The following is a 110,510-nucleotide window of genomic DNA, read 5'->3' as shown; positions in this document are numbered from 1 at the left end:
CCAGTGGCACTTCGGGATGAAGGCGCACATCGGCGTGGACGCCGAGTCGGGACTGGTGCATACCGTGACGGCGACGGCCGCCAATGAAGCGGACGTGGAACAGGTGGCGGACTTGCTGCATGGCAAGGAAGAGCAGGTGTGGGCCGACTCGGGCTATCGGGGCGCGCAGGCGCGGGTGAAGCGCGATGTGCAGTGGCACATCGCGGGCCGGCCCAGCGACATGGCGAAGATGCCCGAGGGACGTGCCAAGGCCCGAGCGCGCAAGAACGAATATGAGAAGGCCAGCGTGCGGGCAAAGGTGGAGCATCCGTTCCGGGTGATCAAGCGCCAGTTCGGCTTGGTGAGGGTGAGGTTCAAAGGACTGGCCAAGAACACGGCGCACGTGATCACGCTGTTTGCTTTGTCCAATCTGTGGATGGCGCGCAAGAAACTGATGGCGATGACGGGACAGGTGCGTCTGCAAACAGTCTGAGGGCTCTGGATGAGGGGTAGACCTCATCGACTCGGGGCATCTGGCGGCGCGATGCGTCTCCATGCACACCATTGGCCTTCATCGCACACCAATCGGTGACCTGTTCAGACCTTCCTTAGAGCGCTCGGGATGACTGGTGCTCGTGAAGCTAGTGACGCACAGGGGTAGACCAGCTGCCATCGAGGGCGAGCGCACCTTGTGCCGCGCAGACGATGCAGCCGCCGAAGGCCGAAGACAGCAATTGAGGCCGCAGGGAATAGGGGGTGTCATCGCGGTGAAGAAGGTGCGTTTGCGTCGGGTACGAAGTCATCGCCGAGAGGAATACGGCAGCGGCCATCGACTTCACTGTTGCGTCCAGCGGTAGGACCGCCGTCAGCACTGGCCGTGAAGCTCGCGGGAACCCCTGACTTGGCTGCATAGACCTCCCGGATCTTCGGCCCCGCCAATAGCTGAGGGTCGATCCGCAGTCCGTCCATCACATGGCGTGACTCGGATCGTTGCTGAAGCGAAAAGTTCAAGGGATGGAACGCCGCCCTTGAACCCTATTGGCAGTAAATAGGCGGCCCGCTAATCTGAAAAAGTCATCCCAAGAGATGGAAAAAACCTGGAGACAACATGCATTTCCCCACCTTGAACAAGACCCGTCGTGCCATTGCGCTTGCGTTTCTAAGTTTTTCGACCTTTGCGTTAGCGCAGGGCTTTCCTAGCCGGCCGGTGACCATCGTCGTTCCCTTCGTGGCCGGGAGTCCGACCGACGTCGCTGCCCGAGCGTTTGCGACCGACTTCTCCCTGGCCCTCAATACTCCGGTGGTGATCGACAATCGACCGGGTGCGAATCAGACCATCGCAGGCGGCTACGTCGCACGCAGCGTGCCTGACGGCTACACATTGTTCTTCGCCAACTTGCCGGCCGTGGCGCCACCCTCTATTCAGGCCAGCCTGCCCTACAAAGGGATCAGAGATTTCGCAGCGATCTCCGACATCATGACCATAGGGTTCATCCTTGTGACGTCGCCCGATGTGCCGGCCACCTCGCTCAAGGAATTTGTCGCCTTGCTGAAAGCCGATCCGTCGAAGTATGCGTACGGGTCGTCTGGAATTTCCACGCCCATTCATCTGATGGCGGAGATGTTCAACAAGGAAATCGGAATCAAGACGTTGCACGTGCCGTACAAGGGTGGCAACCAGGTACAGATAGACATGATGGCCAATCGCGTGACGTACGCCTTCCTGCCTACTGGCTCGATGGAGTATGTACGTGCGGGAAAACTCAAGACCTTTGGCGTTGCATCCGAAAAACGAGATCCGGCCTATCCTGACATCCCCACCATGGAAGAGGGTGGGTTGCGGAGTTTCAAGGCCACCGTCAGGTTTGTGCTCGTAGCACCAAAGCAGACGCCATCGGATGTCGTCGGCAAATTGAACGCTGCGGCCAACAAGGTCCTCTCCAGCGAAGCCTTTTACACGCGAGTGAAGTCGGTGGGGGGCGTAGAGATGTCGCGCCCCGCTACGCCGTCGCAAGTGGCGGCGCAGATTGCGGGAGAGGAAGCGAAATGGGACGCACTGGTGAAGAAGGCCGAAATTCAACTGGAGTAAGTGACCGAATCCGATCGTACGGGGTCCGTCGATGGGCCCTATTCGGGGTCGGGTTCCATTGATGTACGAATCGACTTCACGCAGTGCCAAGAGACATCGGTCGAGAGACTGGTGGACAACGGAGCGTCTCGAGAATTCAAACCATGAAAATACGCATTCGACCCGCGATGAATTCTTCGCACGACTTGCGTACGCTCGAAATCATTCAAGTAACGACCAGGAGTGAGCAGTGAAACGAATTTGCATCGTCGGTGCCGGTGCGGTGGGCGGCTATGTGGGAGCCCACTTGGCGGGTGCCGGTCTCGATCCCGTCCTGGTGGATGCCTGGCCGGAGCACGTGGAGGTCATGCGCAAAAATGGGCTGTTGGTGACCGGCATGAACGGCGCCGGCTCTGTTCAGACCCCGGTGCGAGTGCTGCACTTGTGCGATGTGCCGCAACTGGTGCGTGAGGAGCCGTTCGACGTCGCCTTCATCGCGGTCAAGTCCTACGACACGGAATGGGCAACGCAGCTGATCCTCCCCTACATGGCTCCGACCGGCTGTCTGGTCTCGTTGCAAAACAGCATCAATGAACCGTCGATCGCGGCCATTGCCGGTTGGCAGCGCGTGCTGGGTTGCTCGGTGAGTGCGCTTGCGGCTGAACTGGTGGCGCCGGGGCGCATCGTGCGCAACTCGCCGTTGGGCGACGAGAAAAAGCCAGGTATGCGCGTTGGCGAGATACATGGCCGGGTCACGCCACGTGCCGAGGCGATCGCGCGCTTGCTGGAGAACGGGGATTCTTCCAAGGTGACCACCAACCTTTGGGGCGAGCGCTGGTCCAAGCTGGCCATCAACGCCATGCGCAATGGCGTTTGTGCCGTGACCGGAATGACTGGAAAGCAGCGCGACACCCACGATTTGGCGCGCGATCTTTCCATTCGGCTTGGCAGCTCCTGCATTCGCGTAGGTCGGGCCATGGGACTGGAGCTGGAACCTGTGGGCGGATTGGATCTAGATCTTCTCGCTAGGGCCGAGGACGATCCCGCTGCGCTCGAGGCCATCACGACAATGATCATGGAGGTCGCCAATTCCCGCAGCGACGCGCAGCGCCCGTCGATGGGCCAAGACATTCTCAAGGGCCGTCGCACCGAAACCGACGGTATCAACGGTTTGGTCGCTCGCCAGGGCCTCGAGGTGGGCGTGGATGTCATGCTCCACCATCGCGTGAACGAGGCGATCCAGCGGATCGAGCGCGGCGAGATGCACGCCAGTCCAGCCTTGCTTCCAGAGCTCCTGGGCTACGCAGCGCCGCGAACCCCAGTCGCCAAATGAACGATCTGCTAGCGGCATTGAGCGCTCGCATCGGTGAGGCAAATGTCTTCACCGCCACCGCGGACACTGCCCCCTACGAGCACGATTGGCGGCGCAAGTATTTTGGACGGTCTATGGCCGTGGTCTGTCCTGCCAGTACTGAGGAGGTAGCAGCCGTTATGCGACTGGCGCACCATTGGCGTGTGCCCGTGGTTCCCCAGGGCGGCAACACCGGCATGTCCGGCGGCGCCACGCCGGACGGGTCGGGTCGTCAGCTTGTGCTGAGCACGCGTCGCCTCAACCGCATCCGCCGGATCGATACTGCCAATGACACAGCGGAGGTGGAGGCGGGTGTCGTGCTGCAGGCATTGCAGGAAGCCGCCCAGGTGGCGCAGCGCCTGTTCCCACTGTCTCTTGCGGCCGAGGGAAGCTGTACGCTCGGCGGCAATCTGGCCACCAACGCCGGCGGCACGGCCGTGCTGCGCTATGGCAATGCGCGGGACCTGACGCTGGGCCTGGAGGTGGTGACGCCAAGCGGGGAAGTCTGGAGCGGCATGCGTGGCCTGCGCAAGGACAACACCGGTTATGACCTGAAGCAGTTGTACATCGGTTCGGAAGGGACACTGGGCATCATCACGGCTGCGGCGCTGAAACTGTTTCCCTTGCCCAAGGCGAGGCGTACGGCGCTGATGGCCTTGTCAGGACTGGTCGCTGCAGTGGCATTGTTGGAGCATGCACGCGGCGAGCTAGGAGCGGGGCTCACCGCCTTCGAAGTGATCTCTGCGCGCTGCGTCCCTCTGCTCGCTCGCCATTTCCCGGCGTTGCGCTGGCCTTTCGCGCAGACCGCCCCAGTCACGGTCCTTCTCGAATTGAGCGACTACGAGAACGATGCGCATGCGCGTAATGTGTTGGACCGGGTGCTTGAGCATGCCCTGGAGGCAGGTCTGGCGGTGGACGGTGTCGTGGGCGAATCCGTTGCGCACTCGCGCGCGCTGTGGGCCCTGCGAGAATCGCTATCTGAGGCCCAGGCGCTCGAGGGAGTGCATGTGAAGCACGATATCGCGTTGCCGACCTCGGCGATCCCAGCCTTCGTCGCCGCTGCGGAGGATTCGGTCGAGCGCTTCGCCCCGGGCGCGCGTCCCGCCTGGTTTGGCCATCTAGGCGACGGAAACCTCCACTTCAACGTACTGGCGCCGATGGCATCCGATCCAGACCGCTTTGTCGCGAGGCAGAGCGAGCTCAACCGACTGGTCCATGATCAGGTCGCGGCGTTCGGCGGCTCCATCAGCGCTGAGCACGGGTTGGGTCAACTGCGTCGTGATGAAAACGTTCGCTACAAGCATCCGCTGGAGCTGCGGATGATGCAGGCCGTGAAGGAAGCGCTGGATCCGCTTGAACTGTTGAACCCTGGCAAGCTGCTGCCGGCCCGTGAATCTCAAGAGGCATTGCATATTCCATGACTGCTACTGCTACCCCAGAAGACCGCGTATCCATCCCGCGGCTGCCAGAAGGCAGCTGTGATTGCCACTTCCATGTCTTCGACCAGGCCCGCTATCCCTATGGCCCGTATCGCCACTACACCCCTCAGGACGCTCCGCTTGAGGACTATCTCGCTTCCTGCGAGCGCTTTGGGGTCACGCGCGGCGTTCTGATCCATCCCACCGTATTCGGGGCGGACCACCGTAGCTTCGAGGACATCCTGCAGAGGTATCCGGCGCGACTGCGCGGCGTCGCCGTCGTAGCGCCGGATACGTCGGACGAGGACATCGAGCGCTGGCACCGGCTCGGCGCGCGTGGCACGCGCATCACCACAATCTTTGCGGGAGACCCTGACTTTGAGGCGATCCGCCGCATTGCCGACAAGGTCAGGCCCTTCGGGTGGCATCTACAACTGCTGGTGGACGTGGTGCAACGGCCCAGGCTTGTGGCTCAGGTACGTGAGTTGGGTGTGGATGTGGTGGTGGACCACCTTGGCCACCATGAAGCACGACCGCTCCTGGACAGCGCTGGCTTTGCCAACTTGCGCTCCCAGATCGCCGAAGGGGCGGTCTGGGCCAAGTTGTCGGCACCCTACAGGGTATCGGCTCACTGCGAACGGGATCCCCTTGTCCAGCGCATCGTCGATGCATTGTCGGCGGCCAACATTCACCAACTTGTGTGGGGTACCGACTGGCCCCACCCCCACAGTCCTCATGCTGTGCCGGCGGAGGATCGCCTAGTGTCCTTGCTGCATGATTGGTTACCGGACTTGGCGCTTCGCGCGCAGGTCCTGGTGCAGAACCCGACGCGTCTGTACTGGGCCAACGAGGCGAACTGACGCTGACCGGGAGCGCTGAAACCCCGACCAGAGAATTGAGATGAAGGTAACCGCAATGGTGATGGCCGCGGTGCTGACGACATAGGTCGGAGTCGCATCCGCGCAGGCTTGTCCCAATAGGCCTGTGACTTTGGTGGTGCCCCAGTCCCCCGGCGGCACCACGGATGCCAGTGCGCGGCACATGGCACAGAAACTCAGTCTGACATGGGGCCAGCCGGTTTTCGTGGGCAACTCTGATGTCTGATCTATAAGTTGAGCCGGCGCGCCTCCAAGCTGAGTCCGGTCGCGGCGGCGTCGAGCTCGATGCGTAACTGCGGCAGGCGCTCCTCGCCATATAGTTCGGGTGTACCCAGCAGGCACAGCGCCGCGAACGCCTCGCCGTCCGACCCACGCACTGGCGAGGCAACGGCATGCACGCCTGGTACGACGTCGCCGAGATTCACTCCGAACCCGTGATGGTCGGAGCGCTCGCGCATCCGCTGCAATGCGGCGAGCCGCTCGGTGCCGCAGCGCGCGACCTCTTGCGCGACGTTGTCCAGTAGGATCTCGCGGGCCTGTCGCGCGTGCAAGGTCTGCAGGATCGCCACGCCGCCCGCCGTGGTGAATAGCGGTCTGCGAGAGCCAGGGTAAAGCACCGAGCCTGTCAGCGGCAGCTGTCCCTGGCGAACGCTGCACACATATTCATTGCCGCTGCGAAGCAGCAGTACCGCCACGCCGCGCATGCGGCGCGCAAATGCGTCCAATGTGACTTCCGCGCGGCGTTGGAACTGCGCGTGGTCAGGTAAGGCCAGTCCCAGCTCGTGCATCAACGGACCTGGCAGGTAGTGGCGGTCGGACGCTCGCTGGGCAACGAGGCGCTCTTCGACCATGCACGCGAGCATGCGGTGGACCGTGGCGCGGTCGAGGTCGCAAGCCACAGCCAAGTCGGAAAGGCGCCATCCGAATTGCGGCCGTGACGCGACCACGCGCATGAGCTTGATGGCGCGGCCAAGGCTGCGGGTGCCCGGGCGCTCGAACGTGGTGTAGGTAGCGGTGGCGTCCGGCGCCAGCTGTTCGATGTCCATCGTCGGTTCCTCGGCTGTGTACTTGGTTAGCCAGCCGGCGGCAGAGCCGAATGGCGCAACTCACGCATTCTGCGACGTTCCGCTTTGGAGCACGACTTACTTTTTTGCTTGAATGAGCCGCTCGCGTGAAGCGGCTGGAGTCACGGTACCTGCCGTGCCTCAGAGGTCGTCGAAAGCCGCGTCGGTCTCCTCGATGTCCATCGTGGCGTAGCTCGCCGCAGAACCGCCGAGATCCCACACCGCCTCGCCGCGTTCGACTGCCTTTGCCATGTCCTCTTCCTTGCGCATGCGCGTGAGGGCGGCCTGCACAGTGGTGCTGGCTTCTGCCCGGGGCACGCAGATCACGCCGTCGCCATCGGCCACGATCAGGTCGCCGGGATTCACGAGGACACCATCGCATACCACCGGGGCGTTCACGAGGCCATGCCCGTGCTTGTCGGGATGGACCGAGAGGATGTGCGTGGCCCATACCGCGCAGCCGAGCGACTCGACGGTGTCGGTATCGCGTACGCAGCCTTGCACCACCACGCCCGCGAGGCCCTTGCGCAGCGCATACCGTGCAGCCATGTCGCCCCATTGCGCGCCGGATGTCTCTGCGTCGCAGACGACCACCAGCACGTCGCCCGGCTGCGCAAGGTAGAGCGCTCGATGCATCATGAGGTTGTCGCCCGGCGCGCAGAACGCGGTGACAGCCGGCCCGGCGATGCGCGCACCTTTCTGGATCGGCCGCATGCGGCTGGACATGAGACCGCCGCGCCCGCGCGGCACCGCGGCCTCGTGCAGGTCCGATACGGTCACCTCTCGCGCTTGCGCGCACAGGACGGCGTCAACGCGGTTCACGCGCAGGAATACTTTGGATCGGTTCAAGATGGCTCCTTAGTTGCTGGCGCTCGGCACTCAGTGCGGCACGCAATGCGCGTCGGCAGACAAGCGGAACGTGGTGCGCTTCATCAGCCGTGGCTGACCTAGCTGCATCTCATCGCGGCGGTGCATGGTGCAGCCGTTGTCCCACAGCATGAGATCGCCGTTGTGCACCTTGTGCCGGTACACGAGCCTTGCGTCACCACCGGCCTCGAACAGGATCGGCAGCACGCGCGCGTTCTCCGCTTCGCTCAGACCCTCGATGGAAACCAGCGTGGTCGGGTCAGCGTAGAGCGCCTTGCGACCGGTGACAGGGTGCGTCAGCACCACCGGATGGAAGGCGTCGGGCAGCTTGGCCATTTCCTTGGCCTGTGCGCTTTCCTTGTCCTTGAGTTCCAGTGTGTTCATGATCGCCATCCGTTTGGCGTAGCGATAGGTTCCTGTGCGGCCTTCCACCAATTGCTGGATGTCGGCGGGCAACAAGTCCCATGCGCCGTACTGATCGGCCCAGTAGATATCGCCTCCGCCTTTAGGCACTTCCACGCCGTAGAGGATGGCCCCGGTTGCTGGCCTCACCTTGAATGTCTGGTCGGAGTGCCAATCCACATCATCACCGCCAGCGAAGCCGCCGACGAAGCGGCCGTCTGCGTAGCGCAGCGTGCTGAAATAGATGATCTCCTCGCGATAGGGAGACTGAATGTCCTTGCGGTTTGCGCTTTCGCAGCGACCGAACAGTTCGGTGAAGCGAACTTGTTCTTCCTCTTCAAGCGACTGGCGGCGGAAGATGATGACGGGCGCGGTTTGCCAGAGCTGGCGAACCTGTTCCACCGCGTTGGGGTCGGTCAGCAGTTCGTTGATGCGCTCATCGATCTCGATGACGAAATCGGAATGCAGCTTGCGGTACTTAAGTTCTTGCGCGAGAGCGGACATGACGTGTCTCCTTGGTTTGGGCGATGCGGGGATGCGAAAAGTGTGGGGAGGGGAAACCGATTCAATCGACCTTCATGCCGGCGCTGCGAATGATCTCGGCGTTGGTCAGGCGCTGGGAGCGCAGCCACGCCACCAGTTGGGCATGGTCCATGGGGGGGGCAGGTTCGAATCCGAGTTCGTGCAGGGCCTTGGCCGTCTCGGGGAGCGCGAGGATCTTGCGCATCTCGGCGGCTAGGCGTTCGCGGATTTCCCCTGGTGTGCCACGCGGCGCCATCAGGACGTTCCACGCGACGACACTGAAGCCGTCGAGGCCCTGCTCGGCCACGGACTTGATTTCCGGCAGTGCGGTCATCGCCTTGGCCGAGGTCACGGCCAGCGGCTTGATTTTTCCGAACTGTGCCCGCGACGCCGCCACAGTGTCGATCAGTACCGGCACCTGGTTGCCGAGCAGCGCGGTCATCGCCTCGCCGGAGCCCTTGTACTTGATGGAGAACAGCGGGACGTTTTTCCGCTTCATCATTTCCAGCACGAGTTGCGCGGTCACGCTGGGCAACGCCACGTCGACCTTGTCGGGGCGGCTCCTGGCGAGCTTGATCAGCTCGGGCAGCGAATTGACGTTCAGCGACGGGTGCACCGAGATCACCATGGGGATGAAGGCCGTCGCGATGATCGGCTCGAAGTCCTTCTCCGCATCGAATCCCGTGTTGTCGTATAGCGCAGGATTCATGGCGTGCGTGCCGGACGCACCCATGATCAGCGTGTAGCCGTCTGGTGTGGCGCGGGCGGCGAATGCGGTTCCGATGTTGCCGAAGGCTCCGGCCCTGTTCTCGACCACCACACCCTCGTTGAGCGCGGCCGACAGCTTCGCGGCGAAGTAGCGCGTGGCAATGTCGGTGCTTTGTCCCGGCGGATAGGCCACGACGATCTTGATCGGGCGGTTTGGGTAGGCCTGCGCGAGGGCGCCGCCTGCGAGCAACAGGGCCAGCGGCGCAGCCACCAGCCAGCGTGCCAGCCTGGAAATTGAAATCATCGTGTCTCCTTCTTTCAAGTTGTTTGTCCGGAGGCATCGGCCGGCATTGCGCTTTCGGTGCGCAGATAGCGCGCGTCGAGAGCGTCGAACGAACTGCATCCGATCTGGGCCATGACCATGTCTATTTCGTTGCGCACGATCTGAATGGCCCGTGCGATGCCTTGCGGACCACCCGCCGCCGCGCCGAAGAGCGTCGGTCGGCCGAAAAGCGCGAAGCGCGCGCCCAGGCAGCGCGCGATGACGATGTCTGAGCCGCGGCGAACACCGCTGTCCACCAGCAGTTCGACGCGTTCGCCGACCGCCGCGCGAATGGCCGGCAGCATCTCGATGGGCGTAGGGGCCACATCAAGCTGGCGGCCGCCGTGGTTGGAGACAATGAGCGCATCGATGCCAAGGGCCGCGGCCTGGCGTGCGTCGTCAGGGTGCAGGAGCCCTTTCACCACGAGCGGCCCGTTCCAGGCTGCGCGAATGTGCTCCAGTGTCTGCCACTTGATCATGGGCGCTGGCGTGAGCGTGCCGTACAGGTCGGCCACCTCCGATGCGGTAGCTCCCGCGCGACCGTAAGGCGCCCAGTTGCTCATCATCGGAATGCCGCCAGTGCGCAGGTAGCGCAACACCCACGCCGGGTGACCCAGAGCCTCGAACACCACGGCGGGCGTCATGCGAAACGGCCGCGAGAAGCCGTTGCGGCGATTGCGCTCGCGGTTGGAGTTCACAGGCACGTCCACCGACACCACCAGCGTGCGCACGCCTGCGTCGCGTGCGCGCTTGACGAGGTCGGTGTTGATACGCTCCTCGCGCGTGCCGTAGATCTGGAACCAGACATGGTCGGGCGCAAGCCTTGCAACGGACTCCACTGAGGCGTTGCTCGCGCTCGACAGCAGGAATGGAACATCCGCCTGCCTGGCTGCCTGTGCGAGAAGCTCGTCGGCGCCCGGGTGGAAGAGGCCCGCAAGGCCGGTCGGGGAAATGCCAAAGGGGCTCGCATAGCGGCGGCCCAGAAGCTCGGTCGACTGGTCGCGCACGGACACGTCGACGAGGTAGCGCGGCACCAGCTGGAAGCGACGGAAGGCCGCGCGGTTCCGGCGTACGCATTCCTCGTCGTCCACTCCGCCATCGATGAAGTCGAAGGCGATCCGGGGGAGCTTGCGCTGCGCCATGAGGCGCAGGTCTTCGAGGTTGACCGCAGTGTTGACGTTCATCGCTTCTCGTTGTGGATTTGTCTCTCCATTCGAGAATATCGACGGGTGTTTTCGCTGCCCATAGGGCTCGGCAGCGGAGTTTCACAATTTGAACTTCTTGAATCGATCTCTTAGTAGTCGAAGGGGGCGAGTCGGTCGTCCCCGGCTAGAGGTCGGCGGCAAGCCCCGCATGCATCACGGTGCCGAGGCACTCTCGCGCGTCCTGCTCGACGGTGACGGCGACGTCCTCCAAGGCCCGGCGGATTTCAGGGAGCTGTGCCTCCGGGAACTGCTCGGCGAGACCGGTCAGGCACACTGCCGCGACCGCGCGGCCGTGATCACCGCATACAGGAACGGCGAAGGCATGCACGCCGGCCACCACGTCGCCGAGGTTGACGCCGAACCCATGGCGCTGTGAGCGTTCACGCATCTTCCTGAGCGCGCCCAGGCGGCCGTCGCCGCGTTGTGCGATCTCCTGCTGAACGTTGTCCGTCAGAATGTTCTCGGTCTCCAGCGAAGGCAGGGTCTGCAGGATCGCGATGCCGCCCACCGAGGTAAAGAGAGGGCGACGAGTGCCGGCGTGCACCATTAGTCCACGCAGCTCGAGCGAGCCTTGACGGACGGCGCAGACGTACTCGTTACCGCTTCGAAGAATCATCCAGGCAATTGCTTCGGTTTGCTTCGCGAACTTTGCCATGCGACGCTCGCAGGCCTGTTGGAAGGCCGCGTGCCCTGGCAGCGACAGGCTCAATTCGTAGAGCATAGGCCCTGGAAAATAGTGCTTGTCGGCGGCGCGCTGCTGCACGAAGCGCTCGCGCACGAGGCAGGAGAGCACCCGATGCACGGTGCCCTTGTCGACCTCGCAACGCGCGGCAAGATCCGACAATCGCCACCCAAACTCGCCGCGTGCGGCCAACTCGCGCAGGACGCGCAATGCCCGTTCGATGCTCTGGGTGCCGTGGTTTGCCGCGGCCGAGGTCTTGTGCAAGGTTTTCACGTGAACGGATGACGTCGAGGCTCCCGTTCGGCTGCCGCAGGCGAAAGGAGAGAGCACGAATTCTCGCCTCTCATCGAACCCGGTGCTTGCGAACCACAGGGGGGTCAAGTGCGCGCGAAGAAACGCTGTCGCGCCTGCGGTGGCAAGTCTGCGCCTCCTGCCTCGGCGGCGCGCAGCACGCTCCAGAAGTAGCGGTAGGTGGCGCGGTCGTGCAACTCGCCCTCGTGACGGATCGGCCCCCATTGCGCATCACCAGCGGCCAGAAGGATCTGCGCGGCCTGTTGCGTTTCTCCCGCATCGGGTGTCATCGCCTCGACGATCGGACGGATCTGGTCAGGGTGCACGCTCCACATGCGCAGGAAACCGAACTCGCGCCGCGCGCGGTAGGCGTCGTTGCGTGTGGCCAGCGGATCGCGCAGCGTGAGCGACACGTTGTGCGCAGGCACCAGCCCGTTGGCCAGCGCTGCCGCCACGATGCGCGTCTTGGCGCGCACCAGCAATGGGTGCTCGAACTGACCGGGACTACGCATGGCCTCGAAGCCAATCGCACCCTGATGGTCGCTGACGAAATCCATCAGACCGAAGTCGAGCACCTGCACGTTCGGCAGCGCGGCAATCTCGAAGACGTCACGCAGTGCGCCGTGCGTTTCGATCAGCACGTGCACGGGAATGTCGCGCGGTAGGCCCGCCACCGTGCTGCGCGTGCGGATGTACTCGATCATCAAGGCGACGTCCGCCGTGCGCACCGCCTTGGGGAGCGTGAGATAGGCCAGGCGGTGCCCCGCATCGCCGATCAGCGTGTCGATGTCGGTGCGCCAGTGGGTCGAAGAAGCGTCGTGGATGCGCGCGCCGACCATGTCGTGCCGGTTGGCCTGCGAGGCGATGAAGCGAGCGGCCATTTCGGCATGCGCCTTTTCCTGTCCGGCGGCGGCGCCGTCTTCGCAATCGCAGGTGACATCGAATACCGGGCCGAGTTCGGCTTGCAGCTGGAGCGCCTTGGCGATGAGCTTTTCGCTGCCTGCATAGTGCTCGCAAGGCGCAAGGGACGGAAGTGCCTTTTCCCCGGAGAAAAGCGCGACGGAGGGATGGAGGGGGGGCGGGGTGGTGGTCATTGCGGCGGTTCGGTTCTTTGGGAGAGATGGATGACTAGGCCGCGCGCGCCGCGCGCAAGGCGGCGACGGCGCGGGCATCGAGGCCCAGCAATTCGGCCAGCACCTCCTGCGTGTGCGCGCCGAGAGCGCCGCCGAGGTTTCTCAGGCGAGCGGGTGTCTTCGACATGCGCGGTACCGCCGCGGGAACAACCAGTTCGCCGACGCGCGGGTCCTGCACACGCTGCAGGTTGCCTCGCGCCGCGTACTGTGGATCGGCGAAGATGTCGTCGATGGCCATGATCGGACCGCATGGGACGCCTGCGGCATCGCAACGCGCCACTGCGTCGCGCAGCTCGAAGCGGCCGATCCATCCGGCGATGGCGGCGTTGATCTCCGCCCGGCCGGCCAGCCGCTGTGCGTTCGTTGCGAAACGGTCGGGCGCCACCAGATCCGGTCGCTCCATCAGATGCGCCAGCCGCTCGAATATCTTGTCGCTGGAGCATGCCAGTGCTACCCATTTGCCCTCGGCGGTCTGCCAGTGGCCGTGCGGCACCACGTGAGGCACGTCGGCGCCGAGTCGGTGCCGCACCTCGCCGAACTTGCCGTAGGCCGGCACGAGCTCATCGAGCAGCCGGAAGATGGATTCGTAGAGCGACACATCGACCACCTGCCCCTCGCCGGTGCGTTCGGCCACGCGCAGCGCCATCAGCACCCCGAGCGCGCCCCAGAGGCCGGAGATGTAGTCGGCCAGCGAGGTCGACCCCGGCACCACGGGCGGACCATCGCGCATGCCGGCCAGGTGCGACAGTCCGCCAAATCCATGTGCCACGCGCGCGAAGCCGGGCTTTGCCCGGTACGGGCCTGTCTGGCCGTAGGCACTCACGCGCAGCAGCACGATGCGCGGGTTGACCTGGCGCAAAGTCTCGAAGTCCAGGCCCCACTTCTCGAGCGTGCCGGGGCGAAAGTTCTCCAGCACAGCGTCGGACTCCGCGACCAATTTCAGAAAGACCTCGCGCCCCTCGGGCACGCGCAGGTCCAGCGTGACGAAGCGCTTGTTGCGTGCCTCGCTGAGCCAGACGAGGGTGTCACCGCATTCGGTCGGGGTGCCGAACTTGCGCAGCGGGTCGCCGCCTTCGGGCTGCTCGATCTTGATCACGTCGGCGCCGAAGTCGGCGAGCACGGTGCCGCAGAACGGCGCCGCCACGAAGGTCGCGATGTCCAGCACGCGCACGCCTGAGAGCGTTTGTGGGGCGTCGGGCGTCTCATCCTGGAGCGGTGGGGAATCTGCGCGGGCTTCTTCTTTCATGTCACTGCCGGTTGACGCGCGCGGCCATGTGCCGTTCGATGACGGCCTGGCGCTGTTGAAGGGAGCGGGCCAGCTTGGCATGGGCGAGGTCGATCAGAACGCCTTTGTCCCCGACGGCACCGTTGCCTTGCGCGGCGGCGGACTCTAGCGTGCCGAGCACCTGTGTCGACCAAGCGAGCTGCTCGGCGGAAGGCGCATAGACCTCGTTCGCGATCTCCACCTGCGACGGATGGATGGCCCACTTTCCCTCGAAGCCAAGCGCCGCCGAGCGCGTGGCTGAAGCGCGGTAGCCCTCGGCGTCGCCAAAGTCGGTGAACGGTCCGTCGATGGCGCGAACGCCATAGGCACGGCAGGCATTGGCGATGCGCGCCAGCGCGAAGTGCCATTGGTCGTTCCAGTGGCGCTGGCGCACGCCTTGCGCGTCGGCAGCGGTCAGCACCGCGTATCGTGCGCTCGGCGTGCCGAACACGAAGTCGTCGGTCCGCATGTCCACCGTGTAGTCGCCGATGCCGAAGATCATGGCTTCCAGCCGGTCGGACGAGGCGGCAATCTCCTCCGCATGGGCTACGCCCAGTGACGTCTCGATCAGCACCTCGATGCCCACCCGCTTGTCGCGCCCTTTTTCGCGCTCGATCGCGCTCAACACCTGAGCCACGAACTGCACGTCGAACGCGGTGCCCGCCTTGGGCAGCAGGATCATGTCGAGCCGCGGGCATTCGCTGACCACGTCGATCAGGTCGCGGAGTGCCCAGGGCGTATCGAGCCCGTTGATGCGCACAGCGACGCTCTTGTTGCGCCAGTCGAGCGTGTTCAGGGCCTCGATGGCCTTGTGTCGGGCGTCGTCCTTGAAGCGATCGGCCACCGCGTCCTCGAGGTCGAGGAACACGACGTCGGCGTCGCTGGCGCACGCCTTCGAGAAGAAGCGCTCTGACGTGGCTGGAACTGCCAACTCGGAGCGTTGCAGGCGCTGCCGGCGCGGCTGGGTAATGGTGGCGGACACGAGGACTCCTGTTGCGAATGAACGGATGAATGAGATGGAGAGGGAAGGGCTTGCTACTGATCTACTTTGATGCCGTTGGCGACGATCAGCTCGGTCCACATCGGGACCTCGGCCTTGATGAAGTCACCGAACGCGGCACCGCCGCGCAGGTCGGGCAGGGCACCACGTTGCGTCATGGCGTCCTGCAGCGCCGGGTCGGACATCACGCGGTGAATGCCTTGCTCCATCGCCACGACCACGGCCTTCGGCGTGTTGGCGGGCAGCAGAAAGCCGGCCCAGCCCACGGCATCGAAGCCCGGGTAACCAGCTTCCGCGACGGTCGGTACGTCAGGCAGTTGCGGAACGCGTTGCGCGGAGGTGACGGCCAGCGCCTTCAACTGGCCGCCCCGGACGTAAGAGATGGCAGCCGAGACGGTGTCCACGCCTAGCGTGATCTGGCCGCCGAGCAGATCGCTGAGCATTGGCCCGCTGCCGCGGTAGGGCACCGCGATCACATCGATGCGCGCCTTCGCCTTGATCAGTTCGCCCGCCAGGTGAGGCGAGGTGCCCAGTCCGGCCACGCCCCATTTTTCCGCACCCGGCTTGCGCCGTGCAGTGGCGAGGAGTTGCTGGAACGAATCGATGCCCGAGCCCGGATGGGCCAGCACGATGAGGGGAGACAGGAACAGGCCGTGGACGGGTATGAAGTCGGTCACAGGGTCGTATGGCAGCTTCTTGCCGTACAGGCCGGGGTTGATGGCCATGGGGCCGCTACCGCCGACCGTGACCGTGTAGCCATCAGGCGCTGCATTGCGCCCCGCGAGCATGCCGGGAATGCTTGCGCCGCCGCCCTTGTTGTCGATGAACACCTGCTGGGGCCAGAGCTTTCCGAGTTCCACCGCGACCATGCGGCCGAACAGGTCGGCCGACTGTCCGGTTGTGTAGGGCACGACGATGCGTACCGGCTTGCTCGGGAACGGCGCTTTCGCCTGAGCGGCGAACGAGTGCACTGAGGGCCATGCCGCCGCGGCGCATGCCTGCAGCATTGTTCTTCGCTTCATGGTGTCTCCTGTCTTTTCCCTGGACTCGTCGGGCAGTTCAAGCCGCGCAGGCCGCGCGCGAGCGGTCACCCAGTGCGCTGAAGTTGCCCCGAAAATAGATCAGCGGCTCCGACTTGGAGTCGCTTCGAACGGCCTTGACAAGTCCGATGAACACCGAATGCGTGCCGTGGTCATGTGCCTGCAGCAGTTCGCAGTCAAGGCTGGCGAGTGCATCGCCCATTACCGGTGCGCCGGTTTCCTGCACGGCCCAGTCACTGCCTTCGAAACGCTGCTCGCCTTTCAGTCCTGTCATGCCGGCGAAGCGCGCGGCAATGTCCGCCTGGCCGTCGCGCAGCACGTTCACCGAGAACGATCGCGTCTGCAGGATCACGGGATGCGCGCTTGCCGTCTGGTTGACGCAGACGAGCACGGTGGGAGGGGAGTCAGACAGCGAGCAGAAGGCGGTGGCTGTGAGACCTGTTCTTGCCCCGGGGCACCCGGTGGCGATGACCACCGGCGCGCCCGCATGGTGCTTCATGAGTTGCTTGTAGGCACTGGCTTCCATGGGTTTCTCCTCGGTTTAGCGGTAGAGCTGCTTCCAGTCGCCGGCGCGAGGCCGGGCAAGTCCCAGGTTGTCGCGCAGCGTGGGACCTTCGTAGTCGTGGTGGAAGACGCCGCGGCGCTGGAGTTCAGGGACCACCAGCCGTACAAAGTCTTCGTAGCTGCCGGGCATGCTGGTGGCGGCGAGGACGAAGCCGTCGCAAGCGCCTGTGCGGAACCACTCTTCCATCTGGTCGGCCACGTCGCCTTTGCTGCCCACGAAGGTGGCGAGTTCGTCCGTGGTCCCGCGGCCGCTGAAGCGAAGGAAGTCGGACAGGGTGGGGCGTGCAACACCACTTTGCGCCACCACACGGTCGAGGATCGCGCGCAGGCCGGTGATGGAGGCCAGTTCTTCTTCGGTGAAAGGCTCGTCCGGCTTCTTGGTTGCGAAATCGAAGTTCAACACCTCCGACAAGAGCGCCAGTCCGTCGACCGGCCGCACCAGCGCGTCGATGGCGGCCTTCTTGTCTTCGGCCTCGGCGCGGCTTTCCGCCGCGACCACGTACACGGCAGGCGCCACCTTGACCTTGGCTGGGTCTCGGCCATGGGCCGCCACCTTGCGCTTGAAGTCAGCATAGGACTTGCGGGCCACGTCGATGTTCGGATAGATCACGAAGACGAGCTCGCCCCAACGTGCCGCGAATTCGCTGCCGCGTCCGCTCTGCCCCGCCTGGATGAGCACCGGGTGGCCCTGGTCGGAGCGCGGCACCGTGAATGGGCCACGCGACTTGAACCACTTGCCTTCGTGGTCGAGCCTGCGCACCTTGTCGGCGTCGGCGAAGCTGCCAGAAGCCTTGTCGTGCAGCAGGGCACCTTCCTGCCAGGTGTCCCAATGCCCCAGAACGACCTCGAGGAATTCATCGGCCCGCTCGTAGCGCAGGTCGTGAGCCAGGTGCTCCTGCGCGCCGAAGTTCGCGGCCTCCGAGTTGTTGAGCGAGGTCACCACGTTCCACGCCACGCGGCCCTTGGTGAGCAAGTCGAGCGTGGCGAACACACGGGCCACGTGGAAGGGTTCGTAGTAAGTGGTGGAGTAGGTGGCGCCCAGGCCCAGGCGCTCGGTGGCCAGCCCCATGGCGGTAACGACCGAGATGGGGTCGAGCTTGACCGCGCGCACGCCGTTCTCCACCGTGTCGCGGTGATCGTCGCCGTAGCGGTCGGGCATGGCGAGGCGGTCATCGAAGAATGCCATCTGGAACTTTCCTCGCTCCAGCGTCCGGGCGATGTGCTGGTAGTACGCCGGCGTGCCATAGCCGAGCTCTGTGTCGGGGTGACGCCAGGAGGCCACCAGGTTCGAGCAGTTCTGTGCCTGCAGGAAAGCCACGAGCGTCATCAGGGGTGCGGTCATCGAGTCTTGCCTCTTGTGCGAGTCATTGGGGATGGCTCGAATGCTAGGGTTGACCTTGACCTTCAACAACTCAAATAATCTGACTCATTGTTAAGAGTTATGGAACTATTAGATGGGCTCGATGATGAGTTCTGAGAGCGTAGAAATTTCGAAACAATCGATTTCACTATTCAGTCATGAGCATCAATCTAAAGCTGATCGGTACCTTCCTATCGGTCGCGCAGAACGGGAGTTTCCGCAAGGCGGCGGAGGAAACCCATCGCTCGTTGCCCGCGGTGAGCATGCAGGTCAAGCAACTCGAGGAGCAGTTGGGTGTCGCGCTGTTTCAGCGCACCACGCGCAAGGTCGAACTCACCCGAGAAGGAGAACAGTTGCTGATCAGTGCGCGCAAGGCATTGGCCGAACTGGAAGTGGGTCTGGCGCACCTCCAGCACGCCGCCGATGTGCAGCAAGGGCATCTCTCGTTCGCGTGTGTCCCTACCGTGGCCAGCACACGGCTGCCCGCGATCCTTACAGCCTTCGCAAAAAAATACCCGGGCATCACCGTGCACGTTCGTGAGTTGGCGAACCAGGATTTGTTGGAGGCGGTGCGTCGCCGTGAGGTCGACTTCGCAATTGGGCCTGTGCCCGAGAAGAAGGGCGAGCTGGAATTCGCCCCGATCTTTGTCGACGAGTACTGCGCAATGCTGCCGCGCGGCTACCAGGACGGCGGGCGGGCGAGCATCTCTTTGCGGGAGCTGTCCAAACTGCCGCTCTTGAAGCTGTCGAGTTCGACCGCATTCCGCGATCATGTGGACAGCGCGTTGAAAGCGAACGGATTGGCTTCGGACAGCGCTTACGAATTCATGCAGGTCACCACACTGGTGGCCATGGCGGAGGCGGGGCTGGGCATCGCGCTGCTTCCCCGCGTGGCCATTCCCCGGCGCACGTCGCTGAAAGTCGTGCGGATCATTGGTCCGGCGCTGAACCGTACCATCGCCACCGTGACGATTCGTGGTCACTCGCTGTCGCCCGCGGCGGCGCGCTTGGTCGACATGTGTACGAAGTTTCTCGCTGCAGAGTAGGCGCAGCCACTACCCTGCATCCCACGTTGGTAGGGCCTTGCACGAATCGCAGGCCTTGGGAGCGCGCGCGGTCGTCATCGGCCAGGGGAACGCTGTGGCGCATGTTGGCCTATCTGACCGGCAGGTAAGCTCACCTCCGCCTTGGCGGCCGATCTAGGAGGCGTACCGTACCGTTTCGTGCGGCGCGAGGCCGCATGGACTCAGGCGAGCGATCGGCCGAGCTTTCGAAGGAAGTCTTCGCAACTTTTTAGCTGGCTGATCTCCACGAACTCGTCGGGCTTGTGTGCCTGTTCGATATGGCCAGGCCCGCACACCACGGACGGAATGCCTGCCGCTTGGAATTGCCCGCCCTCGGTTCCATACGCAGCCTTGCGCGTGGCCTTGTCCTGGGCCAAAGCGCGAACGAGGGTGGTGATGGCGGCTTGCTCTGATGCATCGAGGAATGGCGCAGTGGGGCCAGCATCGATTTCAATGCTTGCCTCGGCGTACTCAAGGCGCATGCGGGGCAGCAATTGATAGCGGACGTAGCGCTCCACTTTCGCCTGGATCATTTCTGGCGACATGCCCGGCAAGTTGCGGAACTCGTACGTGAATTCGCAGAACTCAGGCACGGTGTTCATTGCGATGCCGCCGACGATCTGGTTCGTGCTCATGGTCGTGAACGGCACGTCGTAGAACTTGTCGTACGGACCTTCTGCCTTCATGCGATCGGCCAGGCTACGGATCCGGCAGATTAGACGAGCGGCGTATTCGATCGCATTGCAGCCCTGGGGTGTCAGCGACGAATGTGCTGCCTTGCCATGTACCCGGCAACGAAAGAGATTCACGCCCTTGTGCGCGACCATGACCTGCATGCCCGTGGGCTCGCCGACGACGCAGCCATCGGCCCGGAGCCCTCGGCGTTTGAGTTCGGCGAGCATCACTGGCGCGCCAAGGCACCCGATTTCCTCGTCGTAGGAGAGCGCCAAGTGGATCGGTTTGCTGCGAGTAGTCTGTAGGAATTCCGGGACCATTGCCAGTGTGGCGGCAATGAAGCCCTTCATGTCCGCCGTACCCCGGCCGTAGAGCTTCCCGTCCTTCTCGGTCACACTGAAGGGGTCCGTGTGCCAGTTCTGCCCGTCGACCGGAACCACGTCGGTGTGGCCCGAGAGAATGATGCCGCCCTGCGTGGTGCCGTCGCTGGCAGGCAGCGTGACGAAGAGATTGGCCTTGTTGCGCTGCGGAGAGTGAATCAGTTCGGGGTTCAGGCCTTGCGCAGTCAGCGCATCTCGGACGGTCTCGACCAGCGCCAGATTGGAGTTGCGGCTGGTGGTGTCGAACGACACCAGTAGATCCAGCCAGGATCGAGTCGTGGTTGAAGTCATCATGGTCTTGCGCGGAATGCGCTGGATATGTGAACCGACGCCGCGGCGGGCTTTGTGCCCGCGCGGTTGTAGGAGCGCGGGGCGAGGGATCAGTCGATGTGGGTGTCGTGGGCTCGATCGCGAACGAAGAATGACGCGATCAACCCCAGGAAGACGCCGAACATGACGTAGTAAGCAGCAGACATGGGCGAGCCCGTGGCGCGGATCAGCCAGGTGACGATGAACTGCGCGAAGCCGCCAAAGACCATCACCGCGACGTTGTAGGCCATGGACATCCCGACAGAGCGAACATTGGCTGGAAACAGCTCGGCAACCACCGTCGAGAACACGCCGAAGAAGGCCGCTGCAAATACGCCAACGATCATCTGCACGGTCATGAGCTTGGCAATGGTCGGCCCGTCGACCAGCCAGGCGTACAGCGGATACAGGACCAGCAGGTAGCCGAGCAGTGAGCCGATGAGTAAGGGGCGGCGCCCGATTCGGTCGGACCATGCCCCCATCAGCGGCATCATGACTACCATCAGTGCGGCGCCGGCCATCTGCACCAGGAAGGTGTCGTGCAACGGCAGCTTGAGCGTGACAGTGGAGAAGGTCACCAGGTAGGTGAACGTGATGTAGATCGAGACCGTGCACGTGACCACCAATCCCATGCCGACCAACGTTTCGCGAGCGTGGGTTCGCAGCATCTCGATCAGGCCAACTTCCTTGATTTCGCCGGTAGCCTTGGCTGCCTTGAGCCGCTTGAAAGTCTCTGGCTCCTCGACGTGGCGGCGAATGTAGATGGCCACCGGAACGATCAGCAGCCCGAAGGCGAAGGGCAGGCGCCAGGCCCAGTCCATCAGTTCCTGCTGGGTGAAAAAGTTGGTGATCAGGGTGCCGATCGCCGCGCCGATCAGCAGCGCTGCCATCTGGCCCGTCATCTGCCATGAGCCATAGAAGCCGCGCTTGCCCGGCGGAGCGAGCTCGATGAGCAGCGCGGTCGAAGTGCCGAATTCACCGCCTGCTGCAAAGCCTTGGAGAAGCCTCGCCAGAACGATGAATAGCGGCGCCAGGATGCCAATCGCCGCATAGGTTGGTGCGAGCGTGATCAATGCAATCGCAACGGCCATCAGGCCGGTCACCAACACCATGGCGGCCTTGCGGCCCTTCCTGTCGCCATAAAGACCGATCAGGATGCCGCCCACGGGCCGCATGAAGAAGCCCACGCCAAATACGGCAGTCGCGAGCAGGATCTGGTTGACGCTGTCGTCGGGATTGTTCGGGTTGCTGGGAAAGAAGAGCTTGGCCACGATGGGCGTCATGAATGCGAAGACCAGAAAGTCGTACCACTCCAATGCATTGCCGATAACGGCTGCCAGAATGTTTCGCTTGGACACTGCTTGGGTATTCACTAGAGATCCTTATATGTCGTTTCACTGCAAGCATGGGAGCGCAACAACTCACCTCAACCGGATTGGTTGCGATTGGTTAAAAGCAAGATGGGTTCCGTATTCCTGCGAAATCAAAGAGTTGAATGATGCTTTTTTCTATGAATCAAAACGGCGAAAGAAGGCCATCCGGTTGTTAAACAGGATGGAGTCTTTTGATGGAGCAGATTCGGAAAATTTTCTTCTTCTTGATTTGCTGTTCAGGTTTCAGCTGAGGTGCTCAACCAGCGAGGTTTTTCCAATCCATTCCAATTGACGCTCGACAGAATCAATCCAGCGCCTATGGCACTCATGCCAGCCGCGTGGTAAGGCTGCAGTTTTTCGTGAAGGAATAGAGCCGAAAGCACAACGCCAAACATCGGCGCGAGATGGATGCAAAGGCCCGCGCGGGCTGGTCCAAAATGTTCGACTGCCCGCATATAGAAGAAGTACGCCAACGCAGAAGAGAACACGCCGACGTAGGCCACGGCGGCGTAGGCGGACAGCTCCCAGTCGGGACCGGGGTCCAAGCGATGCTCAGCCAAGAGGAAGGGGAGCATCACGACAAGCGCGGTGGCGATCTGAATCGTCATGAGACCCGCCCGATCGAGGTGCGAGGGCAGTTGGCGCAACCAGATGGTGTAGACAGCCCACAGAATCGCCGCGCCGAGGATGATGGCGTCGCCCGGGACGAAGGAGATGGCGTGCCACTGAGACCATCTGCCTTGCAGAACGAGATTCACGACACCGACCGAGGAAAGGAACAGCCCGAGCCCTTGGTGCCATTGCAGTCGCTGGCGGTAGAGCAGTGCGCCGAGTACGACGATCAACAGCGGCGCGAGGGAATTGAGCAGCAAAGCGTTGCTAGCGGTCGTGGTTCGCAAGCCGAAGTACAGGACCGAGTTGTACGCAGCGATGCCGACGACCGAACTCCCGACTACAGCTCCGCGGTGCTTCCAGTACGCGCGCCAATCACGGCGGATTGACCCATAGGCGAAGGGCAGGAGGCACACCAATGCAACGGCCCAGCGCCCAACTGACAGTGACATGGGGCTCATCGTGTCCCGAACAGCCCGGCCGACAACGAAGTTACCGGCCCACAGCAGGGGCGGAAGGATCAGCGCTGCCCATGCGAACAGGCTGGTGCGTGAAGAGGAACTTGGGCGCGACATACAAGGAACAGAAGCGTGGAGCGTTCATTGTCTGTGCGTGAAAAAATGGAAACAATATCGATTTCTCACATAGATCTTTACGCAATGCGCAAAACTCTCGATACGGGTGTGTTCCATGCCATGCGGGCGTTCGTTTGCGTGGTGGACGCCGGGAGCTTCTCTTCGGCGGCCGAACAGCTTGACCTCACAACGGCACAGGTGTCACGGCTGATCGGCGATCTGGAAAAGCGCCTCAGCGCCAAACTGCTTCACCGCACGACACGGCAGCGGTCGCTGACAGACGTCGGCGCTGCCTACTTGGAGCGTTGCCGGGACATGCTGGCCTTGTTGGCAGAAACGGAGGCATTGGCCACGGGAACGGGCGTTGCACCTGCGGGCCGCCTCCACATGCATTGCATGTTCGATCTTGGCCGTCGCTACGTGGCGCCGCGGCTGCCGCTCTTTCTTCGTCAATATCCCGAGATCCAGGTCGAGTACAGCACGTCCCAGCACAAGCCGAACCTCCTGGCGTCGGGAAGCGACGTGAGCTTGTATGTCGCAGAGGAACTCTCAGACTCAGGGCTGTTGTCGAGGCGCCTGGCCACGACGTTCTCGATACTGTGCGCTTCACCGGCGTACCTGTCCGAGCACGGTTCGCCACAAAAGCCGAGTGAGTTGAGCGCCCACTCCACGCTGCAGGTGGTCAATCCTTCCGTCAGCTCTGGCTGGAGATTGGTGGGGCCGGGGGGCAGCAAGATCGAGCTTGCTGCGCGCGCTCAATGCGTCGCCGATACGCCCGATGTCATCAGGAGCGTCGCGGAAGGCGGTGCAGGCGTTGCCCTTCTCCCCCTATTCAGCGTCATCGAATCGATTCAAGCAGGCCGCCTCACGCATGTCCTGCATGGGTGGCGATCGCCGGACATCGGCGTCTTCGCGCTGATGCCCTCACGACATTACATGGACGCCAAGACCCGGGCGTGGCTGGATTTCGTCCAGGAGCACATCGCGCCATCGATCGAGGCCGACCGGATGCAGTTTGAGTCCGCCGCCCTCTGAGCCAGCCTATTGATCTCACCTGAGAGCCGGCGGTGCACAGCGGCTGCGCCCGCCATCCTTACCAAAAGCGTAAATGTCTATATCGGAACGAGCGATTGTTTCGTCGTTCGCGACTTCAGAGAATGATCATCCGGTGTACGCGCCTCCAAGGCGAGGCGTGCATCCATCGCCATTTCGGCGAATGGTGTGCATGCGCCACCGTCAGCATCCAACGTGCGTGCCGGGCGCTGTGCGCCCTGATCAACTATGAAAGTCGTTCGATGAAATTCACGAGTCGCGCCGAGCGAATTGAGCCGTTCTATGTCATGGAAGTGGCCAAGGCCGCCGCCCTGTTGGAAAAGGAACCCGAAAACGCCTCACGGCCCATGATCCATCTGACGATCGGAGAGCCGGACTTCACTGCGCCACCGCTCGTGCAAGAGGCCGCTGTTCGTGCCGTTCGGGCCGGTGCCACCCAATACACAGCTGCGGTCGGATTGAGCGAACTGCGAGAGCGGATCAGCGGCTGGTATCGCCAGCGATTCGGGATCGATGTGCCTGCGCGTCGCATCGTCGTGACCGCAGGGGCTTCAGCTGCGCTGCAACTCGTGAGTATGGCGCTGATCGAAGCCGGCGATGAAGTGCTGATGCCAGATCCCTGCTATCCCTGCAATCGGCATTTCGTGATGGCGGCAGAAGGCCGCCCCATCCTGGTCCCGACCAACGCGAGCGAACGGTATCAATTGAGTGCGGACAAGGTCGCTGAGCACTGGACCAATAAGACGCGCGGGGTGTTGTTGGCTTCTCCGTCCAACCCCACCGGAACCTCCATCGTCAAAGAGGAGTTCGAGAAGATTCATTCTCTCGTGAAATCGAGAGGCGGCATCACGCTGCTCGACGAGATCTACCTAGGTCTGAGCCATGAGGACGCCTTCAGCGAAAGCGCGCTCTCGATTGATCAGGACGTCATTAGCATCAACAGCTTCTCGAAGTACTTCTGCATGACGGGGTGGCGGCTGGGTTGGGTGGTGGTGCCTGATCCCATGGTCCCCGTGATCGAGCGGCTTGCGCAGAACTTTTTTCTGTGCCCAAGCACGGTCGCGCAGCATGCTGCGATCGCCTGCTTCGAAGCCGAGTCGATCGCCGAATACGAGGCAAGGCGACATCAATTCAAGGCCCGGCGAGACTGGTTCATTCCTGCGCTCGAAAGCATCGGCCTGAAAGTGCCGGTCATGCCGGACGGTGCCTTCTATGCTTGGGTGGATTGCTCTGGCTGGTTCGAAAAGCTGGGGGTCTCGAATAGCTGGGATTTTTCTTTCGAAGTCATGAAGCGCGCGCGGGTGGCGATTTCTCCGGGCCGGGATTTCGGCAGTGCCGAGTCCGAAAAGTTCGTGCGATTCTCGACGGCCAACTCGATGGAGAACTTGCGGGAGTCCATTTCGAGACTCAGCGCACTGGTCGTATAAGTGGGCCCCTGCACTAACTTCCCCATCACTTGGGCAACTGGCCAACGTGGCGATGCCCGATTTTCCCGGTGCATGGAGTACGAGGTCAGTGAGCCTTTCGGGGCGTGGTGTCGCCAGAACTTCCGCTGCAACCCTAAGGACCCGCGCGCGGAAGTCCAGCGCCTTGTTGACCTATTCTTGAGCCAAAGTGTGATCAAGCGTTGAAGCTTGATCACCGGGTGCTCGATTCCAGTTTTTTTCAGCCATATATGACTTCCTTGAACAGACAGTAAAACGTCTGCTCTTGCCCAACAAAGCCCAGCCCGGTTCCGCCGCGCTGGGCTTTGTGCCGTCTGGCTTCTCCAGGCGTGTCCTTCCTTCTTCTGAGGGCGTCATCCGCTCCCGCATTTCATAGAAAACGACTTCACATCCAGCACTTTCGACGATGAACCCTTTCAGCCGCATGAGACCTTCGCATCCGCACCGCACGTCGCCTGTCCTTCCTGCCAGTCGCGGCGTATTGCAACGCGCGGCATCGCCAAGAAGGCTGGTGCGGCCATCGGCACGATCGCCGGTGCAGCCGGTGGCGTCTCCGGCGCGCTGTCTGGCGTTATCACCGGCGCTGAGTTCGGCATGGCGGTGGGCGCTGCAGCAAGTGCGGCTGCAACGCCATTCGGCATCCTTTCCGGCCCATGGAGCAGGGGCAAAGCGCGTGGAGGCGATCTTCCTTAAGGAGGCGCTTTGGTAAAGCAAGTCGATGAGGCACGAGCCTCAAGCGCGCAGTCTCAAGGTGCGGAGATCTTGTTTGACGAAGACTTCCTCAGCCAGGTGGACCGTGCAATGCTTGCACGCAAGCAAGCTGATCCCTCTCGCTTGGAAGAAGTGCGGCGTGCTATGGAGACCGAGATTCAGTCCGCCAACTTGACGAACGCATATGGGATTGATCGGCGAAGCGGTCGTGGCCGCAAGGAAATCGGTTGAAAGAAAGTCTGAACACTTCTTCATGAATTCGTTTCGTGAAGAAGTGTCCAGGCGGTCAGTCGCGATTTCTTTTTTGGGCTGATCTCGTGTCGTCTTAGAGCGGGAGGGGCTCATGGCTCAGAAGGCGCTCGAAGCAACCATCTTGATCAAACTGTCGCCCACGACAACAAGACGGCACAATGCGCCGATGCCCAATATTGCCTCGATCCTCAAAGCCGAAATTTCCCGCGTGGCTCGTAGAGAAGTGCGCGCCGAGATTGAAACGCTGAAGAAAGCATCGGTTTCCCATCGTTCGGCTATTGCTGAGCTACGCCGTCAAGTGAGTGCGCAAGAAAAGGAACTGCGTCGCGTCGCGAAGGGCGCGGTACGTCCTTCTTCGGCTCCGGATTCGGGTGGTGATGCAGGCGAGGTCACGAAGCGCCGCTTCAGTGCTTCCAGGTTGGCGGCACATCGCGCAAAGTTGGGGCTATCCCAGTCAAGCAGGCGTTGGTTATGGCGACGGGAGCAGCCGTCGGTGCTGCAGCGGGTGGGACGGCCGGTGCCGCGGGTGGCTTCAATGAAGCCTCGAACAACTACCTGACCGCAACCGATCTGCGCAATCGACAGCAAAAAATCGACGACTGCCGGGCAAGGAAAAATCCGGCCTGTGAAGTCGACGTATTGCGTGCTTACGACCTCAGGAGTGCCGTCAACACCGGCGAATTGAAGGGCTCATCGCTTATCGAAAAGATGGGCCTTGAGAATGTTCGTGCCGGCTTGGAGCAACTCCTGTCTGACCCTACGGCCAACGAGGAGACCAAAGCGCAGGCTCGCAAGAGCATCAAAGAAATCAATACAGCGATCAACGTGATCGATAAGGCTCCCGTGATCAAGGACGCCTTGCAGCTAGGGTTGATGGCAGCAGATATTTACACGTTGGGTGAACTTTCTGCAGCTAGATTGCTAACGGCCTCAATCGTAAAAGAGACAGTTCTTGCGCGCACCGGGCAATCGCTATCCGACGATGCTGCCGAGCGCATTGCGGGGAATTTTTATGCTGATGCCGGAGCCGGTGCGGCCGCGAAAAACCCATTGCTTGTTGACTCCATTCCGAGAAACGGAAATAGAACGGTATTGGATCAAGGAATGGTGCCAACTTGTGGTCATAATTCTTGTGGCATGGTACTGGACACGCTTGGGAAGTCTGTCGATGTCGCAAAACTGATTGAAAGCATACCTCCAACACCACAGGGAATTCTTTCTAAGCAAGTGGAATCCTTGATGAAAGCGGAAGGGGTCGATGCCGTTGCCTTAAGTAGTCGGAATGTCGATGATCTCGCGCGTTATACAGCTGACGGAGTTCCTGTAGTTGTACGTATTTTTGATAAAGTAGGGGGAACGGACTTTTCACATTTTGTTGTAGTAGACGGAGTCACAACACGAAATGGAGTCCGGGTAGTGGCTATCCGTGATCCTCAAGGGACGCAATATTTTAGTCCTGCAAGTACATTTCAAACCAATTTTACAGGCGAGGTGATTTTGCCTAAGCCCAAAAAACCATGACGCTCGCGCTCGAAATCTCTCTTCTGAGTAATCTTACGGTGAAAAGCATGCTTGAACAAAAAAATATACCGTGCTTTTGTAAAGTCGGAGGGAATCATTTTGAGTTGGCATTTCAGCATCCACTTCCAGCGGCGGTAGGCAAGGTGACAGGATGGAGTACTGAAATGGTAGATGCACGAGCTCCTGCAGGTGGCGGCGGTCCTTATACCCATTATTGTTTTGCAACCGTCACGCTGGAGAAAACAGCTCCTGACTTTTATCGTATTTTAGATTTGTCTTTTTTTAACGAAATTTCAGGATGGTGCCCAATAGTCGTTGAAGGCACGCTGGCCGCCCCTAAGCCAATTCATTCGCAAGCAGAAATTGATGAGATTGATGCAATGTTTAAAGACAAGAAGCTCACCAAGAAGCAAAAGAGAACGCTGGGGGCGAAGGACAATGAGCCCGGAAAATCTGATCCCCATCGATGATGTGTCGCTCAGCCCCCCTCTCGCGCAACGACACCAAGGACCTGAGCGCCAAAACGTGGCGGTACTGGACGACCCAGGGAGACGAGCGGTTGGACATGCTCTTTGGTGCCGATTGCGCCGTGACCGGCTTCTCAGGCAACCCCTCCGCCCGCACCGTCGAACTCAAGCGCTGATCTCGCGAGGCAGCGTTTGCACCAAGGCTTGGCCACAGGCTACAAGAATGTGAAATATTCAGGGATTTACCTCACCGTTGTCGCCGTCGCCATGCTTTCGGCATGCGCCTACAGCGAGATCAACCCCGACGCGGCGCTGGCCGACATCCGTGCCAACAACGGCTACAACGAGTTGCCCGAAGTCGAACCCGGCAGCGCCAAGCTCATCCTGCGGGCGGCCGGGTCAGGCTATCCGGCCAACTTCTCGGTAAGCAGTTCGCCGCAAGCCTGCCGGGACTTCACGTCTCTGGGCAGCGTGGCCTACGCCGGCCGCGGCATCGTGTATCCATGGATTGCCAGCGCAGTGCAGCGTGGCCGTCGGACGGAGCCTTACCTTGTTCATGAAGCCAAGCCGGGCGAGCCGATCCAGGTGCGCGGCTATGGCTCTTGGGCTGATGGAACGGGCTCCGGCTATCGCACCGGCCATTGCGGCCCCGTCACTGCGCAGTTCACGCCGCAGGACGCACACGCCTACACCGTCGAGTTCGTGTGGGGCAGCAATCCGGCCTGCAGCTTGAACGTCATGGATGCCACCAACCGCGATGCCCCGGTATCCGTTCCGGTGCAAATCGTCGCGGATTGCCCTGCACCCGTTCGTTGAAGGCGGTTCTGGCCCATACAGGCTTCGGCCTAGGACAAGAGAGAGAAGAGGGAGTCTGACTTGAAACGCAATCTGTTGGCGGCTGCCATGGCCGCCTGCCCACTGCTGGCGATGAGCCAGCAATCGCCGACCACGCCACAACCCTTCGTCGAGCAACAACGACAGCAAGAGCGCGAACGCGCCCTGCGCGAGCAGAACGAGCGTACTGTCGACCAGCGCCCGCGAGTGGCTCCGCCGCCGCCCACGCAGCGCATCCCCGAATCCGAGTCGCCGTGCTTCCGCATCGATCGCGTGCTGTTGGTCGGTGAGCAGTCCGAGTCCTTCCAATGGGCCGTTGCCGATCTGTCAGGCCCCCAGGGCAATGATTCACCCGTCGGCCGCTGTCTCGGCACGGCTGGCGTCAACGTGGTCCTTGCACGTGCGCAACAAGCTGTCATTGCGCGCGGCTACGTCACCACCCGTGTGCTCGCTGCGCCACAGGATCTCTCTGCAGGCACGCTGACCCTCTCGCTGGTGCCCGGCCGCATCGCTGCCATTCGGACAACGCCCGATTCCTCAGCCACGCTGCTCGGCAACTCAGCCTTGCTGGCCACAGCCATTTCCGCACGCCCCGGCGACCTCCTGAACCTGCGCGACATCGAGCAGGGCCTGGAAAACCTCAAGCGCGCCCCGACAGCCGAAGCCGACATCCAGATCGAACCTTCGACCGCCCCCAACGCCAAGCCCGGTGACAGCGACCTCGTCGTCAAGTACGTCCAATCAAGGAAGTGGCGTATTGCACTGAGCCTCGACGACAGCGGCACCGAAGCCACAGGCCGCTACCAGGCCGGCGCTAGCCGTGTGCATCTATTTGTGGACAACTCGAACGTGCTGATTGAGGGGCGCAGGTTGGAATTGCGATAGCGGTCGCGGGAGAGCCCCACAAGCCTGCAGGCGCGCAGTTCGCTTAGATCGCTTTCCCCGATCATGATGGCGACGGCCGTGCGCTTGGCTTGCGGGGGTATCGATTTACCCCGAAGGCCGTGTTAAGTGCGTGGATGTCTAGGTGCGCTTCGGCCAGCAGCTTCTTGAGTTTGTTGTTCTTTGCCTCGAGCTCACGCAGTCGCCTAGCATCGGGCATCCCGCCGTATTTGGCGCGCCATTTGTAGAAGGTCGCACGCTGAAGCCGCCCTTGCGGCACAGATCTTTGATCGGCAAGCCGGACTCGGCTTGCTTGATGAAACCGATGATCTGCTCCTCGGTATATCTTCTCTTTCTCATGTCCGTCATTCTCCAAGTTGACGGACTTCACTGCCATTACGCAGGGACGGCCGGGCGGGGGCAGGTCAGAACGGCTCTTATTGTTCCGGAAGGGGAGGTTTGGATGCTTTCTTCATTTTCATATAAACGGAATTTCTGCGGAGTTCGCTTCGAATCGTTTCCCTGTTTACACTCTTTAATCCCCATCTCATCCCGATCTCTAGGTCATCTTTTTTCTTGGGCTTTATTTTTTCTACATCGATGGGAGGATTTTTTTCGATGGAGTCTAAAAGACGATACCAAATGAGGTCGAGCATGGCTTGTTCGGTGTCAAATAGTTTTTCCTCTTTTAGTGTTGCTGAAATTATTTCTGCACGCCGCTTGTCTAACGTGTGTGTTGACCTGCTGGGAGTAAGAGTTTCTGTGGATTCTTCATTCAAGGTCACCGATGATCTGACCTGAGGCGTGGCATAAGTGTAGTGCGCACTGTCGACGCTAATGTTGGGGTTCTTAAAGTTAGAAGGAAAGATCCTACGAGGGCTCCACCTTTTCAATTTGAGCGGCGACTGAAAAATTACTGGCCGCCCTGAAATTTCTATAATTGCTGGCCGCGCCCCGATTGGATTTTCGGGCCAATTTTCATCGATATTGTTTTTTATCCATGAAATGAATTCGCGTGGACTAATTTTTTCAGAAACGAGGTTTTGAGATTGCCATGACAATGTGATGTCGTTGGCATAACGTACATCCTCATTCATTGCGCCCAAGCTGTGCCAAAGATCGCTTGAAATGCTTTCCCAGTTTTTTGGGGGCTCGATTCTGCAGTAAATTAGCGCCGCTTCTCTTGGCTTCAATTCGACCATCCCTCGAAATTTCTTCAGTGCTTCTTCGGCTTCAAGGTGTTTGATCGGGATCATTTTTTTCAACGATTGCGCAGGAGTGGAGATTCTCCTTCCTTCTGGTTTGGCGCATCTGGCGGGGCCGCAAAACTGCTATGTGCGATTGTCGGTAACCAATCACTCAGGCGACTTTCAGTGTTGCGAGGCTTCTCCGCGGGGGGCGGACCACTGTTGGGTTTGAAGTCGATGCATGCCTGTTCCAGCATCCACGTCTCGATGCGGTCGTGATGAATGCGCAGCAGGTCCAGGGGGCGCACGGTGTAGTGCTTTTCGGCGGTTGCGCTGGGCTTGTGGCCCATGATTTGCGCCACCACACCAGCCGGAATTTCGAGCCATTCGGTCAGTGATTTGAATGAACGGCGTAGGCCGTGAGGTGTTAGGCCTTCGATCTTTGCTGTTTCGCAGGCTGCTTGCATGCCGGCGCGGGGATCGGAAATTCGCCCCTCCTTTGCCAAGGCGCTGGCAAATACGAACGGGTTTTTGGGCAAGTGAGGCAGGTTGCCGAGGAGTTCGGCAACGTAGGGTGTCAGCGGAATCTTGCGCTCACCCTCGATCTTGTCGCGAATCACGAGTGACTTCCATCGGGAATCTATGTCCTTCCATTTCAGGTCGAGTACTTCAGTGCGCCGCGCGCCAGTCAGGAGCAGCACTTGTAGGTAGGCCGACATGACAGGGCTTGGGAGTGCCCGCACTGCCTCAAACCACGCTGCTAACTGCTCTTTGAGCAATACATCGCTTTTCGCCGTCGCTTTGCCCAAGGCCTCGCGCGTGCGCCGCGTCTTGGCCGGATTGACCAGCTGCATCTGCGCTTTGTAATCTGGATGCTCTGCGCACCAATTCAAGAAAGCCTTGAGGCACCTCAGCGCAAGCCGGGCCGACGATTGTCGGGTTTTCGCCTCCGTGCACGCTCACGCGCTGCTGAGATGGTCCAGTCCGCCACTGCCCCGATGGTGATGCGGGGCGATTTCCCTTGAAACTCCCTTTGGAAGACGTAGCTTGGGGCGCCACGCGGTGTGGCGCGCACGCCGAGACCGATGACGCCTGTATCCCAAATGAAGGCCTGCGCCTTGTCCAGCGGACAAGTGAAAGCTGTCAGCCGGCCTGTCGTGAAGTTGATTCGCGCCACGGTTTCCTTGTCCCTTACATCCTTCGCCGATGTACTGGAGGATGTAAGAAAAATAAATAAATCCCGATGGATTCTAATCAACACCCCGAGGCAAGAGAAGATGGATTTCAGAGGGGAATAGTGTTGATCTCCATAGGAAAATGCTTCGCCAATCAACCTAGATCAACGCTCGAATCTTCCGACTCATAATCCGTTGGTCGATGGTTCAAGCCCATCACGGCCTACCACCCAATGCGCCGCAGCGGAGTCATTTCCCGCCGGCAAGGTACTTGCCCACCTCAAGTCACGCCGCCAGCCGGCCGCCACGTCGAGCATGGCGGCGGCGTGGGTCATCGCGGCTCAGATGTATGTCGATGCCAGGCCGCCGTCGACCGGGATGCTGGCGCCGCTGATCCAGCGCGCCTGGTCGCTGCACAGCCACGCGATCACCGGCGCGATCTCGTCGGCGAAGCCGGGGCGCAGCATGCGGTGCGCATCGGCCTGCACCCGCTCCTGGCCGAGCATGCTCACGAAGTCGCCCAGGATCGGCGTGAAAACCGGCCCCGGCGCGACGCAGTTCATGCGCACGCCGTGTTCCAGAAACCATTTCTGCGACTGCGTGGCGCTCCAGACGATCAGCGCTTCCTTGAAGTACTGGTAGCAGGTCTCCTGCGGCACGGGATGGTCGCGCAGCCAATGGGCGCCGGCCTCGAAGCCCTGCGCGGCGGCCAGCGCCTTGTGCGGCGCCAGCCGCTGCGGCCATTCGGCGCCGAGGATGGAGGCCACGTTGACGATGGAACCGCCGCGCGGGATGCGCGGCAGCGCCTGCTCGGTCAGATGGCGCAGGCCCAGGTAGTTGACGTCGGCGACCAGCTTCACGGGCGCCGTGCCGGGCACGCCGGCGATGTTGCACAGCGCGTCGAAGCGTTCGGGCAATTGCGCCACGGCCGCATCGATGGCGGCGACAGAACTCAGGTCGGCCTTGACGAAGCCGTCGAGCGTGAGGCTGGGGTCGTTGCGGTCCATGCCGATGACGCGGGCGCCGGCAAAGCGCGCGATGCGCACCACCTCGGCGCCGATGCCCGACGACACGCCGGTGACGACGATGGTTTTTCCTTCAAGCTGCATGAAATGTCTCCTTTGTGGATTCGGTCGCTGGCATTCAGAACGGATAGGCGTGCGCCGCCTGCTTGATGGTCAGCCACTGCCACTGGGTGTATTCCTCCCAGTCGGCCGGGCCGCCGACGCTGCTGCCGTTGCCGGCGATGCCGGGGCCGCCGAAGGGGTTGACGCACTCGTCGTTGACGGTCTGGTCGTTGATGTGGACCATGCCGGAGTTCAACTGCGCAGCCATTGCCATGGCACGTCCGATCGAGGGCGAGATCACCGCCGAGGCCAGGCTGCCCTGGTGGTTGTTGGCCAGGGCCACGGCCTCGTCGTCGGTCTTGAAGGTGATGATGTTGGCGACGGGGCCGAACACTTCCTCGTCGTACACGCGCATGCCGGCCTTCACGCCCGCCAGCACCGTGGGTTTGTAGAACAGGCCGTCGCTGCTGCCGCCGGCCAGCAACTGGGCGCCGGCCGCGATGCTGTCCTGCACGATGGCGTGCACCCGGTCGCGCTGCTTGGCGTCGATCAGCGGCCCCAGGGCCACTTGGCCGCTGGCGCCGTCGCCCACCGGCAGGTGCTGGGCCTTCTCGACCAGCCGCTGCGTGAAGGCGGTGGCGATGCTCTCGTGCACGATGATGCGATTGGTCGCCATGCAGATCTGCCCCTGGTGCAGGTAGGCGCCCCAGGCGGCGTTGCTGGCCGCGATGTCGAGGTTGGCGTCTTCCAGCACGATCAGCGAGTTGGCGCCACCCAGCTCCAGCGTCACCTTCTTCAGGTGGCGCCCCGCCAGTTCACCGATGCGCCGGCCCACCGCGGGCGAGCCGGTAAAGGCGATCATCGGCACGCGCGCATCGGTCACCAGCGCTTCACCGGCGGCGGCGTCGCCGGGCAGCACCTGCAGCAGGCCTGGGGGCAGGCCCGCCTCTTCGAACACGCGGGCGATCATGAAGCCGCCGCTCACCGGTGTGCGCGAGTCGGGCTTGATCACCACGCCGTTGCCCGCCGCAAGAGCCGGCGCCACGGTTCGAAGGGTGAGGATGAGCGGAAAGTTGAAGGGCGAGATCACGCCCACCACGCCCCGCGGCACGCGCCGCGCCAGGCTGGTGGTGCCGCTCGCGCTCGGCAGGATCTGGCCCTGCGCCTGCAGGGGCAGGGCCGCCGCCAGATGGCACAGGGTGATGGCCTCGCGCACCTCGTGCTGTCCCTTGGGCAGGATGGCGCCGGTCTCCCGAGCGACGTAGAGCGCCATCTCGTCGAAGTGCTGCTGGAACAGGGCCGCGGCCCGCAGGAACACCGCGGCCTTCTCGCGCGGCGCAACCTGCGCCCAGCTTTTCTGCGCTTGCGCCGCGGCGGCTGTGGCCAGCCCCACGTCCTGCGCATCGGCGATGCCGACGGCCGCCATCACCTGGCCCGTGGCCGGTTCGACGACGTCGCGCGCACCGCCTGCGGACGCGACCCACGCGCCGTTGAACACCTTGCCGGCCCAGGCTGCCGGGTCCAGGAACGCCGGTTTCTGCGAAACATCCATGACTCACCCCTTGCGAAAAAATTGATCGGCTGGCCGCGGGCGGAAATACCCGCGGCACCCGCCTTCTTTTCGCAACGGGCGTACCAGCGGCGCCGCGGCGGGGTGGCCCAACGCCGCCGCGCGATGGTGTTTTCATTGGGAGATTAGGGGAATTCCCGAGGCTGTACCGGTTATTCGAAATAACTGGTTTACCCTGATCTGCAGTTTCACCAAATGATCAAAAATCGGCCGCTCGTTTCACCAAACGATGAGCTGAAAATTGACCAAAACCGCCAACTCGCCGTTCCCGGAGCGGATCTCACTGGCCGACGTGGCACGCGCCACCGGCGCCGCGCTGGGCCGTTTCGACGGCGCCGAAGCGACGCGTGCAATGAGCCGCTTCGAGGCCTCGCACGTGGGCAGCGAAGAGCATCCGACGATTGCCGACATCAGCGAGTGCCTGTTCTTTTCGCCCGGTGATGGCCGCATCTGGCTGCAGGATCAGCGCATGGTGCTTCTGCACACCGAGGCGCTGGGGTCTCTGCGGCGCGAGCTCATCGACAGCCTGGGCCAGGAGAGCGCCCGTGGTCTCTTCACACGCGCGGGCTACGTCAGCGGCGCGCGCGATGCGCAGCTGGTGCGCAAGCATTGGCCCGACGCCGAACCGGCCGCCGCCGCCATGGCCGGCACCCGCCTGCATGCCCTGGAAGGCCTGGTGAAGGTCGAGCTGGTGCACGTGCGCTATGACCCCGAGACCTCGGACTACGAGGGTGAATTCATCTGGCACCACTCGATCGAAGACGACGAGCACATCGCGGCCTACGGCATCGGCGGCTCGCCGGCCTGCTGGATGCAGGTGGGTTATGCCACCGGCTACGTCAGCACGCTGTTCGGGCGGCTGGTGGTGTTCCGCGAAGTCGCCTGCCGCTCGATGGGCGAGAGCCAATGCCGCGTGATCGGCAAATCGGCCGAGCGATGGGACGATGTGGAAGAAGACATGCGCTACCTGCGCGCGCGTGACTTCGTCGGCGCGTCCCAGTACAGCGGCGTGGGCGGCGCGGAGCCGCGGGCCGCCGCGTTGCCCACGCCGCCGCGCAAGAACGACGCGATGGTGGGCGCATCGTCGGCTTTCAACGCGGCCTGCCACCTGCTGCATCGCGTCGCGCCAACCACGGCCACCGTGCTTTTCACCGGCGAGTCCGGCGTCGGCAAGGAAAAGTTCGCCAGCATGCTGCACAGCATCGGTCCGCGGCGCGACAAGCCCTTCGTCGCGGTGAACTGCGCGGCCATTCCGGAGACGCTGATCGAGTCCGAGCTGTTCGGCGTGGAGCGCGGCGCCTACACCGGCGCCGGTGCGGCGCGGCCGGGACGCTTCGAGCGCGCCCACGGCGGCACGCTGTTCCTGGACGAGATCGGCACGCTGAGCTACGCGGCCCAGGGCAAGCTGCTGCGCACGCTGCAGGAAGGCGAAGTCGAGCGCGTGGGTGGTACGCGCAGCATCCAGGTCGACACGCGCGTCGTCGCGGCCACCAACGTCGATCTGCGCCAGGCCGTGCGCGAGGGCAAGTTTCGCGACGACCTGTTCTTCCGGCTCAACGTCTTTCCCATTCACTTGCCGCCGCTGCGCGAGCGGCGCGACGACGTGCCGCTTCTGATGAGCCATTTCCTTCAGCACTACGGCCGCAAGCACGGCCGCAAGGTCACCGGCTTCACGCAATCCGCCGTCAAGGCGCTTCTGAACTACGACTACCCCGGGAACATCCGCGAACTGCAGAACCTGATCGAGCGCGCCGTGATCGTCGCTCCCGAGGGCGCCCTGCTCGATGTTCACCACCTCTTCACGAGCGGCGAGATGCTGGACAAGAACGTGCTGTCGGTACGACCGGATGGGCACTTGGCGGGCGGAGACGGCGTCCTGTTGCCGCAGTCCGTGCCCACAGGCCAAGCCATGGCGGACCGCGTCGGCTCCGGCTCATTGGGACAAGTGGAGGAGACGCTGATACGCCGTGCGCTGGAACAATGCGGGGGAAACCTCTCCGCGGCGGCGCGCGTGCTGGGTGTCACGCGTCCCCAACTGGCCTACCGTGCGCGCAAACATGGATGCCGATGATTGCGTATGCAGAGCCCGATCAGTCCGATGGACGCGCGCGTGTTTTCACGTATGCCCTCGCGACAACCTCAACTACCGGAGACAAGCTTGAAATTCTCGATCTGTACCCTCGCGGCAGCCTTGGCGCTTTCTTTCACCGCACTGCAAGTTCATGCTCAGACCAGGCCAGCGCGTGACGAGTTCTTCTGGCTCGGGGAGATCAACAAAGCCTCCGCAGTCATCAACATCGACGAAGGTTTGCTGGATCGGTCCATGGGGCCGCTGGTCTACTCCGGCATCACCAAGGTGTTGGTCGATGGGGGCAAGCCGGGGGGCAAGCGCCCAACGAACGTCATCACTTTCGAGCCATTGCTGATTGACGCCGTAGGCCCTCAGATCACTCTGCTGCATGCCGGCCGCTCGAGCCAGGACATGCTGGCGACGCTGCGCTCGGCCATCTTGCGCGACGACATGCTGGCTTTGGCCGAGCAGCTGAACAAGACGACCGGCACCCTGGTGAAGTTGGCGGACAAACACAAGGACACCATCGTTCCCAACTACACCAACGGCGTGGCCGCCCAGCCCAATAGTTATGGCCACTATCTACTGGGAATTGCGGCGGGCCTGGACCGCGACGCACAACGGATCCGCGAGGCCTATGTTCGGATCGACCGCTCGTCCATGGGCACCACGGTGCTCAACGGCACCAGTTGGCCGCTGAACCGCAAACGCATGGCGGATTACCTGGGTTTTGCAGCCACGGTCGACAACGCCTATGACGCATCTCAGGTCTCATCCGTAGACGAGCCCGTCGAAGCAGGTGCCATCGTCAGCGCCATCGCCCTGCATGCCGGCATGTTTGTCGAGGACGTCATGGCGCAATATTCCCAGGCTCGTCCCTGGATCTTGCTGCGCGAGGGAGGCGAAAACACCTATGTGTCCAGCGCCATGCCACAAAAGCGCAATCCGGGCCTGCTCAACAGCACTCGCCGCGACGCATCGACTACTTTGACACTTGGCATCGGGGCAGCGCTTCTGGCACACAATATTCCGGCAGGCATGAGCGATGCGAAGGACGCCAAGCCTACCAGCGCGATGATCCGCAGTGCCATCGGCGTGCTTGGCAACTGGGACAAGATCCTCGGGGCGCTGGTTGTCGATCCGGAGCGGGCACTGGAGGAGCTCAACAGCGATTGGACCGCCTCCCAGGAACTCGCCGACGTTCTGATGCGCAGGTACAAACTGCCTTTCCGTGTCGGGCACCACTTCGCTTCAGAAGTGGTGGAGTACGCCAAAGCCAAGAACATCAAGCCACTCGACTTCCCCTATGTGGAAGCACAACGCATCTATGCCGAAACGGTGAAAGGCGAGTTTGCAACTGCGCTGCCGATGTCCGAGGCGGAGTTTCGATCGTCGCTCGACCCTGCCGCTATCGTCAAGAACCGCCAGACCGCTGGAGGTCCGCAGCTGAAAGAGATGGACCGGATGTTGAGGGAGTCGACGAAGCGCGTTGCCGAGCAGGAGGCTTGGATCAACGCGCGCAGGGCGGATGTCTCGATCGCATTGGGACGGCTCGATTCGGCTTTTGAAAAACTGGGGGCGGGCCGCTAGTTCCGCTCACGCGTGTTCGCACCGGCCGGAACGCAGAAGCCTGCGGTCGACCGGCTCAACCCGTCATCGAACAAGGCACTGGCTGCGGCAAAGGTTCGCGCGCATGGCCGGCCTGGTCTTCGATCCCAAGGCCTCGACGCCGGCCGAACTCACGCAGCGCATGGCGGCGCAGACGGAGCTCCGGGCGCCGATCCTCCGCCTCGGGATGGATCAAGCAGTAGAGCTGCCGTCCCGCGCGCCCTTGCATCGCCTACTGCGCAGCAGGCTTCAAATAGATTTCGACACGGCGATTCTGCGTGCGGCCTTCTTCGGAGGCATTGCTTGCCACCGGCTGTGTCTGGCCTCGTCCTTCGGCGGTCAGGCGGGTGTTCGCCACACCGCGATCGGCCAGGTAGGTCGCCACGCTTTGCGCGCGGCGCTGCGACAGAGCCATGTTGTGGTCCGGATTGCCGGTGCTGTCGGTATGGCCGACTACGCGCGCGTTGATCCTGGGCTCCTGCGAAATGGTCTGGGCCACACCGTCGAGCACGCTGCGGAACGAAGGCTTGATGGTCGCGCTGTCGGTGTCGAACGTGACATTGCTGGGAATGTTGACCATCAGCGAGCCGTCCGGCTGATCGGTGATCTGCGTGCCGGTGCCGGCCGTCTGGCCACTGAGCTTGTTGCGGATGTTGGTCCAGTTGTAGCCCACGCCGGCGCCGACCGCCGCGCCAACCGCTGCGCCGATCGCCGTGCTCTTCTTGTCGTGCCCGATGAGATTGCCGACACCGGCGCCGACGACGGCGCCTGTACCGGTGCCAACGGCCGTGTGAGTCCCTTGTTCGGTTGCACAGCCTGCGGCGAGTCCAGCTGCGAGTGCGAGTGAGATCAGCCCGAGTTTCATAATGGTCCCTTTCAGTTGTTTCCGTTGGATCGACTGCCTTGGCTGATGCTTTGCCAAGCGCAAGCGCGATCTGGAGAAGACAACTCGCGCACGGAGACAAAGGCCGACAGGCGGAACCGCTTCTTTGACTGTTGGCCCAGACCAGGCTTGGCAATCGTGAAATAGGTCGCGCCTGGAACGGCTCGTTACAGGCTTTCCTGCGTTCAGAAGGGCGGTGCTGAACTACGGGGCTCAAGGAGGCTCCGGCGCACGATCCACGGAGCGACTGCCTCGAGCCCATCAGGGCCCGCTGCCACCTGTTCGCGCCTGTTTCGGGAAATGCCTCGAAACACGCTATAATGGAAGGCTTAGCGGCTGTAGCTCAGTTGGATAGAGTACTTGGCTACGAACCAAGGGGTCGTGGGTTCAATTCCTGCCAGCCGCACCATCACTGAAAATGCCCGGAAGATTCTTCTTCCGGGCATTTTTCTTTTGTGCCTTCGCGATGGATCGACCGGTGAAGTCCGAAAGATCGATAAAAGCGGGCTATAATTGCAAGCTGTGCGGCTGTAGCTCAGTTGGATAGAGTACTTGGCTACGAACCAAGGGGTCGTGGGTTCAATTCCTGCCAGCCGCACCACTACAAGAAAAGCCCGCAACGAAAGTTGCGGGCTTTTTTCATTTGGAGGATTTTGCGATGAGCAAGGCATTCACCAAGGAAACCGACTCCGACGGAGATGACGACAGTGCCGATGGCGCGTCACCTCCGCTGCCTGCAGGCAGCAAGAACTACATCACGCCCGAAGGCTATGCGCGCCTGCGCGACGAACTGCTGCAGCTGATGGACGAGGAGCGGCCCAAGATCGTCGAAACCGTGCATTGGGCGGCCAAGAACGGTGATCGCTCCGAGAACGGCGACTACCTCTACGGCAAGAAGCGCCTGCGCGAGATCGACCGCCGCATCCGCTTTCTCACCAAGCGCCTCGAAATCGCGGAGGTCACCGATCCCTCGGTGCACCACGGCCGCGACCAGGTTTTCTTCGGCGCGACAGTTCGCTATGTCGATGAGACGGGTGACGAGCGCAGCGTCACCATTCTCGGCATCGACGAAGCGGAAAGCGCGAAATCGCAGGTCAGCTGGATCTCGCCGATTGCGCGGGCACTGCTCAAGTCGCGCGAGGGCGACGTGGTGAAGCTCGTGACGCCCGGCGGGGCGCACGAAGTCGAGATTCTGTCCGTGAGCTATCCGGCGCCACGCCCAGCGGCGGCGTAGCCGTCCTCAGGAGGCCGGAACCGTCCTGGAGGCGGTCAGCACCGACGCGGTACGCCGGGCCGCGCGCAGCACCGCATCCAGGTGCGTGCGGTCGCGCACGGCGATCACGAAGCGCAGGTCGGTCGAGTCCTGCGGGGTCTCGTCGGCCATTTCCACGTGCGTGATGTCGGCTTCCGCATCGGCCAGTGTGGCGGCGACGCGCGCCAGCACGCCCTTGTCGTTGCGCACGGTGATGACCACCCCGGTCTCGAAGGCACGCGTGGGTTCGTCCGCCCACTCGACCGCGAAGAAGCGTTCGCTGTCCTTGTGGCGCAGCCGCTGGCCGACGCCGCAGTCTTCCGTGTGCACCACCAGCCCTTCTCCATGGCCGAGATAGCCGACGATCTGGTCGCCAGGAATGGGCCGGCAGCACAGCGCAAACCGCACCGACGAGTTCTCGCTGCCATCCAGCGTGACCGCACCCTGCGACACGGTTTCGTGCGAGATGAAGCGCTCGCGGCTCAACAGCAGCGCATCGGGCCGTTCGCCCAGTTCGGAAAGCATCGCCACCAGCCGCTTCGCGACGATGCTGGCGATGCGCTTGCCCAGGCCGATGTCGGTCAGCAGCTCGGAGCGGGTGCGGTTGCCGGTGAAGCGCAGCAGCTTTTCCCACAGCGCCTGATGCTCTTCGTCTTCCTCGGGCAGCTTGCTCAGGCCTTCGGCGCGCAAGGCCTGCGCGAGCAGCTTTTCGCCCAGGCCTTCGGACTCGGCGTGCGCCAGCGTCTTCAGGTAGTGGCGGATCTTGGAGCGCGCCCGGCCGGTCCGCACGAACCCGAGCCAGGCCGGATTGGGCGTCGACACGGGCGCCGTGATCACCTCGACCACGTCGCCGTTCTTCAGCTCGGTGCGCAGCGGCACCTGGTCGCCGTTGATGCGCGCGGCCGAGGTGTGATCGCCGATGTTGCTGTGGATGGCATAGGCAAAGTCGACCACCGTGGCGCCGCGGGGCAGCGCCATGATCTGGCTCTTCGGCGTGAACACGTACACCGCGTCGGGGAACAGGTCGACCTTGACGTGGTCCCAGAACTCGGCCGCATCGCGCGTCTCGTCCTGGATGTCGAGCAGCGACTGCAGCCACTTGGTGCCCAGCCGGTCATTGCTGGCCGCGTTCGGCTCGGCGGCCTTGTACAGCCAGTGCGCGGCCACGCCCGATTCGGCCACCACGTGCATCGCCTCGGTGCGCAGCTGGAATTCCACGCTGACGCCGGCCGGGCCTACCAGCGTGGTGTGCAGCGACTGGTAGCCGTTGAGCTTGGCGATCGCAATGTGGTCCTTGAACTTGCCCGGCAGCGGCTTGTACATCTGGTGCAGGATGCCCAGGCCGGTATAGCAGGCGATCACGTTCGGCACGATCAGGCGGAAGCCGTAGATGTCGGTCACCTGGGCGAAGCTCAGGTGTTTTTCTTCCATCTTGCGATAGATCGAATAGAGCGTTTTCTCGCGTCCTGCGATCCGCAGTGTCATGCCGGCGGCCGAGAACGCGGCCTCGACCTCTTTTTGCACCTTTTGGATCAGGTCGCGCCGACGGCCGCGCGCCTTGGCGACGGCCTTCGACAGCGTGGCGTAACGCCACGGTTTCAAATGCCGGAACGACAGCTCCTGCAGCTCGCGATAGGTCTGGTTCAGCCCGAGCCGGTGCGCGATGGGCGCGTAGATCTCGAGCGTCTCGCGCGAGATGCGGCCCCATTTTTCACGCGGCGCATCGGCCAGTGTGCGCATGTTGTGCGTACGGTCTGCCAGCTTGACGAGGATGACGCGCACGTCGCGCGCCATCGCCAGCAGCATCTTGCGGAACGACTCGGCCTGGTTTTCCTCGCGGGTGTTGAACTGCAGCTTGTCGAGCTTGGTCAGTCCGTCGACCAGTTCGGCTACCGGGGCGCCGAAGCGCTCGATGAGTTCGGGCTTGGTGACACCGCAGTCTTCGATGGCGTCGTGGAGCAGGGCGGCCATCAGCGCCTGCGCATCGAGCTTCCACTCGGCGCATTGCGCCGCCACGGCGATCGGGTGCGTGATGTAGGGCTCGCCGCTGTTGCGCAGCTGGCCCAGGTGGGCTTCGTCGGCGAAGCGGTAGGCGCGCCGGACCAGTTCGGTGTCTTCGGGGCTCAGGTAGTCGAGGCGCGCGGTCAATGCCGCGAAGCTCGCGGCGGCCGCGTTCAGCGCCGCCGGGCTCGGCTTCGGCGTGCCTTTGGGGGCATGGGACTGATGTTTGGCTACCGCGCTCATGGCTACCACTTTAGCGTGACCGCTCTGTGGACGCGTCCGGACATAAAAAAAGCACCGCTTCGCGGTGCCTTTTCGTTGCAGGGCTGCGTCAGATCAGCCCGGCACCTTCTTGAGCATTTCGAGGCCGATCTTGCCTTCGGCGATTTCGCGCAGGGCGGTCACGGCGGGCTTGTTCTTGCTCTCGATCTTGGGGGCATGGCCCTGGCTCAGCATGCGCGCACGGTAGGTGGCGGCCAGGACGAGCTGGAAACGGTTCGGAATATTGACGAGGCAATCTTCGACGGTGATGCGGGCCATGATGAGAATCTTTCGGTCTGGGAGCGGTGAACTCGGATATCAGGGGATGTTCAGTGCGGCGAATGTGTCGGCACGGGCACGGCGCTGTGCGGAATACCGGAGCCGCTGAGCGTGGACGATCGCCTTGAGATCGAAAAGTGCGCGCTCAAATAACTCGTTGATTATAACGAAGTCGAATTCCCCCGCCCGGGCCATCTCTTCGGCGGCGTTCTTCAGGCGCAATTCGATGACCGAGGCGCTGTCTTCGCCGCGCCGTTCGAGCCGGGAGCGCAGTTCCTCCCAGCTGGGGGGCAGGATGAAGATCATCACCGCGTTGGCAAAGGTCTTGCGGATCTGCAGGGCGCCCTGGAAGTCGATTTCGAGGATGACGTCCGCGCCCTGGGCGATCCGCTCCTCAATGGCCTTCTTGGAGGTGCCATAGCGGTGGCCGTGCACATGTGCCCACTCCACGAAGCCGTCGGCCGCGATCATTGCGTCGAACTCCGTCGGTGACGCAAAAAAGTACTCGCGGCCATGCTTTTCCTGTCCGCGCGGCGACCGGGTCGTGTGCGACACCGAAGGCTGCACGGCCGAGTCGAGTTCCATGAGCGCCTTGACCAGGCTCGATTTGCCGGCGCCGCTGGGCGCCGCCACCACGAAGATGTTGCCGGGGTAGTCCATTCTGTCGCTCGTCGTCATTCGATGTTCTGCACCTGCTCGCGCATCTGCTCGATCAGTACCTTCATGTCCACGCCGATGCGCGTGAGTTCCAGCGCCGCCGACTTCGAGCCCAGGGTATTGGCCTCGCGGTGCAGCTCCTGGATCAGGAAGTCGAGGCGCTTGCCGATCTCGCCGCCCTTCTTGAGCAGCCGCTCGATCTCGTCGAGGTGTGAATTCAGCCGCGTGAGCTCCTCGGCCACGTCGATGCGGATCGCAAAGGCGGTGGCCTCGGTCAGCGCGCGGTCCTGGGCCGCCTCGGGCAGCGTACCGCCCGTGCCGGCGGTCAGGCCCATGGCCTCCTGCCAGCGCTCCAGGAAGCGGGTGCGCTGCTGTTCGACCAGCTGCGGCACCAGCGGACCGGCCTGCTGCACCAGGGTGCGCAGTTGGGCCAGGTGGGCTTCGAGCATCTTCGCCAGCCGGGCGCCTTCGCGCTGGCGGGCCGACATCAGGCCTTCGAGGGCCTTGCCGGCGACCTCGATCAGGTCGGGCCCCCAGTCGCCGCGGGCGGCGCTGTCACCGCCGGCCAGGCGCAGCACGTCGGCCACGCTCAGGTCGCGCGCGGCGGGCAGCCAGGCCTTGATGCTGTCCTGCACCCCGTTGAGCCGCTGGAGCAGCTTGACGGAGGGCTCGACCACGCCGGCCTGGGCCGTGTTTTCGATGGCGGCGCGCACCTCGACCTTGCCGCGCTTGAGCTTGCCCGTGAGCAGCTCGCGCAGCGCGGTCTCATGCTGGCGCAGCTCCTCGGGCAACTTGAAGGTGAGATCGAGGAAGCGGCTGTTGACCGAGCGGATTTCGACCCCGAGCCGGCCCCCGGCGGAAGGCCGTGCATCGGCTTCGGAGTGGCTGCCTGCGGACCCGTTCTGGCCGCTGGCGTAGCCGGTCATGCTGTAAACTGGCATTGCGCCTCACTGTGGTTTTGCTTGCATGCACCGAGGCGTCGGCACGGCGTTCGCTTGCCGCACCATCGCCTTCGGGCGAAACTCCCGGATTATGTCAAAGGTCAAGCCTACGCCCCTGTTGCCCGATACGGTCATTGGTGGTTACCGCGTTGTACGCCGGCTTTCCGCAGGTGGTTTCGGTGTCGTCTATCTCGCCATCGACCCCAGCGGACAGCAGGTGGCCATCAAGGAATACCTGCCGTCGTCGCTCGCCACCCGAGGCCCCGGCGAGCTCGCGCCGCAAGTGCCGCCCGAGAAATTGTCGCTCTACAGGTTGGGGCTCAAGAGCTTCTTCGAGGAGGGCCGCTCGCTCGCGCAGATCTCGCACGCCTCGGTGGTCAGCGTGCTCAACTTCTTCCGCGAGAACGAGACCGTCTACATGGTCATGAACTACCTGGAGGGCGCGACCCTGCAGGATTTCGTGGTCACCGCGCGAGACCTGAAAAAGCAGAAGGTGTTCCGCGAGTCGACCATCCGCTCGCTGTTCGACGAGATCCTGCGCGGCCTGCGCATCGTCCACCAGTACAAGATGCTGCACCTGGACATCAAGCCGGCCAACATCTTCGTCACCGACGACGACCGCGCCGTGCTGATCGATTTCGGCGCCGCGCGCGAAGTGCTCAGCAAGGAAGGCATCTTCATCCGCCCCATGTACACCCCCGGCTTCGCGGCCCCCGAGATGTACCGGCGCGACTCGTCGATGGGCCCCTGGACCGACATCTACGCCATCGGCGCCTGCATCTACGCCTGCATGCAGGGCTATCCGCCCAACGATGCGCCGCGGCGAATCGAGAAAGACCGGCTCAGCCTGTCGCTGTCGCGCCTGCGCGGCGTGTACTCCGACAACCTGATCGAGGTGGTCGAATGGTGCATGTCGCTCGACCCGCTGTCGCGCCCGCAATCGGTCTTCGCGCTGCAGAAGGAGTTGAGCCGCGAAGGCGAGCGCCGCTACACCAAGCTCACGGTGGGCGAGAAAGTGCGCCTGTCGATCGACAACATCCGCTCTTTCGACAAGAAGAGCCTGCCCAAGGCTGCTGCGCCCACCACGCGCCCCGCATGACATCATGAAATTCTCCGTCTTCCAGGTCAGCCGCAAGGGCGGGCGTCTCAAGAACGAAGACCGCATGGGCTATTGCTACACGCGGGAATCGGGGCTGTTCGTGCTGGCCGACGGCATGGGCGGCCATCCGGAAGGCGAGGTCGCGGCGCAGCTGGCGCTGCAGACCATCGCTGCGCTCTACCAGCGCGAGGCCCGCCCGACCGTGAAGGACGTGAAGGCCTTCCTGGCCGAATCGGCCATGGCCGCGCACCAGCAGATCATGCGCTACGCGAGCCACAAGGCCATGCTCGACACGCCGCGCACCACCGTTGTCGCGGCCGTGCTCCAGGGCACCACCGCGACATGGATGCACTGCGGCGATTCGCGCCTGTACGTCGTGCGCGACGGCCGCCTGCTGGTGCGCACGCGCGACCACTCGCACGCCGAACGCCCCAAGCCGCACAGCTCGGACATGCCCGTCAACCGCAACCTGCTGCTGACATGCCTCGGCTCGCCGACCACGCCGCTGTTCGACATTGCGGCGCCGCTGCAGCTGCAGCGCGGCGACCGCATCATGCTGTGCTCCGACGGTGTCTGGGGCGTGCTCGACGACGAATTGATCGTGCACACACTCTCCTCGGGCAAGCCCGTGTCCGATGCGGCTCCCGACCTCGCCGAGATGGCCCTGCGCAAGGGCGGTGCCCACAGCGACAACGTCACGCTCATTGCGCTCGAATGGGAAATGCCCGACAGCGCGGACGACCGCAGCGGCGTGTCCACCGAGACCATCGAAGACGGCGTGTTCGCCTCGACCATCCAGGCCGGCATGCCGGCGTCGGACAACGAGATCGACGACCTCGACGAAGACGCCATCGAGCGCTCCATCGCCGAGATCAACGAGGCCATTCGCCGTTCCGCCGCACGCAAGACCTGAGCGCGCGCGGCTTTTCTTTTTTCTTTCCAATTCCCGAACAAATGACTGCTTTCACGCGAAGCGGCGGCCGCGCCGCCGATCAATTGCGACCGGTGCGCATCACCCGTGGCTTCACCATCCATGCCGAAGGCTCGGTGCTGATCGAGTTCGGCCAGACCCGCGTGCTGTGCACGGCCTCCGTCGAAGAGAAGGTGCCGCCGCACAAGAAGGGCAGCGGCGAAGGCTGGGTCACTGCCGAATACGGCATGCTGCCGCGCGCCACGCACACCCGCAGCAGCCGCGAGGCGGCCAAGGGCAAGCAGACCGGCCGCACGCAGGAAATCCAGCGCCTCATCGGCCGCTCGATGCGCGCCGTGTTCGACCTTGCCGTGCTCGGCGAGCGCACCATCCACCTCGACTGCGACGTGCTGCAGGCCGACGGCGGCACCCGCACCGCCGCCATCACCGGCGCCTTCGTGGCGGCGCAGGACGCGGTCAGCAAGCTGGTGGCCAGCGGCGCTATCGAGGCATCGCCCATCAAGGGGCACGTGGCCGCCATCTCGGTGGGCATCGTCGGCGGCACGCCGTTGCTCGACCTCGAATACACCGAAGACTCGGCCTGCGACACCGACATGAACGTCGTCATGACCGGCGCCGGCCACTTCGTCGAAGTGCAGGGCACGGCCGAAGGCGTGGCCTTCACGCGCGAAGAAATGAACATCCTGCTCGGCCTTGCCGAGAAGGGCATCGGCGAACTCGTGACCTTGCAGAAGCAGGCACTGCTCTCGAACTGACTCATGAAACTGGTTCTGGCTTCCAACAACGCAGGCAAGCTCGCCGAACTCCAGCAACTGTTTGCAGGGCTGGCCGTTACCCTGGTGCCGCAGTCGGCGCTGGGCGTGGGTGAGGCTGAAGAACCTTTCCGCACCTTCGTGGAGAACGCGCTGGCCAAGGCCCGCCACGCCAGCGCCGCCACTGGCCTGCCCGCCATCGCCGATGACGCGGGCCTTTGCGTCGATGCCTTCGGCGGCCTGCCGGGCGTCGACACCGCCTACTACGCCACGCAATTCGGCTACCCCAAGGGCGATGCCAACAATGTGAAGGCGCTGCTCGAGCAACTCGACGGCGTGGCCAACCGCCGCGCCGCGCTCGTGAGCACGCTGGTCGCGTTGCGCAGCCACGACGACCCCGAGCCGCTCATCGCCATCGGCCGCGTCGTCGGCGAGATCGCGCCCGCGCCCGTTGGCGACAACGGCTTCGGTTTCGACCCCGTCATGTACCTGCCGGCCTTCGGCAAGACCTTTGCCCAACTGCCGCCCGAGGTCAAGAACGCCCACAGCCACCGCGGCCGCGCGGCGCAGGCCATGTTGGCGCTGATGCGCGAGCGCTGGCTGTAATGGCCACCATCTTCCCGATCCAGCCGGCGCAGTCCACGGGAGCGCCGCAGGCCAACGACGTGCTGCATTGGATGCGGCCCGGTCCGCTGCAGCTCAGCGCGCTGCCGCCGCTGTCGCTCTACATCCACCTGCCGTGGTGCCTGCGCAAGTGCCCGTACTGCGACTTCAACTCGCACGAATGGCGCGCCGCGAGCGAAGCGGAGATCGACGGCATTCCCGAGCAGGCGTACATCGATTCGTTGGTGGCCGACCTCGATGCCGCGCTGCCGCTCATCTGGGGCCGCACCGTCCACACCATCTTCATCGGCGGCGGGACGCCGAGCCTGTTTTCGCCGCAAGCCATCGACCGCCTGCTCGGCGATGTGCGTGCGCGCCTGAAGCTCACGCCCGATTGCGAGATCACGCTCGAAGCCAACCCCGGCACCTTCGAGCGCAATCGCTTCCGGGCCTACCGCGCGGCCGGCGTCACGCGCCTGTCGGTGGGCGTGCAGAGCTTCAACGACGAGCACCTGAAGGCGCTGGGCCGTGTGCACGATCGCGCCCAGGCCATTGCCGCGCTCGAAGAGGCTGCGAGCACCTTCGACACCTTCAACCTCGACCTGATGTACGCGCTGCCGGGCCAGACGCTCGAGGGCCTGGACGCTGATCTGTCGCAGGCGCTGGCGCTCGCGCCGCCGCACCTGTCGGTGTACCACCTGACCATCGAACCCAACACCTGGTTCGCCAAGTTCCCGCCGACCCTGCCCGAGGACGACATCGCCTACGCCATGCTCGACCGCATCACCGAGCGCACCACTGCGGCCGGCATGTCGCGCTACGAGGTGTCGGCCTATGCGCGCGATGGGCACCAGTGCGCGCACAACCTCAACTACTGGCAATTCGGCGACTACCTCGGCATTGGCGCCGGCGCGCACAGCAAGCTGAGCTTTGCGCACCGCATCGTGCGCCAGGTGCGCTTTCGCGAACCACGCCTGTACATGGAGAACGCACGCGCGGGCGCCGCCGTGTCGCAGAGCGACGAGGTGGCGCTGGCCGATCTGCCGTTCGAATTCATGCTCAATGCGCTGCGGCTGAAGGAGGGCTTCACGCTGCCGCAGTTCAGCGAACGCACGGGGCTGGCGATGACGTCGATCCAGCGTGGATTGGAAGAAGCCGAGCGCAAGGGGCTTGTGGCGCGCGACCTGTTCCGCGTGTGGCCGACCGAGCGAGGGCTGGATTTTCTGAGCGATCTGCAGGCGATGTTCCTGCCCGATGAAGCGTAGGGCAACGCTGTCGGCATAAAATCGACGGTTCCGGAGAGTTGGGTGAGTGGTTTAAACCAGCAGTCTTGAAAACTGCCGACGTGAAAGCGTCCGTGAGTTCGAATCTCACACTCTCCGCCGATTCCCTAGGAAAATCAACAGCTTAGATTGGTTTTCCAATTCTGTCCCACATAAAAGCCCACATAAAGCCGCTGCTCGTCTGGGCAGCGGCTTTATTCTTGCAGTCCAGTGTGAACGCGGGGGAGGGGCAGCATTCCATGGAAATCAACACTTTGCCGTTTCCGCACAGATTCTCCGCTGCGAATAGGATGTGATGCGTGATGCGTGATGCGTGATGCGTGATGCGTGATGCTTTGCAGTGCCGTCGCTCCTTGAGACGTTCGACTCGGCGCGAATTCGCTCTGGGGACTTGGACCCGTTAGCTAGGATGACGTGCTTCCACGACCGATAGTTGAGTTGGCTCGGCCGCTTTTAATTAGGTCTTCGCCTCGGAAATACACGGGGTTACGAGCCAGAGAGAAGCCCAAGGGCGTGCCCCTCTCCACTCGAACTGTTGTTTCTTACAGTGATGGCGACTACACTCAACTGGTGGCATCCTCCAGTCCGCCGACCCTAGACCAACAAATTGAACTGAATGGCAACTACGTCTCCTAAGCGCAAGGCAGAGAAGGGGGAGATACCGGCTCACTTTTCGGGTCATGAGACCTTCCCTCTGCGTCAAATGTGGCTCAAGAAGGCCTTCGACCAAGCGAGCGAACGAGACTTGATCCGCAAGTCCACATTCATCAGCGAGACTGCTATCGCTGACTTTGGTGTGGGCAAGAACATGGTTGCATCGATCCGGCATTGGGCTTTGGCATGTGGCGTCATGCGTGAAGTCGACGCCGGATTTCGCATTGGCGGCATTGCCAGTGAGATCCTGCAAGATGGTGGACTCGACCCCTATGCCGAGAGTCCGTCGACGGCGTGGCTCTCGCATTGGCAACTCGCCGGCCGCTGCTTTCGTTCGACGACGTGGCATTGGCTGTTTAACCACGTGACAGCACCAACCTTTACGCGCCAAGAGCTCGAAGAGCCCTTGGCTCGCTACGCTCGCACGCTAGATCCGAAGCATCGCCTTTCGACCTCGACGATCTCGCGCGACTTGGAGACGTGTCTTCGTAGCTACGCACCGCGCACGGCCGGCGGATCTCCTGAGGACTTCGCCGAGCCGTTGTTGGGCGAATTGGGCTTGCTACAGGAAGTCCACAAGGGCCAATACGCCTTCCGCCGCGGCCCAAAGGCTTCACTGCACGACGGCGTATTCGCCTATGCCTTAGTCGATTTCTGGAATCGCAAAGCAGACGGCCAAAGCTCGTTGGCCTTCGAGACGGTAGCCTATGCCGAAGGATCGCCTGGTCGCGTCTTCAAGCTCGATGAGGAATCGATCGCCCAACGACTGATCGCTCTTTCCGATTTCACTGGCCGAAAGCTCGAGTGGACCGACACCGCCGGCCTGAGGCAGGTCCACCGTAAGGCCTTGTCTAAGGAAGACATCAAAAACATGATCAGACGCGCCTATGACTGAGAAGACGCAACAGGCACTTTCGGACATCGTCCAGATTGCGCGCCAGTACCAGCGTTCCATTCGCGTCGACGCCGACATCGGCCGTGCCGACGCACTCTCTGGCTACATCTGCCACGCGACCGCGGCCGCCGTTGTCGATGGCATGTGCAAACAGCTCTCGGGAACGAATCAACGCTGCTTCACCTGGACCGGCCCGTTTGGCGGCGGCAAGAGCTCACTGGCTGTTGCCTTGGCGAGCGCTCTGCACGCCGACAAGAACCTCCGTGCCAAAGCGCGCGAAGCTTTGCGCTTGGATTCCAAGCCCGCCTTTGACAAAGCGTTCCCCGTCCGCAAAGGATGGCTTATTGTCCCGGCTGTGGGGCGGCGCGGAAGCGTCGTGACGGAGCTTCACGCAGCGCTTCGTCGCGCACAAGGCAAGACCGTCGATGGCCGCAGCAAAGCCACCGCCCAAAGCCTGATCGCCGAACTACTAGAAGAGGCCACGAGCCGCCCGCAGGACGGTGCGCTGGTTCTCATCGACGAGATGGGCAAGTTTTTGGAGGCATCCGCCCTCGGCTCCGGGGACGACGTCTACTTTTTCCAAGAGCTCGCTGAGGCCGCCGCGCGCTCCGAAGGCCGCCTGGTGGTCATTGGCGTGTTGCATCAGTCCTTCGCGCAGTATTCGGCGCGCCTTGGAATCGACACCCGAGACGATTGGGCCAAGATCCAAGGCCGCTATATCGACTTGCCGTTCGTGGCGGCGAGCGATGAGGTCGTCGAGCTCATCGGCCGCGCGATCGAAGCAAAGGAACGCCCGCCATGGATGCGCGATGCGTCCGAAGCAATCGCCGAAGCGATCCGCTCACGCCGGCCCGCGGTTGGTCAGAGTTTCGCAAAAGCCTTGGAGAGTTGCTGGCCACTGCATCCGGCCATGGCCGCGCTACTGGGGCCGATCTCCAAGCGGCAATTCGGACAGAACGAGCGCAGCACCTTCGGCTTTCTGTCATCGGTGGAACCGCACGGCTTCCGCTCCTACCTGAACTTGACCCTTAAAAGCGAGGCGAGTTGGTATCGCCCGAGCGACTACTGGGATTACCTGCGCTCGAACCTGGAGCCGGCGATCCTCGCCTCGCCCGATGGGCATCGCTGGTCGCAAGCTGTCGAAGCGGTAGAGCGGGCCGAGGCCAAGACCGGCGATGCCTTGTTGGTGTCGCTGATCAAGAACATCGCAGTCATCGACCTCTTCCGCAACGGTTCGGGCCTGGCCGCCGATTCCGCCGTGATCGGCGCTCTCTTCTACGACAAAACGCGCGATGACCTCGACGCCGCGCTGCAAAAGCTCGCAGGACTGAAAGTCGCCCTTTTCAAGAGCTACACCGGCGCCTGGTCGGTTTTCGAAGGCAGTGACTTCGACATCGACGCGGCCATCGCTCAGGCTCTGGCTGCCTCGCCTGGCATCGACTATGCGCGTCTCGCCCAGCTCATGGGACTGCATCCCGTGGTGGCCAAGCGGCACTATCACGAGACAGGCTCCATGCGCTGGATGGAGCTCTCGCTATGCAGCATCGAGCAGGCTGAGAAGATCGCCGCCGACTTCCGACCAAAGAAGGGCGAGTTCGGGACCTTCATCCTCGCGCTGCCGAGCAAAGGCATGAGCCCGAGGGCAGCGCGCGTGCGCGCGCAGGCCTGCTCAAAGCTTCAACCTTGGCCGGTGCTGGTGGGCATTCCCACCAATCACGCCCGCATCGCGCAGCTCTCCGCCGAGTTGGTGGCTTTGGAGCAAGTCAAGGATCGCCATGAGCTCTCGGGCGATGCCGTCGCACGTCGCGAGGTCTACGCACGCTTGGCCGCGACCCGGGCCGACCTCGAAGACCAGCTCCAGGCCGCCGTGTCGCTCGCGAAGTGGCACGATGGAAGCGATCAAGTTGTTGAGCCTGGCTCGAAGCTCTCCCCTGTGGCGTCTACTCTTGCCGAAGAGCTATTCACCGCCTCGCCGCCGGTGTGGAGCGAACTCGTCAACCGCGACAGCGTGTCGAGCAACAGCGTGAAGGCGCGGCGCGACCTGCTGCACGCGATGATCAACGCCGAAGGCCAAGAGGCCTTGGGCTTCGAAGGCTTCCCGGCCGAGCGCGGTCTCTACGAGACGATGCTGCGAATCACGGAACTCCACCGCCAGGACGCCTCCGGAGCCTGGCGCTGCATACCGCCTGGCGATGGATTCGCCGAAGGCTTCGCACCGCTATGGGATGCGACGCGTGCACTCTTCTCAGACGCCAACGCCCGAGTGGGCGCCCATGAGATTTACGCACTGTGGAGTGCCCCGCCCTTCGGCATGAAGCTGGGCATCCAGCCGGTAATCCTCACAGCGTTCCTGCTCGCTCACAAAGCCAACATCGCCGTCTACAAGGACGGAATGTTCGTGCCTCGGCTCACCGACTTCGACATCGACGAGTGCCTGCAAGACCCCGACCGCTTCTCGCTTCGATGGGTGGCTATCGACGAGGACAAGAGCCGGATCCTCGAAGGCATCTCGAAACTCCTGACCGAGATCGGCGAGAACGCCGGGGCGGCCGATCCACTTGAGGCTGCCCGTGGCTTAGTGGCGATGGTCTTCAACCTGCCCGAATGGGCTCGGCGGACTTCGCGGCTGGGCCAGATGGCAAAGGACATGCGGGACATGCTCCTCAAAGCCAGCGACCCGCACAAGGTCCTGTTCGTCGACCTGGCCTCGCTGCTGGGCGCGGCCGACGGCAAGGCCTATGTGAAGGCCTTGCGCGCGCCGCTGCAGGAGCTCGCTGGCGCCTACAGCAAGATGCTCGCCGAGGTCGAAGCCAAGATGCTTGCCTCCCTCGACGCGAGCCTGGACGACCTGGAAGCCCTGCGCGAGCGGGCGCAGTCTGTCTCGGGCATCTCGGGCGATCTTCAAATGGATGGCTTCGCCACCCGCCTTGCAAGCTTCGATGGCTCACGGGCTTCGCTGGAAGGCATCCTGAGCTTGGCGGCCGAGAAACCCCCGCGCGACTGGGTTGATCGGCATATCGATGCGGCGATCTTGGAGTTGGCCAAGTTCGCCCGGCGCTTCCGCGAGGCAGAGGCATTCGTCGCCGTGCAAGGCCGCAAGGCCCACAGCGAAGCCATCGCCATTGTTATCGGCGCGGGCTCAGACACAAAGACCATTTCGCGCTCGTTCGCGATTTCTGACCGCCATCGGCAAACGGTGGAGACCAAGGCCCACGAGGTCGCCTCGATGCTGGAAGGCAAAGGGTTGGGGACTAACGTATTGCTGGCGATCCTGGCCAAGGCCGGGATGAAGCTGGCGTCTATGGACAAGGAGGCAGCCAATGGCTGAGCGGCACGTTCTGGGGATCTCCGGCGGCAAGGACAGCGCGGCGCTGGCCGTCTACATGCGCGAGCACCATCCCGAGCTCAACATCGAATACTTCTACACTGATACCGGCGAAGAGTTGCCCGAGGTGTACGAGTTCCTCGGAAAGCTCGAAGGCAAGCTGGGCAAGACCATCTTGCGGTTAAATCCAGACCGCGATTTCGGCTTCTGGCTGCGCCAATACAACCACTTCCTGCCCAACCCCAACACGCGTTGGTGCACCCGGAAGTTGAAGCTCGCCCCCTTCGAGAACTGGGTGAGGCCCATGCTCGCAGCAGGCGACAAGGTCACGTCGTATGTGGCCATCCGTGCCGATGAAGACTATCGGGAGGGTTACTCGGCCAAGGCGGACAACTTGTTTGTGAGGCTCCCCTTTCGCGAAGCGGGCATCGACAAGGTCGGCGTGATCGACATCTTGGAGAACTCGGGCGTCGGATATCCCAAGTACTACGAATGGCGCTCGCGCAGTGGCTGCACGTTCTGCTTTTTTCAGCAGAAGATCGAGTGGGTTCGCCTCCGAGAGCGGCACCCAAAAGCCTATGAAGACGCCAAAGCCCTGGAGAAAGACGCCTTGGAGCACGGCTCGCCTTTCACCTGGTCGAAGGGCGAATCGCTCTCCGACATGGAGAAGCCGGAGCGTGTGACGGCAATCGAAACGGAATACGAGATCCGCCGTGCCCGCATGCGCAAAGCCATTCCAATCAATCCGCTGCGGCCTGTGAAGGCCAGCCCGGACGACATCGACGACATCTACGGGGTAGATGAGGGCAATGGCTCGTGCGCCATCTGCCATAAGTGACCGCTGTCAACTGACGAGGGAGGCGGCGGAGCCGCTTCGGCTTCTGAGAATGTCGTTAACGCGGCGAGCTACTTCTCGAAGATGATAGTCAGCTGAGCGTCCCCCTGAGCGATGTCTCCACCTCGAAGCCCTCTGAAGGCAGCAGCTAGCGATTCACACTCCCGCACCCGAATTCGGAGGCCGCCCGGCAGACTGACCGGAGATGTCCAGCCTCGCCGCAAAGCCGCGCAGAGCTGATCTCCATCGAGCGCCAACCCAATGGCGGTCGAGTGATGGACGAGCCAGAGCGCGATCTCGATGGACGCGCTATCTTCAAAGCTATACCTGCCTTCATCGCGCAACACCGAGAAGATCTTGGCAGGCTTCTGCGCCGCTGAAGAGTCCTTGTCGATGAGTGCCTCCTTGGCACCGTTGAAGACTGCCGACTGCAAAAAGACCTTCGATCGCAGCAGGCCTGGCCGAATCATCTTCTGCGAGGCAGGTCGGGACATGTGGTTGGTGGTCGCAGCGACAATGTGATTGGTGATATCGCTGCGCAGCCGCCCGACGACCCGCCAATCCTCCGTGCGGGTTCTTTCCAGAAACTCGCGAAGCGGCATTGCGAGGAGCTCACCCACATTGATCCGAAGGTCGAACTCACGTTCGTCCGCCCCCTGCCCGATCCGAAGGCTCTTCGCCACCAGCTCGGTCGTCTTCACGACTGGATTCGACGCCGCCTGCAATTCAATGGCGCTCGCTATTGCGAACGTCAGCGTGCAGGAGGCATCCTTGCTTCGGCTGATCGCGTTTAGGTCGCATTGCTGCGTGATATGCACTAGGCACCTGCTTCCGTCGCCGACCTGCTTTTGAACGAGCACGCTGCCAAACGGCAGCGTGCGGCTGATGCGCGACGCCGCGCCGGCCTCGTCGCCCATGAAGCTCGCCGGAAGCGAGGAGCCGAACCACGTGAAGTGAGAGACGAAAGCACGTGCCGTCTTGACATCCGCCAGAGGCGAAATAAGCCTGTTTTCGATCTGTCCATCCTCGGTAAGCTGAGCACGGAACTGCTTGTCGAGCTCGGCAACGCTTGCTGCGACCTTCGCTTGCGCCTCGACATGGAACAAGTGCTCCCTGCTGAGGAATTCGTTCAAGTGCTCGTCGTAGGGGTCGTCATCGCTGATCGAGGCCAGGTGGATCTGCTGCATCGCCGAAGCGTCCAGATTCCAAAGCGTCCGGGCAGTGTTCGCCTTCGCAGTCTCAAGCGCTTCGAGCCACGAGGCCATGAACCGCCTGAGCGCGTGGGCCACGTGCTTCTGGCGGTCCAACTGCTTGAAAGCCAATTTCAGACCGGCGGCGCGGAACTCCGGCTCCATCAACGCCGCCTTGGGTAGCACCATCAGGCCGGCAGCGCTGATGCCGGCGTGCTCACTGAAACCAAGCTTGTACTGCTCCAACTCCGGATGCGATGACATCAGCACAAGCGGGGGAAGCACCGCATCGTCCGCATCCGTCGCCAGTTGCCGAAGATGGGCCTGCACCGCTGCCACAGGAGATGCCTCTCCCTGTTCCAGGAACAGGTCCAAGAACACCACGGCGCACTGCCCGATATCGGCAAAGGAGGGCCTCACTGGCACGAACTGCAGATCGAAATCAGGCGCCTGGAACGCATCCTTGAACACTTGCTTCAGATCGGTCACCCATTTCGCCCGGCCGGTGAAGGGGCCGAGCAAGTCTCGAAGACGCGGTTGTGCGATCTGCAAGAACTGCTGGGACAGCAGGACGCTCGAGATGGCTGCTTCGCTCGCGAAGTAGGATGTCGCCGCGTCAATGTCCCAATCAGCAGCACCCAACTCGGGAACGGCTCTCGCCACCTCCCAAAGGTTGCCAAACGCGGGGTCGTTTACATCCTCTATCGTCTCGTAGAAATCCGGCGCCCAACGGCGCACGTGAGAGTTCGTGAGCCGGAATAGCTCGTCATCGACCACGACGATGGTCTTGGGAACATTGGGCTGTGGCGGCAACACCTGGTCTTCGCTTGCGTGCTCCTGCACTGCGACCAACGCCTCCTCCGCTTTGCCGTCTTCGCCTGGAGCGATCTGATCGTTCACGCTTCTCCTTCCCTGGGTAGTTCAAGAACGAACGTTCTGAGCCGTCCATCGGACTCGCCGCTTGCGTCCAAGTAAAGTTTTCCTCTGTGGTACTCAACGAGTTCTCGGGCGATGTATAGCCCAAGTCCCTTGCCACGCTTTCTCATGCTGAAGTACGGCCGGAAGATGGACTCCCCATGTGACGGATCGATTCCCGGTCCGTTATCGGTGACCATGACCACGCCGGAGCGGGTATCCAGCTCCACCACGACGCGCCGACGCTCCTCCCCACGCTTGAGTCCTTGCTGGACCCAATACACGGAGTTGGTCAGCAGGTTCTCCAGTACTTGCGCGATCAGCCCGCGAACTAGCCGAACCTCGAAGACCTGCGTCGACGCCGGCACCCCATCAACCAAGACGTCGCACTCAACTGAATGGCGCTGAAACCGCGCCTCAAAGCCGCTGACGACCGTCTTCAACTGCGCCACGACGTTGAATCGCTCCCGGCGGTTTCGTCCCGAAGGACTTAGGACGTCGACAGAGCTGATCCGCTTGCTGGTGGCCTTGATCTGCGACTGCAGATTGTCGATCAAGCCCACCAGGGGTGCGTCGGCTGCGGCTGCCTTGCGCAGATTGAGCAACAAGTCTCCGGTGCTCTGAGTCAGACGCGTGAGTTCGTGCACCACGATCTCCACCACTAGCCCAATGTTCGCGAGCTCGAGCAGCTCAACTCGGGTCTCACGCGCGAGCTGAAGCGCCCCTCTGATAGTCTCCACATATTCGACCTGCGATTGCAGTGTGCGCCGAACCTCTTCGAGCTTCGGCTGCACCGTCGCGGGGACAACCCTCGCAATGTCCTCAACTGTCTGCAGGGTGCTCTTCAACGAGCTCTCGGACCGCTTTAAGCTCTCTTCGGCTGACTCCTCTTCGATCGCCTGCTTGACCTCAACTTGCTTTATCGCATCGATGTGCGAACGCAAATCCTTAACGATGATGTCTCCAAGGAGGCTCACTAAGAGCGTCTGCTCAGGGCAAGAAACAAGACGTTCGCGGTTGGCCGCATCGATAAGCCGCGGATTCCCCTTCGAAGTGATGGAGACCGTGCCAACGGTCTGGTACCGATTCAGCATGAATCCCTTGGTCCTCAGTGCTTTTCCATCCCACTCCAGCCAATCGTCCTCCATGCCGCCCGTCTGACCCACGCGGAACCCGTCGCGATAGACCGCGAACCCGCCGCACCAGACGTTGAGTTCGGCCAGCATCCGAGTCTTGGAGTGATCGAGCGTTCCGACGATCAGCGCACGATTGAACCAATAGCACGATGCAGTGAAGGGCCCGAGGTTGCGGCAGGTCTCGATGGGCACACCCGCGAGGGCGGCCAGCTCATCGAGGGTCCAGGTTCGTGTCTCCGCACTAGAGCCACCTTTCCAGACAACCTCTCGTCGAAGGGACACCGATTGGCTGTCCACCACACTCGGGGTGAAGCTGATTTCGCATCGAAACTGCGCGACTTCCAACAACCAAGTCGGAATCGGCGTGATCGCCAAACGGTGCCCGTTGAGCAGCACATCAATCGGATAAGGACGCCGGGGTTTGGCGAACGGGTCCTGGAGCCTGCGAACGTATTTGTTGAGAAATTCATTCACCTTCGGGGCCGACCAGTTCGCCAGCAACTCGGTGACGCGTATCACCGTTCCTTGTACCTCTTCCGCGTCAGATTCCGCCTCCCTGACTTCGAACAGAATATCGCCCAACTCGGCCCTGGGTCTGTCGAACTTCTTCCAATCGAATTCGATCGAATTCCACGAGGCGACTCCTGCAACTTTCGAGCGGACCATTGCCACTTGACCAAGCTTCATCATCGAGAGCCGACCAATGCCCTTCTCGCCCAGAATCGTCCGGTCCGCATGCGCTTTCTCAATCAGCTTGTTGGGTGTCCCCACCATCATGAACTTGTCGTGCAGCTCGTCCGCCGACATGCCAATGCCTTTGTCGCTGACCTCGATCCAGAAGTCGTTTCGGAGGAATGCGTCGAGGAACTCGCTGAGCGCAGAAGCCGACGTTGCATGTTCCTTGAATCGCTGGAGTGCGCTCACTCGCTGCTCGATCGTTAAATCCGCTGAGAGCGTCTTCTCCAGGCGCTCAAGCGAGACCGTCACAGACACTCGCCCCGTCGAGACCTGCTCACGAACCAGTGCTACCGCCCCGGCATCGGCTGGGGCAGAGATCTCGACCACCGTTCGCGGCGACCGGGCATCGAAACCGTTTTTGATAAGCTCATACAGAGCCATCTCGTCGGACGTGATCAGTTCCGCCCCGAGTTGACGCATTGCACGGGCGGCGATACGAAACGGCTGGGCGCCTCGCGCTTGTTCAGTCATGCGTTACCTCGTCGCACGTCGGGAATGGCATGCCGGTTTCCTTCCTTCAAGTTTGCGTTTTCGCAATCGCCTCGACGGCTGCTTCGATGTCTTGATCCGACAGGAATGGCGCCTGCGCGAATACCAAGCCTTGTTCACCATTGAGCTTCGCAGCCAAATGCCCACGGCCTAAGAGCAACTCCGCTCCAGGGCGGTCAAGCGCGATCTTGGATGTCGCTTCGCTCGAGACCTTCAAGATCAGCCGGTTCCCGAGGTTCTCGCGAAGTTGCATCGGCATCACGTCTTTGTCCGGACGCTGGGCCGCGAAGATCAGGTGGATGCCGGCTGCGCGGGCCTTCACGCCGAGGCGCTGCACCGCCGCACCCACCGCCGCCTTGTAGCCGTCGTCGAGCATCCAGTCGGCGAACTCATCATGGACCAGGAAGACCATCGGCAGGCGCTCCTCGACCGAGACCTTGGAGTTGTAGGTCGGCAAGTCGCGCGTCCTGGCCTTGGCGAACGCGCGATAGCGGTCCTCCATCTCCTGGACCAACGTTTCGAGCACCTCGCCGGCCTTCTCCTTGGTGGTGACGATCTCGTCGCGCATGTGCGGCAAGTCGGCCAAGGGGGCGTAGTCCACGCCCATCTTCGGGTCGATCAAAATGATCTGCGCCAGATCCTTGGAGTTAGTCGCCGCTATGTCCAGAAGCAAGGCTTGGATAAGCACCGACTTACCGCTGCCGGTCGAGCCAGCCACCAGCGAATGCGGCTCGTGGGACGAGAGCCCGCCGAACTCCGCTCCGAGGTTCAGATACAGCAGTGCACCGTTGATTTCTTGCAGTCCCAGAAGGAAGGACGTGTTGATGCCGGCAACGTTGCGATTGAGCTCGCGGCGCGACCAGAGCTCCCAGAGGGACACGGCCTGGCGCTTCGAGCCAGCAACCGTGACCACGATCTCGCCTGGCTTGGGCTGAACTGTCACGAGGTTGATCGCGTGCGTGGTTAGAAGCTGGGTGCGCTTGTTCTCGATGTCTTCGACGCGAAGCCGGTCGGAGCCGGCCAGACGTACCAGGCAGCCATTGGGGGTCAAGCGTGTACCCAGGATGGCCGCCTGCAGTCCGTAGCTGTTGAGCGCGGCTTTTAGCTTCTTGGTGACCTCCTGGGCCCACTCCTCCCGTTCGGCGTCGGACTGCGCGCCCCCAGCGGACTTGGAGGCCACCAGCTCGGAGAGCGCAGCTCCGAAGTTGGTGGCCGGAGCGGGCGCGGCGCTTGACGCCGAAGTCGACACCATGGCGTCGGTTTGGGCCGGGCTTTGCGCAGGTGCCGCAGGCTCTTGTGCCGGGCCGCTAATCAGAGCCGAAGCGGCGGCTTTCTCGAGCACGGGAGCTTCCTCCACCGGAACACCGACCGCACTGCTGGCGAGCTGGCCCATGGCGGAGAGCCAGGGCACGCGCGGAGCGGGCTTCTTGAAGCCGTGCTCAAGCCAGGGCTGATGAGATCCAAGGCCTGCGCGAACGTCGATCCCGCCAGCGCCTCTGGCGTAGGCTTCGGCGAGCTTTCGCAGGTCGGGTCGGTCGAAGATCTCTTGCCAAGCCTTCACGCCGTCCGACTCCTCTAAGAGCTCCTGGTCGGAGGCAGACATCGAGCCGGCGTCCGAGGTGTGAACGTAGACATGCGAGTAGCCGCGCAGCGAGATCTCGACGTCGCCCTCGCGAAGCTTCGAACGCGCGCGCTCCATCAGGCCCGTCATGCCCGGCGGGATGTCGGCGTCGATGAGCATGTCGGCCAAGCGGGCGAGCCACACGTCGCGATCGAGCCGGCCCGGGTCACCGAAGAGCGCCTCGCGGAACATGCCGAGAGTGGCAAGAAGCTGGTCCTTGGAGTCCCGGCGGGCCTTGGCCAGGCCGTCGGCAGCGACGTATTTCGACTCGACGATCGAAATGACCACGCGGACGCCTTCCTCCCGTTCCTCGACATTGAGCGCGAGGATGTCGGCGATGCGACTCTCCGGCTGCGAGAGCCAGCTCGCGTAGTCGTCGAGCAGGAAGTAGGCCGTCAAGACCTGGCCCCCGTCCGCGGCGGCCCTGAACTCTTCGGCGAGCAAGTGGCGGCTGAGCACCAGGCCGATCATCTCGCCCGCAGAGACCCCGCGCTTCGCCGCGCGCAGCACGATGTCGCCAGAGACCGAGAGCGCATCGCGCTTGGCCTTGTCGGCGGCGGCCTGGATCTCGGACGCGTCGAGCGGCAAATTCAATTCGTCCAGGCGGCGGCGCACCAGCACGCCCAGCAACCGCAACTCTGAGGTCGAACTCACGATCATATTGCGGCCATTGGTAGAGCCGCGGCGGTAGCGGACGACGGTGATGTCGTTGTGTTGGAGTTGGCGCTTGTCGAGCAGCTCGTCGTAGGTGGCGACCCATTCGGCCAGATCGTGGGCGTCCTTGATCATCTCGGCCAACACGGGGCTTTGCAAAGAGATGCGCCGGGCCGGCAGGTAGCGCTCGCCGGGCAACCCATCGAGCTGCCGGCAAACAGCGGCCACTGCGGAAACATAGGCCCAGCCGGACGCGGTCTGCCAAGGACACGTCAAGAACGTGGTGGATTTCAGCTCGTTCTCGCCAGAGACGCTGCGATAGGACCAGCGCGACGGGGCATGCTCAAGGTTGGGCCGATCATTCGTCCAAGGGACCGAGAGCCATTCGGATTGCGCAGCCCGCGAAACCACGTCATGCAGGAAGGCCACGTCAAAAGCCTTGAAGCCCTGGGCGCTCTCGCTGGGCGTGGCCGAGATCGGCGTAACCGAGATGCGCAGCTTCGCGATGAAGTTGTCGCTGGTCTCGCTGACCACGGGCAGGTCCGGATCGTCGCCGGCCTTGTTGACCAGCTCACCATAGACGCTGCGAAGCTTCGCCGGGTCAGAGTGCCGCACTGATACGCTGCATTGGAGCTTCCCGTCTTCCTGAATCGACGAGAGTTCGCGCACCGTCGCCAGTGGCAGCTCGGCCGCGTCGGCGTTGTAAAGCACGACGTTGAGGTTCGAGGCCTCATGCGGCTGCAAGCCGACATAGCGCTCCAGGAGCTCGCGCGCCTGCCTGGCGGCGGCGGCCGGATCTACGTCGGTCATGGCATCCTCTGCGCCACGCGTGGGCGATTCCAAGAGGCTGTAGCCGTTGATCGTGCTGCTTTCGGAGACCAGCGTCGGCGCGCCGGTCCGATTTAGGACGGCGATCTCTGGATAGAACGGGTGGGCGATCTCGTCGGAGAGCTCGCGCATGAAAATCTCGCGGTCGCCATAGAGAATGCTGCCGCTGGAGAGCAAGTGCGTGGCAAATCCCGCCACGCGGCGCGATTTCACCGCAAGGGCCTTCATGCGCTCCGGGTGCCAGGGCGGAATGATCAACGCGGGATTGTCGCCGGCCACGCGGGCCGTGCCCACTGAGAGGATCTCGGAGGTCAAGCGCGAGCGGCACACGTCACCGCGGGCTTGGGACATGAGGGTCGCCATCAGCGCGCCGAAAGATTCCGCCTGGCGCATGACGGCCTCACCATGCAGGCCGACTGAGACGAAGTCCTCCATCGCCTTGATGTAGTCCTCCTCAAACTTGTCCCAGGATGCCTTGACCTCGTCGCGCTGGGTCGGGGTCAGATAGCCACCTTCCGCGAGATCCTTGATCCGGCCCTTGATCTCGTGGCGCAGGCTGCGGAGCTTGTTGGCCGCCGGAACCAGGGAGCCCGCGTCGGTCGAATAGGTCGCGTCCAATGTGCCGGTATCGAGCAGCGACACGTTTTGGACCCCGCCCTTCTTGCTCACCAGGCGACGCGGGACTTCCGTGCAGCCGACCGCACCCTTCTCCAAGAGGCGGCGCATGTCCGCGACCATGGACAGGCCGATCGAGGTGGGCTTGTAGCTCCACAGGAGCTGGGTCTTGGCCAGTACCATCTCCTTGCCCTTGGAGATCTGGATCAGGGCCACGTCGAACTTGATCTGCAAGGCAACGCGCGAGAGCGACGAGCTCGGCCGGACCTTGTTTTTCTTGTCGTTTCGAAGCTCCTTCTCCTTGGCGAAAAAGGCCTCGTAGTCGAAAAGGGGATCCGGCAGGCTGGCGTTTCCCAGGCGCTCGACTTTCCAATCGGCCTTAGAGCCCATGAGCTCCTTCAGGCCTCGATACATCGCCGAGAAGTAGCTGCCGGCGTCGTAGTTGAAGCGCTCGCGCCACTCCTTGCGGCCCTTGGTCACGGTGAAACGCAGAATGCGCTCGCCCTCGGCATCGCGCAGGCCCGCATGAAGGCTGTTCACCACGCGAGCGAAGCCGTCGAAGAAGTCATTGCACTCGATGGGCTTGCCATAGAGGGCCTTCTCCCAGCGAGCGCAGAGCTTGGCGTCTTGTTCGATCAGCCGACGATGCTTGACGAAGAAATCCTCGTCCTCCTCGGTGAACTCGGAGCGGCGCTCGCGCGCCTTCAAGTCCTCCAAGAGCTTGCGCCCCTCTGAGTCGAGCGAGTTCTCTTGGTCGCAGTCATGGTCGAAGAAGCGGATGGTCGCGTCAGCCAACCCGAGTTGCTTCTCCTTGGGCTTGTCGAAGGCCAAGTAGACGCCATCGGCCTCCCATTCGAACTGGGCCAGAGCGGATGCCGCCTCCTGGTCGCCCGCGGGAGCCGCGGCGAAAGCGCCGAGCGCCAGGCGCGCGGTCTCGGCGATCTCCGCCGAGTTGGCCTCGATGCGTTCGTTGAGTTCCTCAGGATCGAGCGGCTGGCCGTTCTGGCGAAGTTTTTTCAGTAGCGGCGCGCGCTGGATGAAGAGCTTGGCGAAGGCCTTCTGCCAGGGCTTGTGAAGCGACCCGAAGCTCTTGGCGTTTGAGAAGAAGGCGCTGTCGCGAGGCAGGCCCGCGCGGGGCATGGCGAAGCCCACGGCGTCACGGATGGCGAGCCCGCGGGTGGACATCGCCTCGACGATCTCGGAGCAGAACTCACCAAGCTGAACGAGCGAGAGCTCGGAGGAGGCCAGCAGGCCACCCAGGGCCGCCTGGAACACTAGGCGGTCATCTGGCACGGGCGAAAGACCGCCCGCGTGCAAGGCGGCATCGACCCACGGCTCAGCGTCGCCGCGCATTTCCTTGGCGCCGATGGCCATGACGTGGCCGAGCGTGTCGGCCAAGTTGTGCTCGTTGCCGTTGGTGGTGAGGATCGCCGCCTTGGCGGTCGTAGCGTTGTTTCGGACGTAGCCGGCGTTGTGCGAGATCAGGATCTCGGGTGGCATGCCTTGGCCGCCGACCAACGCCTCCGGAATCATGAGGTCCACGCGGGCGAGCAGATCCGGATTGGCGAGGATCGCCCGCGCCACGGCCGCGATCTGACTCGACGAGAGCTTGTCGAGCCGGAACAGTGCGGCGGAGTCGCTGGGCTGGCCGGCGTTGGGAATACGCTTGGCTAGGATGTCCGCGCCGACGCGCCCGATGATGCGGTCGGTCAGCATGCGGCCTCTCCCTTGAATACGAACGGGTTTTCGACAAATGAGCAGGAGTCGGAGAGCCTGCGGACCAGGCCCAACCCCACGAGCCGGGTTTCGAGGTTGTCCCGGTTCTCGCTGAGCTCCTCTTGGTCGACGAGCTTCGCGTCGACCAGGCGTGTACCTTCCGCGTCGCCGAGGACCAGGCCATAGCGCTTTTTGGCCTCAGCCAGGAACTCGTCGAACTGCATGCGGTCGTCGACGATGACGACCACGATCGACTTCAAGAGGCGATCATTGGGGGCATAGCGGGTTCGCCGCGAGAGGCGCCGGGAACTGAGGCCGATCGCCCGCGACCAGGACCCGTGGATCTTGCCGATGTGCTGCGCGTGGCGCGCGAGGGCGAGCTCGGCGAGCTTCCCGACCAAGGCGTCCGGGCTCTCGCCCGAATAGTCCTCCTCGTCGCCGCCATCGGCGGAAGGCCATTGGAAGCGCTCGCGCATGAGCTTCACGCGCTCTGCCTCTGGGAAGTCGCTTGAGGCTGCCTCGGCCCAGCCAGCGTCCATACGGATCGACTCGACATAGGCGCGCACCGCCTTTGCTGGCAAGCCTTGATTGAGCAAGTAGCTGTCACCGGAGAGCGCGCGGACCTTCGTGCGCTCCTTGGAGACGATCTCACAGACGATCTCGACGGGGTCGTCGTCGCCGGCCACGCGCTTCGCCCGCTCAAGGAAATACAGGAGCATGTTGAGGCCGGAGATGGCGATCAGATGCTCCAAGGCATCGTAGATCGGCATGTCCTTGGCCAGGACCGACAGCCAGTCTTCGCAGATCTGATCGAACCGCGGGTTGGTGGCCTCGGGCAGATAGCCCGACTGCCGGGAGTCCTCAGCCCGCTGCGGCGCGCCTTGCATCGCGCGGGCGAGCCGGTTCATCGGCGCCTCGCGGTCGAACAGGCGCTTGGCGAGCAGGTCTCCCAACTCGGCGCCGCGCTTAGCCCGCGTGAGCATCATGTAAAGCAGTTCGCCGGTCCGCGCAAAGAAGCGCCGGTCGTTACTCATCTTGCCCTTGGAGTCGATCTCCAAGTCCTCGTAGAGAGCGTCGGGGCCGAAGGGGAAAACGAACTTGGAGCTCCAACGCTTGTTGCTACGGGACTCGAAGGAAGACGAGCGCAGCAGCTCGACGGCCCTGGCGAAGTCGTCGAAACTCGCGAACGAGTGACGCAGGTAGGCCATGTCGTCAACGCCGTCGCCATTGCCCGTCGAGCCCTGAGCAAAGCGCTCGAACCACTGGCGCCACTTCTCCTCATCGGCGTGCTTGCTCTCCGAAATGGATTCAACGTAGGGGTTGTTGAAAAGCAGGCCGCGAAGGCGGATCTGGCGTTGGGGCTGGAACCTGAAGGCTCCGGCTAGCCCCTCGTAGGGGCGCAGCGGCTTGTCCAAGTTAGAACCCAGCGCGCCAAGAAATTCGAGCACCGTCAAATGCGGAAGCTGCTCATCGTAGAGGCGGTGGCCCCAGATGTTCTCGTCGACGCAGAAGTCGACACTCTTGATCTCGGGGCGCTTGAAGATCGCGCTCATGCCGGAGCCCTCACGGTCACAGGACGCGCGAACCCGCGGCCTCCCGGCTCGATGTCGATGAAATTTAGCGTTAGGGCTGAGGCTTCGGCGCCGACCTCGTCATCGCCGGCAAAGCCGGCCTTGCGGACGATCTCGGCCTTGCGCAGTAGCTTTGCTTTGAAGGCCAGCAGATCTTCGAGGCACTCATTAGAGAAACTCGCCGGCAGCGCGCCTTCGGCGACGCGCGCGAGAAACTCATGCCGGATGGGCGTGAGATCGAAGGCGACCGAGTTGCCGGGGCCGGGCGAGAGCGACACGTCGAGTTGAAGACGTCCGGTCTCCTCTTCGAGCTTGATGGCCATGCCCACGCCGCCTTGCCTGCGAGAGGGCGTCTCGTGGTCGCAGAGCACGCTCACGCGACTTTGCGTGAAGCCGCCGGAGCTGGCGATGAAGATCCGATCAACGTTCTCCAAAAGCAAGCCCGTCATGACCCGGTTGAGTCCGCGGGCGATGCGCCCGCGCGTGGCGTCACTCACGGCCTTCTTGGCCTTTAGAGAATCGATGATGTCTAGGTAGTCGCCCGCGAAGCGGAAGGCCGTCATCGACCAGCGGGAGTAGCCGGGCTCGGATTCGGGCAGCGAGAAGTAGAGCCTGCGGCGCTGGTCCGCCAGCATTTCCATGAACTCGATGGAGCCGCCGTCCAAGCGGGCGCCTTCATGGCCTTCCAGGTACGCGTCCTGGGCCGCACGAAAGTCCGCCGTCGCGCCGTAGACCGAGTCTGCCGCCACCAGGCGTGCGAAATCGGTTTGCAGCCGCGCATCGTCCTTGCCATAGACCAGAAGGCCGTCGGCCGCGTTGGTCGTCTCCTCACCCACGCCAAAGCTCGCCATCGCCTTGAAGACGGGGCGGTCGGAGGCCCGACGTTTGGGCAAGTTCGCCCCGAAGGCGTTGGCGTAGATGCTGGCCTTGCCGGTGTGCCCGCCTTCTTGGATCTTGGGCACGTCCGCGCAGGTCATCAGGTTCTCTTTGGCATCCTTGGCGTCGGCGTAGCCGAGGACCATGTTGGAGCACAGGGCCAGCAGATCGCGCACGGGGAGATGGAGGCCATTGAGGCGAGCGATCTCGACCAGATCGCCAAGACGGCGAGCGAGCTGCCCGCCATCGGCTTCGCCTAGAAGGCGGCGGCGGTTCTCGTCGATCGGGCAGACCTTGCCGCCAGCCTTCAAAAAGCAGCCAGAGCAGTTGGCCCATTCGGGGTGCCCAGCCACGGCCTTGGCGACTTCGTCGAAGGTCGTGCGGCTCGTGGAGCGGCTGAGGTCGAAGACGGCCAGGCGATCGGGCGCAGGGCCGGCTTGAAGAAAGCGCTCCTGCAACGGCTTGCGGAGAGGATGGACGCGATCCTGCCGCTTGCCCAGGTCGCGCAGGCGGTCGAGAAGCTGGCCATGGTTGGCCGCGAGGATCACTACTTCGGAGTCGTCCCCGCCAAGGACTGACTTTTCGAGCCGCTGCAACTGGAGATCGCTCTCCTCGCCGTTGAACTCGGAAAGATCCTTGATGAAGACCGCTAGTCGGCCATCATCCAGGCGGTGCTCCTTCACATTTCCCTTGCTCGCCCAAACCTTGGGATCACCGCCGATTCGTGTCCAGAGGGCCCGACAGTGGTAGGTCTTGCCATCGCCCGCCGTCCCAGCGATCACCAGCGAGCCAAGCGTCTTGGACTCGATATGCTCGATCATCGCGTCAAGCAGAGGCGTCGATAAGCTGATCGGTTGCACCTTCGCCCGCCCAAGAGCGCCAGAGACGTACTCGTCAAACATCGTTAGATTGTTGGACGTTGGGCCGTAGCTGCGCAGAAACCTCACCCATGCGCTAGCCGGTGGAATCCCGGCGTCGCTTTCAACTTGCGACGTGGTTGTCATGTCGTTCTACCTCCTCGCGTCATTCTCTTGACCAATTTTTGGACATCGGGGCCCCACTTCAAACGGGCTCCTCGCGGATAAAAGAGCCCTACCCCTCCACGGACTGTATCCGACTGTATTGACGGGAATGACCGCGATCAAAGCCGGCGGCACCATCACTGGCGCCGAGATCGGCGCCGCGCTCGTCGGCGAAGCCGCCGTCGAATCCATTCTGCGCAACCGCCGTTGCCTAGACTGCGAGCACACCTTTTCAACACCTCGACGCTGACCGGTCTCGATCTACGGTCGCCGTCGATTCAGTCCTGACCCGCATCCAGAGCGTGCTCATCATCGAGTTGAAGAAGGGCCGTTCCGAGATCGGCGGCGAGGAGATGAGTCAAGCCGATGGCCACGTCCAGGACTTCCTAGAAAGCGGCGCGATCGAGGGGACACCGATGTTCCGGGCCTTCGTCGGAGGGCACGGGTTCTCGGCCAAGACCGCAGCCGAAAAGGTGATCAGAGAAGACGACGTTGTGCGTGGGCGTGTTCAAGCGACCACCTACCACCAGCTCACTCGCACGGCCAACAAGCGCCTCTTCCGCTTGAAAGAGCGCATCCCGGCCCGTGATGAGGACGTGTCCGGAGTGGACCTATCTACGAAGGTCATGCAGATCGCCTCTCAGGTGAGTCTTGACTTGGCGAACCCGCAAAGCTGACGAGGCGTGGCATGCAGTCACGCCCGTCGCCCTCACTATGAGGTATGAGCTTCCGGCATCAGCCCCAGCCAGGCGAGTAGTCGGCTTCTTGCATCATCGTCGGGCTGGGTTTGCATTTCGCGCGCCCATGCTGACAGGATTACGCCCATCGAAGCCACGATGAGTTCGTGTGCTTCCGCATACGCCTTTGTTGCATCGAGCCCTCCGAAAATCATTGCTTGCAACACGGTGGTCACTCGGCGCGGTGAAGTGGGGCGGCCTTCCGCGGTCATCGTGCTAGCCACGCTGCGACTGACTTCGGCGATCTCGAACACATTGGTGCCGCCCATGTGCGGCCGCGCAATTGTCAGAATGCGTATCAGGTCGGCCCCTTTCATTTCCGGCAACTCGGCGGCGCGCAACATGCTGACGACCAAACGATCTCCGACCACTCCCGTGGGCGCTTCGTGTCGTGCCGGGTCATACAGGACGATCGTGGTTCCGTTTTCCAGGACAGCGCGTTGCAGCGGCTCGAGGTCCAACCGCTGCAAGAACGCCGCCAGAGTGGGCGCATCGGCCCAGCCAGTTGTCAGCTGCGGCAGTGCCTGCCGGAGCAACTGTGCGAGCATAGACAGGTGCAAAGGACCCTTCGATTTAGCGACGGCACTTTGAACAACCTTCTCTGCGGCCTGTTTGAGTAAGTCCGGCGACAGCCGTTCAGCTAAGGGCGACTCGCCATTCTCGGAATCTACGTTCGAACTTGCAGGCGCTGTCGCGTCCACGTGCGCTGCGTGCTTGCCATTCCTTCGCTGCCGATCGATAGCCACATCGTTCTGAAAATCGAAGTCGATGTCAGCTATGTTCAACTCGCGCATGAGGCTTCCGAAGGAGCCTGCACCATCCCATTTCCCTTCGCGCAGCTCCCCGAATTCGCGATGGAGGATCTGGGCTAGGGCCGGAAGTGCTACGGGCTGTTCAGCTTGGATGACCGTGTTGCGAACCCGATTGGCGAGGCGCTTGCGAAGATCACCAATGGGGTTGATATCGACCGCAGCCTCATCTTGCATCGGTGGCTCTTCATCCTCGATGGAGGTGAGCTGAAGCGCATCTCGGAGAAAGGTCTGGATATCGATGACTTGATCCGCGGATGCCTTGTACGACTCCGACATGGCGCCCGCGGCGAAGACGACTGTGCGTCTGTCGTGGCGCCTAAGCCGGCGCAGCACGGGCGAGAAATCAGCATCGGCGGAAAAAACGATGAACTCGTCGAAGTGAGTGCTATCCGCCAAGGCATCCATCGTATCTAGCACTAGGTGAATGTCAGTGGATGTCTTGCCAGTGGCCGTCATCGGCGGGCAGTCCACGATCTCGAAGCCCGCCTCATGGAACGGGCGCCGGTACTTCTGATACATGACAGGGTTGAGGTAGCAGCGCCGCACCAGCACGCGGCGGCGACTGGACGGGGCATCGTCGATGCTTTCGCCATCGACTCCTATAGTCAGCCAGCGCAACCAGCGCAATGGCTGGCGGGAGAAGCGTTCGGCCGCCTCGGCGCTGATTCGTCGCAAGCCTGAATAAACATTGTCGAAATCGACGAACAAGGCGATCTTCACTGGCCCTCCAAGGCGGTCTTGTTGTGTTTCCTCCGCGTCGGAAGCGTACGTACCGTGCAGCCGACGATTGATCCGGGCATTTTGACCGACGTGATGGGCGAAGCCTCCATTACTCGTTTCGGCGCCGGCGAAGTTCGCTGGAGGTGCAGCAAGGGTGCCTCCGTGCGGAACATCGATCGGTTGTCGGCCGAGTACCCGGATACCGACCTCCTTCAACTCTCCTCTTCAACTTCCTCGTCGACACGTTCGTTGAATTCCGTGAGACGCGCCTGCCGCGCGGCGCGGAGTTGCGGTACAGCGGCCGCAAACTGCGAATGGAAGGCCTTGACCCGCTCCGGGTCAAGCCCGAGCCCCGCGGCGTATCGCGTGGACATCGCGTTCATGACGGTCGTGATCACCGGGCATTGCAGATAGTCCGAGTCAAGCCCGGCGACGGCGTACATCTCGCTGGCGAACCGCTCCGCGTGTGTCGCGAGCTCTGTTGGCGCTCCTGCTGACTTGGCATGCGCGAGGGCCGCGGCAGTCCAGAAGGAGGTCGCGAGCCCCTCGAGCACATCGGTGGGAACCCCGCCATTGTCCTCGGGCTGGAAGACGACGCGATTGATCAGAGGCAGCCCAGCGTGGCCGAAAAGCCTGAAGAGGACCTGCGCCGCCAGGCGCGGCCATCCAGCATCACCCCGCGCGCGGAGCACGCCGTTGGCCCCCGCCGCCATCACCAAGGTCATGAGGAGACGGAAACGCAGAAGGTCGCGCGTCGTCAGCTCGCGTTCCTCCGCGGCTTCGCCGATGCTCTCGTTGAAACGCAGGACGGAGCGGGCGATGTCCGCCGCGGTGTCTGCACGCCGGGCACCTGAGTCGTTTCCTGCCTCGACACCGTTTGCGATGGTACCGCCCAATGCCGACACATCCGTCCCGAACTCGCCGCCGGCTTCCAGAAGCGCTTCTCCGTCGCCGGTTTCGTCGCCCATGTCCAGATGCAGTGCCTCGGGCTCTTCGTCCGCGGCTTCCAGGCGCTCCTCGCTGATGCCGATCACGGTGTTCAGGAGGGCACGCACGCTGTTCGCATGGCTCATAGCCAAGGAGCTAGCGCTATGTAAATCGGCCGGCATCTCCGGCGAGCGCGCGGCGATGAACTCCTCGAAGCTCAGCTCGCGACCGGATTGCGTTTGGGCCTCCGCCGTGTTCCTGCGTCGGCCGCCTCCGCGCCGCCGGGGTGGGGCCAAAGCAAGCCGCCGTTCTTCGGCATCGATCATCTCCAACGCGTCCAGCAGCCAGACGCCCTCCGCAGCATCGGTGTCGAGTGCATCCAGTGCCTCTTGGATCTTCTTCGTCTTGCCTACCTTCAGCTGCTCGAGAATGCTCTCCTGCACATGCACGATGGCGATGCTCGACACCCGCTCGCCCACGCGCACCCGTGCGAACGCAGGCGATTGTGTCGCCTCGATCTGGAAGGCGCGACCTGCGGCCGACGCGACGGGCGTAAGCGTCGTGTTCAGGTTTTCGCTCCGCGCGTCCAGCAGTTCGACGACGGCATCCGGCCGGTCAAAGGACGGCACCGGGATCCACGTGAGTTCCTTGCGCTGGAGGCGGAAGTGGCCGGGTTGCTTCTGAGCAAGTTCCTCCAGCGGGATCGCGGGCGTGGGCCGATACGGCGCAATGCGAGAGACCGGAGTAGGCTTGGCGTCCAATGCCTTGTCCAGCGCCAACGTCTCAAGCGCCGCGCCGGGAGGCATCTTGCGATACAGGCACGCTTCTTCATTCTTCCCAGCGAGGCGCTGGTCGCCGAGTGCGGCGAACGTGCAGTTCGCGCTGCCGTAAAGGACGTGGTCGGCCGCATTGGTCTGCGCGATGATGACCTTCGCATGAGCAAAGCGCTGCTGCTTTCCCATCGCCGGTTGCAGGTCGAAGACCTGCGCCTTCAAGTCGGCGACGCGCGGAAAGAGTCCTGCTTTCGTCTGCAGAATTAGCGCTGTCGTCCGCGGCGAGAGCAGCCCCTGCAATGCCTGCACGGCCCGCAGCTTTTCATCCCAGTAAGGACTGACCACGACGAGGCGTGCCACTTTCTCTCGTCCGACCAGAGCGGCGAAGCGGCGGGCGAGGCCCTGCGCATCGCCGGAAGCGAGCAGGCGGACATCGCCGAAGTCGGGCAACGCCCGGCGCAACCAAGGCGTGCGCGCGCGCGCCCAATCTAACTGCTGGAGGGCGGCGGTCTCCTCCGGGCCAATGAAACGCCGGATATAGGCGAACGCCTGCTGCAGCACGGGGACGGGCTCGTCCTCGCCCAATCCCATGCGCATCTGCCCCACCACCTCCAGATTGCCTGCCAGCCCGGCGGCGGTGAGATTCGCGGAGGCGACGAGCAGCCGCCCGCAGTCGTGGCCAAGTTGCAGCACCAGCTTGGGATGGAACAGTTCCGCAGTGTTCGCCCCCGCAAGCGAGTAGCGCCTGCCCGCGTACAGCGGTGGGCGACTCCCGTCCTCCAGTGCCTGGGTCACCATACGGCGATCGGCCACGACGATGTTATTCATGCAGTCGGCCTCGCGCAGACGCGTCAGTACGATCTGCTCGTACGCCGCGAAGTCGATGCAGAAGGAGGTGATGACCGTGGTGTGGTAACCGGTCTCCGAGAAGGCTTGGAACAACTTCATGCAGCCTCCAGCACCTGGCGTCCGCGCGCCGTCAATCCGTCCGTACCCAGAAGGTGGATGTCGGTGAGGAAGGAGATGGCCGAACGCAGCCGCGGGTTAGTGAACACCGGTCCCGCCTTCTTGCGCGGACGCACGAGCCCATCTTCGACCTCGAACAGAAACGTGTAGTCGCCTCCCCTCAGTTTTTGGAACGCGACGAGCTGATGGCGGTCCAAGATGCGCTGCTTGATGAGGGCGGTGATTGTTGCCTTCAGCGGCGCGTCACGCCGTCGCGCGAGGAAGCGCAGCTCGGTAAGAACCGTCTGCGATGTGTCGTGCGCGATGCCGTGCAGGACCTGCTGCACTGCGCCGAGCTCCGGTTCGAAGCGCCGGGCGAGCGTCGCGAGCAACCGTATCGCAGCGAAAGCTGTCTCGGCCGACAGCGCGTCTTCGATCCGGAACGAAAGGAGATCGTCGGCCAGGTACCACTCGTTGTTCTCGTCTTCGCCCCAGGCGTTTTCGGGAACCACCAGCGAGTCTTCGAGTTCGCCCCAGCTGGCTGGCGCGTCTCCGGCACCGTCGATGAGCCTGCCGGCGACTTCCTCGAGGAGCGCTCCAATGCGCACGCCGTTCGGGTGGCGCTCCAGCGCCTCCAGCGTGAAGCGTAGGAGTGCTTCGTGGCACACGTGCATCAAGTCGTTGGCATGGTAGACCCTCCACTGATAGCGGCAGGCGGCATCCGCACCCCGCAGCGGTACCAGTGGATTTCCTTCGTCATCGAAGCCGGAATAGGCCATCCACCTCACCTCCAGCGCATCCGGCGTGCGTCCGAGCGCGTCCGCCGTGTGCAGGACCAGGCGCAGAGAGTGCCTGCGTTTCGCGGCGAGCGTATCGGGGCCGGCCTGAGGCGCGAGGAGCAGCTCTTCGTAGGTTTCGCGTTCGTCGCTATCGAGTTCGATGCCCGACGGGGCGAACGCTCCGAGCTGCTGAAGTTCCTCCAGCGTCACGGAGCCGCGTCTCACCCCTTCGAGGAACACATCGGCCGCCGAGCCTACGGACGCGGCGAAATCCGAGGCGAGCTTTGTCCCGCGCACGCTCGTGACCGGTAGGTCATGCTTCTGCGCCTCCTGGAGCAGGCCCAGGACGGCCATTTGGGACGAATATGCGGCCCCGAAGGTTCCGAACTTCTGAGCGAGGTACTGGTCCGGTGCCTGCCGATCGGTGTTGACCGAGAACCGGACACGGTTTCCCTTGAGGCCCTTGAGCGTGTTGCCGGCCCAACGGCTTCCACCGACGCCTGCCGCCTGCGCGTGCTGCTGCGCGACGAGCGCGTACAGGGCCTCGCAGCGACGAAGGAACACGCACCAATGGTCCGCCTCGGGGGAGTGGTGCAGGCGAGCGTACTCCCTGCTGATCCAGCTGTGGAACGCGTAGTAGCGCACCCGTAGGGTCACGTTGCTGATGCCCGGGAGCATTGCCTGGTAGAGCGCGATGCTCGTGTTCTGCATGCCCAGCGGATCGAGCCCCTGGCGCTCCTGCAGTTCGCTCCACTCGGGATCGCCCTCCGGCGGGATCTCTTCGGCCATAACTTCTTCCATGACGAGTTGGCAGCGGCGCAGCGTAGCGAATCAGGCCGCGCGGCGCCATACCCAGAAGGAGTTTCGAGCGAAAAAGACTTCTTCGCTGATTTTGGCTAAGAGGAGCGCAGGTGCTATCGAACCCTGATCTTCGGTTCCGCCTCGCATGGCCGGATGCAGTTATCACCAATTTTGGGGATGTGACCACGCCCGCATGGACCTATAAGGAGCCAGTTGAGTTGGGAGGGTGCTGCATGGCCTCTATGCCGCTGGGTCTACCTCAACAATGCGTGCTCAGACAGGACTCTGCCTCGGGCGTGAACAGCATAAAACTGACCGAGGACATACGATGAAGAAGCTCATTTTCGCGCTGATTTCGCTTGCCGTCGCAAGCTCGGCATACGCGCAAAAAGATCGTTGTGCAGACGTGCTATCCCAAGGTCCCTTCGCAACAACGTTGTACCAAAGCAATACGACTTATCGACGGATGCTGGACTATTACCTATCGACCTTGACCTATGACCAGGCCAAGACCGACAGGAAGTTCACTGGAAACATTCCCATTGGTGAAGTGGTACTCGGAGTGGGATTCACCGAGAACCGACTGGAAACCCACAAGGCAACAACAAATCTCACCTTTACCGAGCGTGTCGATTATTCGAATGCCACGTCGGTCAGCGTCCAAACTGGTGACCCGTATGTCCTGAACGCCTGGACTAGCTGCATGAGAGGAAGAGGAGGCTTTGCTGCAACGTTCGAGGCCGTCAACGCTACAACGGCCACCCTCGTTTTGGAATGGTTTCCCATCGCCGGGGTCCCAAGTGTGCAGGTGAGCCCCTCGTTTACATTGCCTCCCGGCCTGCAACTGACTTCAGGGATGGAGTACCTGAAAGGAGGCAAGGAAATCGTGGGAGGTACGCCAGCGAGAATTCAGTTCAAGTTGGACACCGCTACTACGCCAGTAGCGCTCGCACTCAACCTACAGCACAACGCTGGATCCGATGCAGCGTACCTGCCGCCGAGACTTCGCCTGGACGTCGAAAAGCGGCCGTTCCCTTTCGCGAGTTCAAGCTGCAACACGAACGCACAAATCATTCAGGACGCACTCGCGCACACCGGCACCAATTCGCCTGTATACACCTACTGCAGCGACCTTCCAAACGGCTGGGTGTTCTCGCAGGATGCTGCAGACTGGAGCGTCACGCCTTCCGTGCATATCGGTAGCCCGCTCCATCGGGCGGTGTTCCACAAGGCAAGTTTCGTAAGCCAGGATCGTTTTCAAGCACAACTCGGATGCAGTTCAAGCTCGGGAACAGATCTCCGTTGCTTCGGCCAGGTTGCCCTCACAGAAGTCCGCAGAAAGTGGGTGCCGATCAGGGATTGAAGTCCCCTCTACGTGTCATTGCGTTTCTTGGGCCTGGACTGGTCGCAATCAGTCCTATTTGGCGTTTCCGTTGGCACACGTCGAACTGCTTGCATCTTTTCGGTGGAAACCTGCCTTGTACATATCCGCTTTCAACGATATGTGGCAGGACGTTCGCGCTGGCAGGTGCGCTTCCAAGGAGGCGACGTGAAACAAATCCGCTTTTGTTGGACAGCCCAAGTCAGCCCCTCAAGTACGAGATCGAAACGACGGCGAAATGGACGCCTGCGGCCCAGCAACTCATTGGCTCGAGGAGCGGGGGATCCGACGGCAATACAACCTCAGTCATCGAAGCTGCAGTCCTTTCCGATAGTGAGTGGGCGAAAGGCGCTTGATGACGTCAAACTCATTCCGATAGTCAGCAACGTCCCAAAGCCACGCCTCCTCGATCTTGTACTTCGAGTCATAGAGAATCCACACTAGGCAGTCCCAGTCATAGTTCATGGCTTTCGGCACCCACGTCACCAAGCTTCCAGGCTTGCCGCTGGGACGGTTTCCTTTGACCTGGTACCGCTTGCCCTGATACTTGAAGTCGTAGCCCTTCTGAACCGCCGTTGCGCCACGCATGCATTCCTCGTACTCCTCAGGGGTGAGGCCAAGCAAAGTTGCGGCGTCAAACTCCGAGAGCGTTGAGGTAATCGCAGGAGCGTTCCCAAATGCGCACTCCCATTCCAGAGCCACGGCAATCAGTCGGTCTCGGAGATCGTGCATGGTGACTATCGGCTCCTTCCATTGTTGAATAGGGCGCACAGTGAGGAATGCACCGCTTCAAGGCGAGCTTCCCCGTTAAAGCAGCTCCTGTCCATGGGTGCTTTGTCCTGTTCTTGTCCGAATGGCATGTGACGCAAGCTATGCGCCCAACCGGCGGAGCCAAGGTAAGCGGCCAGCCGTCCAATAGCTGTCCGACAGGCCGCGAATCACGCCCCCTGACTACTTTGTGCGGTCGGCTTATTGATCGGCGCCCTGCGGGACTTGGCCAAGAAAAATGAACACCTAAGAATTAATTAAAAGAATTCTTGAGATTTGCCGATGTTCCATTCGTGAACTTATGCGCACGCTGACATGGGACGGCCTTTCGTTTAGGCCTTTCACCCCCTGATAATTGAAATTGACGCTTTTTGATACAAAAGCGCCATAAGCACTCAAAAATTCTCAGGGAGTCCAGGGCATGAATCGCCAGCTTCACCGTGTCGTCTTCAATGCAGCCAGAGGCATGCGGATGGTGGTTCACGAAACTGCCAGGAGCTCAGGCAAAGCGTCGAACAGGGCCACGACGGGAGCGGGTAGCGCACTGGCGGCAAGTGCCGCCGCCCTCGCCCCTGTGTTGGTTGCTGCAGCGCTGGCGAGCGGCATGCTGGCAACGACATCCGCGCATGCCCAGATCGTTGGCGCGCCCAATGTCCCAGGCAACCTGCGACCGACGGTGCTGGTCGCACCCAACGGCGTCCCGCTCATTAATGTGCAAACTCCGAGCGCGGCGGGCGTCTCGCGCAATGTCTACAACGCCTTCAACGTCGGGGCCAACGGTGCGATCCTGAACAACAGCAGAACTGCTGTGCAGACGCAACTCGGCGGCTTCGTGCAGGGCAATCCCAACCTGGCTACGGGCCCGGCACGTATCATCCTCAACGAAGTCAACGGCGGAACGCCCAGCCAGCTCCGCGGCTACATCGAAGTGGGCGGTCAGCGTGCCGAAGTGGTGATCGCCAACCCAGCCGGGATCAGCGTGGACGGGGGCGGCTTCATCAATGCTTCGCGCGCCACCCTCACCACTGGCACACCGCAATTCAATGCCATCGGCGGCCTCGACAGCTTCCTTGTTCGTGGCGGCACCGTCACCATTGACGGCGCGGGCCTCGATGCCAGCAAGACTGACTACGCTGCGATCCTCGCGCGGGCCGTGCAGGCCAACGCGAGCATCTGGGCGAGCGAGCTCAAGGTGGTGACCGGTGCAAATCAGATCAGCGCTGACCACTCGCAAATCACGCCGACGACGGGCACAGGCTCCGTTCCCACCTTTGCTCTGGACGTGGCCGCACTTGGCGGCATGTACGCCAACAAGATCATTTTGATCGGAAGCGAAGCCGGCCTGGGCGTGCGCAACGCGGGCAGCATTGGCGCCGGTGCTGGCGGTCTTGTCGTCACGGCGGCAGGCCGTCTCGAGAACACCGGCACATTGGAAGGCCAACGCGTCGAACTGACCACGCCCGGCGATATCTCCAACCGTGGCGGCACGATCCGCCAGACCAGTTCGGCAGGTTTGACCATTGCTTCGCCGGTGCTGAGCAACATCAATGGCGGCGTCATCGGTGCCGAACCCGTGAGCGCCGGCTCTGGCAGTACCGGTACGAGCAGCGGTAGTTCGACCGGTGGCGGAACCACGAGTCCGACCAGCGGCGGCACGACGACGCCTTCGACCACGGGTGGCAGCGACACGGTGTCGGGTGGTGCGTCCACGCCTGCCACCTACACCCCACCCGCACCGGGCGCCATCACCGCAGGCGGCACCCTCTCCAACGACGGTGGCCGCATCTACGCGGGCGGCCCCATCACGCTGAACACGCCGCAGATCAACAACGCGGGCGGTTCGCTGTCAGTGGCCAGCATGGCCGTCACCGGCCCGAACTTCAGCAACGCGGGCGGCACCCTCAACGTCAGCAACAGCTTCAGCGCCAACGTGGGCCAGCTGGACAACAGCGGCGGCACCTTGCACGCGGGCAGCCTGCAGATCAGCACCACCGGCGATCTGATCAACGTCGACGGCAAGCTCACCAGCGACAGCGATGCCAACTTGAGCGTGGGCGGCAAGCTCGACAACATGCGCGGCACCGTCTCGGCCACGGGGGCACTGACCGCGGGCGTCGCGGGGGCGCTCAACAACACCTCGGGCGCCCTGGTCGCCAACAACAGTGCTGCACTCACCGCGGCATCCCTGGACAACACCCAGGGCAGCATCCAGTCGGCCAACGCGAACACGCAACTCGCCATTGCGAACCAACTGACCAACAACGGCGGAACCATCGGCGCCAGCGCGGATGTCTCGGTGCAGGCCGGCTCGCTGAGCAACAGCGGTTCCATCCGAGGCACCCACGACACGACGCTCACCGTCTCTGGCGCCTTGACCAACGACGGCAGCATCACAGCTGGGCGCAACACCACGGTCACGGCAGGCAGCGTGGCATCGGGCACGGCTGGCGTGCTCGGCGCCGGCGTGGGCAACGACGGCAAGCTCGGTGCAGCCGGCGATCTGCACGTGACTGCTTCCGGTGCGCTGGTCGCCAATGGCACCAACCTCGCCGCAGGCAACGCCACGCTGCAAGGCGCGAGCGTCGACCTGTCATCGAGCCAGACCAGTGCAGTCAACATCGCGATCACAGCCACGCAAGGCAACGTGACCACCAGCGGGGCCACCCTCACCACGCCGGGCACGCTCGCCATCACGGCCGACAGCCAATCCACGCAGACGCTAGTCAACAACGCCGGCAAGCTAAACGCCGGCCAACTCGATCTGCACGCCTCGAACATCGCCAACACGAACAACGGCGAGATCGTGCAGACGGGCACCGGTGCGACCACCATCGCCGCCTCCGGGACCATCGACAACAGCAGTGGCCGCATCGCCAGCAACGGGCAGGACCTGAGCCTGCAGGCCGCGAGCATCGCCAACACGGCGGGCAAGATCGAGCATGCGGGTGCGGGCACCCTGACCCTCTCGGGCGGCAGCTACAGCGGTGCCAACGGCCAGATCACGGGCAACGGGGCCTTGGCCGTCGCCATGTCCAGCAGCTTCGCCCAAGACGGCGGCACGACCACCGCGAAGCAGATCTCCATCGACGCAGGTGCCTTGAGCAACCGCGGCGGCCAGATCATCCAAACCGGCCCCAATGCCACGCGCATCACGGTCGTGGGGGCCGTCGACAACACCGCCGGCACCATCGCCAGCAATGGCAACACGACCATCGCGGCCGGCAGCCTGACCAACCAGGGCGGGACTGTGCGCGCCGCCGAGGCGTCCAGCCTCGGGCTGAGCGTCGGCGGGGCACTCGACAACAGCGACAAGGGCGTGATCGGTGCCGGTGGCAGTACCACCGTCACAGCGGGCAGCCTGAACAACAACGCCGGCAGCCTGACCGCCGTCGGGGATCTGGGCGCCACGGTGAGCGGAGCCGCCACGAACGTCGGCGGTACGCTGGCGGCCAACGGCAACACCACCCTGGTTTCCGGCACGCTGGACAACAGCAGCGGAACGGCTGCCGCGGTGAACGGCAACCTCAGCGTCACGACCTCGGGCACGACGACCAACAGCCAAGGGACGATGCAGGCCGGCGGCAACACCGCGCTGGTGAACGGCGGGCTGGTGAATGTCGCGGGCAAGGTCACGGGCAATGCCCTGTCGGTGAACACGAACGGCAACACGCTGAACAATGCCCAGGGCACGCTGGCCGCGACCACCACCGTGGCAATGAACTCGGGCGCACTTGCCAATGACGCCGGCCTGATCCAGTCCGGCGGTGCGATGACCATCAACACGAATGGGCAAAGCCTGAGCAACACCAACGCGGCCGGCTACAGCAACCAGCAGGGCGGCATCACCAGCGCCGACACGCTGGATCTGAAGACGGGCGCTGTCAACAACGCGGGCGGCTTCATCGGCGCCAAGAACGCGCTGACGGCCAACACCCAGGCGTTCTCCAACACGAGCGGCGGCGTGGTGCTTGGCCAGTCGAGCGTCGCCATCAACACGAGCGGCGCGGCCTACGACAACAGCGGCGGGCAGACGCTCGCCACAGGTGACCTGGGCATCGTCAATGCCTCGAGCATCACCAACACCGGCGGCCTGATCCGCTCCGCGGCCACCACCACGCTCAACGCCGGCAGCGTCGGCAACATCAGCACCCAGGGCACCAACCAGGGCATCGAGGGCAAGAACGTCGTCATCGGCACTGGTAATCTCGACAACACCTCCGGTGCCATCCGTGCCGATGTCGATGCGACCATCACCAGCGGCGGCACCGTCAACAACACCTCGGGGCTGATCTCGGCGGCGAATGCGCTGACCATTCAAGATCCGAACACAAGCAACCCCGCCGCCAAGACGCTCAGCCTGATCAACACCAACGGCACGCTGGTGGCGGACAAGAGCCTGAGGATCGACGCCGCCACCTTCAGCGGCGACGGCAAGGCTGTTTCGGGCAAGGACCTGAGCATTGCGCTCACGCAGGACATCGTCAACAACGGCGAAGTCGCCGCCAACGGCAACCTGAGCTACACCACCACGGGCAACTTCACGAACAACGGCAAGCTGCTGGCAGGGCAGACGCTCACCGTGGGCGGCAACAACGTCGACAACACCGCCAGCGCAGAGATGTCGGGGACGAACACCACCGTCAACGCCAGCGGTACGCTGACCAACCGCGGCCTGATCGACAGCAAGGGAAATACGCAGATCAATGCGGGCACGCTGAACAACGTCGGCACAGGGCGCATCTATGGCAACGCGATCTCCATCGCGGCTGGCACGCTCAACAACGATGCCGAGACCGTCAACGGCGTGACCAAGGCGGGGACGATTGCGGCGCGCGAAACCCTGAACATCGGTGCAGGCACGATCAACAACCGGGAGCATGCGCTGATCTTCAGCGGCGGCCTCGGCGCGGGTTCGATGAACATCGGTGGTGCACTCGACGCCAATCGCAAGGCCACCGGTCAAGGCAGTGTGCTCAACAACCTGAGTGCGGACATAGAGTCCTTGGGCGACATGTCGATCTTGATGGCGCAGGTCAACAACCGCGACGTGCACATCCAGAAGGGCACCCCCACCGTGACCTCCAGTCTGGTCATCGGCATCGCGCCGAAAACGCCCGTAGGCAGCGGCGTAGGGCGGACCACGACTTACTCCTTGAATGAGGTCACACTCGACTACGCCAACGGACTCGTCTATCGCAAGGACACGGGAGAGCTTGTCGGCATCGGTGGCTTCGGCGTCTGGAACAACCAGATCACCACCACCACGGATACCGCGATCAACGCCGACCCCGCCCATCTCGTCGCGGGCGGCAACATGAATGTGAACGGACGCCTGTACAACCAGGACAGCCAAGTGCTGGCCGGTGGGACGATCACCACCAACGACTATGTGCCCGACCAGATGACCGGCCAGGTTGCGGTCAGTGGTTCGGCGACGGTGTACGACAACCTCGGGCAGTTGCAGATGGCGAACATCCCGATCATCTTGGCGCCCAAGACGATCGACCTCGGAGCCTATAAGTACCAGCCCAACTTCAATGCCGCTAGCGGCTATGACGCGGGAACCGCCCCGGTCGGTGGCGCGACGGGCAGTGCGGGCGGCGCTGGTGGTGTGAATGGCGGCAATCGTCCTGGCACCATCGTCGAGGTGCCGGCGAATGTGGGCGGGTCCGTGAAGACTTCGGGCAGCACGGCGGGCGAGGCCGGCGGCGCTAGCGGTGCCGGCGGTGCAGGCGCCAGTCAGACTGTGCCGATGGTCGTGCGCACCAGCGTGCCGAACATCGGTCTTCCGACGGCCAGCCTGTTCAACATCCACACCGGTCCAGGTGGCTACCTGGTCGAAACCGATCCGCGTTTTGCGAACTATCGCAACTGGCTCAGCAGCGACTACCTGCTGAGCAACCTCGGGTACGATCCGAGCAACACCCTCAAGCGCTTGGGCGACGGCTTCTACGAACAGAAGCTCATTCGCGAGCAAGTGGCTCAGCTCACGGGCTACCGCTATCTGGACGGATTCAGTAACGATGACGACCAGTACGCCGCTCTGATGGATGCGGGTGTTACCTTCGCCAAGCAATACGGCCTACGTCCGGGCGTAGCCTTGAGTGCAGCTCAGATGGCGCAGTTGACCAGCGACATCGTTTGGCTTGTGGAGCAGACGGTGAAGCTACCCGATGGAACGGCTCAACGGGTGCTTGTTCCACAGGTCTACGTGCGTGTGCGGCCGGGCGATATCGACGGCTCCGGGGCACTGCTGAGTGCCGATGCGACGGTGATCAAGAGTTCGGGCGATCTCGTCAATACCGGCACCATCGCCGGGCGGAGTCTGGTCAAGATCGACGCGGATAACGTCAGCAACCTCGGCGGCCGAATTGTTGGCGGCAGCATTGGCGTCAACGCCCGAAACGATCTGAACAACATCGGCGGAAGCATCGCAGCCCGGGACTCGGCGGTTCTGACGGCCGGGCGCGACCTCAATATCCGGACGACGTCACAGACCGCCGGCACGAGCACCGGCATTGATCGCGTGGCCGGTGTCTATGTGACGAATCCCGGAGGCGTGTTGATCGCCTCGGCGGGACGGGATGCCAATCTCATCGGAGCCGCGTTAGTCAGCGCGGGGGCTGCGTCGGTGGGGGCGGGGCGCAACATCAACATGGGCACGGTGTCTGAGGGATACACCATCTCGTTCGCAAACAAGAACGGTGCAGGTATTTCATCGGAGAGCCGAGAGGTGGGATCGGTCATCCAAGGGCAGGACAACGTGCGGTTGGCGGCTGGCAATGACTTGAATATCCGCGCGGGTGCCGTCGCCAGCGTGGATGGCGCGTTGGTCGCCACAGCCAAGAACGACATCAACGTCACGGCCGGGCAGTCCACGACCAGCGTGACCGCGGCCACGCAACGATCGTCCAAGTCTCTGTTTAAGAAGAGCAGTTCCAGTACCTTCGACAGCACCACCACCACGGACGTTCTCTCCAGTAGTCTGAGTGGCAAGAGCGTGGCATTGGTGGCGGGCAACGACATCAACCTTCAAGCCGCACAGCTTCATTCCGACGAGGCCATGAGCCTCTCGGCGGGGCGGGACATCAACCTTACGACCGCCAACCGCACGAGTCAGGAACTCCATGCCGCGCAAAGCAAGAGCAGCGGCACGGTCTTCGGTCAACTCGCCGCTGGCGCCACGTTCGCCGGCGATGCGACTGCAGTTGCCATCGCCGGCAACAAGAAATCCTCCAACCATGCCGAAGCCAGCATCGAGACCCGAGCCATCGGCACTAGCATTTCCGCCGGCAACCTGCAGACCCTGAGCGGCCGAGACACGACCCTGCAGGGGGCCACCGTGGTTGCCGACAACGACATCACCATGATGGCCGGGCGCAACCTCACCATCGAGAGCGCCCAGAACACCCGCGCTGAGACCAGTTACGACGCCAATGGCAAGTCCGGCATGGTGGGCACTTGGTACAACCCGGCCATCGGCAACGTCAAGGGCTCGCAAGCGAACGCGACCGTCAGCACAACGCAGCAGGCGAGCCAGGTGGCCAGCCTGCAAGGCAACGTGACCCTGGTGGCGGCCAACGACTACCGCCAGACAGCTAGCAGCATCATGGCTGCCGGACAAGCAGGGCCGTTGGTGGGCGGCGACGTCAACATTCTTGCGAAGAATGTCGTCATCAACGAGGCCTACAACACCACGCAATCGGTCACGCTAGACAAGAGCTCCAGCACGATCGTGGGCGGTAGCGCCAGCTTCGCCGGCATCAGCACCGACACGCTCAAGGGCGCTTCCAGCACGATCAAGGCCATGGGCGACACGGGCGACGGCCGCATGCAGGCCCTGGGAGCCGTCAATCTGGCCATGAGCGGCAAACAGGCCTACGACGCTGCCCAGGCCATTGGTGGCACAGGCCAGCTCAGCTACGGCGTGAGTGTCAATGTCAGCCGCAACACCAGCCAGAGCACCAGCTTCACCAACAGCAGCGAAGCTGTGGGATCCAGCGTGGTGGGAGCGAACAACGTCAATATCGTGGCTACAGGCGGCGGCAAGGGATCGAACATCAGTGCCATCGGCTCCACCATCGCAGCGGGCAACACCGTCAATTTGGTGGCGGACAACGATGTGACGCTGCAGGCCAGTCGCAACACAAGTGTGACGGCCGGACAGAACTCCAGCCATGGCGCCAATGTGGGGGTCACCTTCGGCGCAGGCGCGCAGAACGGCTTCAGCATCCAACTCGGCGTGAACAACGGACAAGGCAAAAACGACCAGAACGATGTCAGCTACAACACGACCCAAGTGAGCGGTGGCAAGGCTGTCAACATCAGTTCGGGCGGTGATCTGAACATGCGCGGGGCCACCGTCGAGGCCAATCGCGTCACGGCGGACGTGGGCGGCAACTTGAATATCGAGAGCCTGCAGGACGTGAGCGTGGGGCAGTCGCGTCAAAGCAGTTCGGGCTTCGGTTTGAGCTTGTGTATTCCACCGATCTGCTACGGCGTGGTAGCCACGGCCAGCGCCAGTGCGGCTGGCGCCAAGGCCGACGGCATCTTCGTGAGTCCGGCTGTGCAGTCTGGTATCAAGGCCGGAGATGGTGGCTTCGACGTGAAGGTGGCGGGCAACACGGATTTGAAGGGCGCGGTGATCGAGAGCACGCAGGCAGCAATCGACGCGGGCAAGAACAGCTTCAGCACAGGCGGCACGCTGACGATGGCGGACCTGCAGAACGTCAGTCAGTCGAGCGGCAGCAGCTACGCGGTCAGCGGTAGCGTGGGCATTGGCTACACCACTGCGCCGGCCGCAGCCACAGACACGGCTCCGGCCAGAGATATGACTGCTTCGTGGGCCGGACCGAACAACAGGCCTGGTGGCAGTGCTGGCGTTGGCAGCTATTCGGGAAATAACCAGACCAGCGTCACGCGATCCGGCATCTCGGGTATTGCGGGGGATCAGAGCGTCAGGACGGGCGACACCAGCAGTGCGGGCAAGTTAATCAAGGACTGGAACACCCAGACCATCGTCAAAGACGTTCAAGCACAGGCGCAAATCACACAGCAGTTCAATCAGAACGCGGCGAGGGAGATCGGCACCTATGCAGGCAACCAGGCCGCCCAGCTTCGTACCCAAGCCAAGGTGGAGACCGACCCTGCCAAGCAGCAAGCGCTTCTAAACGAAGCCAGCCAATGGGACGAGGGTGGCTCCTATCGAGTGGCGTTACACACGGCCGCAGGCGCGCTGGGAGGCGGTATCGGCGGCGCATTGGGGGCAGGCGCCAGCGCAGCGCTGATGCCACGGATCGGGCAGGCCATCGCGGACATGGACTTGCCAGCACCGGTTGCGCAGGCATTGGGGGCCATCAGCGCGGCGGCGATCGGGGGCATGACTGGAGGAACTGCCGGTGCAGCGAGCGCCTATAGCGTCGATATCAACAATCGGCAACTGCACCCTGCGGAAACCAAGCTGATCAAAGACCATGCCAAGGAATATGCGGCCCAAAAGGGCATCAGCGTGGCCGATGCTGAGAAAGAGCTGGCAGCTCAAGCGTTCAGACAGGTTCAATTCGGTGCGTCTGGTGCCTGGGACCCGGACGCCAGCAAGTTCTTGATGACTATTGCCAAGTACTACAGCCAAGGTCAGAACCTGCCAATTGACCCGGCATTTCCGCAAGCTGGCCTTGGGTACTACTTCCAGGCACCTGCTGCACAAAAAGCCAATGCGGCGATCTATCTGAATGAGGTAATTCGCAGCCCTCAAGCTTTGCAGTTTTATCGCGACAACAACATTCAGCAGCCAACCATTGCCCAGATCGCTGCGGCTGCGAGCAAGAACCAAGGCTCTATAAATGAGATTACGCAACTAACGATTCAGGCCGCGACACTCGCGGGAGGGCTTGCCTTGGCGCCTGCCCTGAGTGGCCTTGCCGCCGAGGGTTATGCGTTCGCGCAAAACCCGGTCGCGTACTGCACACTCAATCCAACAGGCTGTATTGTGGCGGCGGACCTTGCGGCAACAACCGTCACTGGCGTGCCAACGAGTGGCGTAGCGATTCCAGGCCAAGTAGGCAAAGCCGTAGGAAAAGTGGCTGAAGCAGAGTTGAACTCTGTCAAGGCAGCCGAAAGGGTAAGCGTTGGAAGCCTGGCAGAGACGGGAGCTGTCAACTTAGCTTTGGAAAACAAAGCTAATGGGGAGTTGCTTAACACGATCAATAACTTAGGATCCAAATCCTCAGCGCGTGGATCCTCTGTGATGGTTGGTGCTTATGATTCAACAACCGGACTCACATCGGTTGGAGCTAGCGGTGCACTCAAGGCGGAAGATTTGAGTCCCGTTATGGTGAAATTTGTAGAAGACAAGTTGGGTGTCCCGATTGGGCAGGCGACCAGCTTTTGTTCGAATCTTGCGGGATTTTGTGCCGAAGTTAAAGCGGCTGATAAATTGGTTCGACAGGGTGCCGACCCCGCCAACATCAAATTTACAAATCCAGTTCGTCCGGGAATGGTCTATGGGAACACTTCAATTCCAGAAAATGCATTCGTGCCAACCTGCGCAAATTGCTCTACTACTTGGCCAAATGGGTATAAAAATTGACTAATGAAAAATTAAATCCCAATTGGGTCCCTCAAGGCGCAGACTGTTTTACATGGATTGCCATGGATTGCTCGGGGAAGTTGGCGGTGATGAGTAATAACGGCTTCGGAGATTTGCCCGAGAGCCTGCTTGCTCGAAATGATTCGGAGGAGTTGCTAAATGATTTCTCGGATTTTTTGTTTGAAGAGTCCAAAAAATACCCGAGCAACCTCCAAAAAAATGGGTTGGTGAATTTGCATTTTTATTCCTCTTGGATCTATCGCGCAAAAAATGGCAAGAATGAAGTTCTTCTTGATATTTTAAATGATTGGAGGAGCAAGGGGAATCTTGCGAACGCAAACTTGAGCATCAACAAAGGGATGTTTGTTTTTGAGGCGTTGGATCATGGAAATATACCTGGCGAATTTCCGGTTGGTTATTCTCGAAAATGCGAAAACGGTGACTATTACAAGCACTTGTCGCCAACAATTTTGGCTTGCATCGAAGATATTCCGCTTCCACTGAGAGAGATTGTTGTGAAATCGGATTCACTTGATTTTTCGCGGGTCGATTTGATTGCGAGTGGCGATATTCGGAAATTGTTTGAGTGAATGATTTCAAATTGATTTGACTGGTTCGAGTTCGGGCTGATTGTGATTTTGATGAGGGTAAATGTGACATATAGCCGTATTCTTTTTGGTGCCCTCTCTGTGGCGACTCTTTCGTCGTGCGCGTATCACGAAATCAACCCCGAGGCGGCGCTGGCTGATATTCGCGCCAACAACGGCTACAACGAGTTGTCCGATGTCGAGTCCGGCACCGCCAAGCTCATCCTGCGGGCCGCAGGCTCAGGCTATCCGGCCAACTTCTCGATTAGCACCTCTTCGCAAGCCTGCAGGGACTTCACGTCCCTGGGCAACGCGGCTTACGCCGGCCGCGGCATCGTGTACCCCTGGATTGCCAATGCAGTGCAGCGTGGCCGTCGGACGGAGCCTTACCTTGTTCATGAGGCCAAGCCGGGAGAGCCGATCCAGGTGCGCGGCTATGGCTCTTGGGCCGATGGAACGGGCTCCGGCTATCGCACCGGCCATTGCGGCCCCGTCACGGTGCAGTTCACGCCGCAGGACGCTCACGCCTACACCATCGAGTTCGTGTGGGGCAGCAATCCGGCCTGCAGCTTGAACGTCATGGATGCCACCAACCGTGATGCCCCGGTATCCGTTCCGGTGCAAATCGTCGCGGATTGCCCTGCACCCGTTCGTTGAAGGCGGTTCTGGCCGATACAGGCTTCGGCCTAGGACAAGAAAGAGAAGAGGGAGTCTGATTTGAAACGCAACTTGTTGGCGGTCGCCATGGCTGCCTGCCCACTGCTGGCGCTTAGTCAGCAATCGCCGACCACGCCTCAGCCCTTCGTCGAGCAGCAGCGCCAGCAAGAGCGTGAGCGTGCGTTGCGCGAGCAGAACGAGCGCACCGTCGACCAGCGCCCCCAGGCCGCGCCACCAGCCCCGGTACAGCGCATCCCGGACGCCGAGTCACCTTGCTTCCGCATCGACAGGGTGCTTCTGGTCGGCGAACAATCCGAGTCCTTCCAGTGGGCCGTGGCCGATCTGTCCGGGCCCGAGGGCAATGACTCTCCGGTTGGCCGTTGCCTGGGCACGGCCGGCGTCAACCTGGTCCTCGCGCGCGCCCAGCAGGCCGTCATTGCGCGCGGCTACGTCACGACCCGTGTGCTCGCTGCGCCGCAGGATCTCTCTGCCGGCACACTGACCCTCTCGCTGGTGCCCGGCCGCATTGCAGCCATTCGGACAACGCCCGACTCTTCGTCCACGCTGCTCGGCAACTCCGCCTTGCTGGCCACAGCCATTCCCTCGCGTCCAGGCGATCTTCTGAACCTGCGCGACATCGAGCAGGGTCTGGAGAACCTCAAACGTTCCCCCACCGCCGAAGCCGACATCCAGATCGAACCTTCGACCGCCCCCAACGCCAAGCCCGGCGACAGCGATCTCGTCGTCAAGTACGTCCAAGCCAAGAAGTGGCGTATTGCACTGAGCCTCGACGACAGCGGCACCGAAGCCACAGGCCGCTACCAGGCCGGCGCTACCCTGTCCCTGGACAACCCCTTCGGCCTGAACGATCTGTTCTACATCAGCGCCAACCACAACATCAACAACCACGTCTTCAGTGATCCGGCCAAGGGCACCGAAGGCCAGACCGTTCACTACTCGCTGCCCTACGGCTACTGGCTCCTGGGCTTCACCGCCTCCAACAGCCAGTACCACCAGAGCGTGGCGGGCCTGAACCAGGACTACGTCTACGCCGGCAAGTCCAACAACGCCGAGGTCAAGCTCTCGCGCCTGCTCTACCGCGACCAGAGCCGCAAGACCACGGTGGCCGTCAAGGGCTGGCGCCGCGAGTCGCGCAACTTCGTGGACGACACCGAGGTCGAGGTGCAGCACCGCGTGGTCGGTGGCTGGGAGCTCAGCCTGAACCACAAGGAGTTCATCGGTGAGGCGACGCTCGAAGGCACGCTGGCCTACAAGCGCGGCACCGGCGGCTTCGGCTCGCGCGTCGCGCCGGAAGAAGAGTTCGGCGAGGGCACTTCACGCCTGAAGCTGTACACGGCCGATGTCACTCTCAACGCGCCGTTCAAGCTCGGCGAGCAGAAGATGCGCTACTCCGGCCTGATCCGTGCGCAGTGGAACCGCACGCCACTGACGCCGCAGGACCGATTCGCCATCGGTGGGCGCTACACGGTGCGCGGCTTCGATGGAGAGACGAGTCTGCTGGGTGAGCGTGGCTGGCTCATCCGCAACGACATCGGGTGGGCCATGGGGCAGAGCGGGGCGGAGCTGTATGCAGGCATGGACTACGGCCATGTCGGCGGCCGTTCGACCGTCGACCTTCTGGGCCGCAGCCTTGCCGGCGCCGTCATCGGCGTGCGCGGCCAGTGGAGCAAGCTGAGCTACGACTTCTTCGTCGGCACGCCCATCAGCAAGCCAGAGGGCTATCGCACCGCCAAGGTGACGCTGGGCTTCAACCTAAACGCGAGCTTTTGAAGCGGAATGGCAAAGATCAAGCCCAAGATCCGTAATGCCTCCGCGCATGCGGACGTTGATTCAGCGCCAAAGCACGAGGTGCCGACCGCACAATGGACATTTCATGCAGCGGCCATGTACGGCATCCATCGTTCGGCCAAGGATAAGAATTGGGCCGTGATCCTGAAGCGCGGGCGCGTCGTCTATTCCAAGGCGTTCTCCTTCGGCATTCACGGCGGAGAGGAGGCTGCACTCCTGCTTGCGCAGGCGTGGCGAGATGAGGTGGTCAAGAAGTACCCCCCTGCGTCACGCCGCAAACTTGCCGAAAAGCTGCGCTCCGACAGTAAAACGGGTATTCCCGGTGTGCTGTGTCGACTCGACGCAAGAGGTGAACCGATAGCCTGGCGAGCCATGACACAGTTGTTCCCCGGACAGAAAGTCGCCAAGCAATTCAGCGTGAGTCGCTATGGTGCGGCCGAAGCCAAGCGCCTCGCCATCGCCGAGCGACAGAAGCAGTTGCGGCAAATGACGGGCCTGCAACGTGTTCACCCATCGGAGGTCACAGTCAGAATCGCACCACCACGCGAGCCGGTTCCGCTGCCGAGACGGATCGATCTCGCAGAAATCGTGCGAACTCCGAATCCATCGGGCGTCGTTGGCGTTGTCTTGACCAAGGATGCGAAGGGGCGACCCGCACGGTGGACGGCTGCGACCCATGTCGGTGACAAGAGGGTGAGCGAATCGTTTTCGATCAAGGTCCACGGCGATGAGCAGGCGAAGGCCCTGGCAGTCGCGGCACGCGAGAAGCACCTGAAAATGAGGGCCGAGTCACAGCGCGCGCAAAAGCCGCGGACCCGGAAGCCCAGGTGACAGAACGACGATATTGGCCGAACGCTATATGCCACTGAAAGAATTTCTCGAAGTCCTTAACAACGTCAGTACGCGCCCGTTGCTTATCACGTTCTGTGCGCTGTCAATGACTACCTGGTTTTCCAATGATGCGCTTCGAACGCCGACGATTTCCTGGGATCTGTTGTTCTTGCCGATTCTTGTATTTAGCGCTTATGTTTTCGTTTGGGGTTGGATGTACCTCGTCCTCACGCTGAACTCGCGGCTGGCAGATAACGACCTGTTCAGCTGGGGGCCGGTGATCGGTTGCACCCTCCTTGCCTTGTGCATACGCATCGCCTTCTCGCATTTGTCGTCGCACCCTCAAGGACTGACTTTCGCGTTGCTTGGCGAACCGAACTTCATTCATTTCTGCACGCTCTTTCTTCTTGCTGCACAAACGCTCAAGATTCGGCGTCACCGTGAGTAGTCACGATATTGCACTGCCTCATACAGCAGAGAATGGGAAGAACTACGTGATCGATATCTTCAAGAGTTCTGATGGCGCGCAGATCCACCTGCCGAAGGTGTATGGTCGACGATCTCTCGCGGCAGTGCCTTGACAAGTCGACAGGCTCAATTTCATTCAGGGGGTAGATGTGTTCTTCAAGAGAGTCACGCCACAGGGCGAACGATTCATCGCGGTCACCGAGTTTGAGAATCAACGCACGCTCAGCGCTGCGTTGCTCTACGGGAAGAGGGCTTATCGGCTCACCTTGGCCGACGGCACAGTTGAGACGATATACCTTGAGTCAGAAGTTTGGTCACGTATGGAGCAGCCATTGATAGCGAACGGCTTCGTTGTCAACGCCTGAGCAGGTTTGCCGTTCATGGCCTGCAGGTTTCCTTTCTTGACCTACATGCCCATAGGCTCGTGCCGCAGTGCCTTTTCGGTTAGCGATCGGTGGGCTTGCTCTGAGGTCTGGATCGCAAGAGCTAGCCATCGCGACGAATCCAAAAATTTTCAGCCCCATATGACGGCATTGGATAGACGGTAGAACGTCCATCCCTGTCCACCAAAGCCCAGCCCGGCCTCACCGCCGCGCTGGGCTTTGTGCCGTCTGGCTTCGCCCTGGCGTGTCCTCTTTCTTCTCCAAAGGGCTCCTCGTTCTCGATCGCCCCGTATCTCATGGACCACGATTTCACATCCACCACTTTCGACGATGAACCTTTCCCTCAGCACCAGACATTCGCGACATCACCGCACCTTGCCTGCCCGGCCTGCCAATCACCGCGGACCATTCCGCGCGACACCGGCAAGAAGGCTGGCGCCGCGATCGGCACCGTCGCCGGCGCGGCTGGCGGTATTTCTGGTGCGCTGTCCGGCGCCATCACGGGCGCCGAGATCGGCATGGCCATGGCCGTCGCTGCAGCTACAGCGACGACGCCATTCGGTGTCGTTGCCGGCACCATCCTCGGAGGCCTGAGTGGCGGCATCGCCGGCTGCGCTGTCGGCGCGGCACTCGGTGAAGCCGTCGACGACGCGATCCTGCGCAACCGTCGCTGCCTGGGCTGCGGCCACACCTTCTCAGTTGCTCGCCGCTGATAGCCCTTGCGCCGTCTCTTCTTCCCCACCCCTTTTCATTCTGGACTTCCCTTGGACCTCATCACGCCCGAATTGCGCATCCTGCTGCTGGCCAACGGCCATACCGCGCGCGACAACCCGCACTTCGACCCCTGGCCCGTGCTCAAGTGGTTCAACCCGTGTGGTGCAGCGACCTGGCTGATTACCGAGCTGGACCCCGACGACGAAGATCTTGTATGGGGTCTGTGCGATCTGGGGATGGGCAGTCCCGAAGCAGGTCATGTGTCCGTTCGCGAGTTGGCCTCCATCCGGCTGATGAGCGGCGCGCTGGGCATCGAGCGCGATCTGCACTGGCGCGCCGACAAGCCCCTGAGCGCCTACCTGCGCCTGGCCCGAGCCGCTGGCCGGATCGTCAGTTGAACCCGCCCGTCGCTCACTTCCGCCGCAGAACGGCGTTTCTCTCCGAAGCCCGCCCCGTGCGGGCTTCTTCCTTTCCGTCACACCTTCAACTCATCAAAGATTCCTTCCTATGGCACATCTCCTCCAGCAAATGGCCTACGTCGGCCAGACCCCGTGGCACGAATTGGGCAATCAGCTTCCGCCCAAACAGCCTCTCGAAGTCTGGGCTCAGAAGGCAGGCATGGACTGGCGCATCTGCGAGACGCCCGTGCGCTACATGGCCGAGCAGGCCGGGGCGCTGGGCTCCATCATGACCTTCGAGGACCAGAAGGTGCTCTACCGCAGCGACACGAAAGCGCCCCTGTCGGTCGTCGGTGGCCGCTACCAAATCGTGCAGCCCCGGGACGTGCTGGAGTTCTACCGCGACCTCACCGAGGTCTCCGGCTTCGAACTCGAGACCGCCGGGGTTCTCAAGGCCGGCAAGAAGTTCTGGGCGCTCGCGCGCACCGGCAAGGAAACAGCACTCAAGGGCAACGACACCGTCAAGGGCTACATCCTGCTTGCGACTTCCTGCGACGGTACCCTGGCCACCACCGCCACACCGACCACCGTGCGGGTCGTGTGCAACAACACGCTGTCGATCGCGCTCAGCGGCACCAGCAGTGCCGTGCGGGTGCCGCACAGCACGACGTTCGATGCACAAGCGGTCAAGCGGCAACTCGGCATCGCCGTCTCTGGCTGGGACACCTTCATGTACCGGATGAAGACGCTCGCGGAGCGTAAGGTCAAGACCCACGAGTCCTTGAATTTCTTTCTGCGCGTCCTGTGCCAAGCCGAGGGTCACTCCGGCGGCAGCCAAGCCCTCGTCAACGAGCGCGCCCTGAAGAAGGTGCAGGAGCTCTATGAGGGCCGTGGCCGCGGCGCCGAACTCGGCGCGGCCAAGGGCACGGCCTGGGGCCTGCTATGCGCGGTGACCGAGTTCGTCGATCACGAGCGCCGTGCCCGCAACCAGGAATACCGCCTCGACAGTGCCTGGTTCGGCCAGGGTGCAGGCCTCAAGCAACGCGCATTGGATGCGGCCCTCCAACTGGCGTCGTGACATCTCCTCCAGCGCCCCCCACTCCTGCGAACCCCGACGGCACAAGCCCCGGCTCCCTTCCAAGGGACCGGGGCTTTGTGCTTTTGGGGTGCGCCAAGGACATGACTGACCAATCACGAAGAAAGGACACCGCCATGGCGGAACTTCAAGTGGCGGACACCTCGCCCGCCAAACGCCGGCCAGCCCTGAAGCTGGTCAGGACCCAGGACCTGAGCCGCACGCAGTGGCTCGACATCCGCAAGGGCGGCATAGGCAGCTCCGACGCTGCCGCAGCGGTCGGTCTCCATCCCTACAAATCGCCCCTGCAACTCTGGATGGAAAAGACCGGCCGGGATGCCTTGCTGCCCAAGGTCGATCCCGACGACGCCACCAGCCCGATGTATTGGGGCACGCTGCTCGAGCCCATCGTGGCCGCCCACTACACCCGGCGCACCGGGCTGCGGGTGCGCCGGATCAACGCGGTGCTCCAGCACCCCGTGCATCCCTGGATGCTGGCGAACATCGACCGCGAGGTCGTGGGCTCCCCAGATGTGCAGATCCTGGAGTGCAAGACGGCGGGCTACCACGGTGCTCGGCTGTGGGAAGACGGCGTGCCCGAGTATGTCCAGTTGCAGGTGCTGCACCAGCTCGCCGTGACCGGCAAGCCGGCGGCCGACGTGGCTGTGCTGATCTGTGGCCAGGAGCTGCGTATCCATCGCATCGAGCGGGACGAGACCATGATCGTCCAGCTCGTCGAGTTGGAGAAGCGATTCTGGCGGTTTGTCGAGACGGACACCGCACCGCCTGCCGATGGATCGGAATCAGCCGGTCTGGCCCTGCGTGCACTCTGGCCTCGGGACAACGGGAAGACGGCAGATTTCAAAGGTGACATGGAGATGTCGTCGGCGTTCTCCGATCTGCTGGCTCTGCGCCAGATCCTGACTGACGCCATCGCCCGCGAAGCACAGGTCAAGCAGCGTATCCAGCAGCGCATGGGAGAGGCCACCACGGCACGTTTCGACGCGGGCGAGGTGCGCTGGAAGCGCAGCAAGGACTCGACGTCCGTGGATGTCGATCGACTGCTGGTGGACCAGCCAGGGCTCGCAGGCGCGTACAGCATGCCTCGACCCGGGTCACGGCGATTCACCGTCAAGGTGCATGCGTCGTTGACCCTGGCAGATCCGTCGTCGGCGGCGGATGAATGGAGGGAGCTGCCATGAACATCTTCTTCGGCCCCATCGAGTATCTGAGGGCCTTCACGATGGTCCTCGTCACGGGAATCCTCTTCGGCTTTGGGCTGGGGTGGCATTTCTGCGGGCACTTCCGCAGGCATCCGTTGCGCGCGCAGCTCTGACGCCGATCGGCTTCTGCACCTTCAGCTCCCACATCGCCACCGGTCGGCCGACTCGGTGCCTCGCCCCGTTTCCGCAGGGGTTTCACAGCGGCCCGCCCCATGCGGATTGAAGGGGTGGGCTGGACACAGATTTCTCAGGAACCTCCCTGTCATGGACCTTCATTTCCAGCGGCACACGACCGTGCCGCCTTACACCCGTGACCTCACCTCCAAGGACCAGTTCAAGTGGTCCGCGGATTTCGAGGTCCCTGTCATCGGCGACGACATCGCGATCCGTCTCAACAGCATCGGCTGCGCCAAGGTCGTCGCCTACGCCACGCATGGCGGCTACCTGGGAGTGATGGCCGTGCCGTACAACCCGCCCGCATGGTGGATTCGCCAGAACGGCCCGCCCAGCCCCGACAACGCGGCGTTGGCGTTCGGCGCGGAGATCTCGCGTATCGACGCCGAGGAGGGGGCATGAGCGACACTGCGTTCAGCCCGGCGATGCCCCGCACGGTGGTGGTGTTCAGCATCGAGCTTGCAGTCTTCGATAAGGACGCATTGGCTCGTGCCGCTCAGGTTCGTGCACGCGAGGATGGCCTGGACGATGAAGCGTGGGCGTCGATGCGCTCGGGCATCTCGGACGACCTGGTCATGCTGCTGGATCCGGGTCTCGTTACCGACGCAGGCTTCGAGATCATCCAGTCGACGTGTGAAGTGAGCGAGGTGGGCGAGACGAACGAGGTGGACGAGGTGGACGAGCATGCCGTCGACCAACGTTGAGTTCGTCACCGAGTTGATGGAGCACAGCGCCCACGGCGCGCTCATCCAGGCCTTCGTGCTGCAGGCACTGACTCAGTACGCGCAGAGGGTGGCCGCCACTGATCCCGAAGCGCTGGACACCGGCATGGTCAGCGGCCGCGCCTGGCACGGCTGCGCCCTCGAGGTGCAGCGAAAGCTCAAGCAGCGCTTCGACGCTTAGGCCCGACAGGGCCTCCCCGGGCTCCCCCAAGCCCCTTCAATCCCGCGCGCCACCCTCTGCCTCAAAGCCCATGGGTGTGGAGCAGGGAGGTGGCCGCGCGCCTCGTGCTCGCGATGGCGGCACCTACCTCTCAAGGAGAACATCTTGATCACCACGATCTTGCTCGGTGCTTCGACGTCGCAGATCGCGTCAACTGCATTTCCGGAAGCATCGCCGCAGACCCCCACAGGGCCATTCACCTATCACTTCACCCGCATCAGCCGCAACGCCAAGACGGGCCCCATGGCCGTCACGACAACGAGTGCCAACTCCTGTCCACCGGAATGCGGGTTCCGGCGCAATGGCTGCTATGCCGAGAGTGGGCCCCTGGCGCCGCATTGGAGAGCTGTTACAGCTGGGGTGCGAGGCAGCACCTTCGAGGAGCTGTTGGCGCAGGTTCGCACGCTGCGGCGCGGGGCACTGTGGCGGCACAACCAGGCTGGCGACCTGACGCCCTGCGCACCAGGCGCGATTGACGCCCGTCTGCTCACGAGGCTGGCGATGGCCAATCGGGGGCGGCGCGGGTTTACCTACACGCACTACCGGCCAACGCAGGCGAACCAGGCCGCCATTCGCAATGCCAACGAGCTCGGCTTCACGGTGAACCTCAGTGCCCAGACATTGGCGCAGGCCGATGCCCATGCAGCGCTGGGCATTGCGCCTGTGGTGGTGGTGCTGCCCGTCGGTACTACGAAACCGACCAGGACACCTGAAGGGCGGATGGTCGTCGTCTGTCCTGCCAGTGTCGGCAACACCGACTGCCTGAACTGCGGCATCTGCCAGCAGCGTGATCGCGCGGCCATCGTGGGCTTCCCGGCCCACGGGGCAGGTGCCAGGCGCGTGCAGGCGATCTTCTTCGCGGGGGAGCTCTCATGAGAAGCCTGCCAGGCGAGGCTGCGGCGCCAGCGACGAGCAGCTCGAATGAAGTGGTCTCACTCGACGAGGAATTTCTTCGGCGGGTGGATCGTCTGATGCTGCGACGCAAGCAAACCGATCCGTTCCAACGGGAAGCGGTGCGGCGTGCCACCGAGGAGCAGGCGCGGCTGCGACAGTTCCAGGTGCCGGAGGAAGTCCCACTGCGAAGCAGTCCGTGGTGAACGCGGTCTTTCTACCGGCATCAGGCTGCTACCCCTCTCGACCTCATCCCTCCTGTCTCAACGGCACAAACCCCGGCACCTCTGGAGGGACCGGGGTTTGTTCTTTTGGGCGCTCGAGGTCTGCCCCCTCAACCACCAAGAAAGAGAAAGGACATCCATGAACATCTGCTACGGGCCGATCGACTACTTGAGGGCCTTCACATTCGTGCTCGCTGCGGGCCTGCTCTGCGGCTTTGGGCTGGGGTGGCATTTCTGCAGCTACCTGCGCAGAGACTCGCCGCATTCCTCCGACTGAGGCCAGCGGGCTACTAACAAATCAACGCACTGCTATCGCGTCGGCCAGTTCGATGGTCCCGCCCCGTTTCCGCAAGGGGTACGCAGGCCCCCTTGTCCTCAAGGGGGCGGTTCTGCCAAGACTCCGGCTGGCGGGCCCGCAGCGCAGCGAGCCAAGACACCGAGCACGCTCTATTTAGCGGCAGCCAAGTCCTGAATCAGGCGCAGTGCCTGCTTGCGCATCCGCACTCCCAGTGAGTGATAGAGCCGCAGAAGCTCTGCTTCGTCATCGTCGACCGCCCAGAAATACGACAACGGCACGTCCAGTGCTTGAGCTAAGTGCGTGGACATCAAGACGTCCGGTGTGTGTTTGCCACGCTCGTACTGATTGATTCTCGCGCTGGCGGAAAACTCGTCGACCCCGGCAGCCACGCCCAGCCCTTCTTGCGAGAAATTGCTGCGCAACCGTGCGGCTTTGAGCCGCCGGGCGAACAACGGCAAAGCGGGGTCAATCTGAGCATGGCTCGCACGAGGCATCCTCAGATAGTCTGAGTTTTGACTTATTCTTATACTAAGGAATCCTTAGCATTTCGCAACACAAATCTCACGGGAGAAACACGTTCCACAAAGCACCCAAGGAGGACCAGCACATATCGACAGATGCCTCTTCATCGATAGCCAGCCATTCTGAAAGTGCGCCCATCAACATCACCGCTAGAAACTCGTGGCGCCTTTCGCGCGCGCCCAACTTGCTTGAACGGACTGGTCGACCGGAGTTGTCTCAAGTTCACTCTCTTTTTCTGAAGGCCCCTCATGAAAACCATGATCGGCACCGCTTTGGCGGTGCTCACCGCGATCACCTTGGCGCCCTTGGCGCTTGCCAAGGGCATCGATCCGCTCATCAACCCCGATGCCGTCAAGCACCAGATCGACCGATCGGCCATGGAGATTCAGATCCAGGGCTGGAGTCGCGACCTCAAGTACCCGGTCTATCCGATCCGGGTGCAGGCAGGGGCCAACGGCGTGTACTACACGACCACCGAGCGCGTGAAGTCCTACAAAGAATTCGACTTCGACGAACTGCGCTGTGAGATCGGCGATGCCGACCGCGCTGTGCTCAAGGCGCCCGGCTATGCCTGCGCCGACGGCGTGTGCATGACCAAGGAAGGCGCCGTGCTTGGCACCGACCCGAGACGGCCGGTGAACAAGAAGCATCGCTGCTGACATGTGGTCACCCGCGTCTTCAGACCCTCAAGTCCCACCTCCTTCAACTTTTCATTCATCTCAGCAATGTCTCTCAAAGCAAAACTGATCGCAGGCTACGGCGCCATGGGCGTCCTTGTCCTTTTCTACCAGTGGATCTTCGTATCAGGCGCCAGTTTCGGCGTGGCGCTCGGCAAAGGACTGGTCTGGCCGGCCGTGATCTTTCCGGCGCTGGGCGGTTTCATCGGCGCCATCCTCTTGATCGCCATCCTGGCGGCCATCTATTTCGCTTGAGGAATGGGGGCGAACATGCTGCAGCGCTCCTTGCGCCTACCTAGCTTCGTTGCGGCTTGCGCGTTTGCCTGCGCGGGGCTGATGGCTTGCTCCAGTGACGAAAGCCGCATCTACGACGCCTACAAATGCGGCAACGTCGCGCAAATCCTTGGGCGCCACGAGCAGGCCACTGCCGCCGTCATGAAAGTCAAATCCCTTCTGGATCAGAAGACTGGCAACCCGGGCCAATACATCCTGGGCTTGAGGGACAAGTTGACCGACGACATGGCGCTGTACAAGCTCAGCCCTCGCGGCCAAGCGGAAAAGATCAACGACATCTACGAGTCCGGCACCTGCCAGAAGCTCTACCAATAGCCACATCGTGCCACTGGCGACCCTCCGGTCGCCAGTGGCCGGTGTGTCATCTTTTTTTGCGCCTACGGGGCATCGATCAGCAACCGGCTTCTCCGGACAAAGTCATGAACTACTACGACGTGCTGGGTGTACGGCCCAGCGCCTCCCAACATGAAATCGAGCTCGCCTACAGGAGCCGGCGAACCCAGTACCATCCTGACAAATATGCCAATGTCGACGCCGACACGGTGGCGTGGGCGACCGGCAAGATGCAGGAGGTCAACGTCGCCTATGCGGCGCTGTCAGATGCCAACAAGCGCAAGGAATTCGATTCGAGTCCCCCTGTAGATAGAGAGCCGGAACCGTCGCGTGCGGCTCAAGAACGTCCGGCTTGTGCCGACTTTCAGGAGCTTCTTCACTCGCGGCTGACGCCCTATGCCGGTTTCTCGCGGGTCTACTTCGCTCCCCGCATCCCAGCGAGGAAGCTCGGTGCGGCTCGCGGCAACTACGCCGCCGACATCAAAGAAGAAGATGTGGTCGCGCTCGTCGACATTACGGTGTTCGGCGGAGCCAAGGAAGGCATTGTCCTGACCAAGAAGGGGATGCGGATCAAGGAACTGATGTCCGCGGCTGTCGATCTGCCGTGGACCGAAATCCGCGCTCTCGACCTTCGTGGAACGGCCATTTTGATCAATGGCCATCAGGTCGCCGACTGTCCGATGGTCGACAAGCCAGAGCTGGAGAGGATCTTCGCGGTCGTTCGAGAGTTTCTGAGACATACACGCCCAAAGGGCTCATCGAACGCGACAGACAGAGCCCCGCGCGCGGCGTCCGAAGCGCCGTGGACCGATCCGGTCCGGAGCCGAGAGGTTTACGCGGCCGCGAAACAGCATCTCGTCGCGCTGTCTGATCTATTGGAACCCGTGGAGAAGGAGGTGGGCGAGGCATGGTTGGATCGGCAAGCGCTGGCGAAGCTCTTTGAGCTGTCCCGTGAGGCCCTTGACGATCCCAAGAAGGCGAAACTGGCCTATCGATGGGTCCTGGAGGTCGGACAACTGTGCGAGGCTGCGGTCACCTCCTTGAACCAGGGAGGGCGGTCCATCGATCAGGAACTGTTCCAGGGAGGCTGGGACGAGCCCGTGGCGATCCGAGACCTGCGTTCGATGCTGAAGAACCTTTTCTCGACGATCCGTGAGGCACGAGAGGAGGAGAGGGCGGATCGGTTCTTTGGAAGGTAGATCAATGGCGCATGGGTGTCGCTCCATTCGCGCTCGTCCGATCTTCTCTGTTCTATTGCCCGGACAGGCGCTCCGAAATCTCGCGAGCGCCTAGGGCTCGCACCATGGCCAGACTCTCGAGTTGCGCCGCTTGCGGACGTGCCTTACCTTGTTCCCAGTGGTAGATACTCTGTAAGCGCGCGGTGATCCCGTCTTGAGCTTGGCCCTAGTGTCTATGACGATGGTGTCCACCAAGGATTTAGGTGGACACCTATGGAAGACTCCAAGCGCGTGAGCCGGCGGCGCCACGCGGCCGATCTGAAGCGGCAAGTGTTGGCGGCGTGCGCAGAACCCGGGGCGTCTGTGGCTCAAGTGGCGCTGGCCCACGGCCTCAACGCCAACCTCGTTCACAAGTGGCGCCGCATGGTCGACGCAGGAGGTATCGCCTCGAAGGCCGGCAACGCGCAAGCCGAGTTCGTCTCGCTCACGCTGGCGCCAGATCCCACCGTCGCAAATGACATTCACCTTGAGCTTCGCCGCGGTGCCATCGCGGTGAACGTGACCTGGCCGTTGAGCGCGTCAGGCCAATGTGCCGCCTGGTTGCGCGAGATCCTCCGGTGATCCGGGTCGACGCGCTGTGGCTGGCCGTCGAGCCGTTGGACATGCGTGCAGGCACCGAAGCGGCGCTGGCGCGCGTGGTGCGGGTCTTCGGCTCCGCGCGCCCGCACCACGCCTACCTGTTTGCCAACCGCCGCGCCAATCGCATGAAGGTCCTGGAGCACGACGGCATCGGTATCTGGCTGTCGGCACGACGCCTGCACCAGGGCAAGTTCGTCTGGCCCAAGGACAGCGGCAGCACCCTCAGCCTGACCCCTCCCCAGTTCGATGCACTGGTGCTCGGTCTGCCGTGGCAGCGCATCGGGGAAGCTGGAGTGATCTGCGTGCTGTAGTGCAATTGCCGAATGTGCTGATGCGTGGGCGCGCACGGTGGAGCACCATCACCTTCCGTGATCGACACGGCCGACCTTGACCACCTGGACGCGCAGCAGCTGCGCGAGATGGTCCTCTCGCTCAGAAGAGGGGCCGCAGCCGACAAGCTCGAGATCGAGCGCCGAGACCACGAGATCGCGTTCAAGCAGACGGCAATCGACAAGCTCACGCACGAGATGGCCGTGCTCAAGCGGCTGAAGTTCGCCGCCAAGTCTGAAGCCTTCAATGCCGAGCAGAAGAGTCTGCTGGAAGAGACCATCGACGCCGACTTGGCGGCGATGGAGCGTGAGCTGGAGGACCTCGCGACCGTGCCGGCCGTGCAGCGCGAGAAGCAGCAACCCAAGCGCCAGCCACTGCCCGCGCACCTGCCGCGCCGGGAGATCCGCCACGAGCCCGAAAGCACGACCTGTGCTTGCGGCTGCGCCCTCCAGCGCATCGGCGAGGATGTGGCCGAGAAGCTCGACTACCGCCCTGGGGTGTTCAGCGTCGAGCGCCACGCTCGCGGCAAGTGGGTCTGCACGAAGTGCGAGACGCTGGTGCAGGCGCCCGTCGCCCCGCACATCATCGACAAGGGCATCCCGACGGCCGGGCTGCTCTCGCAGGTGCTGGTGGGCAAGTACCTGGACCACTTGCCGCTGTACAGGCAGGAAGCCATCTTCGGTCGCGCGGGCCTGGCCATTCCTCGGTCGACGCTGGCCAGCTGGGTCGGGCAGTGCGGCGTGCAGTTGCAGCCTCTGGTCGATGCGCTCAAGCGCGAGATGCTCGAAGACCGCGTGCTGCATGCCGACGAGACACCGGTGGCGATGCTCAAGCCGGGGAACGGCAAGACACACCGTGCGTACCTCTGGAGCTACTGCACGACGAGCTACAGCGCGCTGCGCGCGGTGGTGTTCGACTTCGCCGACAGCCGCGGGGGCCAGCATGCGCGCGCCTTCCTCGGGTTGCCGGGCGAGCATGGCTGGCGCGGCACGCTGGTGTGCGATGACTTCAGCGGCTACAAAGCGTGCTTCGAGCTCGGCGTCATTGAGGCGGGCTGCCTGGCGCACGCCAGGCGCAAGTTCCACGAACTGTGGGCCAATCACGGCAGCCCGATCGGCGAGCAGGCGCTGAAGTTCTTCGGTGAGCTCTACGCCGTCGAACGCGAGGTCGCCGAATTGATGCCTGAGGAGCGAAGGCGAATACGACAAGAGAAGTCGCACAAGGTGGCCGATGCCCTGCAGCAATGGCTCGCCGGGCAACGGCAGAGGGTGCCGGATGGCTCGGCCACGGCCAGGGCGATCGACTACAGCCTCAAGCGCTGGCAGGCGCTCACGCGCTACCTCGACGACGGCGATCTGCCGGCGGACAACAACTGGGTGGAGAACCAGATCCGCCCGATCGCCATCGGACGATCGAATTGGCTGTTCGCGGGATCGCTACGGGCAGGCCAGCGCGCGGCGGCCATCATGAGCTTGATCCAGTCAGCAAAGCTCAATGGACATGAGCCGCACAGGTACCTCAGCGACGTCCTCGAGCGGCTGCCCACGCAGCCGGCCAGTCGCGTCGGAGATTTGCTGCCGCATCGCTGGCAGCCAATCGAAGTGCGCTGATCGAAGGACCGTCGTCAAGACGGGATCACCGCGCGCTTACGATGCTCTGCCCGGATACGCCAGCCAATTGCCCATAGCTTGCGACGGAGAGTCCCAGCTTTGAGCGGTGTGCCGCCAGCCTGGTTGCGCTGAATCGGCGCTTCGTGCCGGCTTCTTCGACCTCCGAACTTGCGACTGCGGCGGAGCGCGTTGCGCCCTTCACAACACGACGGAGCTCCTTCTCCAGGGCGCTTATCTGGCGACGCAGTTCACCGAGGCCGCGAGCTACCGCCGACGCACTCATTGCCTTTGCTGTCGGCGTGCATGACGGTCGCGGACTTCTTCGCTGCGGCCTTCGCACCGTTGCGGGCGCTGGCTGCAGGTAGGCCGGCTTGGACGAAAAGGTTGACGCGGGCGTGTTCGTTCTGCGTCCCTCCTGCCCCATCGAAAGCGTTCAGAGGCTGCGGACGCAGCGGCGAGCTTTAGACGCGTTAGTCGTTTATGGACCAGTTGTGCTCCACCATGCACTTCCTGAAGGCAAAAACGACGGGAACGTGTCCGCGCGCAACGCCGTTGTCAACAACCCGGCCAGAAACCGGGTCGTAGTAGGCATCGAACCTAGTCCAGAACTCGCCTTCCCCCTTGTATCTGAGTTGACGAGGAGCGGATGCTTGGACGAGCTGCACGCAGCCCGATATTGCCTTGAGCAGCAGGTCCTGTTGGTCAGTCGTTAGTCGCTGCGCCTGCGGCGGCGGCGCGTCGACAGACGGGATGGCGGCTACGGCCACCTCTGATTCTTGGCAGGCTCCAAGCAGCAGCAATGCGGCGGAAAGGACCAGGGCGACCGGGAGCGCGCAGGGAAATCGGTGTATGTTGCCCATGCCAAATCCTCCTACGATAGGCACCAGCATAGGCGATTGGGTGCAGGGAAAGAAGTGACAAATGCCCCTTGTTCCCCAGAGCGGTTCCAGTGAACTATCCTCGTTGTGTTGGCACTCGAACTCACCGCCGAGGAACTCTTTGAGGGGGAGAAGCAGTCCCTGGCGCTGCGCGCCTCGACGATTACCGGACTACCCACGGCCGAGTCGACGAGCCTGTCTAATCAACTCGCGCTCGTGCTCGCTGAGTTGGCGAACAGTCGCAGGATGCAATCGTCGCTCCGCAGTCTTCTGAGTACCTTTTTCTTTGTTGGAGCGATGGTCCACCCGTTGAGGCAGTCCTTCTTCGGACAGCATTCGATTGATCTCTTCTGCGACTTTCTCCCTAGTTTCTTGAAGTTCAATCTTCATTTGCAGTGGAGTTTTTCCGCCACTCAGCTTTCGAGCTCCACCCAATGCAGGGGCTTTTGAGTTGGCCCGTCGAAAATGCTGCTCAGGCGTCCGATCAATGCCGTCCAGCGGGCGGTCCGATGTCTGTATGTGCACATGCGGGTGCTCTTCGCCAGAGATGGATCCCAACGGCTTGTGCAGCGCGAACTCACAAGGCCGGGTGTTCGCGAGCAGGTGGACAAGGCGCCAGGCGAGCGCTGTGTTTTTCTCATCGGGCAGTTCCTTGGGTAGCGAGACGACATACTCTCTGGCGGCCGAGCCATTTGCCCTCTCATGCTTATCAGCTGCTTCCCAGAACGTGTGCGGATCATTATTCGCAAAGGAAGGCATGTTCAGGTGACCCTTGGCAATGAGATCTTGTGCTCCGTTCGTCCTCTGTCGGCTGATGTATTGGGAGTGCATTGCGGCTGTCCCTTTGCGAAACGTCTTCACCCCCAATCGAAATGTGGCCATGGTTGCCTAACCTTTCTCTGAAGTGTTAATTCAAAAAGATGAGAAAGGTTTAGTGAACATGTTCTCCTTCCCTCTCTCATTGCTGGATTGAGACTTGATGTCTCAATCCATAGAGGTAGGAGATAAAAAAATGCACGACTATCAGTCGCATGGGCCTTGGCGGCACAACGAAGCGAGTTCTTCACTGCCAGATATGAGCGTTGTCTCGGAGGATTTGGCGTAGGATTTCGTTTAACCTTTCGTCATCAGGCGTCTCATTCAAGTTGCGCGATATCACAGTGTCGATGGCACTTTCGATCGCTTCAGCGTGTGATTTCCCGCTGTTCGAATCCATGGTGCGAAATGTCAGGCGGCATTCCTCTATGCTAAGTTCGATCGTGATGTCGTCGAGGCCGGGTGGTGAGATGCCCCGCCACACGAGTCGTTCGCGGCCATATTGAAATATCTGCTCCACTTGTGCAGTTTGTGCAGTTTGTGCAACTTGTGCAACTTGTGCAGCTTGTGCAGCTTGTGCAGCTTGTGCAGCTTGTGCATGTATCTTGCCGGGCCCGAAGGACTGCACACCTTAGTAGGCCTCTATAGGGGCGGGGACTATCTTGGGTCCCCAACCCTGAGTAGCCTCAGATGCGAGGGGGGCGCTGGCATATGGTGCGCCACCGTCGGGCCAAGATCTCTCGGGCCTGCGCGTATTGACGAGCGCGTGCTGTGATTGACCGAGTGGACCTCTCGAATGAGGAAAGCCGGTTGATGTGGGCAGCGACCAGACATTCGCGAATGTTCCATCACCGAGGGCTTGCTTGATCGATGTGACGCCCAAGTCTTCGCGTGCTCGGCGTAGCGTCCCCGCCGCAATGCCTGCGGCTTGTGCGATCTGCTCGATAGCTGAACCGACCTGGGGGCCGCCGACAAGCTGCGACTGGAGAAATTCCATTGCGATTTCACGCTTGCCCGAGGGACCGTCTCCCTTGTCGCCTTCGATGAGCTTTAGGATCTCTTCGGCAGAGCCGGGAATCATCTCGCCGCTCCAGCGAACGAATGGGGAGTCCGTCGTGCGGTAGGGGCCGGCTGGAATCTCCGCTGTACCGATTTCGTAGCAGAATCCGCCATCGGTGGGGCCGATGTTGGATTTGGCGCGCACAAGAACGCCTGTCGCCGCATACCCGTTGGCGGTATCGACGCTCTTACCCCTGGCCGTCAACAATACAACGCGCGCAACGGCAGCAAAGGCCAAGCTGCCCGAGATGCGATCGAGTGGTTTTTTCGAACCAGAGTTCTTGTTGACGTGTGTGATGCCGAGGATGGCAATGCCATAGTCTTCGGCAAGCTGGACAAGCGGCTCAAGGCTGCGGCGCACCTCCTGATTCTTATGTGCGTCGCCGGCAATCGCTTGCATGATGGAGTCGATCACAATGAGCTTGAGATCAGGGTGGCTTTCGATCTCGCTGCGAAGCAGAGGAAGGTCGGTCGCAAAGTTGAAGCTGCGCTTTTTCCATTTCTCGAAGCTAGCTCGCAGGATCAAGACTTGGCTCAGGTCGGCCCCGGCCGCGACGAGGCGAGGCATGAGGGTGTCCTCGATGCCATCCTCGCAGGTCCAGTAGAGCGCCTTCCCAAACGGTGCGTGGCTGCCGTCAGGCCAGAGGCTTGATGGAAACCCACCCTTGGAAAGGGTCGCCACTATTGCGAGAGCTATGAGCGTTTTTCCGGTGCCGGGCTGCCCGGCCAGGATGTGAAGCTTCCCTTCCGCAAGAAAGTTCGGCCACAACCAATCTATGGGGCGGACGGGGATCGTATCTGCTGCGACAATATCAACCCCGTTACCGCCTCCCAGAAAAGGAGGAGGTTGCATAGGTCACTCCGGTGCGACGGCTAGCGACGCTGCGCAGCTTTGGAGAAAACCCAGCGGGTGATATCTTCCGCCAACCAGCCGCGGCTCTTGGAGCGAGGTCCACCGAGAGGAAAGGAACGCGGAAAGGTACTATCGAACCGCGGGCTGTGAGGATTCATCATCTCGAAGATCGACGAGCGACCACGGCCCGTCACAACGACGACGTCTTGAATTCGATAGACCAGCCGTGGCGGTGGGGGTGTTGGTAAGTTTCGGCCTGCACCGAACTGGATGTGGGTTGCCATAAGAATTCCCCGAACATGGTTATACGAAGTCAACCTGTTAGCTTGGCCAGGTTGACCATGTTTCGGAGTGGCAAACATCAGGGGCCAGTACAACTGGTGGTAGCCCAAAATCGATCACACCACTTGAAACTCTACCTTGTGCAGGGCTTGTTGTCACTACCGGATTCCCTCTGCCGCTTAGCTGCGCGGAGTCCACGGTATTGATGGCGGCCATGCCGCCCACCTGCACCTGACGGGGGACGCCGTGCCGAGGCGGGTGAGTGCCACCACGAACTCAGTCGCCAGCCCAATGGGAATTGCGCTCGGCGGTGCAATTTTCGCGTCGGGAGGGATGCTCGACTTCTTGGCAACGGGCGCTCAACGTAGCCTCACGAGAGGCCGTTTCAGACTGGCAGCAGTCAGTCGGCGCGGCCTGCTGAATGACTGCTGTGCGTTGCAATCGAGCCATCCGACGGTGCATCGATCCGCCTCACTGCCGCAGCAAGGCGGACGGACTTGCGCCGCTCAATCGACGCTCGTTCAAATTTCCGTCTGTTCTGAAATCTCCAGGGCGTCATCCACCTCGATGCCCAGGTATCTGACGGTCGACTCGAGCTTGGAGTGCCCGAGCAGCAACTGCACCGCGCGGAGGTTCCTCGTCCGCCGGTAGATCAGCGTCGCCTTTGTCCGTCGCATCGAGTGCGTTCCGTAGTCGGTAGGGTCCAAGCCAAGCTCTCTGACCCAGCCACCAAGAATCCGGGCGTACTGCCGGGTGCCGAGGTGCGGCGAGTCGTGCATTCGGCTCGGGAAAAGGAAGTCGTCCGATCGCAGTCCGGAGCGCTGGATCCACGCCTGCACAGCCTCGCGGGTTCCAGGCGTGAGCTCGAACTGCACCGGACGCTGCGTCTTGTGCTGCATCACTGTTGCCCTTGGGGCAACTTGCTCTCCGTGGCAGACGTCCCTGACTTTCAGGCTGACAAGATTGCAGCCTCGCAGCTTGCTGTCCAGGCCCAAGTTGAAGAGAGCGAGTTCACGCACTCGGCACTCCAGTTGCAGCCGCACCCGCAGTGCCCAAATGTCTTTGAGCTTGAAAGGTGCCTTCTGGCCGACGATCTTGCCCTTGTTCCAGGGCGCGTGGCAGGTTGCAGTGTCTACTGATCCCATGATGGTCTCCCATCGAGTTGAGGGAACCTCAGCATGCGCGGGTCGGACGGAAGCTTTCCTTGATACCGCGCCTGCTTCACTAGACTAGGCCTCGACCTTCGCGGCTATGTGTGACCTTGTTCACCACTGCGGGTAGCCGGCTTAGTTGGCCGTCGGCCTCAAGTCAGCGTTGCTCGACAGGCACGTTTCCTGTCGCGCGAAGTTGGTCCCAGACGCGCTCGTTGAACTCATACAGGGTGTCACGGGCCGCGCTGATGAAGTCCATGTCTGCCTGCACTCGCGCCAAGTCGTATCTTTTGTACCGATGGCTGATGCCAGTGCGCTTCGACTGTGACTTCACGCGCACGTACCCACCTAGTTTCATCCCGATCCAATCCGCGTGCGCGTACTCATTGCGGCGAGTTGCGCATTCCGTGAGCAGGACGTCCACCTTGCGCAAGTCCTCGTGGGGCACGGCTGAACCCCCGTGTTCGATCATCTGGCCGTACAGGTCCAGAAGTGCCCGCGCCTTCGCGGAGAACAGCATGCCGGCCAAGAAGACGTCCATCCGCTCATCTTGAAAGGCATCCCTGAGGATCGCCTCACGGATGAAGCCCGACACGTGGTCCTCCAACGAGTTGAAGTGGATGATGATCCAGCCGATCTCAGGCGCAAGTTCAACAAGGTAGTCCGTGAGGTCGTCGTCCTCCACCGGCTCCAACTCGTCGGCTTGGCGCAGGGTGAGATGGAGGGGGGCGCTGGGATTGTCTTCAGGCATCTGATGAGTCTATGCGCCCAATCGCCAAGGATGCGCTGCAGCTGCAGTTGTCGTATGTGTTTGGTCCCGACCCATAGCCGATCTCACGGATCGCGTCCAGCAGGACAGCAGGGAAGGTCGCCACGATGGCGGCAAAGCGAGTGCATGCTCGCGCCGCTTCAGGCAGCATTCGGCCAGGAGCAGCCGTACGCATAGGATTCTCAATGCCTCGAAAAACAACGACCATAGCCCGCGACATTGCCAGGTTTGCCCCCGATGAGG

The 110,510-nt window shown here is 62.4% G+C and carries 95 protein-coding genes, 3 tRNA genes and 2 pseudogenes (1 of these 100 cut by a window edge); 56 read left to right on the top strand and 44 right to left on the bottom strand.

All coding sequences use genetic code 11. The annotated features are described in order from the left end of the window. The 5 genes from PMI12_RS19610 to PMI12_RS19590 form a co-directional block, all read left to right on the top strand. Window positions 1-472, top strand: a 472-nt coding sequence (locus PMI12_RS19610; RefSeq protein WP_007835943.1) for an IS5 family transposase, incomplete at its 5' end; no start/stop codon positions are given. Between the two features lie 615 nt (window positions 473-1,087). Next, window positions 1,088-2,068, top strand: coding sequence for a Bug family tripartite tricarboxylate transporter substrate binding protein (locus tag PMI12_RS19605; RefSeq protein ID WP_007835942.1), 981 nt, complete (start codon window positions 1,088-1,090; stop codon window positions 2,066-2,068). Window positions 2,069-2,297: 229 nt separating this feature from the next. After that, window positions 2,298-3,380, top strand: coding sequence for a ketopantoate reductase family protein (locus PMI12_RS19600; RefSeq protein WP_007835941.1), 1,083 nt, complete (start codon window positions 2,298-2,300; stop codon window positions 3,378-3,380). Further along, window positions 3,377-4,819 (top strand): FAD-binding oxidoreductase, encoded by a 1,443-nt coding sequence (locus PMI12_RS19595; RefSeq protein ID WP_042673792.1) that lies wholly within the window; start codon window positions 3,377-3,379, stop codon window positions 4,817-4,819. Before PMI12_RS19600 ends, PMI12_RS19595 begins: the two co-directional genes overlap by 4 nt. Continuing rightward, the gene (locus PMI12_RS19590; protein WP_007835939.1) at window positions 4,816-5,676 is read left to right on the top strand and encodes an amidohydrolase family protein; all 861 of its coding nucleotides are present in this window, start codon (window positions 4,816-4,818) and stop codon (window positions 5,674-5,676) included. The genes PMI12_RS19595 and PMI12_RS19590 overlap by 4 nt, the downstream gene beginning before the upstream one ends. Before the next feature lie 245 nt (window positions 5,677-5,921). Here the strand turns inward: PMI12_RS19590 and PMI12_RS19585 are convergent, their stop codons facing one another. From PMI12_RS19585 to PMI12_RS19530, 12 genes are all read right to left on the bottom strand, one after another. Then, window positions 5,922-6,740 (bottom strand): IclR family transcriptional regulator, encoded by an 819-nt coding sequence (locus PMI12_RS19585; protein ID WP_007835938.1) that lies wholly within the window; start codon window positions 6,738-6,740, stop codon window positions 5,922-5,924. A gap of 159 nt (window positions 6,741-6,899) precedes the next feature. Beyond that, on the bottom strand, window positions 6,900-7,607 hold the full coding sequence (locus tag PMI12_RS19580) for a 4-carboxy-4-hydroxy-2-oxoadipate aldolase/oxaloacetate decarboxylase (protein ID WP_007835930.1): 708 nt from the start codon (window positions 7,605-7,607) through the stop codon (window positions 6,900-6,902). Between the two features lie 30 nt (window positions 7,608-7,637). After that, window positions 7,638-8,531, bottom strand: a complete 894-nt coding sequence (locus PMI12_RS19575) for a TauD/TfdA dioxygenase family protein (RefSeq protein WP_007835929.1) — start codon at window positions 8,529-8,531, stop codon at window positions 7,638-7,640. 61 nt (window positions 8,532-8,592) lie between these two features. Beyond that, a complete protein-coding gene (locus PMI12_RS19570; RefSeq protein WP_007835928.1) occupies window positions 8,593-9,561 on the bottom strand; it encodes a Bug family tripartite tricarboxylate transporter substrate binding protein in 969 nt (322 codons plus the stop codon). Window positions 9,562-9,575: 14 nt separating this feature from the next. Continuing rightward, complete coding sequence (locus tag PMI12_RS19565; RefSeq protein ID WP_007835927.1) at window positions 9,576-10,763, bottom strand: alpha-hydroxy acid oxidase; 1,188 nt, start codon at window positions 10,761-10,763, stop codon at window positions 9,576-9,578. Between the two features lie 145 nt (window positions 10,764-10,908). Continuing rightward, window positions 10,909-11,739 (bottom strand): IclR family transcriptional regulator, encoded by an 831-nt coding sequence (locus PMI12_RS19560; RefSeq protein WP_157632243.1) that lies wholly within the window; start codon window positions 11,737-11,739, stop codon window positions 10,909-10,911. Between the two features lie 104 nt (window positions 11,740-11,843). Next, the gene (locus tag PMI12_RS19555) at window positions 11,844-12,851 is read right to left on the bottom strand and encodes an HpcH/HpaI aldolase/citrate lyase family protein (RefSeq protein ID WP_007835924.1); all 1,008 of its coding nucleotides are present in this window, start codon (window positions 12,849-12,851) and stop codon (window positions 11,844-11,846) included. A 34-nt stretch (window positions 12,852-12,885) separates the two neighbouring features. Next, window positions 12,886-14,136 (bottom strand): CaiB/BaiF CoA transferase family protein, encoded by a 1,251-nt coding sequence (locus tag PMI12_RS19550; RefSeq protein ID WP_007835922.1) that lies wholly within the window; start codon window positions 14,134-14,136, stop codon window positions 12,886-12,888. Between the two features lies 1 nt (window position 14,137). Continuing rightward, window positions 14,138-15,136: an HpcH/HpaI aldolase/citrate lyase family protein gene (locus PMI12_RS19545; protein WP_007835921.1), complete on the bottom strand. Its 999-nt coding sequence runs from the start codon at window positions 15,134-15,136 to the stop codon at window positions 14,138-14,140. 53 nt (window positions 15,137-15,189) lie between these two features. Continuing rightward, entirely contained in the window at window positions 15,190-16,176 is a 987-nt protein-coding gene (locus tag PMI12_RS19540) for a Bug family tripartite tricarboxylate transporter substrate binding protein (RefSeq protein ID WP_007835918.1), read from the bottom strand. A gap of 37 nt (window positions 16,177-16,213) precedes the next feature. Then, window positions 16,214-16,720, bottom strand: coding sequence for a flavin reductase family protein (locus PMI12_RS19535; RefSeq protein WP_007835917.1), 507 nt, complete (start codon window positions 16,718-16,720; stop codon window positions 16,214-16,216). Window positions 16,721-16,735: 15 nt separating this feature from the next. Next, complete coding sequence (locus tag PMI12_RS19530) at window positions 16,736-18,100, bottom strand: LLM class flavin-dependent oxidoreductase (RefSeq protein ID WP_007835915.1); 1,365 nt, start codon at window positions 18,098-18,100, stop codon at window positions 16,736-16,738. Window positions 18,101-18,276: 176 nt separating this feature from the next. Between PMI12_RS19530 and PMI12_RS19525 the strand changes: the two genes are divergently transcribed. Further along, window positions 18,277-19,164, top strand: a complete 888-nt coding sequence (locus tag PMI12_RS19525; RefSeq protein ID WP_007835914.1) for a LysR family transcriptional regulator — start codon at window positions 18,277-18,279, stop codon at window positions 19,162-19,164. 200 nt (window positions 19,165-19,364) lie between these two features. Here the strand turns inward: PMI12_RS19525 and argE are convergent, their stop codons facing one another. The 3 genes from argE to PMI12_RS19510 form a co-directional block, all read right to left on the bottom strand. Further along, window positions 19,365-20,531 (bottom strand): acetylornithine deacetylase, encoded by a 1,167-nt coding sequence (argE, locus tag PMI12_RS19520; protein WP_007835909.1) that lies wholly within the window; start codon window positions 20,529-20,531, stop codon window positions 19,365-19,367. 86 nt (window positions 20,532-20,617) lie between these two features. Beyond that, window positions 20,618-21,919, bottom strand: coding sequence for an MFS transporter (locus PMI12_RS19515; RefSeq protein ID WP_007835907.1), 1,302 nt, complete (start codon window positions 21,917-21,919; stop codon window positions 20,618-20,620). A 236-nt stretch (window positions 21,920-22,155) separates the two neighbouring features. Then, complete coding sequence (locus PMI12_RS19510) at window positions 22,156-23,106, bottom strand: DMT family transporter (protein ID WP_042673786.1); 951 nt, start codon at window positions 23,104-23,106, stop codon at window positions 22,156-22,158. A gap of 15 nt (window positions 23,107-23,121) precedes the next feature. On the opposite strand from PMI12_RS19510, the gene PMI12_RS19505 reads away from it, so the two are divergent. Together PMI12_RS19505 and PMI12_RS19500 are read left to right on the top strand one after the other, a co-directional pair. Next, the gene (locus PMI12_RS19505; protein WP_237726123.1) at window positions 23,122-24,141 is read left to right on the top strand and encodes a LysR family transcriptional regulator; all 1,020 of its coding nucleotides are present in this window, start codon (window positions 23,122-23,124) and stop codon (window positions 24,139-24,141) included. A 260-nt stretch (window positions 24,142-24,401) separates the two neighbouring features. Then, the gene (locus tag PMI12_RS19500) at window positions 24,402-25,586 is read left to right on the top strand and encodes a pyridoxal phosphate-dependent aminotransferase (protein ID WP_007835901.1); all 1,185 of its coding nucleotides are present in this window, start codon (window positions 24,402-24,404) and stop codon (window positions 25,584-25,586) included. A 171-nt stretch (window positions 25,587-25,757) separates the two neighbouring features. On the opposite strand, the gene PMI12_RS28890 is transcribed toward PMI12_RS19500, so the two are convergent. Continuing rightward, complete coding sequence (locus PMI12_RS28890; protein WP_157632242.1) at window positions 25,758-26,318, bottom strand: hypothetical protein; 561 nt, start codon at window positions 26,316-26,318, stop codon at window positions 25,758-25,760. A 48-nt stretch (window positions 26,319-26,366) separates the two neighbouring features. Here PMI12_RS28890 and PMI12_RS19495 point away from each other — a divergent pair, with 48 nt between their 5' ends. The 6 genes and pseudogenes from PMI12_RS19495 to PMI12_RS19485 all read left to right on the top strand — a co-directional run. Beyond that, on the top strand, window positions 26,367-26,546 hold the full coding sequence (locus PMI12_RS19495) for a hypothetical protein (RefSeq protein ID WP_157632241.1): 180 nt from the start codon (window positions 26,367-26,369) through the stop codon (window positions 26,544-26,546). 187 nt (window positions 26,547-26,733) lie between these two features. Further along, window positions 26,734-27,126 carry a hypothetical protein gene (locus PMI12_RS29115; protein ID WP_237726126.1) on the top strand — a complete coding sequence of 131 codons (393 nt, stop codon included), beginning with the start codon at window positions 26,734-26,736 and terminating at the stop codon, window positions 27,124-27,126. After that, window positions 27,039-28,088, top strand: a complete 1,050-nt coding sequence (locus PMI12_RS28325; RefSeq protein ID WP_007835900.1) for a cysteine peptidase family C39 domain-containing protein — start codon at window positions 27,039-27,041, stop codon at window positions 28,086-28,088. The genes PMI12_RS29115 and PMI12_RS28325 overlap by 88 nt, the downstream gene beginning before the upstream one ends. Next, window positions 28,085-28,558 (top strand): hypothetical protein, encoded by a 474-nt coding sequence (locus PMI12_RS28885; protein ID WP_157632240.1) that lies wholly within the window; start codon window positions 28,085-28,087, stop codon window positions 28,556-28,558. Before PMI12_RS28325 ends, PMI12_RS28885 begins: the two co-directional genes overlap by 4 nt. Before the next feature lie 201 nt (window positions 28,559-28,759). Continuing rightward, a complete protein-coding gene (locus PMI12_RS19490; protein ID WP_237726122.1) occupies window positions 28,760-29,371 on the top strand; it encodes a hypothetical protein in 612 nt (203 codons plus the stop codon). Window positions 29,372-29,458: 87 nt separating this feature from the next. Further along, a pseudogene (locus PMI12_RS19485) lies at window positions 29,459-30,232 on the top strand (POTRA domain-containing protein); the annotation flags it as partial. 47 nt (window positions 30,233-30,279) lie between these two features. On the opposite strand, the pseudogene PMI12_RS29670 reads toward PMI12_RS19485, so the two are convergent. The 6 genes and pseudogenes from PMI12_RS29670 to PMI12_RS19470 form a co-directional block, all read right to left on the bottom strand. Then, window positions 30,280-30,631: pseudogene (locus tag PMI12_RS29670) on the bottom strand (transposase); the annotation flags it as partial. 77 nt (window positions 30,632-30,708) lie between these two features. Beyond that, window positions 30,709-31,536, bottom strand: a complete 828-nt coding sequence (locus PMI12_RS28880; protein ID WP_157632238.1) for a hypothetical protein — start codon at window positions 31,534-31,536, stop codon at window positions 30,709-30,711. Continuing rightward, complete coding sequence (locus tag PMI12_RS19480; RefSeq protein WP_007835891.1) at window positions 31,533-32,312, bottom strand: site-specific integrase; 780 nt, start codon at window positions 32,310-32,312, stop codon at window positions 31,533-31,535. Before PMI12_RS19480 ends, PMI12_RS28880 begins: the two co-directional genes overlap by 4 nt. Before the next feature lie 56 nt (window positions 32,313-32,368). Continuing rightward, window positions 32,369-32,791: an integrase arm-type DNA-binding domain-containing protein gene (locus tag PMI12_RS29630; RefSeq protein WP_337459808.1), complete on the bottom strand. Its 423-nt coding sequence runs from the start codon at window positions 32,789-32,791 to the stop codon at window positions 32,369-32,371. Window positions 32,792-32,974: 183 nt separating this feature from the next. Further along, window positions 32,975-33,742 carry a coniferyl-alcohol dehydrogenase gene (locus PMI12_RS19475; protein ID WP_007835889.1) on the bottom strand — a complete coding sequence of 256 codons (768 nt, stop codon included), beginning with the start codon at window positions 33,740-33,742 and terminating at the stop codon, window positions 32,975-32,977. 34 nt (window positions 33,743-33,776) lie between these two features. Next, window positions 33,777-35,252, bottom strand: coding sequence for a benzaldehyde dehydrogenase (locus PMI12_RS19470; RefSeq protein ID WP_007835887.1), 1,476 nt, complete (start codon window positions 35,250-35,252; stop codon window positions 33,777-33,779). 259 nt (window positions 35,253-35,511) lie between these two features. Between PMI12_RS19470 and PMI12_RS19465 the strand changes: the two genes are divergently transcribed. Both PMI12_RS19465 and PMI12_RS19460 read left to right on the top strand, forming a co-directional pair. Further along, the gene (locus tag PMI12_RS19465) at window positions 35,512-37,341 is read left to right on the top strand and encodes a sigma-54-dependent Fis family transcriptional regulator (protein WP_007835885.1); all 1,830 of its coding nucleotides are present in this window, start codon (window positions 35,512-35,514) and stop codon (window positions 37,339-37,341) included. A gap of 87 nt (window positions 37,342-37,428) precedes the next feature. Then, a complete protein-coding gene (locus PMI12_RS19460) occupies window positions 37,429-38,931 on the top strand; it encodes a lyase family protein (RefSeq protein WP_007835883.1) in 1,503 nt (500 codons plus the stop codon). A 250-nt stretch (window positions 38,932-39,181) separates the two neighbouring features. Here the strand turns inward: PMI12_RS19460 and PMI12_RS19455 are convergent, their stop codons facing one another. Further along, a complete protein-coding gene (locus tag PMI12_RS19455; protein ID WP_007835881.1) occupies window positions 39,182-39,814 on the bottom strand; it encodes an OmpA family protein in 633 nt (210 codons plus the stop codon). Window positions 39,815-40,164: 350 nt separating this feature from the next. Here PMI12_RS19455 and PMI12_RS19450 point away from each other — a divergent pair. From PMI12_RS19450 to greB, 3 genes are all read left to right on the top strand, one after another. Next, a tRNA-Arg gene (locus PMI12_RS19450) sits at window positions 40,165-40,241 on the top strand. A gap of 115 nt (window positions 40,242-40,356) precedes the next feature. Beyond that, a tRNA-Arg gene (locus PMI12_RS19445) sits at window positions 40,357-40,433 on the top strand. Window positions 40,434-40,490: 57 nt separating this feature from the next. Then, window positions 40,491-41,066, top strand: coding sequence for a transcription elongation factor GreB (gene greB, locus PMI12_RS19440; RefSeq protein ID WP_007835879.1), 576 nt, complete (start codon window positions 40,491-40,493; stop codon window positions 41,064-41,066). A gap of 6 nt (window positions 41,067-41,072) precedes the next feature. On the opposite strand, the gene PMI12_RS19435 is transcribed toward greB, so the two are convergent. The 4 genes from PMI12_RS19435 to PMI12_RS19420 form a co-directional block, all read right to left on the bottom strand. Continuing rightward, window positions 41,073-43,328 (bottom strand): RelA/SpoT family protein, encoded by a 2,256-nt coding sequence (locus PMI12_RS19435; protein WP_007835877.1) that lies wholly within the window; start codon window positions 43,326-43,328, stop codon window positions 41,073-41,075. Window positions 43,329-43,421: 93 nt separating this feature from the next. Continuing rightward, window positions 43,422-43,625 carry a DNA-directed RNA polymerase subunit omega gene (rpoZ, locus tag PMI12_RS19430; RefSeq protein WP_007835875.1) on the bottom strand — a complete coding sequence of 68 codons (204 nt, stop codon included), beginning with the start codon at window positions 43,623-43,625 and terminating at the stop codon, window positions 43,422-43,424. Window positions 43,626-43,664: 39 nt separating this feature from the next. Further along, window positions 43,665-44,285: a guanylate kinase gene (gmk, locus tag PMI12_RS19425; protein ID WP_007835873.1), complete on the bottom strand. Its 621-nt coding sequence runs from the start codon at window positions 44,283-44,285 to the stop codon at window positions 43,665-43,667. Between the two features lie 14 nt (window positions 44,286-44,299). Next, window positions 44,300-45,223: a YicC/YloC family endoribonuclease gene (locus tag PMI12_RS19420; protein ID WP_007835871.1), complete on the bottom strand. Its 924-nt coding sequence runs from the start codon at window positions 45,221-45,223 to the stop codon at window positions 44,300-44,302. A 91-nt stretch (window positions 45,224-45,314) separates the two neighbouring features. Here PMI12_RS19420 and PMI12_RS19415 point away from each other — a divergent pair, with 91 nt between their 5' ends. The 9 genes from PMI12_RS19415 (at window position 45,315) to PMI12_RS19375 (ending at window position 55,603) form a co-directional block, all read left to right on the top strand. Continuing rightward, window positions 45,315-46,322, top strand: coding sequence for a serine/threonine protein kinase (locus tag PMI12_RS19415; protein ID WP_042673779.1), 1,008 nt, complete (start codon window positions 45,315-45,317; stop codon window positions 46,320-46,322). A gap of 4 nt (window positions 46,323-46,326) precedes the next feature. Next, entirely contained in the window at window positions 46,327-47,235 is a 909-nt protein-coding gene (locus PMI12_RS19410; RefSeq protein ID WP_007835867.1) for a PP2C family protein-serine/threonine phosphatase, read from the top strand. Window positions 47,236-47,276: 41 nt separating this feature from the next. Continuing rightward, window positions 47,277-48,008 carry a ribonuclease PH gene (gene rph / locus PMI12_RS19405; RefSeq protein WP_007835865.1) on the top strand — a complete coding sequence of 244 codons (732 nt, stop codon included), beginning with the start codon at window positions 47,277-47,279 and terminating at the stop codon, window positions 48,006-48,008. A 3-nt stretch (window positions 48,009-48,011) separates the two neighbouring features. Next, complete coding sequence (locus tag PMI12_RS19400; protein ID WP_007835863.1) at window positions 48,012-48,611, top strand: non-canonical purine NTP pyrophosphatase; 600 nt, start codon at window positions 48,012-48,014, stop codon at window positions 48,609-48,611. Continuing rightward, on the top strand, window positions 48,611-49,873 hold the full coding sequence (hemW, locus tag PMI12_RS19395) for a radical SAM family heme chaperone HemW (RefSeq protein ID WP_007835860.1): 1,263 nt from the start codon (window positions 48,611-48,613) through the stop codon (window positions 49,871-49,873). The genes PMI12_RS19400 and hemW overlap by 1 nt, the downstream gene beginning before the upstream one ends. A 32-nt stretch (window positions 49,874-49,905) precedes the next feature. After that, window positions 49,906-49,990, top strand: a tRNA-Ser gene (locus PMI12_RS19390). Window positions 49,991-50,507: 517 nt separating this feature from the next. Continuing rightward, on the top strand, window positions 50,508-51,440 hold the full coding sequence (locus tag PMI12_RS19385; RefSeq protein ID WP_081502679.1) for a DUF4007 family protein: 933 nt from the start codon (window positions 50,508-50,510) through the stop codon (window positions 51,438-51,440). Next, window positions 51,433-54,768, top strand: a complete 3,336-nt coding sequence (locus PMI12_RS19380; protein ID WP_007835855.1) for a hypothetical protein — start codon at window positions 51,433-51,435, stop codon at window positions 54,766-54,768. Before PMI12_RS19385 ends, PMI12_RS19380 begins: the two co-directional genes overlap by 8 nt. Then, a complete protein-coding gene (locus tag PMI12_RS19375) occupies window positions 54,761-55,603 on the top strand; it encodes a phosphoadenosine phosphosulfate reductase domain-containing protein (protein ID WP_007835854.1) in 843 nt (280 codons plus the stop codon). Before PMI12_RS19380 ends, PMI12_RS19375 begins: the two co-directional genes overlap by 8 nt. Window positions 55,604-55,671: 68 nt before the next feature. On the opposite strand, the gene PMI12_RS19370 is transcribed toward PMI12_RS19375, so the two are convergent. From PMI12_RS19370 to PMI12_RS19350, 5 genes are read right to left on the bottom strand one after another with little or no spacing between them, the layout of a single operon-like run. Next, window positions 55,672-57,690 carry a hypothetical protein gene (locus PMI12_RS19370; RefSeq protein ID WP_007835853.1) on the bottom strand — a complete coding sequence of 673 codons (2,019 nt, stop codon included), beginning with the start codon at window positions 57,688-57,690 and terminating at the stop codon, window positions 55,672-55,674. Beyond that, a complete protein-coding gene (locus PMI12_RS19365) occupies window positions 57,687-60,050 on the bottom strand; it encodes a sensor histidine kinase (protein WP_007835852.1) in 2,364 nt (787 codons plus the stop codon). Before PMI12_RS19365 ends, PMI12_RS19370 begins: the two co-directional genes overlap by 4 nt. A gap of 46 nt (window positions 60,051-60,096) precedes the next feature. Continuing rightward, a complete protein-coding gene (locus PMI12_RS19360; protein ID WP_007835850.1) occupies window positions 60,097-65,502 on the bottom strand; it encodes an FtsK/SpoIIIE domain-containing protein in 5,406 nt (1,801 codons plus the stop codon). Beyond that, the gene (locus PMI12_RS19355; RefSeq protein WP_007835848.1) at window positions 65,496-67,055 is read right to left on the bottom strand and encodes a hypothetical protein; all 1,560 of its coding nucleotides are present in this window, start codon (window positions 67,053-67,055) and stop codon (window positions 65,496-65,498) included. Before PMI12_RS19355 ends, PMI12_RS19360 begins: the two co-directional genes overlap by 7 nt. Beyond that, complete coding sequence (locus PMI12_RS19350) at window positions 67,052-68,953, bottom strand: hypothetical protein (protein WP_007835846.1); 1,902 nt, start codon at window positions 68,951-68,953, stop codon at window positions 67,052-67,054. Before PMI12_RS19350 ends, PMI12_RS19355 begins: the two co-directional genes overlap by 4 nt. 127 nt (window positions 68,954-69,080) lie before the next feature. Here PMI12_RS19350 and PMI12_RS28875 point away from each other — a divergent pair, with 127 nt between their 5' ends. Together PMI12_RS28875 and PMI12_RS19345 are read left to right on the top strand one after the other, a co-directional pair. Continuing rightward, on the top strand, window positions 69,081-69,221 hold the full coding sequence (locus PMI12_RS28875) for a hypothetical protein (protein WP_157632237.1): 141 nt from the start codon (window positions 69,081-69,083) through the stop codon (window positions 69,219-69,221). Between the two features lie 52 nt (window positions 69,222-69,273). Next, window positions 69,274-69,648, top strand: a complete 375-nt coding sequence (locus PMI12_RS19345; protein ID WP_042673774.1) for a hypothetical protein — start codon at window positions 69,274-69,276, stop codon at window positions 69,646-69,648. Between the two features lie 35 nt (window positions 69,649-69,683). Here the strand turns inward: PMI12_RS19345 and PMI12_RS19340 are convergent, their stop codons facing one another. From PMI12_RS19340 to PMI12_RS19330, 3 genes are all read right to left on the bottom strand, one after another. Continuing rightward, the gene (locus PMI12_RS19340; RefSeq protein WP_007835842.1) at window positions 69,684-71,240 is read right to left on the bottom strand and encodes an NYN domain-containing protein; all 1,557 of its coding nucleotides are present in this window, start codon (window positions 71,238-71,240) and stop codon (window positions 69,684-69,686) included. Window positions 71,241-71,452: 212 nt separating this feature from the next. Further along, complete coding sequence (locus tag PMI12_RS19335) at window positions 71,453-73,888, bottom strand: hypothetical protein (protein WP_007835841.1); 2,436 nt, start codon at window positions 73,886-73,888, stop codon at window positions 71,453-71,455. Then, window positions 73,885-75,453 (bottom strand): hypothetical protein, encoded by a 1,569-nt coding sequence (locus tag PMI12_RS19330; RefSeq protein WP_007835839.1) that lies wholly within the window; start codon window positions 75,451-75,453, stop codon window positions 73,885-73,887. The genes PMI12_RS19335 and PMI12_RS19330 overlap by 4 nt, the downstream gene beginning before the upstream one ends. A 340-nt stretch (window positions 75,454-75,793) precedes the next feature. Between PMI12_RS19330 and PMI12_RS28870 the strand changes: the two genes are divergently transcribed. Next, a complete protein-coding gene (locus PMI12_RS28870) occupies window positions 75,794-76,828 on the top strand; it encodes a hypothetical protein (RefSeq protein WP_007835837.1) in 1,035 nt (344 codons plus the stop codon). Between the two features lie 324 nt (window positions 76,829-77,152). Here the strand turns inward: PMI12_RS28870 and PMI12_RS19325 are convergent, their stop codons facing one another. Continuing rightward, window positions 77,153-77,578, bottom strand: a complete 426-nt coding sequence (locus PMI12_RS19325) for a hypothetical protein (RefSeq protein WP_007835835.1) — start codon at window positions 77,576-77,578, stop codon at window positions 77,153-77,155. A gap of 457 nt (window positions 77,579-78,035) precedes the next feature. Here PMI12_RS19325 and PMI12_RS19320 point away from each other — a divergent pair, with 457 nt between their 5' ends. The 17 genes from PMI12_RS19320 to PMI12_RS29255 all read left to right on the top strand — a co-directional run bounded on the left by PMI12_RS19320 (window position 78,036) and on the right by PMI12_RS29255 (window position 98,855). Then, window positions 78,036-88,202 carry a hemagglutinin repeat-containing protein gene (locus PMI12_RS19320; RefSeq protein WP_007835833.1) on the top strand — a complete coding sequence of 3,389 codons (10,167 nt, stop codon included), beginning with the start codon at window positions 78,036-78,038 and terminating at the stop codon, window positions 88,200-88,202. Further along, window positions 88,199-88,792 carry a hypothetical protein gene (locus PMI12_RS28865; RefSeq protein ID WP_157632236.1) on the top strand — a complete coding sequence of 198 codons (594 nt, stop codon included), beginning with the start codon at window positions 88,199-88,201 and terminating at the stop codon, window positions 88,790-88,792. Before PMI12_RS19320 ends, PMI12_RS28865 begins: the two co-directional genes overlap by 4 nt. 63 nt (window positions 88,793-88,855) lie before the next feature. Continuing rightward, a complete protein-coding gene (locus tag PMI12_RS19315) occupies window positions 88,856-89,446 on the top strand; it encodes a hypothetical protein (RefSeq protein WP_042673771.1) in 591 nt (196 codons plus the stop codon). Between the two features lie 87 nt (window positions 89,447-89,533). After that, the gene (locus tag PMI12_RS19310; RefSeq protein WP_007835831.1) at window positions 89,534-91,237 is read left to right on the top strand and encodes a ShlB/FhaC/HecB family hemolysin secretion/activation protein; all 1,704 of its coding nucleotides are present in this window, start codon (window positions 89,534-89,536) and stop codon (window positions 91,235-91,237) included. Between the two features lie 6 nt (window positions 91,238-91,243). Continuing rightward, on the top strand, window positions 91,244-92,086 hold the full coding sequence (locus PMI12_RS19305) for an AP2 domain-containing protein (RefSeq protein WP_007835830.1): 843 nt from the start codon (window positions 91,244-91,246) through the stop codon (window positions 92,084-92,086). A gap of 13 nt (window positions 92,087-92,099) precedes the next feature. Next, window positions 92,100-92,534, top strand: coding sequence for a hypothetical protein (locus PMI12_RS19300; protein WP_157632235.1), 435 nt, complete (start codon window positions 92,100-92,102; stop codon window positions 92,532-92,534). A 699-nt stretch (window positions 92,535-93,233) separates the two neighbouring features. Next, a complete protein-coding gene (locus PMI12_RS19290; protein ID WP_007835828.1) occupies window positions 93,234-93,650 on the top strand; it encodes a hypothetical protein in 417 nt (138 codons plus the stop codon). 51 nt (window positions 93,651-93,701) lie between these two features. Next, window positions 93,702-94,049 (top strand): DUF2958 domain-containing protein, encoded by a 348-nt coding sequence (locus tag PMI12_RS19285; RefSeq protein ID WP_007835827.1) that lies wholly within the window; start codon window positions 93,702-93,704, stop codon window positions 94,047-94,049. Window positions 94,050-94,158: 109 nt separating this feature from the next. Continuing rightward, on the top strand, window positions 94,159-95,127 hold the full coding sequence (locus PMI12_RS19280; RefSeq protein WP_042673763.1) for a DUF932 domain-containing protein: 969 nt from the start codon (window positions 94,159-94,161) through the stop codon (window positions 95,125-95,127). A gap of 134 nt (window positions 95,128-95,261) precedes the next feature. Next, on the top strand, window positions 95,262-96,326 hold the full coding sequence (locus PMI12_RS19275; RefSeq protein ID WP_007835824.1) for a YqaJ viral recombinase family nuclease: 1,065 nt from the start codon (window positions 95,262-95,264) through the stop codon (window positions 96,324-96,326). Beyond that, on the top strand, window positions 96,323-96,460 hold the full coding sequence (locus tag PMI12_RS29260; protein WP_007835815.1) for a hypothetical protein: 138 nt from the start codon (window positions 96,323-96,325) through the stop codon (window positions 96,458-96,460). Before PMI12_RS19275 ends, PMI12_RS29260 begins: the two co-directional genes overlap by 4 nt. 151 nt (window positions 96,461-96,611) lie before the next feature. Continuing rightward, window positions 96,612-96,923: a hypothetical protein gene (locus tag PMI12_RS19270; protein ID WP_007835814.1), complete on the top strand. Its 312-nt coding sequence runs from the start codon at window positions 96,612-96,614 to the stop codon at window positions 96,921-96,923. After that, window positions 96,920-97,225: a hypothetical protein gene (locus tag PMI12_RS19265; protein ID WP_007835812.1), complete on the top strand. Its 306-nt coding sequence runs from the start codon at window positions 96,920-96,922 to the stop codon at window positions 97,223-97,225. Before PMI12_RS19270 ends, PMI12_RS19265 begins: the two co-directional genes overlap by 4 nt. Further along, complete coding sequence (locus PMI12_RS19260; RefSeq protein ID WP_007835810.1) at window positions 97,206-97,424, top strand: hypothetical protein; 219 nt, start codon at window positions 97,206-97,208, stop codon at window positions 97,422-97,424. Before PMI12_RS19265 ends, PMI12_RS19260 begins: the two co-directional genes overlap by 20 nt. Window positions 97,425-97,568: 144 nt before the next feature. Then, complete coding sequence (locus PMI12_RS19255) at window positions 97,569-98,339, top strand: DUF7227 family protein (RefSeq protein ID WP_157632234.1); 771 nt, start codon at window positions 97,569-97,571, stop codon at window positions 98,337-98,339. Then, a complete protein-coding gene (locus tag PMI12_RS28860; RefSeq protein WP_157632233.1) occupies window positions 98,336-98,560 on the top strand; it encodes a hypothetical protein in 225 nt (74 codons plus the stop codon). The genes PMI12_RS19255 and PMI12_RS28860 overlap by 4 nt, the downstream gene beginning before the upstream one ends. Window positions 98,561-98,717: 157 nt before the next feature. Beyond that, entirely contained in the window at window positions 98,718-98,855 is a 138-nt protein-coding gene (locus PMI12_RS29255; protein ID WP_007835802.1) for a hypothetical protein, read from the top strand. 170 nt (window positions 98,856-99,025) lie between these two features. Here PMI12_RS29255 and PMI12_RS19245 read toward each other — a convergent pair whose 3' ends face one another. Then, window positions 99,026-99,334 (bottom strand): helix-turn-helix domain-containing protein, encoded by a 309-nt coding sequence (locus PMI12_RS19245; RefSeq protein WP_237726121.1) that lies wholly within the window; start codon window positions 99,332-99,334, stop codon window positions 99,026-99,028. A 312-nt stretch (window positions 99,335-99,646) separates the two neighbouring features. On the opposite strand from PMI12_RS19245, the gene PMI12_RS19240 reads away from it, so the two are divergent. The 7 genes from PMI12_RS19240 to tnpC all read left to right on the top strand — a co-directional run bounded on the left by PMI12_RS19240 (window position 99,647) and on the right by tnpC (window position 104,459). Then, the gene (locus PMI12_RS19240) at window positions 99,647-100,057 is read left to right on the top strand and encodes a hypothetical protein (RefSeq protein ID WP_007835800.1); all 411 of its coding nucleotides are present in this window, start codon (window positions 99,647-99,649) and stop codon (window positions 100,055-100,057) included. 66 nt (window positions 100,058-100,123) lie between these two features. Beyond that, window positions 100,124-100,330, top strand: coding sequence for a hypothetical protein (locus PMI12_RS28855; protein WP_007835799.1), 207 nt, complete (start codon window positions 100,124-100,126; stop codon window positions 100,328-100,330). A gap of 15 nt (window positions 100,331-100,345) precedes the next feature. Then, window positions 100,346-100,684, top strand: coding sequence for a hypothetical protein (locus PMI12_RS28850; protein ID WP_007835798.1), 339 nt, complete (start codon window positions 100,346-100,348; stop codon window positions 100,682-100,684). A gap of 104 nt (window positions 100,685-100,788) precedes the next feature. Next, complete coding sequence (locus PMI12_RS27855; RefSeq protein ID WP_007835797.1) at window positions 100,789-101,901, top strand: J domain-containing protein; 1,113 nt, start codon at window positions 100,789-100,791, stop codon at window positions 101,899-101,901. A 252-nt stretch (window positions 101,902-102,153) separates the two neighbouring features. Then, complete coding sequence (gene tnpA, locus PMI12_RS19220) at window positions 102,154-102,501, top strand: IS66-like element accessory protein TnpA (RefSeq protein ID WP_007835795.1); 348 nt, start codon at window positions 102,154-102,156, stop codon at window positions 102,499-102,501. Next, a complete protein-coding gene (gene tnpB / locus PMI12_RS19215) occupies window positions 102,498-102,830 on the top strand; it encodes an IS66 family insertion sequence element accessory protein TnpB (RefSeq protein WP_042673756.1) in 333 nt (110 codons plus the stop codon). Before tnpA ends, tnpB begins: the two co-directional genes overlap by 4 nt. A 57-nt stretch (window positions 102,831-102,887) precedes the next feature. Beyond that, window positions 102,888-104,459, top strand: a complete 1,572-nt coding sequence (tnpC, locus tag PMI12_RS19210; RefSeq protein ID WP_007835791.1) for an IS66 family transposase — start codon at window positions 102,888-102,890, stop codon at window positions 104,457-104,459. A gap of 470 nt (window positions 104,460-104,929) precedes the next feature. Here tnpC and PMI12_RS19205 read toward each other — a convergent pair whose 3' ends face one another. The 7 genes from PMI12_RS19205 to PMI12_RS19180 all read right to left on the bottom strand — a co-directional run bounded on the left by PMI12_RS19205 (window position 104,930) and on the right by PMI12_RS19180 (window position 110,249). Further along, complete coding sequence (locus PMI12_RS19205) at window positions 104,930-105,319, bottom strand: hypothetical protein (protein ID WP_007835789.1); 390 nt, start codon at window positions 105,317-105,319, stop codon at window positions 104,930-104,932. A gap of 189 nt (window positions 105,320-105,508) precedes the next feature. After that, on the bottom strand, window positions 105,509-106,168 hold the full coding sequence (locus PMI12_RS28305) for a MobA/MobL family protein (RefSeq protein WP_157632232.1): 660 nt from the start codon (window positions 106,166-106,168) through the stop codon (window positions 105,509-105,511). A gap of 232 nt (window positions 106,169-106,400) precedes the next feature. Further along, window positions 106,401-106,781: a hypothetical protein gene (locus PMI12_RS28845; RefSeq protein ID WP_157632231.1), complete on the bottom strand. Its 381-nt coding sequence runs from the start codon at window positions 106,779-106,781 to the stop codon at window positions 106,401-106,403. A 3-nt stretch (window positions 106,782-106,784) separates the two neighbouring features. Further along, complete coding sequence (locus PMI12_RS19190; RefSeq protein WP_007835782.1) at window positions 106,785-108,065, bottom strand: AAA family ATPase; 1,281 nt, start codon at window positions 108,063-108,065, stop codon at window positions 106,785-106,787. A gap of 20 nt (window positions 108,066-108,085) precedes the next feature. Next, complete coding sequence (locus PMI12_RS29665; protein WP_157632230.1) at window positions 108,086-108,349, bottom strand: AlpA family phage regulatory protein; 264 nt, start codon at window positions 108,347-108,349, stop codon at window positions 108,086-108,088. A 519-nt stretch (window positions 108,350-108,868) separates the two neighbouring features. Further along, entirely contained in the window at window positions 108,869-109,492 is a 624-nt protein-coding gene (locus tag PMI12_RS19185) for a tyrosine-type recombinase/integrase (RefSeq protein ID WP_007835779.1), read from the bottom strand. Between the two features lie 163 nt (window positions 109,493-109,655). Further along, window positions 109,656-110,249: a hypothetical protein gene (locus tag PMI12_RS19180; protein WP_007835777.1), complete on the bottom strand. Its 594-nt coding sequence runs from the start codon at window positions 110,247-110,249 to the stop codon at window positions 109,656-109,658. 203 nt (window positions 110,250-110,452) lie between these two features. On the opposite strand from PMI12_RS19180, the gene PMI12_RS19175 reads away from it, so the two are divergent. After that, window positions 110,453-110,510: the beginning of a hypothetical protein gene (locus tag PMI12_RS19175; RefSeq protein WP_042673752.1), read on the top strand. It continues 362 nt past the right edge of the window; 58 of the gene's 420 nt are visible here — the first part of the coding sequence; it begins with the start codon at window positions 110,453-110,455; the stop codon falls past the right edge of the window.

This window comes from Variovorax sp. CF313 (assembly GCF_000282635.1).
GTDB lineage: Bacteria > Pseudomonadota > Gammaproteobacteria > Burkholderiales > Burkholderiaceae_C > Variovorax.
Note: the sequence above shows the minus strand (reverse complement) of the source record. Positions and strands in the feature narration are given on the sequence as shown.

Coding starts and splice junctions, on each gene's coding strand:
- PMI12_RS28305 (WP_157632232.1), bottom strand. CDS start 106,168: ATGCACTCCCAATACATCAGCCGACAGAGGACGAACGGAGCACAAGAT.
- PMI12_RS29665 (WP_157632230.1), bottom strand. CDS start 108,349: ATGGCAACCCACATCCAGTTCGGTGCAGGCCGAAACTTACCAACACCC.
- PMI12_RS19365 (WP_007835852.1), bottom strand. CDS start 60,050: ATGACTGAACAAGCGCGAGGCGCCCAGCCGTTTCGTATCGCCGCCCGT.
- PMI12_RS19290 (WP_007835828.1), top strand. CDS start 93,234: ATGGACCACGATTTCACATCCACCACTTTCGACGATGAACCTTTCCCT.
- PMI12_RS19420 (WP_007835871.1), bottom strand. CDS start 45,223: ATGCCAGTTTACAGCATGACCGGCTACGCCAGCGGCCAGAACGGGTCC.
- PMI12_RS28325 (WP_007835900.1), top strand. CDS start 27,039: ATGGCGACGGGAGCAGCCGTCGGTGCTGCAGCGGGTGGGACGGCCGGT.
- PMI12_RS28855 (WP_007835799.1), top strand. CDS start 100,124: ATGTCTCTCAAAGCAAAACTGATCGCAGGCTACGGCGCCATGGGCGTC.
- PMI12_RS19510 (WP_042673786.1), bottom strand. CDS start 23,106: ATGTCGCGCCCAAGTTCCTCTTCACGCACCAGCCTGTTCGCATGGGCA.
- PMI12_RS28870 (WP_007835837.1), top strand. CDS start 75,794: ATGAAGAAGCTCATTTTCGCGCTGATTTCGCTTGCCGTCGCAAGCTCG.
- PMI12_RS19380 (WP_007835855.1), top strand. CDS start 51,433: ATGACTGAGAAGACGCAACAGGCACTTTCGGACATCGTCCAGATTGCG.
- PMI12_RS19280 (WP_042673763.1), top strand. CDS start 94,159: ATGGCACATCTCCTCCAGCAAATGGCCTACGTCGGCCAGACCCCGTGG.
- PMI12_RS19205 (WP_007835789.1), bottom strand. CDS start 105,319: ATGGGCAACATACACCGATTTCCCTGCGCGCTCCCGGTCGCCCTGGTC.
- argE (WP_007835909.1), bottom strand. CDS start 20,531: ATGATGACTTCAACCACGACTCGATCCTGGCTGGATCTACTGGTGTCG.
- PMI12_RS19185 (WP_007835779.1), bottom strand. CDS start 109,492: ATGGGATCAGTAGACACTGCAACCTGCCACGCGCCCTGGAACAAGGGC.
- PMI12_RS19275 (WP_007835824.1), top strand. CDS start 95,262: ATGGCGGAACTTCAAGTGGCGGACACCTCGCCCGCCAAACGCCGGCCA.
- PMI12_RS19330 (WP_007835839.1), bottom strand. CDS start 75,453: ATGGCCGAAGAGATCCCGCCGGAGGGCGATCCCGAGTGGAGCGAACTG.
- PMI12_RS19240 (WP_007835800.1), top strand. CDS start 99,647: ATGAAAACCATGATCGGCACCGCTTTGGCGGTGCTCACCGCGATCACC.
- PMI12_RS19265 (WP_007835812.1), top strand. CDS start 96,920: ATGAGCGACACTGCGTTCAGCCCGGCGATGCCCCGCACGGTGGTGGTG.
- PMI12_RS19575 (WP_007835929.1), bottom strand. CDS start 8,531: ATGTCCGCTCTCGCGCAAGAACTTAAGTACCGCAAGCTGCATTCCGAT.
- PMI12_RS28885 (WP_157632240.1), top strand. CDS start 28,085: ATGACGCTCGCGCTCGAAATCTCTCTTCTGAGTAATCTTACGGTGAAA.
- PMI12_RS19435 (WP_007835877.1), bottom strand. CDS start 43,328: ATGAGCGCGGTAGCCAAACATCAGTCCCATGCCCCCAAAGGCACGCCG.
- PMI12_RS19470 (WP_007835887.1), bottom strand. CDS start 35,252: ATGGATGTTTCGCAGAAACCGGCGTTCCTGGACCCGGCAGCCTGGGCC.
- PMI12_RS19335 (WP_007835841.1), bottom strand. CDS start 73,888: ATGAAGTTGTTCCAAGCCTTCTCGGAGACCGGTTACCACACCACGGTC.
- PMI12_RS19535 (WP_007835917.1), bottom strand. CDS start 16,720: ATGGAAGCCAGTGCCTACAAGCAACTCATGAAGCACCATGCGGGCGCG.
- PMI12_RS28860 (WP_157632233.1), top strand. CDS start 98,336: ATGAGAAGCCTGCCAGGCGAGGCTGCGGCGCCAGCGACGAGCAGCTCG.
- PMI12_RS29255 (WP_007835802.1), top strand. CDS start 98,718: ATGAACATCTGCTACGGGCCGATCGACTACTTGAGGGCCTTCACATTC.
- gmk (WP_007835873.1), bottom strand. CDS start 44,285: ATGGACTACCCCGGCAACATCTTCGTGGTGGCGGCGCCCAGCGGCGCC.
- PMI12_RS19590 (WP_007835939.1), top strand. CDS start 4,816: ATGACTGCTACTGCTACCCCAGAAGACCGCGTATCCATCCCGCGGCTG.
- rph (WP_007835865.1), top strand. CDS start 47,277: ATGACTGCTTTCACGCGAAGCGGCGGCCGCGCCGCCGATCAATTGCGA.
- PMI12_RS19350 (WP_007835846.1), bottom strand. CDS start 68,953: ATGACAACCACGTCGCAAGTTGAAAGCGACGCCGGGATTCCACCGGCT.
- PMI12_RS19540 (WP_007835918.1), bottom strand. CDS start 16,176: ATGAAGCGAAGAACAATGCTGCAGGCATGCGCCGCGGCGGCATGGCCC.
- PMI12_RS19500 (WP_007835901.1), top strand. CDS start 24,402: ATGAAATTCACGAGTCGCGCCGAGCGAATTGAGCCGTTCTATGTCATG.
- PMI12_RS19605 (WP_007835942.1), top strand. CDS start 1,088: ATGCATTTCCCCACCTTGAACAAGACCCGTCGTGCCATTGCGCTTGCG.
- PMI12_RS19385 (WP_081502679.1), top strand. CDS start 50,508: ATGGCAACTACGTCTCCTAAGCGCAAGGCAGAGAAGGGGGAGATACCG.
- PMI12_RS19475 (WP_007835889.1), bottom strand. CDS start 33,742: ATGCAGCTTGAAGGAAAAACCATCGTCGTCACCGGCGTGTCGTCGGGC.
- PMI12_RS19375 (WP_007835854.1), top strand. CDS start 54,761: ATGGCTGAGCGGCACGTTCTGGGGATCTCCGGCGGCAAGGACAGCGCG.
- PMI12_RS19325 (WP_007835835.1), bottom strand. CDS start 77,578: ATGCACGATCTCCGAGACCGACTGATTGCCGTGGCTCTGGAATGGGAG.
- PMI12_RS19355 (WP_007835848.1), bottom strand. CDS start 67,055: ATGAGCGCGATCTTCAAGCGCCCCGAGATCAAGAGTGTCGACTTCTGC.
- PMI12_RS28850 (WP_007835798.1), top strand. CDS start 100,346: ATGCTGCAGCGCTCCTTGCGCCTACCTAGCTTCGTTGCGGCTTGCGCG.
- PMI12_RS19310 (WP_007835831.1), top strand. CDS start 89,534: ATGGCTGCCTGCCCACTGCTGGCGCTTAGTCAGCAATCGCCGACCACG.
- PMI12_RS19595 (WP_042673792.1), top strand. CDS start 3,377: ATGAACGATCTGCTAGCGGCATTGAGCGCTCGCATCGGTGAGGCAAAT.
- PMI12_RS29260 (WP_007835815.1), top strand. CDS start 96,323: ATGAACATCTTCTTCGGCCCCATCGAGTATCTGAGGGCCTTCACGATG.
- PMI12_RS19260 (WP_007835810.1), top strand. CDS start 97,206: ATGCCGTCGACCAACGTTGAGTTCGTCACCGAGTTGATGGAGCACAGC.
- PMI12_RS19455 (WP_007835881.1), bottom strand. CDS start 39,814: ATGAAACTCGGGCTGATCTCACTCGCACTCGCAGCTGGACTCGCCGCA.
- PMI12_RS19320 (WP_007835833.1), top strand. CDS start 78,036: ATGAATCGCCAGCTTCACCGTGTCGTCTTCAATGCAGCCAGAGGCATG.
- PMI12_RS28875 (WP_157632237.1), top strand. CDS start 69,081: ATGACCGCGATCAAAGCCGGCGGCACCATCACTGGCGCCGAGATCGGC.
- PMI12_RS19190 (WP_007835782.1), bottom strand. CDS start 108,065: ATGCAACCTCCTCCTTTTCTGGGAGGCGGTAACGGGGTTGATATTGTC.
- PMI12_RS19360 (WP_007835850.1), bottom strand. CDS start 65,502: ATGCTGACCGACCGCATCATCGGGCGCGTCGGCGCGGACATCCTAGCC.
- PMI12_RS19400 (WP_007835863.1), top strand. CDS start 48,012: ATGAAACTGGTTCTGGCTTCCAACAACGCAGGCAAGCTCGCCGAACTC.
- hemW (WP_007835860.1), top strand. CDS start 48,611: ATGGCCACCATCTTCCCGATCCAGCCGGCGCAGTCCACGGGAGCGCCG.
- PMI12_RS19270 (WP_007835814.1), top strand. CDS start 96,612: ATGGACCTTCATTTCCAGCGGCACACGACCGTGCCGCCTTACACCCGT.
- rpoZ (WP_007835875.1), bottom strand. CDS start 43,625: ATGGCCCGCATCACCGTCGAAGATTGCCTCGTCAATATTCCGAACCGT.
- PMI12_RS19525 (WP_007835914.1), top strand. CDS start 18,277: ATGAGCATCAATCTAAAGCTGATCGGTACCTTCCTATCGGTCGCGCAG.
- PMI12_RS27855 (WP_007835797.1), top strand. CDS start 100,789: ATGAACTACTACGACGTGCTGGGTGTACGGCCCAGCGCCTCCCAACAT.
- PMI12_RS19305 (WP_007835830.1), top strand. CDS start 91,244: ATGGCAAAGATCAAGCCCAAGATCCGTAATGCCTCCGCGCATGCGGAC.
- PMI12_RS19585 (WP_007835938.1), bottom strand. CDS start 6,740: ATGGACATCGAACAGCTGGCGCCGGACGCCACCGCTACCTACACCACG.
- PMI12_RS29115 (WP_237726126.1), top strand. CDS start 26,734: ATGCCCAATATTGCCTCGATCCTCAAAGCCGAAATTTCCCGCGTGGCT.
- greB (WP_007835879.1), top strand. CDS start 40,491: ATGAGCAAGGCATTCACCAAGGAAACCGACTCCGACGGAGATGACGAC.
- PMI12_RS19410 (WP_007835867.1), top strand. CDS start 46,327: ATGAAATTCTCCGTCTTCCAGGTCAGCCGCAAGGGCGGGCGTCTCAAG.
- PMI12_RS19180 (WP_007835777.1), bottom strand. CDS start 110,249: ATGCCTGAAGACAATCCCAGCGCCCCCCTCCATCTCACCCTGCGCCAA.
- PMI12_RS19480 (WP_007835891.1), bottom strand. CDS start 32,312: ATGCAGCTGGTCAATCCGGCCAAGACGCGGCGCACGCGCGAGGCCTTG.
- PMI12_RS19570 (WP_007835928.1), bottom strand. CDS start 9,561: ATGATTTCAATTTCCAGGCTGGCACGCTGGCTGGTGGCTGCGCCGCTG.
- PMI12_RS19550 (WP_007835922.1), bottom strand. CDS start 14,136: ATGAAAGAAGAAGCCCGCGCAGATTCCCCACCGCTCCAGGATGAGACG.
- PMI12_RS19530 (WP_007835915.1), bottom strand. CDS start 18,100: ATGACCGCACCCCTGATGACGCTCGTGGCTTTCCTGCAGGCACAGAAC.
- tnpA (WP_007835795.1), top strand. CDS start 102,154: ATGGAAGACTCCAAGCGCGTGAGCCGGCGGCGCCACGCGGCCGATCTG.
- PMI12_RS19415 (WP_042673779.1), top strand. CDS start 45,315: ATGTCAAAGGTCAAGCCTACGCCCCTGTTGCCCGATACGGTCATTGGT.
- PMI12_RS19555 (WP_007835924.1), bottom strand. CDS start 12,851: ATGACCACCACCCCGCCCCCCCTCCATCCCTCCGTCGCGCTTTTCTCC.
- PMI12_RS19565 (WP_007835927.1), bottom strand. CDS start 10,763: ATGAACGTCAACACTGCGGTCAACCTCGAAGACCTGCGCCTCATGGCG.